This window comes from Falcatimonas sp. MSJ-15, assembly GCF_018918265.1.
GTDB lineage: Bacteria > Bacillota > Clostridia > Lachnospirales > Lachnospiraceae > Falcatimonas.
Genome location: NZ_JAHLQC010000002.1, coordinates 173015 through 286819, shown reverse-complemented (window position 1 = coordinate 286819; position 113805 = coordinate 173015). Strand labels below are relative to the sequence as shown.

Annotated in this window: 113 protein-coding genes and 2 pseudogenes (1 of these 115 running past the window's edge); 95 read left to right on the top strand and 20 right to left on the bottom strand. The window is 33.1% G+C overall.

Translation table 11 applies throughout. The features are described 5' to 3' along the window. The 3 genes from KQI85_RS02320 to KQI85_RS02310 all read right to left on the bottom strand — a co-directional run. Nucleotides 1–2330, bottom strand: a 2330-nt coding sequence (locus tag KQI85_RS02320; RefSeq protein WP_216574491.1) for a hypothetical protein, incomplete at its 3' end; no start/stop codon positions are given. 554 nt (nt 2331–2884) lie between these two features. Continuing rightward, nucleotides 2885–3742, bottom strand: coding sequence for a hypothetical protein (locus KQI85_RS02315; RefSeq protein WP_216574490.1), 858 nt, complete (start codon nt 3740–3742; stop codon nt 2885–2887). A 325-nt stretch (nt 3743–4067) separates the two neighbouring features. Beyond that, nucleotides 4068–4289: a helix-turn-helix domain-containing protein gene (locus KQI85_RS02310; RefSeq protein ID WP_216574489.1), complete on the bottom strand. Its 222-nt coding sequence runs from the start codon at nt 4287–4289 to the stop codon at nt 4068–4070. 434 nt (nt 4290–4723) lie between these two features. On the opposite strand from KQI85_RS02310, the gene KQI85_RS02305 reads away from it, so the two are divergent. Continuing rightward, a complete protein-coding gene (locus KQI85_RS02305) occupies nt 4724–5158 on the top strand; it encodes a hypothetical protein (protein WP_216574488.1) in 435 nt (144 codons plus the stop codon). A gap of 232 nt (nt 5159–5390) precedes the next feature. Here the strand turns inward: KQI85_RS02305 and KQI85_RS02300 are convergent, their stop codons facing one another. Continuing rightward, nucleotides 5391–6464, bottom strand: a complete 1074-nt coding sequence (locus tag KQI85_RS02300; protein ID WP_216574487.1) for a site-specific integrase — start codon at nt 6462–6464, stop codon at nt 5391–5393. Nucleotides 6465–6713: 249 nt separating this feature from the next. On the opposite strand from KQI85_RS02300, the gene KQI85_RS02295 reads away from it, so the two are divergent. The 7 genes from KQI85_RS02295 to KQI85_RS02265 all read left to right on the top strand — a co-directional run bounded on the left by KQI85_RS02295 (nt 6714) and on the right by KQI85_RS02265 (nt 22233). Continuing rightward, on the top strand, nt 6714–9188 hold the full coding sequence (locus KQI85_RS02295) for a hypothetical protein (RefSeq protein ID WP_216574486.1): 2475 nt from the start codon (nt 6714–6716) through the stop codon (nt 9186–9188). A gap of 226 nt (nt 9189–9414) precedes the next feature. Then, complete coding sequence (locus KQI85_RS02290) at nt 9415–11745, top strand: hypothetical protein (protein ID WP_216574485.1); 2331 nt, start codon at nt 9415–9417, stop codon at nt 11743–11745. Between the two features lie 432 nt (nt 11746–12177). Next, complete coding sequence (locus tag KQI85_RS02285) at nt 12178–13245, top strand: acyltransferase family protein (protein WP_216574484.1); 1068 nt, start codon at nt 12178–12180, stop codon at nt 13243–13245. After that, nucleotides 13203–16313, top strand: a complete 3111-nt coding sequence (locus tag KQI85_RS02280) for an LTA synthase family protein (protein ID WP_216574483.1) — start codon at nt 13203–13205, stop codon at nt 16311–16313. Before KQI85_RS02285 ends, KQI85_RS02280 begins: the two co-directional genes overlap by 43 nt. Nucleotides 16314–16635: 322 nt before the next feature. Next, nucleotides 16636–18228 (top strand): glycoside hydrolase family 25 protein, encoded by a 1593-nt coding sequence (locus KQI85_RS02275; protein ID WP_216574482.1) that lies wholly within the window; start codon nt 16636–16638, stop codon nt 18226–18228. Nucleotides 18229–18676: 448 nt separating this feature from the next. After that, nucleotides 18677–20224 (top strand): hypothetical protein, encoded by a 1548-nt coding sequence (locus KQI85_RS02270; protein ID WP_216574481.1) that lies wholly within the window; start codon nt 18677–18679, stop codon nt 20222–20224. 104 nt (nt 20225–20328) lie between these two features. Next, on the top strand, nt 20329–22233 hold the full coding sequence (locus KQI85_RS02265; protein WP_216574480.1) for a transglutaminase domain-containing protein: 1905 nt from the start codon (nt 20329–20331) through the stop codon (nt 22231–22233). A gap of 193 nt (nt 22234–22426) precedes the next feature. Here the strand turns inward: KQI85_RS02265 and KQI85_RS02260 are convergent, their stop codons facing one another. Then, complete coding sequence (locus KQI85_RS02260; protein WP_216574479.1) at nt 22427–23335, bottom strand: diacylglycerol kinase family protein; 909 nt, start codon at nt 23333–23335, stop codon at nt 22427–22429. A gap of 223 nt (nt 23336–23558) precedes the next feature. Here KQI85_RS02260 and KQI85_RS02255 point away from each other — a divergent pair, with 223 nt between their 5' ends. The 19 genes from KQI85_RS02255 to KQI85_RS02165 all read left to right on the top strand — a co-directional run bounded on the left by KQI85_RS02255 (nt 23559) and on the right by KQI85_RS02165 (nt 53142). After that, the gene (locus tag KQI85_RS02255) at nt 23559–26015 is read left to right on the top strand and encodes a glycosyltransferase (RefSeq protein WP_216574478.1); all 2457 of its coding nucleotides are present in this window, start codon (nt 23559–23561) and stop codon (nt 26013–26015) included. 14 nt (nt 26016–26029) lie between these two features. Beyond that, the gene (locus KQI85_RS02250) at nt 26030–27004 is read left to right on the top strand and encodes a glycosyltransferase family 2 protein (RefSeq protein ID WP_216574477.1); all 975 of its coding nucleotides are present in this window, start codon (nt 26030–26032) and stop codon (nt 27002–27004) included. Then, complete coding sequence (gene rfbD, locus KQI85_RS02245) at nt 27004–27846, top strand: dTDP-4-dehydrorhamnose reductase (protein WP_216574476.1); 843 nt, start codon at nt 27004–27006, stop codon at nt 27844–27846. Before KQI85_RS02250 ends, rfbD begins: the two co-directional genes overlap by 1 nt. A 335-nt stretch (nt 27847–28181) precedes the next feature. Beyond that, nucleotides 28182–29573: an undecaprenyl-phosphate glucose phosphotransferase gene (locus KQI85_RS02240; RefSeq protein WP_216574475.1), complete on the top strand. Its 1392-nt coding sequence runs from the start codon at nt 28182–28184 to the stop codon at nt 29571–29573. Between the two features lie 14 nt (nt 29574–29587). Continuing rightward, nucleotides 29588–31135, top strand: a complete 1548-nt coding sequence (locus KQI85_RS02235) for an LCP family protein (RefSeq protein ID WP_216574474.1) — start codon at nt 29588–29590, stop codon at nt 31133–31135. Nucleotides 31136–31985: 850 nt separating this feature from the next. Continuing rightward, on the top strand, nt 31986–34571 hold the full coding sequence (gene clpB / locus KQI85_RS02230; RefSeq protein WP_216574473.1) for an ATP-dependent chaperone ClpB: 2586 nt from the start codon (nt 31986–31988) through the stop codon (nt 34569–34571). Between the two features lie 108 nt (nt 34572–34679). Further along, nucleotides 34680–35399, top strand: a complete 720-nt coding sequence (locus KQI85_RS02225; RefSeq protein WP_216574472.1) for an MBL fold metallo-hydrolase — start codon at nt 34680–34682, stop codon at nt 35397–35399. A 30-nt stretch (nt 35400–35429) separates the two neighbouring features. After that, the gene (locus KQI85_RS02220; RefSeq protein WP_216574471.1) at nt 35430–35615 is read left to right on the top strand and encodes a DUF4250 domain-containing protein; all 186 of its coding nucleotides are present in this window, start codon (nt 35430–35432) and stop codon (nt 35613–35615) included. Nucleotides 35616–35734: 119 nt separating this feature from the next. Beyond that, nucleotides 35735–36223, top strand: coding sequence for a hypothetical protein (locus tag KQI85_RS02215; RefSeq protein ID WP_216574470.1), 489 nt, complete (start codon nt 35735–35737; stop codon nt 36221–36223). 55 nt (nt 36224–36278) lie between these two features. Beyond that, a complete protein-coding gene (locus KQI85_RS02210; protein WP_371820517.1) occupies nt 36279–36950 on the top strand; it encodes a polysaccharide deacetylase family protein in 672 nt (223 codons plus the stop codon). 180 nt (nt 36951–37130) lie between these two features. Continuing rightward, complete coding sequence (locus tag KQI85_RS02205) at nt 37131–38450, top strand: replication-associated recombination protein A (RefSeq protein ID WP_216574468.1); 1320 nt, start codon at nt 37131–37133, stop codon at nt 38448–38450. Between the two features lie 39 nt (nt 38451–38489). After that, nucleotides 38490–42050, top strand: a complete 3561-nt coding sequence (locus KQI85_RS02200; protein WP_216574467.1) for a DUF5717 family protein — start codon at nt 38490–38492, stop codon at nt 42048–42050. Between the two features lie 19 nt (nt 42051–42069). Beyond that, nucleotides 42070–43326 (top strand): DUF5716 family protein, encoded by a 1257-nt coding sequence (locus KQI85_RS02195; protein ID WP_216574466.1) that lies wholly within the window; start codon nt 42070–42072, stop codon nt 43324–43326. Nucleotides 43327–43339: 13 nt separating this feature from the next. Beyond that, nucleotides 43340–44179: a hypothetical protein gene (locus KQI85_RS02190; RefSeq protein ID WP_216574465.1), complete on the top strand. Its 840-nt coding sequence runs from the start codon at nt 43340–43342 to the stop codon at nt 44177–44179. Between the two features lie 94 nt (nt 44180–44273). After that, nucleotides 44274–45473, top strand: a complete 1200-nt coding sequence (locus KQI85_RS02185; protein WP_216574464.1) for a hypothetical protein — start codon at nt 44274–44276, stop codon at nt 45471–45473. A 120-nt stretch (nt 45474–45593) separates the two neighbouring features. Next, nucleotides 45594–47321, top strand: a complete 1728-nt coding sequence (locus KQI85_RS02180) for a phospho-sugar mutase (protein ID WP_216574463.1) — start codon at nt 45594–45596, stop codon at nt 47319–47321. A gap of 391 nt (nt 47322–47712) precedes the next feature. Further along, nucleotides 47713–49497, top strand: a complete 1785-nt coding sequence (locus KQI85_RS02175) for a S1C family serine protease (protein WP_216574462.1) — start codon at nt 47713–47715, stop codon at nt 49495–49497. 306 nt (nt 49498–49803) lie between these two features. Next, nucleotides 49804–51210 carry an ATP-dependent Clp protease ATP-binding subunit ClpX gene (gene clpX, locus KQI85_RS02170; protein ID WP_216574461.1) on the top strand — a complete coding sequence of 469 codons (1407 nt, stop codon included), beginning with the start codon at nt 49804–49806 and terminating at the stop codon, nt 51208–51210. 222 nt (nt 51211–51432) lie between these two features. Further along, nucleotides 51433–53142 carry a S8 family peptidase gene (locus KQI85_RS02165; protein WP_216574460.1) on the top strand — a complete coding sequence of 570 codons (1710 nt, stop codon included), beginning with the start codon at nt 51433–51435 and terminating at the stop codon, nt 53140–53142. A gap of 331 nt (nt 53143–53473) precedes the next feature. On the opposite strand, the gene KQI85_RS02160 is transcribed toward KQI85_RS02165, so the two are convergent. The 3 genes from KQI85_RS02160 to KQI85_RS02150 are packed head-to-tail and all read right to left on the bottom strand — an operon-like array spanning nt 53474 to nt 56407. Then, nucleotides 53474–53950 (bottom strand): signal peptidase II, encoded by a 477-nt coding sequence (locus KQI85_RS02160; RefSeq protein ID WP_216574459.1) that lies wholly within the window; start codon nt 53948–53950, stop codon nt 53474–53476. Between the two features lie 38 nt (nt 53951–53988). Then, on the bottom strand, nt 53989–55281 hold the full coding sequence (locus tag KQI85_RS02155; RefSeq protein ID WP_216574458.1) for a hypothetical protein: 1293 nt from the start codon (nt 55279–55281) through the stop codon (nt 53989–53991). Further along, nucleotides 55271–56407: a DUF58 domain-containing protein gene (locus tag KQI85_RS02150; RefSeq protein WP_216574457.1), complete on the bottom strand. Its 1137-nt coding sequence runs from the start codon at nt 56405–56407 to the stop codon at nt 55271–55273. Before KQI85_RS02150 ends, KQI85_RS02155 begins: the two co-directional genes overlap by 11 nt. 169 nt (nt 56408–56576) lie before the next feature. Between KQI85_RS02150 and KQI85_RS16885 the strand changes: the two genes are divergently transcribed. After that, a complete protein-coding gene (locus tag KQI85_RS16885) occupies nt 56577–57722 on the top strand; it encodes a transglutaminase domain-containing protein (protein WP_216574456.1) in 1146 nt (381 codons plus the stop codon). Nucleotides 57723–57884: 162 nt separating this feature from the next. Here KQI85_RS16885 and rhaD read toward each other — a convergent pair whose 3' ends face one another. From rhaD to KQI85_RS02130, 3 genes and pseudogenes are all read right to left on the bottom strand, one after another. Beyond that, a complete protein-coding gene (gene rhaD / locus KQI85_RS02140; RefSeq protein WP_216574455.1) occupies nt 57885–58712 on the bottom strand; it encodes a rhamnulose-1-phosphate aldolase in 828 nt (275 codons plus the stop codon). Between the two features lie 365 nt (nt 58713–59077). Continuing rightward, nucleotides 59078–59488: pseudogene (locus tag KQI85_RS02135) on the bottom strand (manganese catalase family protein); the annotation flags it as partial. 70 nt (nt 59489–59558) lie between these two features. Beyond that, nucleotides 59559–61133, bottom strand: a complete 1575-nt coding sequence (locus KQI85_RS02130; protein ID WP_216574453.1) for a recombinase family protein — start codon at nt 61131–61133, stop codon at nt 59559–59561. A 191-nt stretch (nt 61134–61324) separates the two neighbouring features. Between KQI85_RS02130 and KQI85_RS02125 the strand changes: the two genes are divergently transcribed. The 4 genes from KQI85_RS02125 to KQI85_RS02110 all read left to right on the top strand — a co-directional run bounded on the left by KQI85_RS02125 (nt 61325) and on the right by KQI85_RS02110 (nt 63417). Continuing rightward, nucleotides 61325–61717, top strand: coding sequence for a type II toxin-antitoxin system HicB family antitoxin (locus KQI85_RS02125; RefSeq protein ID WP_216574452.1), 393 nt, complete (start codon nt 61325–61327; stop codon nt 61715–61717). Between the two features lie 190 nt (nt 61718–61907). Continuing rightward, complete coding sequence (locus KQI85_RS02120) at nt 61908–62627, top strand: Rha family transcriptional regulator (RefSeq protein WP_216574451.1); 720 nt, start codon at nt 61908–61910, stop codon at nt 62625–62627. A gap of 158 nt (nt 62628–62785) precedes the next feature. Then, nucleotides 62786–62968, top strand: a complete 183-nt coding sequence (locus tag KQI85_RS02115; RefSeq protein WP_216574450.1) for a type II toxin-antitoxin system HicA family toxin — start codon at nt 62786–62788, stop codon at nt 62966–62968. A 62-nt stretch (nt 62969–63030) separates the two neighbouring features. Then, nucleotides 63031–63417, top strand: a complete 387-nt coding sequence (locus KQI85_RS02110; RefSeq protein ID WP_216574449.1) for a type II toxin-antitoxin system HicB family antitoxin — start codon at nt 63031–63033, stop codon at nt 63415–63417. A gap of 90 nt (nt 63418–63507) precedes the next feature. Here the strand turns inward: KQI85_RS02110 and KQI85_RS02105 are convergent, their stop codons facing one another. The 5 genes from KQI85_RS02105 to KQI85_RS02085 all read right to left on the bottom strand — a co-directional run bounded on the left by KQI85_RS02105 (nt 63508) and on the right by KQI85_RS02085 (nt 67112). Then, nucleotides 63508–64206 (bottom strand): hypothetical protein, encoded by a 699-nt coding sequence (locus tag KQI85_RS02105; RefSeq protein ID WP_216574448.1) that lies wholly within the window; start codon nt 64204–64206, stop codon nt 63508–63510. Nucleotides 64207–64211: 5 nt separating this feature from the next. Next, nucleotides 64212–64523, bottom strand: coding sequence for a hypothetical protein (locus tag KQI85_RS02100; RefSeq protein ID WP_216574447.1), 312 nt, complete (start codon nt 64521–64523; stop codon nt 64212–64214). A 298-nt stretch (nt 64524–64821) separates the two neighbouring features. Beyond that, on the bottom strand, nt 64822–66186 hold the full coding sequence (locus tag KQI85_RS02095) for a DUF4041 domain-containing protein (protein WP_253293713.1): 1365 nt from the start codon (nt 66184–66186) through the stop codon (nt 64822–64824). Nucleotides 66187–66225: 39 nt separating this feature from the next. After that, nucleotides 66226–66666 (bottom strand): ImmA/IrrE family metallo-endopeptidase, encoded by a 441-nt coding sequence (locus KQI85_RS02090; protein ID WP_216574446.1) that lies wholly within the window; start codon nt 66664–66666, stop codon nt 66226–66228. 8 nt (nt 66667–66674) lie between these two features. Continuing rightward, entirely contained in the window at nt 66675–67112 is a 438-nt protein-coding gene (locus tag KQI85_RS02085; protein WP_216574445.1) for a helix-turn-helix domain-containing protein, read from the bottom strand. Nucleotides 67113–67275: 163 nt separating this feature from the next. On the opposite strand from KQI85_RS02085, the gene KQI85_RS02080 reads away from it, so the two are divergent. Together KQI85_RS02080 and KQI85_RS02075 are read left to right on the top strand one after the other, a co-directional pair. Next, the gene (locus KQI85_RS02080) at nt 67276–67512 is read left to right on the top strand and encodes a hypothetical protein (RefSeq protein ID WP_216574444.1); all 237 of its coding nucleotides are present in this window, start codon (nt 67276–67278) and stop codon (nt 67510–67512) included. A 15-nt stretch (nt 67513–67527) separates the two neighbouring features. Next, nucleotides 67528–68304, top strand: coding sequence for a phage antirepressor KilAC domain-containing protein (locus tag KQI85_RS02075; protein WP_216574443.1), 777 nt, complete (start codon nt 67528–67530; stop codon nt 68302–68304). Between the two features lie 32 nt (nt 68305–68336). Here the strand turns inward: KQI85_RS02075 and KQI85_RS02070 are convergent, their stop codons facing one another. Further along, entirely contained in the window at nt 68337–68567 is a 231-nt protein-coding gene (locus KQI85_RS02070; protein ID WP_216574442.1) for a helix-turn-helix domain-containing protein, read from the bottom strand. Nucleotides 68568–68841: 274 nt separating this feature from the next. On the opposite strand from KQI85_RS02070, the gene KQI85_RS02065 reads away from it, so the two are divergent. The 49 genes from KQI85_RS02065 (at nt 68842) to KQI85_RS01835 (ending at nt 98059) form a co-directional block, all read left to right on the top strand. Continuing rightward, entirely contained in the window at nt 68842–69033 is a 192-nt protein-coding gene (locus KQI85_RS02065) for a helix-turn-helix domain-containing protein (RefSeq protein ID WP_216574441.1), read from the top strand. A gap of 120 nt (nt 69034–69153) precedes the next feature. Then, nucleotides 69154–69762 (top strand): hypothetical protein, encoded by a 609-nt coding sequence (locus tag KQI85_RS02060; protein WP_216574440.1) that lies wholly within the window; start codon nt 69154–69156, stop codon nt 69760–69762. A gap of 82 nt (nt 69763–69844) precedes the next feature. Beyond that, the gene (locus KQI85_RS02055; RefSeq protein ID WP_216574439.1) at nt 69845–70636 is read left to right on the top strand and encodes a phage antirepressor KilAC domain-containing protein; all 792 of its coding nucleotides are present in this window, start codon (nt 69845–69847) and stop codon (nt 70634–70636) included. 21 nt (nt 70637–70657) lie between these two features. Beyond that, on the top strand, nt 70658–70888 hold the full coding sequence (locus KQI85_RS02050) for a hypothetical protein (protein WP_216574438.1): 231 nt from the start codon (nt 70658–70660) through the stop codon (nt 70886–70888). Beyond that, nucleotides 70866–70988, top strand: coding sequence for a hypothetical protein (locus KQI85_RS16795; protein ID WP_256448176.1), 123 nt, complete (start codon nt 70866–70868; stop codon nt 70986–70988). The genes KQI85_RS02050 and KQI85_RS16795 overlap by 23 nt, the downstream gene beginning before the upstream one ends. Before the next feature lie 14 nt (nt 70989–71002). Then, nucleotides 71003–71191 (top strand): hypothetical protein, encoded by a 189-nt coding sequence (locus KQI85_RS02045; RefSeq protein WP_216574437.1) that lies wholly within the window; start codon nt 71003–71005, stop codon nt 71189–71191. Between the two features lie 27 nt (nt 71192–71218). Beyond that, entirely contained in the window at nt 71219–71383 is a 165-nt protein-coding gene (locus KQI85_RS02040) for a hypothetical protein (RefSeq protein ID WP_216574436.1), read from the top strand. Next, the gene (locus tag KQI85_RS02035) at nt 71328–71975 is read left to right on the top strand and encodes a YqaJ viral recombinase family protein (RefSeq protein WP_216574435.1); all 648 of its coding nucleotides are present in this window, start codon (nt 71328–71330) and stop codon (nt 71973–71975) included. Before KQI85_RS02040 ends, KQI85_RS02035 begins: the two co-directional genes overlap by 56 nt. 30 nt (nt 71976–72005) lie before the next feature. Continuing rightward, nucleotides 72006–72893, top strand: coding sequence for a DUF1351 domain-containing protein (locus tag KQI85_RS02030; RefSeq protein WP_216574434.1), 888 nt, complete (start codon nt 72006–72008; stop codon nt 72891–72893). A gap of 21 nt (nt 72894–72914) precedes the next feature. Beyond that, nucleotides 72915–73793 (top strand): recombinase RecT, encoded by an 879-nt coding sequence (locus KQI85_RS02025; protein WP_216574433.1) that lies wholly within the window; start codon nt 72915–72917, stop codon nt 73791–73793. Between the two features lie 62 nt (nt 73794–73855). Beyond that, nucleotides 73856–74041, top strand: a complete 186-nt coding sequence (locus KQI85_RS02020; RefSeq protein WP_216574432.1) for a hypothetical protein — start codon at nt 73856–73858, stop codon at nt 74039–74041. Nucleotides 74042–74135: 94 nt separating this feature from the next. Further along, on the top strand, nt 74136–74564 hold the full coding sequence (locus KQI85_RS02015) for a single-stranded DNA-binding protein (protein WP_216574431.1): 429 nt from the start codon (nt 74136–74138) through the stop codon (nt 74562–74564). A gap of 26 nt (nt 74565–74590) precedes the next feature. Continuing rightward, nucleotides 74591–74965 (top strand): DUF1064 domain-containing protein, encoded by a 375-nt coding sequence (locus KQI85_RS02010; RefSeq protein WP_216574430.1) that lies wholly within the window; start codon nt 74591–74593, stop codon nt 74963–74965. Nucleotides 74966–74977: 12 nt separating this feature from the next. Next, a complete protein-coding gene (locus tag KQI85_RS02005; RefSeq protein WP_216574429.1) occupies nt 74978–75232 on the top strand; it encodes a hypothetical protein in 255 nt (84 codons plus the stop codon). A gap of 36 nt (nt 75233–75268) precedes the next feature. Beyond that, nucleotides 75269–76372, top strand: coding sequence for a phage replisome organizer N-terminal domain-containing protein (locus tag KQI85_RS02000; protein ID WP_216574428.1), 1104 nt, complete (start codon nt 75269–75271; stop codon nt 76370–76372). A gap of 13 nt (nt 76373–76385) precedes the next feature. Beyond that, nucleotides 76386–77093, top strand: coding sequence for an ATP-binding protein (locus KQI85_RS01995; RefSeq protein WP_216574427.1), 708 nt, complete (start codon nt 76386–76388; stop codon nt 77091–77093). Between the two features lie 91 nt (nt 77094–77184). Next, the gene (locus tag KQI85_RS01990) at nt 77185–77598 is read left to right on the top strand and encodes a hypothetical protein (RefSeq protein WP_216574426.1); all 414 of its coding nucleotides are present in this window, start codon (nt 77185–77187) and stop codon (nt 77596–77598) included. A gap of 4 nt (nt 77599–77602) precedes the next feature. Next, a complete protein-coding gene (locus KQI85_RS01985) occupies nt 77603–78046 on the top strand; it encodes a hypothetical protein (protein ID WP_216574425.1) in 444 nt (147 codons plus the stop codon). Next, nucleotides 78021–78206, top strand: coding sequence for a hypothetical protein (locus KQI85_RS01980; protein ID WP_216574424.1), 186 nt, complete (start codon nt 78021–78023; stop codon nt 78204–78206). Before KQI85_RS01985 ends, KQI85_RS01980 begins: the two co-directional genes overlap by 26 nt. A gap of 2 nt (nt 78207–78208) precedes the next feature. Continuing rightward, a complete protein-coding gene (locus KQI85_RS16790; RefSeq protein ID WP_256448175.1) occupies nt 78209–78340 on the top strand; it encodes a hypothetical protein in 132 nt (43 codons plus the stop codon). Then, on the top strand, nt 78306–78704 hold the full coding sequence (locus KQI85_RS01975) for a hypothetical protein (protein WP_216574423.1): 399 nt from the start codon (nt 78306–78308) through the stop codon (nt 78702–78704). Before KQI85_RS16790 ends, KQI85_RS01975 begins: the two co-directional genes overlap by 35 nt. Before the next feature lie 23 nt (nt 78705–78727). Continuing rightward, on the top strand, nt 78728–79198 hold the full coding sequence (locus tag KQI85_RS01970; protein WP_216574422.1) for a hypothetical protein: 471 nt from the start codon (nt 78728–78730) through the stop codon (nt 79196–79198). Nucleotides 79199–79521: 323 nt separating this feature from the next. Next, nucleotides 79522–80316 (top strand): terminase small subunit, encoded by a 795-nt coding sequence (locus KQI85_RS01965; RefSeq protein ID WP_371820519.1) that lies wholly within the window; start codon nt 79522–79524, stop codon nt 80314–80316. Continuing rightward, nucleotides 80300–81592: a PBSX family phage terminase large subunit gene (locus KQI85_RS01960; RefSeq protein WP_216574420.1), complete on the top strand. Its 1293-nt coding sequence runs from the start codon at nt 80300–80302 to the stop codon at nt 81590–81592. The genes KQI85_RS01965 and KQI85_RS01960 overlap by 17 nt, the downstream gene beginning before the upstream one ends. A 15-nt stretch (nt 81593–81607) precedes the next feature. Beyond that, on the top strand, nt 81608–83005 hold the full coding sequence (locus KQI85_RS01955) for a phage portal protein (protein ID WP_216574419.1): 1398 nt from the start codon (nt 81608–81610) through the stop codon (nt 83003–83005). After that, nucleotides 82986–84644, top strand: a complete 1659-nt coding sequence (locus KQI85_RS01950) for a minor capsid protein (RefSeq protein WP_253293711.1) — start codon at nt 82986–82988, stop codon at nt 84642–84644. The genes KQI85_RS01955 and KQI85_RS01950 overlap by 20 nt, the downstream gene beginning before the upstream one ends. Before the next feature lies 1 nt (nt 84645). Then, on the top strand, nt 84646–84813 hold the full coding sequence (locus KQI85_RS01945; RefSeq protein ID WP_216574418.1) for a hypothetical protein: 168 nt from the start codon (nt 84646–84648) through the stop codon (nt 84811–84813). Nucleotides 84814–85255: 442 nt separating this feature from the next. Further along, on the top strand, nt 85256–85990 hold the full coding sequence (locus KQI85_RS01940) for a phage antirepressor KilAC domain-containing protein (protein ID WP_216574417.1): 735 nt from the start codon (nt 85256–85258) through the stop codon (nt 85988–85990). 146 nt (nt 85991–86136) lie between these two features. Further along, nucleotides 86137–86688, top strand: coding sequence for a DUF4355 domain-containing protein (locus KQI85_RS01935; protein ID WP_216574416.1), 552 nt, complete (start codon nt 86137–86139; stop codon nt 86686–86688). Between the two features lie 14 nt (nt 86689–86702). Next, complete coding sequence (locus tag KQI85_RS01930; protein ID WP_216574415.1) at nt 86703–87638, top strand: hypothetical protein; 936 nt, start codon at nt 86703–86705, stop codon at nt 87636–87638. An 18-nt stretch (nt 87639–87656) separates the two neighbouring features. Further along, a complete protein-coding gene (locus tag KQI85_RS01925) occupies nt 87657–87794 on the top strand; it encodes a hypothetical protein (RefSeq protein WP_216574414.1) in 138 nt (45 codons plus the stop codon). After that, entirely contained in the window at nt 87787–88092 is a 306-nt protein-coding gene (locus tag KQI85_RS01920) for a phage head-tail connector protein (RefSeq protein ID WP_216574413.1), read from the top strand. The genes KQI85_RS01925 and KQI85_RS01920 overlap by 8 nt, the downstream gene beginning before the upstream one ends. Continuing rightward, the gene (locus KQI85_RS01915) at nt 88076–88387 is read left to right on the top strand and encodes a hypothetical protein (RefSeq protein ID WP_216574412.1); all 312 of its coding nucleotides are present in this window, start codon (nt 88076–88078) and stop codon (nt 88385–88387) included. Before KQI85_RS01920 ends, KQI85_RS01915 begins: the two co-directional genes overlap by 17 nt. Continuing rightward, complete coding sequence (locus tag KQI85_RS01910) at nt 88384–88908, top strand: HK97-gp10 family putative phage morphogenesis protein (RefSeq protein WP_216574411.1); 525 nt, start codon at nt 88384–88386, stop codon at nt 88906–88908. Before KQI85_RS01915 ends, KQI85_RS01910 begins: the two co-directional genes overlap by 4 nt. After that, nucleotides 88905–89261, top strand: a complete 357-nt coding sequence (locus tag KQI85_RS01905; RefSeq protein WP_216574410.1) for a hypothetical protein — start codon at nt 88905–88907, stop codon at nt 89259–89261. Before KQI85_RS01910 ends, KQI85_RS01905 begins: the two co-directional genes overlap by 4 nt. A 19-nt stretch (nt 89262–89280) precedes the next feature. Next, complete coding sequence (locus KQI85_RS01900; RefSeq protein ID WP_216574409.1) at nt 89281–89688, top strand: phage tail protein; 408 nt, start codon at nt 89281–89283, stop codon at nt 89686–89688. 19 nt (nt 89689–89707) lie between these two features. Then, nucleotides 89708–90097: a DUF6096 family protein gene (locus KQI85_RS01895; protein ID WP_216574408.1), complete on the top strand. Its 390-nt coding sequence runs from the start codon at nt 89708–89710 to the stop codon at nt 90095–90097. An 11-nt stretch (nt 90098–90108) separates the two neighbouring features. Further along, nucleotides 90109–90501 carry a hypothetical protein gene (locus KQI85_RS01890; protein ID WP_216574407.1) on the top strand — a complete coding sequence of 131 codons (393 nt, stop codon included), beginning with the start codon at nt 90109–90111 and terminating at the stop codon, nt 90499–90501. Between the two features lies 1 nt (nt 90502). Next, nucleotides 90503–92851 (top strand): hypothetical protein, encoded by a 2349-nt coding sequence (locus KQI85_RS01885; RefSeq protein WP_216574406.1) that lies wholly within the window; start codon nt 90503–90505, stop codon nt 92849–92851. A 13-nt stretch (nt 92852–92864) separates the two neighbouring features. After that, on the top strand, nt 92865–93221 hold the full coding sequence (locus KQI85_RS01880; protein ID WP_216574405.1) for a DUF6711 family protein: 357 nt from the start codon (nt 92865–92867) through the stop codon (nt 93219–93221). Between the two features lie 13 nt (nt 93222–93234). Next, complete coding sequence (locus KQI85_RS01875) at nt 93235–95019, top strand: hypothetical protein (RefSeq protein WP_216574404.1); 1785 nt, start codon at nt 93235–93237, stop codon at nt 95017–95019. After that, complete coding sequence (locus KQI85_RS01870) at nt 95012–95392, top strand: hypothetical protein (RefSeq protein ID WP_216574403.1); 381 nt, start codon at nt 95012–95014, stop codon at nt 95390–95392. Before KQI85_RS01875 ends, KQI85_RS01870 begins: the two co-directional genes overlap by 8 nt. After that, nucleotides 95379–95837 (top strand): hypothetical protein, encoded by a 459-nt coding sequence (locus KQI85_RS01865; RefSeq protein WP_216574402.1) that lies wholly within the window; start codon nt 95379–95381, stop codon nt 95835–95837. Before KQI85_RS01870 ends, KQI85_RS01865 begins: the two co-directional genes overlap by 14 nt. Before the next feature lie 20 nt (nt 95838–95857). Beyond that, nucleotides 95858–96013 carry a hypothetical protein gene (locus KQI85_RS01860; RefSeq protein ID WP_216574401.1) on the top strand — a complete coding sequence of 52 codons (156 nt, stop codon included), beginning with the start codon at nt 95858–95860 and terminating at the stop codon, nt 96011–96013. A gap of 65 nt (nt 96014–96078) precedes the next feature. Then, nucleotides 96079–96492 carry a hypothetical protein gene (locus KQI85_RS01855; RefSeq protein ID WP_216574400.1) on the top strand — a complete coding sequence of 138 codons (414 nt, stop codon included), beginning with the start codon at nt 96079–96081 and terminating at the stop codon, nt 96490–96492. 17 nt (nt 96493–96509) lie between these two features. Further along, nucleotides 96510–96674 carry a hypothetical protein gene (locus KQI85_RS01850; RefSeq protein ID WP_216574398.1) on the top strand — a complete coding sequence of 55 codons (165 nt, stop codon included), beginning with the start codon at nt 96510–96512 and terminating at the stop codon, nt 96672–96674. An 11-nt stretch (nt 96675–96685) separates the two neighbouring features. Next, nucleotides 96686–96967 (top strand): hypothetical protein, encoded by a 282-nt coding sequence (locus KQI85_RS01845; RefSeq protein ID WP_216574397.1) that lies wholly within the window; start codon nt 96686–96688, stop codon nt 96965–96967. A 29-nt stretch (nt 96968–96996) separates the two neighbouring features. Next, nucleotides 96997–97260: a phage holin family protein gene (locus tag KQI85_RS01840; protein ID WP_216574396.1), complete on the top strand. Its 264-nt coding sequence runs from the start codon at nt 96997–96999 to the stop codon at nt 97258–97260. 13 nt (nt 97261–97273) lie between these two features. Next, nucleotides 97274–98059: an N-acetylmuramoyl-L-alanine amidase gene (locus tag KQI85_RS01835; protein WP_216574394.1), complete on the top strand. Its 786-nt coding sequence runs from the start codon at nt 97274–97276 to the stop codon at nt 98057–98059. A 192-nt stretch (nt 98060–98251) separates the two neighbouring features. On the opposite strand, the pseudogene KQI85_RS01830 reads toward KQI85_RS01835, so the two are convergent. The 3 genes and pseudogenes from KQI85_RS01830 to KQI85_RS16435 form a co-directional block, all read right to left on the bottom strand. Next, nucleotides 98252–98455 (bottom strand): annotated as a pseudogene (locus KQI85_RS01830) (manganese catalase family protein); the annotation flags it as partial. Further along, nucleotides 98455–98715: a spore coat protein CotJB gene (locus KQI85_RS01825; RefSeq protein WP_216574391.1), complete on the bottom strand. Its 261-nt coding sequence runs from the start codon at nt 98713–98715 to the stop codon at nt 98455–98457. The gene KQI85_RS01825 and the pseudogene KQI85_RS01830, both read right to left, overlap by 1 nt. After that, nucleotides 98715–98987 carry a spore coat associated protein CotJA gene (locus KQI85_RS16435; RefSeq protein ID WP_253293710.1) on the bottom strand — a complete coding sequence of 91 codons (273 nt, stop codon included), beginning with the start codon at nt 98985–98987 and terminating at the stop codon, nt 98715–98717. The genes KQI85_RS01825 and KQI85_RS16435 overlap by 1 nt, the downstream gene beginning before the upstream one ends. 273 nt (nt 98988–99260) lie before the next feature. Here KQI85_RS16435 and KQI85_RS01815 point away from each other — a divergent pair, with 273 nt between their 5' ends. The 12 genes from KQI85_RS01815 to KQI85_RS01760 form a co-directional block, all read left to right on the top strand. Continuing rightward, complete coding sequence (locus KQI85_RS01815) at nt 99261–99455, top strand: hypothetical protein (protein WP_216574390.1); 195 nt, start codon at nt 99261–99263, stop codon at nt 99453–99455. Between the two features lie 106 nt (nt 99456–99561). Continuing rightward, the gene (locus tag KQI85_RS01810) at nt 99562–100395 is read left to right on the top strand and encodes a hypothetical protein (protein WP_216574389.1); all 834 of its coding nucleotides are present in this window, start codon (nt 99562–99564) and stop codon (nt 100393–100395) included. Between the two features lie 726 nt (nt 100396–101121). Further along, the gene (locus tag KQI85_RS01805; protein WP_216574388.1) at nt 101122–101826 is read left to right on the top strand and encodes a hypothetical protein; all 705 of its coding nucleotides are present in this window, start codon (nt 101122–101124) and stop codon (nt 101824–101826) included. A gap of 15 nt (nt 101827–101841) precedes the next feature. Then, a complete protein-coding gene (locus KQI85_RS01800) occupies nt 101842–102474 on the top strand; it encodes an ABC transporter ATP-binding protein (RefSeq protein WP_216574387.1) in 633 nt (210 codons plus the stop codon). A gap of 171 nt (nt 102475–102645) precedes the next feature. Then, nucleotides 102646–102978, top strand: a complete 333-nt coding sequence (locus KQI85_RS01795) for a PadR family transcriptional regulator (RefSeq protein ID WP_216574494.1) — start codon at nt 102646–102648, stop codon at nt 102976–102978. A 4-nt stretch (nt 102979–102982) separates the two neighbouring features. Further along, on the top strand, nt 102983–104047 hold the full coding sequence (locus KQI85_RS01790) for a DUF4097 family beta strand repeat-containing protein (RefSeq protein ID WP_216574386.1): 1065 nt from the start codon (nt 102983–102985) through the stop codon (nt 104045–104047). A 337-nt stretch (nt 104048–104384) separates the two neighbouring features. Next, a complete protein-coding gene (locus KQI85_RS01785) occupies nt 104385–105512 on the top strand; it encodes an AAA family ATPase (protein WP_216574384.1) in 1128 nt (375 codons plus the stop codon). Then, nucleotides 105473–107950: a DUF5682 family protein gene (locus KQI85_RS01780; protein WP_216574383.1), complete on the top strand. Its 2478-nt coding sequence runs from the start codon at nt 105473–105475 to the stop codon at nt 107948–107950. Before KQI85_RS01785 ends, KQI85_RS01780 begins: the two co-directional genes overlap by 40 nt. Beyond that, complete coding sequence (locus KQI85_RS01775; protein ID WP_216574382.1) at nt 107940–109067, top strand: VWA domain-containing protein; 1128 nt, start codon at nt 107940–107942, stop codon at nt 109065–109067. Before KQI85_RS01780 ends, KQI85_RS01775 begins: the two co-directional genes overlap by 11 nt. Before the next feature lies 1 nt (nt 109068). Beyond that, complete coding sequence (locus tag KQI85_RS01770) at nt 109069–110799, top strand: SWIM zinc finger family protein (protein WP_216574381.1); 1731 nt, start codon at nt 109069–109071, stop codon at nt 110797–110799. Further along, nucleotides 110796–111110 (top strand): hypothetical protein, encoded by a 315-nt coding sequence (locus KQI85_RS01765; RefSeq protein WP_216574380.1) that lies wholly within the window; start codon nt 110796–110798, stop codon nt 111108–111110. Before KQI85_RS01770 ends, KQI85_RS01765 begins: the two co-directional genes overlap by 4 nt. An 81-nt stretch (nt 111111–111191) precedes the next feature. Then, nucleotides 111192–113805, top strand: partial view of a DUF4132 domain-containing protein gene (locus KQI85_RS01760; RefSeq protein WP_216574379.1) — the 5' portion only. It continues 923 nt past the right edge of the window; only the first 2614 of its 3537 coding nucleotides appear in the window; its start codon is at nt 111192–111194; its stop codon lies off the right edge, out of view.

The following is a 113805-nucleotide window of genomic DNA, read 5'->3' as shown; positions in this document are numbered from 1 at the left end:
CCTGTGAGTGTAATCTTCTCAACTCGTCTGCTCTGTCCATGAGTACCAAGTGAGATGATACCGTCATCTGATACTGTTGCAGCGATATCTGCTTCATCATCTGTTCCGATTCTTCTCTGTACGTGAGCTGAGAAGTTTACTTTGTCGTAGATGTCGTCTGTATCTGGTTTGTCAATATCAGCTTCATTATCTGTAACTTCAGCGTCAGGAGTTGCTACAACTGAGAATACACTGAATGAATCTGTCTGGAAAGATAATTCAACTTTATTAGTCTGAGTATTTTCAGCAGCCTTTGCTGTATAAATAGCTTCACCATTATCGTATACAGTATAAGTTTCACCATCTACAAGTTCATCATTCTGAACAGTTAACCAAACTGGTTTCTGGAGCTCTTTTACTTCATTATCAACTGTCATTTCAGCTACAAAGTTAACTACTGAATCTTTTACTTTGTATACTTCGTCTTCTGCATGTAAATCAGTTACTACTAATTTTACTTTTACACTTTTTTCTGGTGATTCTACAGCAACAACATCTGGGTCATATGCTGCAAAAAGTAATCCGTTAGCAGATACTGTGGATAATGTATTTGAATCAGTATCTGTAATTGTGTAGTAAGCTGATAAATCACTTTCAACTTCTGCACTTGCCTGTTCTACAGCTTCTTTCTTTAATATTTTTGCATCAACTTTATTGTCATTGATTGCATCTGCGAGCTGTAAAGATAATGCACTTGTAAGTTTATTATTTTTAGCTAATCTATTAGCATAAATTTCTGTATTTGGAATCGATGTAATTTCAAAATCATCATCACTTGGATCTGGCTGAACTACAACATATCCTGATGCTTCAAAATCATAACCTACATTAGCGTATACTTTAACTTTGGCATTAATCTTAGTTATACCAGGAGCCACAGGCTTTACATTAAATTCATCAGTACTACCTGAAATAGTTGCAATACTTGTATCTTCAACTGAATAGTCAGCATATACATGTGATAAATTAGTACTGTTTGTAGGATAAGCTGTTATTGTACCACTTGTTGTTGAAGTAGCTCCGGCAGTTGGAAGAACATCATTTATCACAAAAGATGCTGCAGTTACAACTTTTGAAGCTTTAACGCTATCAGTACCATTATCATAGCTACCATTTTTATTTCCATCAACATATGCTGTAACTTCGTAATCACCATAACGTTTTGTTGTTAATTCACCTGTAGATGTGTCAAAAATTGCATATATTAAATCTTTTGAATCTGGATTCGAAGTATCACTACCACCTGTTTTATCAACCAATTTGATAAGATTACCTTCAACAAGCATATCTAAATCAGTGTCAGCAGGTGTTGAGCCATCAGCCTTAACTGTATTTGTACCTTTTATAGCATAAGAAATATTCTGCTGTGAATTTGCAGGTGCAACATTTGTTGTTAATACAGCAGTATCACCAGTAGAAACTACTTCTTTATCAGCTGTCATAAGGATTGTACTTGCAGTTACAAGCCCTTTAACTGCTTTTAACTGAATTTTTTTACTTATCTCATTTTCACGACCAACGATTTTAATCTTAACTTCTATAGTAACTGTTGCACCGTCAACTTCAGCATTAACACTAGAATCATCTAAAGTTACGGGAATAGGTTTTGTAATATCAGAAACTGTAATAGTTGTTGGTGAAGCGACAGCCACACTATCAACGGTTGTACCACCAACTTTGAATTTGTTAGCAGCATCGCTTGATGCATAAGCTGTTACACTAACTGACTCGTATGTTTTGTTATCGCCTCCGAGTAAGTTAACATTTATATACTCTTGATTAGAAACAATATTGCTTGCACTACTAGGTAATGTATTATAAATATTAGTATTTGTAGCACTTAATGTTAAACCTGTTACAGCTGTTGCATCATTTATTTTTACAGTTTCAGTAGGATCTATTGTATAACTTGTTGATGATGCAGCAGCAGCCTTATCAGTTACCGAAGCAGCAGCTGAATACATACCTATATAATAGGTTCCTGTCGGAACATCATAAGGAATAGGCAATGCTGTTGTTCCATCAGCAACTTCTTTGAAAACATATACAGCTTTATCGCCTGTCTGAGAAGCAGTTCCTTTTGCAAAAAGAGCAATTCTTGTTTTATTAGAAGTTGATGCTATCGTAAGGTCTTTACCCTTTTGAATTTCATTTGCACCTGCTGGTGTAATAACAGAAGCTTCAGCAACTAATGGTTTCATCATATATGTTGGCACAACAGTAACTGCCATAGCAGCAGATAAAGCGTATGCCATAATTTTTCCCATCTGGGAACGTGTAAATTTGTTCATATCGTGACCTCCTAAAATTTAAAAATTGTGCCTGTTTTCGGCGAGTTTTTAGATATCTAAGGACCGGCGATTAATTGATTAATTTTAATTCTCCTCCGGTAGATGTGGGTACGAATGTGAATCACTTGAGCCTTTAAATATGATAGATGTGTTTGATGTTATCAACCTCATCATATACCTGCCACGGCATATCATTTATATCTATTGCCAAAAGCTCTATTGATTCAATAATACGACACATACTTACACTATATTATGTATAAAGCATTTTGGATTAAGATAGGCAGGCAGTGGATTTGATAGAATTATAAGAGTAAAAGAGTAGTAGCATATTAGTAGCAGACAATGAAAAAGTAGCTTAATCAAAAACTAATACCAACCTATTGGTTTTGATTAAGCTACAAGTTTAATTCAAATCTTCAATTTACTAAATTCTAAGCCCATTAATAAAACTCATCAATAGACAAGGTCTACCGAGCTTATCAATTTAAGATATCGATGATAAAGCAATCAAATAATTTTAAACTTTAATTCAATCGATAAGACGAATAAGTTTATTTTAAAGAGTTAATATTATCTTCAGTCATCTGCATATAAGGTATAGTAATTTCATCAATATTATCATCAAATAATTCATTATAAAATGTCTGATAGGCACTTTTACTTAGAGTTGTTGAAGTATTATTTTTCTTGTCAACTACGAGGAATACAACACCAGCATTATCTGTATCAGCCAGAGGATCAATTTTATTACCAAGAAAATCAACAGTTTCACCAACTTTGTGAGCTGAGATCTGATATTTTACGTCATAGACATCATTAATACTATTATACTCATATACGGTATATGGCCATAATTCATCACTTGCAGTATCAGCATCATTTTCCCACGTTACATAAGGTTCATTGTTGTTAAAGTATGTTATGCCGACATAATCTTGCAATTCGTTATGTAACTCATTAGTTTTATCATCATATCCGAAGACACTGTGAATTTTAAGCTGATTAGAATCAGAGTAGATAAAGTTAATGATAAGTTCATCAAGACCATCATTATCAATATCATATATTGAAAAATAGTTGTCAGTGATTGGATTTATGCAACCATCGGCATTAAGTTGTGTGCCATTTGGAAGTATATTATTATTAATTACCTGGTTAAGTGCATCCTGATAAGTTTTTATCATTTTATCATGTGTAGAATTATCAAGGTTTGTGTCTGAACTGACAGTAGTATTATTAGTGGAAGTATCACTAACTGTCTGGTCAGCTGATGATACTTCTGTAAATGTAGATTCCAATTCTTTTGTATTGTTGTTTTTGTTATTAGTAGAAGTGGTAGTGTTATTACATGCCATAAGGCACATTGACATGGCTGCAATATTAGCTAGTGTAAAAAATTTCATTTTCATAATCTGGTATCTCCTTTATTTTATATTATTCACGTATCTCCCGTATTGCGTGAACTAACGTAACTTGACGTCTATAATAGGATTATAAAAGAATTTACCAAAAAGAACTTTAATAATTTATAACACTTTTATATTCAAAACTTACGATATACTTAATATTTTGTTGCAAAGTGATTAATTATGTTACACTTAGTTTAAGATTGTTACAAAATATTTAGATATTCAAAATTTTTGAATATACAGATTATTAAAACAAGTTTTAGTATGCCATTTAAAATAAGTTGTTTAGCTTTTTTATGCAAGTATTATATATCATATTGCTTGTTTAACATGCTATTTTTTTAATAATCTGTTCAACTCTTTCTGTGCTTACAGATAGGATATCTGCGATTTCGTATGCAGAGAAACCTTTTCGGTTCATTTTGAGGACTGCCATTTTGATATGGTTCTCAAATCTTTGGTCAAACTGCTGTCTGGCATGTTCTTTGGCAGATGCCACGCCTTCTTCGAAGGCTTTCTTAATTAATTCATCATTAGGATTGCACATAACTTCTTTATCCTTTCAATATTCTGGGTGTTACTGGTATTATGTCAAATGGAGAGTTTCCACATATAATTCATAATCCTGCTTGTACTAAAGCAGTTTCTTTAGTTTTTACACTACTATTATGTTTATATAATGAACATTTGTCAATAGATAAAAAGGACTGTTATAGAAAAATATTATTGTTAAATCCTTGTCATAAAGCGACTTGTAATGATATGTAAAAATAAAAGTTTCCAAATTGATATGTGGAAAAGTAGTGAAAACTTATTTTGAAAATAAGGTTTGATGTATAAAAAAGATAATTGAAGCAATAATAGAATAATAACAGAGAATACTGAATGTAATATAGCGAAGTTGTTATGAATGATGTTTGCTAAACAGTACAAATCTAACAAAAATATTTAATAATATAAACATAGAAAGGATGATTAACATTGATAGAATCAGATACAATCAAACTTTTAAGAGAGTGTGATGCCGGAGTTAAGATGGGGATAACATCTATTGGTGAAGTACTTTCTTATGTAAGTGATGAATCTCTTAAAAAGTCGCTTAACAGATGTATGGATAAGCATATAGAACTTAAGGATGATATGCAATCATTGCTTGCAAGATATCACGATGAAGGTAAGAATCCTAATCCTGTAGCTAAAGGTATGTCATGGATGAAGACGAATGTTAAGCTTGTTATGAATGAATCTGATAAGACTATAGCGGATCTTATGACAGATGGTTGTAATATGGGAGTTAAATCATTAGAAAAATATCTTAATCAGTACAAAGCAGCGGATGATGAGGCAAAGAATATTGCTAAGGAACTTATAGGCTCAGAAGAAAAACTTCTTAGAGAGATTAAAAGCTATCTCTAGATTATAAAAAAGCAAAGAAAGACCTTTAGCTCAACGGCTATATATACCGAAAGAGTCTTTCCAAAAATGATATGCATACTAGTGTAAGAAGTCGGCTAATATTAGTTGATTAGCCGACTTCTCAATTATAGAAAAATAATTGCCCCTTTCAAATATTTTGATAAATATTATTCTAATAAGAATTATATTAACAGTTCCTATCTTATTTATCTAATATATATAATTTTGGTAATTAATTGTCTTCAAATCGTGCATTGTTAAGTTCTTCAAGAGCTCGAATAAGTCCTGCCTGCTGATTAGGAAAGAAATGTGAGTATGTATTAAGAGTAGTTGATATACGTTCATGCCCCAGGCGTTCAGCAATTACAGCAGGAGGAAAACCAAGATTTATAAGCAGTGATGCATGACTGTGACGTAAATCGTGAATACGGATTTTCTTAATACCAGAGATAGAGCATCCACGTTTCATTTCTTCATATAATAGTGTGCGTCGACATTTAAATATTCTGTCATAAGGTTTGGTTATTTTATTTTTAATAATATAGTTGTTAAGTTCATTACATAGAAAAACAGGTATCGGAACAATACGGTTGCTTCCTGGTGTCTTAGGCGGTGTAATAATGCTTTTACCACGAATCTTGTGATAAGTCTTATTAATAGTAATAATATTTTTATCAAAATTAATATCATTAAGTGTGAGAGCAAGAAGTTCGCCTTCACGAATACCGGTCCAGTATAGCGTTTCAAATATAGTATGTCCAAGGCTTCCAAGCTCGAAAGCACAGATAAAGTTATTATATTCTGTTTCAGTCCAGAATTTCATTTCCTTTTTTTCAGGTTTTACAATACATCCTGCCATCTGGCAAGGATTAGTTGCAAGCCCATAAAATCGAACTGCAAAGTTAAATAAAGCAGTTAATTGAACATTGATTCCACGAAGATAAGAATTACTATAATTTTTTGCTAATAGTGAACTTTGCCAGTTTCTGATATCAATAGGACGGATTTTATCTATATACATATTTTCAAAGTAAGGAAGAATGTGTAATTCGAAGATTTTGTCTTTGGTAATTAAAGTTGATAGCTTAATTCTCTTTGAGATGTCATCGTAATACAACTTGTAGAATTCTAAAAACAAAATGTTAAGATTGGCTTCACCATATTCCTTAAACATAACTTCATATTTTTGTGCATCATACTGAGTCTGAAATCCACGCTTCATTTTTTGTCTTAGAACACCGGTCACGTCAGTGTAATAGAATTTAGCATACCAGTAGTTGTATTTCTTATCATAGTAAGCAGGCATATATAAGCCCTCCTTTAAGTGTTATAATATATGTATTTGCGATAATGTGTTTTCGCAAGCGTTTAATATTATAACATCTTATCATAATTATTTAATAAAAAATCAAGAAAAGCATAATATTAGTATATAAAATTTTATCCGATAGATTAAACATAGAATTGTATAGATTGTATTTTAGCTAAACAATTTGAAAGAAGTACCTGGAGGGGGAGAAAATATATCTAAAATAAATATAGTGGAGGATATATTATGAAGTGCTTAGCAAGAGGAAAAAAACTAATATTGGCAGCAGTCCTGTCTTTAGCTATGGTATGTACATCAAATATGTATTATGAAAATGAAAAAATTTTGAATGTATATGCTGCAACTGAAAAAGAAGCAACTGACATAGGGATATCATCAACAGCCGATGTGATACTTTATGCCGAGAATGGAACAGGTGCTACAGCAAAGTTACAGGCAGCTAATACAGAATATCTTGAAACACAACTTACAGGTGGAACGACATTTAAGAAACTTGAATATTATTTTGAAGCTAAAAATATGGATAAGCAGTATGTTAATGATTGTTTTGTTATTAAAAAAGATAACGACACAACAGTATCTTTTACAGGAGGAAAAGCAGTATCGACACTTTCGACAGGCAAAAATGGAGTGCCAAAATTCTATATAACTGCCGGAGAAGGATACAGCGAAGGCGCAACACTTGAAGTTACAGTGACAATGTGGCTTACTAACAGAACAACACCAATGGTAAGACGTGCAGTATTTACACTTGATAATGGACTAACAGTTCCTACAGCTCTTGAGGTAACAGCGACAAGAGATATAATAAGAACAGGAGTTGAGACTGTTATTAAGACTAATATGCAGCCAACAGACAGTAATGCGACTATTTTTTATAAGATAACTAAGGATAAGCAAAGTATTAGTGATGAACTAACAGGTGGAGTACATACACTACAATCTACAGATGGCAAGACAGAATATGCAACTTTTGATGAGAATACAGGTATATTTAAAGCAAGTGTGGCAGGTGTATATGAATTTATACCGATGGCATCTGCATTTAGTGGAAAACCTATAACAAAAATAGTTAATGTTGTTGATTTATCTTTTGAGAATATAAGTGTTGAAGCGGGAAGAAGCGTTACAAAAGGTAATTTTATCTATGCAAAAGGTGATACAGTCGGAGGGCTTAATGCCAATAACTGTAAGGTGACATATGCGGTTGCTAATGAGAATATTGCTACGATAGAGAGTTCTGGCGAGGCGTATGGAGCTAATCTAAAAGTTATAGGTGTAAAACCTGGATTTACAAAGATTACAGCAACAGTAACTTCAATGGATAAAAATGTTAATTATTATATAACAAAAGAAGCATATATAGTTGTTGCACCAAAGTCTTCTGCGAAAGATTTTAGTATTACAGATACTGTTGGTAATAGTTGTAAAGAAGCCTATATTAATGAATTAGTAGCATGTAATAGAGCTAATATAGCAGTTCTTCGCAACGCAACAAAAGAACTTCTTAATGGAACACTTGATTCTGTAAAACTATCAAAAGATGCAATTGAGAGAATGCAAGGAACTTTTGAAGCAGATTATCCATACTATTATTCTGAAAAAATAGATAATAAAGTAAGTACAACTACTATAACAACGACAGGACTTACACTTGCATTTGCAAGTAGTAAAGTTGTTGATTCAAAAGATCCACTTAATACAGTTAAAGTTGTTATGACATGTAATAAAACAGATTCTGATGATGATGGTTATGTAATAAGGAATTCAGTAGTTAATTTCAAACCGTCATTTACAAGATATGGCAAAGATGCACAGCCGGATAGAGCATTATGGTTCACAGTTAAGAATAGTTCATTAAAAAACGGAACACAGTATGCTATATATAATAACAAGCAAAGAGTATGTATTCAGACAGCAGAGAATAACACAGTATCATTTGTAGTTGATAATCCGGGAGTAATATCAATATCAAAATCTCTTGATAATGGAGTAGCAGATACTAAGATGTCAGCATGGCTTATAGGTAAGGAGACTAATAATGGAGAAGTAGTAGACAACGGAAATAGCGGTTCTTCAGATAATGGAGATTCATCTGATGGAAGTTCTTCTGGTAGTGATTCATCAGGTGGAAGCTCATCAGATTCGTCAGAAGATCCAGATGATGAAGTTGTTGCACCTGCACTTGATATGAGATTTATAGGATATGTTCAGGATGAAGGACTTAAGAATGAAGTGGTAGATACTAATACAGGAATAATATCACTTGGAACATATGGCAAGAGCAGAAGATTTGAGAGTCTTATAATATATGGAATTGATAAAGATGATATAAAAGTTACTGCACATATACAAAATAGAGGTGATGTTACACCATACGCCTATGATGAGTCGGGTGGACTTCCACTTGGAGATTCAGGAAGTGGACTTAGAATGGAAGCAATATCAATGCAATTACTTAATAGATATGGTAAATCTTATGATATATATTACAGAGTTCATGTTCAGGATTATGGCTGGCTTGGCTGGGCTAAAAATGGTGAGATGGCAGGAACAAGTGGACACTCATTTAGAATAGAAGGAATAGAGATTGCTATTGTAAAAAAAGGTACAACATTTGACACATCAAAATATGTAAAAACATATGAAGAAGGCAATAGAGGTAAAGACGGACAAGCAGCATATATGGACAGAAAGTAATGGGTGTTGACAGCAATATCTTATTAAGTGCTAATGAGTTTGAAATTGTGACAGGATATGATATTTTTGGCAGGAATAAATATAAAATTACTATAAAGTAAAAATGCATAATCTCTTAATAGAATATAATATGTTTTTATAGGCTAACTATATAACATATCATAACCGACATCATATTAGAGGGAGAAGAAGATATCTAACAATATTTTATGTCTGGGGGATATATATGAATATTTTGTTTAAAACGAAGAAAAGTAAAGTGGTTCTTTCAATTATATTTGCTTTTGTATTTGTAGTAACATCAGCAAATTATGGAAATGGCAAAAAAGTGTATGCAGCATCAGCCAATGTATCTGGAATAGAAATAGATACGACATCAGATATGGTATTATATCTGCCTGATAATGCAACATCAGGTTACTCAGTAACAGATACAGAAGCGATATATACAACACTTTCAGGTGGTACAGAATATGAAAAGCTTGAGTATCAATTTGAAGCATATAATATTGATGGAGTAGCTGGAAGTAATCTTTTCAGTATATCAAAATCTGTTAAAAATTCAGTTTCAGCAGTTGGTTTTTCAGGTGGAAAAGCAACAGTAACACTTAAAAATTCATCAGAAGATATTCCATCATTTGCAATAGCAGCAGGCAGTAGTGTTACAGAAGGTGCAGTTCTTGATGTAACAGTTTCATTATGGGTTAAAAATAGAACTAATCCTTATGTAAGAAGATGTTCAATAGTTGCAGAAACAGGACTTGTTCCTGCGATAGGAGTATCTGTTAATGCATCACAGAGTTTTATAAGTGTTGATGATGAGATTACAATTACTAATAAGGTTGAACCATCTAATTGTAATGCTAATATAAAATATAAAGTAGCTAAAACAGGCACAACGACAAAAGAAATTATATCAGGTAATGTACATAGAGTTAAATCATCTGATGGCAAGACTCTTTATGCGACATATAATGATGAAACAGGCTATTTTAAAGCAGAAGTAAGTGGTAAATATACAATAACACCAACATCAACAGCATGGCTTAATGGAACAGCATATACTTATCCTGCAACAATATATGTTGTTGGAACAGCATTTGATAATATGGCAGTTGAAGAAGGAAGAACAGCAGGTAATATTAATGGACTTAAAGATGTATCAGGAACACTTAACACATCATCAACTTATGTTGTTTATGATGTTGAAGATAGTGATATAGCTTCAGTTTCATACAATTCAAGCAGTTATGGTACAAAGCTTAGCATAACTGGTAAACAGATAGGCTATACTAAGGTAACAGCAACTGTTAAGACATATGATAATGTAAGTTCAGCAGGAACATTTACGCAGTCAGCATATATAGCTGTTGCACCAAAATCATCTGACAAGACATTTGATATTAATAATATTGAACATAAAGAAGCATATATTAATGAACTTGTAAAAGCAAATAAAGCTAATCAGGTAGTATTAAAGAGTGCAGTTAAAGGCATTATTGCAGGAACTATTGATTGTAAAAAATTATCATATGAAGCCTATGAACTTATAGAAGAATGTATGGAAGCAGATTATCCATATCATTATGCAGTAAGTAATTCTGCTAAGACAGATAAGAATAAGACAACAGTTGTCGCTAATGGTCTTACTATAGCTTATGCAGATAATGATATACTTAATGTTAAAGATCCGGTTAATCCTGTAGAACTTAAGTTAGTATGTAGTGATGTATTAAGCCAACAGTCATCTTATAAGATGAAGAATGCTATTACAAGTTTTACAGCATCATTATCAGCTAAGAATCAGCCAGAGCAGAATGAACCATTATGGATAGCAGTTACTAATACAGGATTTAATAATGGTGACAGTTATACAGTATATCTTAATGGAAAAGCTATATATACAACTACAGCAGCAGATAGAAAAGTCAAATTTGTAACAGATGAGCTTGGTGTATTTTCTATAGCAAAAGCACAGAGTACACTTACTACATCATATTCAGAATGGCTTAATGAAGATACACTTGCAAAAGAAGAAGTACCGGCAATTGATATGGCATTTGCAGGATATGTAGAAGGATATGGTGAAATTGAAGAAGATTATGATGAATCAACAGGTATAATCAATGTTGGTACACATGGCGAGAGCAGAAGAATAGAGAGCCTTGAGATTAATGGAATAAGTTCAGATGATATCAAAATGACAGCACATGTTCAAAACAAAGGAGATCTTACACAGACAGTTACAGATGATGGTACAATAGTAGTTGGATGTCCTGGAGAAGGTCTTAGAATGGAAGCATTCTCAATAGAACTGCTTAATGATTATGCTAAATATTATGATATCTATTATAGAGTTCATGTTCAGGAATATGGCTGGCTTGGTTGGGCTAAGAATGGTGAAGTAGCAGGAACAAGTGGACATTCATTCAGAATTGAATCAATCGAGATAAAGGTTGTTAAAAAAGGTGAAGTTCTTAATGAATCATTATATCAAAAGACTCATGAACAAGGTGACAGAGGTAAATCAGGAAGTTCAAGTTATATGGACAGATGATTATAGAAGAATAAAAAAGTTATAAAAGATTTAATAACTTATCTAAAACAGGGATATTGCCTATATATAGGATGATATCCCTGTTTTATGCTTAGGTTGAACCTTATATAACGGCTCTTTGTAAAGCTCTTTGCCAGGAGTGGGGATAAAATTCATTTTTTATAACTTTAGATGAGATAGTATATATATTATTGTAAGCTGTCCAAGGTATTGCAGTTATGTTATAATGTATTGAGAAGTAAATAGAATGTATTTGTTAGAATGTATTGAGATATGTATGGATAGTGAGAATATATAAAAAATGTTAGCAGTTAGAGTATGTAAGCATAGTTAGAATAGAAGAGTAATGTTAAAAACAGTTTAAATAGGATATTGTATAAAATAGGGTTTGATAGTTAAAAAATAAGAAAAATGTAAATATGGGGGAAAAATATGAATAAAAAGAGAGAATTGCATTATATTGATATTGCAAAAGGCATTGCTATATTTCTTGTAGTATTAGGACATGTGTATATGATAGAAGATACATGCAATAGATGGATATATTCATTTCATGTACCTGTGTTTTTTATAATAACAGGGATGCTTATGGAACATAGCAATGGATGGAAAAAGAAAAAATTAACAGAGAATATATTAATAGAAGCAAAGAGGCTTTTGTATCCGTATGTAGTATTTTGCATTCTTGCGTATGCATATATTGTGTATGTATACTTCTTTGAACCGGGAAGAGTTGCATATAAGAGATTGTATACAACTGTATTTGATATACTGATATTAGAAGGAACAAGTGCATTATGGTTTTTGCCGGCGATGTTTTATGCAAAGATTATACATATTATCACATACAGAAGTAGAATATTTAATATTATCATGGCAGTTATGGCAGCAGCAGTTACATATATTATATCTGTGTATATTAAGACTGTAGACACATCACAGATTATATCAGCTTATAAAGTAAAAGCGATTATAGTTGCAGGACATTCACTGTGTGGATTTACATTTCTTGTAATTGGAAGATACCTGTATTATTTTTTTGAAAAAGTATATGCAGAACTTAATTATATTATAAAATTTATGGCTATTATTGTTTTGATATTTGCTAATATGATGATGCAGCAAAAATGTGGAATGGTAGATGTGCATATGTGTGTATTTCCTGATTTTATAAGATTTTATATAGGAGCAGTGACAGGCAGTATGGCACTCTTAAGTGCTTGTAATATGATAGGAAGATTAAGAATTGCAGAGTATTATGGAAGAGATTCACTAATCGTTATGGCAACACACAAACCATTACCTGTGCTATATTATTCGATAAAACTGTTTAATTATACACAAAATCAGTTGAAAGATTATATAATAGGTATTGAATATAGAAGTGTTACAGGAAGAATTATAATCGCTATTATAACGATGCTGTTAGAGATTCTATGTATAGAGATGATTAACAGATGGCTTACTCTGCTTATAAGATATCCAAAGAGGAAAAAGTAAAGATAATAAAAAGTGTTTTACGAAAAGATACAATTATGATACAATATCTCAAAATCAAAAAGATGAATTATATGAAAGAGAGAGAGAAGATGAAACAATTTTTACAAGAGAAGAGAATTGTTGTAGTGAGTGTCATATTTGCAGTTATGTTTTTTGCGTTGCTGCAGATAGTTGGGGTGATAGACACGAACTATAGTATGGTGATTGAGTATGAGGATATTGTGGATGGAAGAGTCGGACAATTGTTTTATGATACAGGTAAGGGATTTAATGTTGATGAATGTATAACGTCATTAGTTGATGATAATCAATGTCAGTTTGTTATGAAGTATAAGTCACGAGATTTAAAAGCATTAAGAATAGATCCGATTAATAGATGTGAAACAATCGTAATTGATAAGGTATATTTTAAATGGTTTGGTCTTGCATTTGATGAGGTAAAGGGAGATGAATTATATACATACATTTCAATTTATGAAAATTGTAATCTTAAAGTGGACGATAGCAGCCTTGTTATAGAATGTGATTCTGATGATCCGTCATTTATTATAGATAATGAATATATTGGGACAATACATAACTTTTTTGTAAAAGTACGAGTAATTATGTGTATTATCAATATTATCATATCATTAATAGCAGCATTGGTTATAGATATACTATATTACTATATGTCAAAAGGACGTACTGTATTTAAGAATCTTAAGGATATAATTTTGTCAGTATTCTTTATATTCTATATTGCAACATGTCTTTTACACAAATATCATAATGTAAAATTTGCAACACTGACAGGAATGTTTCTTGGACCAGTTAGTGCAATTATATGGTTTGCAATTAACAAGCTAAAAAGAGATACAAAAGTAGATAAAGTAATAGATAAACTTAATGAACGAGTAAGATATGGACTTGTTCCGGGAATGTTTGCTATAAGTGTGATACTTATGTGGAAGACGCTTTTTGCTGGTATGAGCTATTTATATCTTTTACTTTATTTCATACCGATTATAATAAGTGCACTTCTTAGCAGAAATGTGGATATATCTGAAAAAAGAGATGTAAAAAAATATACATTTGGATATGTTCTCTTTTGTGCATTTTTTATGTGGGCATCAGGTCAGATGGCTGGTGAGTATGGAAGTACAATTACAATGTTATTTAAGTCATCACACAGTACACAATATCTGTTTAATATTATGATAGCTGTTACATCATGGATGGCAATTCTTGAGATATATGCATGTTTTACAAAAGATAAACAAAGCTATGCACTACCACATATAAATATTGCAAACCGCTCAGTGGTTGTATTTTTGGTATTACTATTAATTTATGAAATGGTTAATTACATACTTGGGTTTAATTATACATGGAGTGTAATTGCATATAATGTAATTAATTACTTTGCACAGCCGGTAAATCTGCTTAATATGTTCCTGTTTATAGTTATGTATCTTTGTGTGGCTTCGCTTATTAACAGAGGTGTAGCTAATATAATATTTGGAGCGGCATATATATTTCTCTTAGTAGGTAATATTGTAAAACTCATATTCCATGATACATATTTTACAATAGCTGATGTATTTCAGATATCAGATTTCTTTAGAATAGCAAAGGGATATGTTACTATTAAGAGAGTTGCACTTGTTCTGCTTCTTGTTGTTGTAATAGCAGTTGTAATATACCTTGAACGAAAGAGAATAAAAGATGCACTTAAAGTCAGAATAAGGCTATTTTCATTTGTACCACTTATAATATTGATGTTTATAAGTTTTGCTGATGTAAAAAATAATGCATTTAGTGATGGACTTAATATTAATATAGGTCTTAACTGGTTAAGTGAGAGAGAAGATGCACAGATAAGAGGGATTGTTGTATATAATTATTTTAATGTGTTAAAATACAAAGAAATATTTCCATCTGCACCGGATGATTATACAGAAGAGATGATAACACAGTATAGTGACTTGTTCGATGATATCGAGATTGAAAAGTACGGTGATAAAAAAGATGATGAAGTAAAGCCTAATATTATAGTAGTTATGATGGAATCACAGTTTGAACTTGATCGTTTTAGTGATGTTGACATAGACATGGTATTAGATCCTGTAACAAAAGAGAATAAAGTAGCAACACTTATATCACCAAGATATGGTGGTGGAACAGCTTCAGTTGAGTTTGAGGCATTAACAGGACTATCGGTTTCATTCTTCCCGGGAGATCTTGTACCATATACAACATTTTTTAACTCTAATAAGCGTTCATTACCATCATTAGCACAGGAATTTGATGATAATGGATATACAACAGTTGCTGTACATCCTAATACAGGTTCATTCTATAATAGAAATACAGTATATGATTGTATGGGATTTGATGAGTTTATATCGGGAGATTCCTTTGATTTTAGCAAAGATAACTGTACAGCAGACGGATTTATGAAGAATAGTGTATTAGCAGATAAGATAATAGAGAAAGCTAAGGAAAGCGAAGATAATGATGAACCATTATTCTTATTTTCTGTATCAATTGAAGGACATAGAGAGTATCTTTCAAAATATACGGATATGGATGTCACTGTTAAAAATGATATGTTAAGTGATTCGGAACTTTCAGAAGTAAATCAGTATGCACAGACTGTTATTGAGGATGATAAATTTATTGAATCTATAATAGACTATGTTGAGAATACGGATACACCTACTATAGCATACTTCTTTGGGGATCATCTGCCTATGCTTGAAGCTTTTTCAACGTATGGATTTACGGATGATCCATATAATCAGTACAGTACGCCTATTGTAGCATATTCTAACTATAAGGATATTGATATAGGATGTGAATATATATCACCGAATCAGTTAGCACCACAGATAATTCTTGATGCAGGTATTGAACACAGTTCATATTATGATTATATATATTCACTTAGAGATGACTATCCGGTGATAACTAAGGCATTTGTTACTGATACAAGCGGGTTAGATATATATGAACTAATCCAATACGATATAATGTATGGCAAAAAATGGTTTTACGAAGAAAAAACAGTGAATACTGCTAAATAGGCAGAATAAGGAATTGACAAAGACTTACAAGGTAGAATATAATCAATACTTGTAAAAAATGAATCTATTGCTGAAAAGTTGTTTTGCTAGTTTATGTAACACATTTATTAAAACAACGCGTACAATATTATGAAAAGAAATAAATTATGTAACCTAAAAGGACGATATATGTCATGTAGTGCTTTGAAGTTTAATAAAAATTTAGCTAATATTTCATCTTTGTTACATAAAGGAAAGACATAAGACTAGGCAGATGGGGATTATAGGGCTTCATTTTTAACATTTCATAGTGTACGTAAATTAAAAAAAGGAGTAGAGACGTATGAAAAAATGTAGGAAACTTGTTGTATTATTGCTTGTTATGTTGGTTGCGTTTACTGCTTATCCTGTGAAGAGTGTATCTGCTGCATCAGGAGATACTATATATGGTGGGATAGATTATTCGGCTGTATATGACAAAGACTATTATATTAGTCATAATCCTGATGTATATGCGGCAATCGGTAATAATGCAAGAGCTTTATTGCAACATTTTGTTTTTAATGGTATGCGTGAAGGACGCCAGGCAAGCGATGCATTCAGATTGTCTTATTATAAAGCTGCTTATTCTGATCTAAGAGCTGCTTTTGGTAATGATAATAAATCATACTATATGCATTATGTTAACAGTGGTAAAGCAGAAGGCAGACTTGGTGAATCTAAGACTGTATATGAAGGAGTAGATTATTCCAGAATATATAATACAGATGCATATTATTCACATAATGCAGATGTAGCTAGTGCATTTGGATATGATCCACGAGCATTAATAAAACATTTTGTAACCTGCGGAATTAATGAGGGAAGAGCTTCAAGTAACGGCTTTGATTACTATTATTATAGAACACGTTATAGTGATTTGAGAGCCGCATTTGGTAATAATGTTGCTTCATATTATATTCATTATATGAATAATGGATATAATGAGGGAAGAAGTGGATATTCAACTTCTTCATACGGTGGAGTAGATTATTCAGCTGTTTATAATTTTGATTACTATTATAATAATTATACTGATTTAAGATATGCTTTTGGTAATGACTGGTACAAATTAATTCAGCATTTTGCAACAAGCGGAATTAATGAAGGACGTCAGGCTAATAGTAGATTTAATTATAATTATTACAGAAATAAGTATGATGATTTAAGAGCTGCATTTGGTAATAATGTAAAAGCCTATTATACACATTATATGTATAATGGTCAGTATGAAGGCAGAAAAGCTGCAGCAGATATGACAGGATGGCAGAATATTAATGGAAGATATTATTATTACAATGATATGGGTGATATTCGTTCATGGACTGGAATTGACGTATCAAGACATCAGGGAACAATCAACTGGGATGCAGTTAAAGGTGATGGAATTGATTTTGCCATAATAAGAGTTGGATATGGCGATAATGATGCAGATCAGGATGATGTAACAGCAGCAAAAAATATTTCAGAATGTGAGAGACTTGGAATTCCTTATGGAGTATATCTCTATTCATACGCAACATCAGATGACCATCTTCAAAGTGAGATAGATCATATGTTGCGACTGGTATCAGGTCATAATCCTACAATGGGTGTATATCTTGATATGGAAGATGACTGTATGCCAAAAGATCCTACGACTCTTAATGGATGGGCATATGCTTATCTTGAACAGATTACAAGAGCAGGATATATAGCGGGTATATATGCTAATAGTTACTGGTTTAACACATACCTTACAGATGGACGTCTTGACAGCTATGATAAGTGGGTAGCTGAATGGAGAATTGATGGATGTTCATATACTAAAAAGTATAAAATGTGGCAGTATACAAGCGATGGAAGTGTCGCAGGTATTAGCGGTAGAGTAGATATGAATGCATATCTTTTGGATTAATTTGAGAATGTAGAATATATTAGATTCCTCAGAAGATGATTGTTGGCATCTTCTGGGGAATTTTTTGCTATTTGTTAATATTAATAGATACAATGAAATAAATAAAGTTATATATATAGATGAATAAAAAGAACAAAATAAAGAATAAAAATAAAAAAACAGGGAAACTAAAATTATGAAAATTACAGCGGTTTTTGAAGAAAAAATAACTAAAAAAATATTCTAAAACAAGCAGAACTGACAGTTTGAAAATACCTTGTATTTACTAAAAATAAGAAACTCAAAAAATGCCCGAAACCCTAGGAACTAAGCGAGTTTAGACGGTTTCCATATAGCACTTAATTCCTATGAAAAAGCACTTGTTAAAGGTGATATTATGATGTTACAATGAATGAGTGATAATATGAGAAAAATATAAGCGACAACAACTATGGAGGGCAGAGGAAAAATGAAAAAGAAACTAATAACGGCAGTTTTATCTGTTATAGCAGCACTTTTCGTATTTATATGTATCACAGATGTAATTAATGAAGATGTATATGCTGATGGCAGCTGGTGGAACAATGGTTCAGAGTGGTGTCTGAACATGATTACACAGCAGATCTATGGCGATTCATCAGATGGTACATATAGCAGAGTCGCAGATGAAGTGTTTAAGATAACTGATAACACCGTACAGGATGAAACATCTACGGATGGTAAGAAAAAAACAGCAGTATTAAGTGAACATATCGAGAAGAAAGAAGATAATAATGTTACGAAGAATGACAGTGACGATGTTTTGAACCTTATAAAAGCACCACTGTCAGAGTTTGATACAACAACACCTTCAATAGGCGATGTAAAGGCGATTGTTGTTGAAGTTGAATTTCCAGACCTTGGATATTCAGATGACTGTCTGCAGGCAGACGAACTTAAAGAAGCGATATTTGGTGAAGAAGACAGAGCTTCAACATTTTATCCATTAGAAAGTGTTAGTGCATATTATAAAAGGGCATCGTATGGTAATATGAGCATTGACGGAGATGTATATACATATACAGCGAAGAATCCTCGTAATTATTATAGTGAAGGTAAAGAATATGAGACACTTGTTATGGAAACATTGCAGGCACTTGATGAACAGATAGATTATTCTGATTATGACAGTAACAAAGATGGATATATTGATTGTATATCTTTTAATGTGCCAGTTAATGGAACTTCAGACGATGATTTTTGGTATGGATGTCAGGCAACATGGTATATCAATCCAGAATTCAGTGTTGATGGAATAAGTCTAAAAGGATATGTAATCAATGATGAGCAGCCTTTAAGAGACGATATGAAGACATATAATGCGACACTTTGTCATGAGATAGGACATCTTATGGGGCTTCCGGATTATTATAAGTATAATACACCAGATGATTGGGAAGGTCTTAATGGAGAAGCAGGATATGAGAGAATGGATGATTCATGGGGCGATTTTGGAGCATTTTCAAAGTTGATGTTAGGATGGTTTAGACAATCTGATGTTAGTATATGTGATTTATCACAGGGATCATCAACATATATTCTTAGGACAACAAGCAGTGAACAGGGCGGCAATATGATTATTGTTCCGGTAGGAGAACTTGATGAAAATTATTTTTCTGAATATTTTGTAATCGAGTATATAACACCAGAGAACAATAATTATGGAATATTTGATGATGGTGGTATAAGAGTTTTCCATGTTGATGCAGAAGCTATTACTGATGAAGATAATGAGAAGAAGTCATTTAAGTATAATAATTTTTCTAAGTATTATGATACAACAGATAAAGGCATAAGAGTAATAAGCCTTGTTAATGACAATAATGGATTCTATACATCAGGTTCAATAGTAGAGTTTGGAACAGATAATTATGGAATGTATGATGAGAATGGATATCCAACAGTTGAACCGGGTTTTAAGATAGATATTGGAGAACTTGTTAATGGGCAGTATACAGTTACAATAACTACTAATTAATAATAAACATTGTGTAAAAATGATAAAGTTTATAGAAAGATAATTTGATTTAGGCGATAAAAGTTCGATACCTTCTGTATAAAATGTACAGGAGGTATTTTTTTATGTGGAAAAATTGGAAAAAGTATATAATTACGACAGCATTAACAGGAGTGTTCATGACAGCATATATGAAATCTGATGTCTATGCAGAAGATATTATTGTTGAAATTCCGGATACAAGCATATCTGAAGATAATCTTATAGAAGTAGGGCAATATTCAGAGAATGGTTTTGTATATAATAATGCGTCATTTAATGCAGTTAATCAGATTAATAATTATAAGAATGATTATGGTTATACAGATCTTTCAAAGAGAAGTAATAGTGCAGCAAGACAGCAGCTTTATATTGCAATTGAATCCGTATGTGATGCCTATGCAGTGAGTAACAGAAGTCTTAGCGATATGACAACCTATGGCGGATATATAATTGGTAAAGTTAATTTTAAAGCACTTGGACTTACAACTGAGGAAGCGATAGAGACTTATGTTGTATATAAGTATGATAATCCGGAATATTTCTGGTTAGATGGATATGTAGCTTATGATTCAGCAGGTAATCTGTACGTAACATCAGATGCAGAATATGCGTCTTATGATGTAAGGAGAGGGTATGAGAATCTTGTTAATAATAAGATTAAGGAATATGTGAATGTAGCTTCTGTTAAGACATCTGATTATGATAAGGTTAAAGCAGTTCATGATTATATAATTAATAAAGTTGATTATGCTTATGATAAAGATGGTAATCCACTCACAACTAATTTTGCACATAATATACTTGGTGTATTTGATGAGAGTAATGCAGGTGCAGTATGTGAAAGTTATGCTAAGGCATTTTCGGTTGTACTTAATGCAATGGATATTGATAATGTATATGTTGTTGGTGTGGCAGCAGGAGGTGGTCATGCATGGAATCTTGCAAAAATGGATGATGGTGCCTACTATAATTTTGATGTTACATGGGATGATGGCAAGACACTTGGACCATTTTATAGTTATTTTGCAAGAGGAGAAGGTTTTTTAGTAAGTCATACACCTAATACTCCTGCTAATACAGGCGTTATGTTTATGTACGATGTTCCATCAGCACCAGCGAATGATTTTGATCCTTCCAGTATAGTAGAACGACCATCAGAAGAAGAAACAACAGATAGTAGTAGTGGTGGTAATAGTGGAATAGGTGACAGCAGTCAGATAAGCAAAGTAGTAAAGACTATTATACCATCTGATGCCAGTTACATAGATCTTGTTACAATCCCTGGAGCTTATGTTCAGGGGCATACAGCGAATGTTGGATGGGGAGATGAGGCAGATATATGCGGAGTATCAGGATATGAACTTCAGGCTATAAGATGTATTCCAAAAGATGCGAATAACAATGTATATTACAGATGTTATGTTGATGGATATGGATGGCTTGCATGGGCTAAGAATGGTGAGATTAGTGGAACAGTAGGGCTTAGCAAAAAAATAGACAAGATTCAGTATATCGTAACAAAGAATGAACAGGCACCTGATATGGCATCTGATGTTATATTTAAGAATGTAACGAGGGCAGCATTATATAAGAGTCATGTTCAGGATCATGGCGATATGGGATATTGTATACCGGGAACATTATCAGGAACAACAGGCGAGTCAAGAAGAATAGAAGGATTTTATATTGAATCAAAAGTAGAAGGACTTGGATTTCACATGAAGGGACATATTCAGATTAATGGAGACGTATCTTCTGATAATGGATATATAGGAACAAAGGGTGAAAGTAAACGTCTTGAAGCACTTACAATTACACTTACCGGCAATAAGGCATCACAATATAATCTTTACTACAAGGGACATGTTCAAAATGATGGATGGAGTGATTATAAAAAAGCCGGAGAAATGATGGGAACCAACCATCAGTCAAAGCGACTTGAAGGAATTATACTTATAATTGAGAATAAATCAACACAGAAACAGTAGAAAAGTGAATTGTAATTGTATATTTAAAATTTTATAAGAAAAGTTTTTTGTAGCGGAATACGTTTTTAGAAATTATTAAATGGATCACAAAAGGTCTGTAAACATAGAGTTTAATCGATAAGAAACTGATGATTAAATTTCAAGTTTACAGACCTTTTGGATTATATATTGTAAAAAATAATGGTATAGGCTGTTACATTATATATTTTGAACCAACGATAATGTTTGCAGCTTCTTTGTTAACTTTCATAGTTATCTCAGTTTGATTGCCTGCAAATTCGCCATCAATAACCCAAGGGATTGCTTCATCAGATGTAATCTTAAGTTCGTTAGTTTTAAAATATAAAAGTTTGTCCATTCTGTCAGGTTTTTGATTGAGTAAAGAAGCAAGAATGGATTGTAATTCAATTGCATTACGGGGAACACGTATGAAAGTTCCTTCAAAAAGTCCATCATTAAGTTTGACACCTTTACCAACAATGCCTTTAAAGCCACCGACAGATTTTGTATTGGTAAACATACCGAATATGAAGTCATCTTCGACAGTTTCGCCATTATATTCAAGCTTAAGATGTTTGGCTTTTATATTGCCAACCTGTTTTACACCTTCAAGAATATAAGCCTGATGACCAAGCATATTCTTAAGAGTCTGTGATGTGGCATAAGACACTTCTGTAAAAGCACCAAAAGCTGCTACATAATTAAAATAACGTTCATTAAAACTTCCTATATCACATAAGAAAGTTTTTCCGGCAATGATAGTTTCGGCTGCGTTTTGCATATCTTTTGGAATACCAAGGCTATGTGCAAAATCATTAGTTGAACCACTTGGTATATAACCTATAAGTGGTCTGTTCTCAGGTTTGTAATTCATAAGTCCGGCAATTGTCTCATTTAATGTACCATCACCACCACTGCAGACGATGATATCGTATAGCCCTTCACTGTTTTTTACAAGTTCATAAGCATCTAGACGAGCCTGCGTTGGATGAACAACCATCTCATAGTCATTAGCCTGAAAGAGGTTAAGAATATCGAGCAGACGGTTTTTGATCTGAGCTTTACCTGAATGTGGATTGAAAACAAATAGAAGTTTTTTCATTTGATTGCTCCCCTTTTCTCTATCTATTTTTAAAATTCTGATAAGATATCATAGCTCAATACTGTTAAATTTGCAACAAATTTTTTAAAATATATTGATTAAAAAACTTGAAAAACTTGTATAAAATCGTAAAATAAGTATTTAATCTTGTCATTTGTAATTCATTCGGCTATAATGTAACGTGGCATTAGATAGAGAAAGGATAAATGTAAGGAGAGAGAAAATGCAGACATTTATAAGTGTGGAAACAGTAAGGTTTCATTTAGAGGATAAGAATAAGCTTATAGTACAGTATGTGTACAGGGGAGACGAACCAGAAGCCAATAAGCTTAGAATATTCTTAGATGATAATGAACTTACTTATGAAGTGCAGGAATATAGCGGAATTGACGTAAGCCAGAGATATGCCAGATATGCAATTGGTATAAGTAAGGAATATTATGCACTTGTTACACTTCCAAAAAATTATACAGATTATAAGAAGTTTACTTTAAAGATTGATAATTCCACTTCAATGATAAAAATAGGCGAGTTAAAAATTAGTGATATTATTAAGAAACAAGATTCGGTTGATTATTGTATTGATAATATTGCAATTAATGATAAAAATGAGATTGATATACGTGGATGGTATATATCAAAGATGCCTGCTGATATACAAATATGTGATGAGAATGGAAATAAAATTGATGTAGGTATAAAATATTCATACAGAAATGATGTTACTCAGGCATATAAAGAGACAAGTCTTGAAGGAAAATATGGATTTGAGATTAAGACAGTACCATTTATTGGCAAAACTCTTATGATAATGATACAGTGTGGAGATGACTGCACAAAGAAAAACTTTACAATTAAAGAGATAAAGAATTTTTCTAATTCAGGAAAAATAAATATTAGGCATAATGCTTCAAAAGCATACAGATATATGAAACACCATGGAATGAAGAGAACTTTGAAAAAAGTATATGCAAAAGTATTTAAAGTAAATTTGAATGATTATACAAAGTTTGTAAAGAAGCATCAGCCATCACAGGCAGAGATAGACAGACAAAGACAGACAAAATTTGAATATGAGCCAGTGTTTAGTATTATAATACCGTTATATAAGACTAATAAGAAGTTTTTAGCAGAATTACTTGAATCGTTAATTTCACAGACATATGGCAGATTTGAAATATGTCTTTCTGATGGAAGTGGTGACAAGACTATTCTAAAAGATATACTTGAACAGTATAAGCAGAAAGATTCAAGAATAAAGTATATTCAGCTTGATAAAACAGCACAGATATCAGAAAATACGAATAATGCATTGAGATTAGCTACAGGCGATTATATTGTATTATGTGATCATGATGATCTTGTTCCGGAATATGCTCTTTATGAATGTGCAAAAGCAATTAATGAGAATAGGAATATTGATATTTTGTATTCAGATGAAGATAAGATAGATATGGAAGGAAAAAAATATTTTGAACCTCATTTTAAACCGGATTTTAATATAGATCTTTTAAGAAGTGTTAATTATATATGTCATCTTTTTGTAGCAAAAAAGACGATTGTTGATAAAATAGGTGGATTTAGAAGTGAATTTGATGGTGCTCAGGATTATGATTTCATATTCAGATGCAGTGAGCAGGCAGAATGTATATATCATATTCCAAAAGTATTATATCATTGGAGAGCTCATATTGATTCAACAGCTGAGAATCCTGAGAGTAAGTTATACGCTTTTGATGCTGGAAGACGTGCAATTGCAGCACATCTTGAGAGAAGAGGTATAAAAGGTCATGTAACAGATGGCGCATTTTATGGTATATATAGAACACATTATGATATTATAGGAGAACCAAAGATATCAATAGTTATTCCTAATAAAGATCATATAGAAGATTTATATAAATGTATGAATTCGATAATAACAAAGTCTTCATATAAGAATTATGAATTTGTTATTGTTGAAAATAATAGTACAGAGAAAGAAACATTTGAATTTTATGAAAAAATTCAAAAAGAGTATGATAATGTAAAGGTTCTATATTGGAAAGATGAATTTAATTATTCTGCAATTAATAATTTTGGTGTGAAGGAAGCAGATGGAGAATATATTCTCTTACTTAATAATGATACAGAGATAATTAATGACGATTGCCTATCTGATATGCTCTCTATATGTCAGAGAGAGGAAGTAGGAATTGTAGGAGCAAGACTTTATTATCCAGATGATACTATTCAGCATGCAGGTGTTGTTATAGGATTTGGCGGAATTGCAGGTCATACATTCATTGGACAGCCAAGATTTGAACCTGGGTATTTTGCAAGAGCCATGTGTACACAGGATTATAGTGCAGTTACAGCAGCATGTATGATGACTAAGAAGAGTGTATTTGAAGAAGTAGGTGGGCTTACTGAAGAATTCAAAGTAGCATTTAATGATATTGATTATTGTATGAAAGTAAGAAAATTAGGTAAGCTTGTAGTATATGATGCATTTGCTGAATTATATCATTATGAATCCAAATCAAGAGGACTTGAAGATACACCGGAGAAAGTAGCACGATTTAATAGCGAGATTGAAAGATTTAGAGACAGATGGGAAGACATACTTGAAAAAGGAGATCCATATTACAATCCTAATCTGACACTTGATAAATCAGATTTTTCACTAAGAGAATATTAAGACGGAGATTGAATATGAAAGTAACAGTAGTAATACCAAATTACAATGGAAAGCATTTTCTAAAAGCATGCCTTGATTCACTTGCAGCACAGAAATATAGGAACTTTGAGACACTTATAGTTGATAACGCATCAAGTGATGGAAGTATTCAATTCATTGAAGAAAACTATAAAAATGTGACACTTATGAAGATGGATAAAAATTATGGATTTTGTGGTGGTGTCAATATAGGGATTAAAGCTGCAAATACAGAATATGTCCTGCTTCTTAATAATGATACAGAAGTAGATGAGAACTTCGTAGAATATATGGTAAAAGCAATTGAGAAGTCAGATAAGATATTCTCTGTAAGCAGCCGTATGGTTAATTTCTATAAAAGGGATATTATGGATGATGCTGGTGATAGTTACAATCTGCTTGGATGGGGAGCACAAAGAGGTGTAGGACAGCCAAACAGACGATATGACAAAGCGTGCAAAGTATTCTCTGCATGCGGTGGAGCAGCCATTTATAGAAAATCAGTATTTGAAGAGATGGGATATTTTGATGAGAATCATTTTGCATATCTTGAAGATATAGATGTTGGATATAGAGCCAAGACGAGAGGATATATTAACACTTATGAACCAAAAGCCATAGTATATCATGTTGGAAGTGGAACAACAGGTTCTAAATATAACAGCTTCAAAGTAAGAATGGCAGCACGTAATAATGTATATGTTATATACAAGAATATGCCTTTATTACAGTTACTTGTTAATCTGCCATTCTTAGTGCTTGGATATATAATAAAGATAGTATTTTTTGCAAGAAAAGGTTTTGCAAAGGAATATTTTTCAGGACTTTTTGAAGGAATAAAGACAGCACATAAGTTGAAAAAGCAAAAATTCAGATGGAAAAATATAGGAAGCTATATTATAATTGAGTTTGAACTTTTAATAAATACAGTGATTTATTTTGTGGATTATGTAAGAAGGAGAATGAAATAATGAAGAAAATATTAGTAACAGGATGTAATGGACAGCTTGGACGTGCAATTAACAGAGAATACGAAGGAAGTACAGAATATGAGATATACAATACAGATGTTGCAGATCTTGATATTACAGATGTAGATAAAGTTATTGCACTTGTAGATGAAGTAAAACCTTATGCAATAGTTAACTGTGCAGCACATACAGCAGTTGATCTTTGTGAAAGCCAGTGGGATGCAGCATATAAGATTAATGCATTAGGACCACGTAATCTTGCAATCGCAGCAAAAAGAGTCGGAGCAAAACTTGTACATGTATCAACTGATTATGTATTTGCAGGAGATGATCCTACACCAAGAACAGAGTTTGATGCACCTAACCCACAGAGTGCATATGGTAAGACTAAGTTAGAGGGTGAGAATTTCGTAAAAGCATTCGCAGACAAATATTTTATCGTAAGAACTGCATGGTTATATGGTGAAGGCAAAAACTTTGTAAAGACTATGTTACGTCTTGCAGAGACTAATGATACAGTAAGAGTAGTAAGTGATCAGATTGGTTCACCTACAAGTGCAAAAGAACTTGCAAAAGCGATAGCTGTTCTTATACCTACAGAGAATTATGGTATATTCCATGGAACATGTGAAGGATTATGCAGTTGGGCAGATTTTGCTAAGAAGATATTCGAGATGAAAGGTCTTACTACTAAAGTTGATTATATTAAGACAGAAGAATATCCAACACCAGCTAAAAGACCAGCATATTCAGTTCTTGATAATTATATGTTCAGACTTACAACTAATCATACATTTGCACAGTGGGAAGATGCACTTGCTGAATATATGAAGACATTATAAGATACAGTAAGTGAGTGCCAAGATTAGCTTATGGAATGTTCTAAGTATTGCATATACTAGTTAAGAGATAATATATAGAATCTAAGTTTATAAACTAAAAAAGAAACTTTAAAAGGAAATCTGGTTTTCGGATTTCCTTTTAATTATAATAAAATTGCGCAAATAGAGCAAATGTTAAGAAAATATTAAGAAAATGTTAGATTTATGATAGTTGATTATATTATCAGTTTAGGGTATTATACTTTTCAGAAGTTAAAAATCGCCATATAAATGGCAATACTATTAATGTTGCAGAAGGGAAGCTGCATCAAATAAAAATGACAGGGTGAGAAAAAGTGATAAAAGATAATCAAAAACATTTTAACAGAGCGCATGTAGTAATAGATGCACTGGTTATTATATTATCATACATTTTAGCGTGGCATCTTAAGTTTAGCTTTGGAAAAGGAACAACGTTCTCATTAGAGATGTATATGAATGTATGCTTTTTAATAATACCATTGTATCTGCTTTTATATTATGTATGTAATCTGTATACATCAAAGAGAATTGGTGGAAGGAAGATAGAAGCATTTAATATAGTTAAAGCTAACGTGATTGGTATATCAATCATACTTGCAGCATTATATATATTCCACCAGCCACATTTTTCACGAGAAATGTTATTTATGTTCTTCGTGATTAATATATGTATAGAAGTTGTTGTAAGAAATCTTATAAGAATAGCTCTTAGAAGTATGAGAAAGAATGGATTCAACCTTAAGCATATAATTTTGGTTGGATATAGCAGAGCAGCAGAACAATATATAGACAGAATAAGAAGTAATCCGCAGTGGGGATATGTAATAAGAGGAATACTAGATGATAATGTAGCACAAGGAACTACTTATAAAGGTGTAAAAGTAATAGGAGATATAGATAATCTTAATATTATTCTTCCTGAGAACAAACTTGATGAGATTGCTATTACACTTGGCCTTAGTGAATATGCAAAACTTGAGAAGATAGTGAACTTATGTGAAAAATCAGGTGTGCATACAAAGTTTATTCCAGATTATAACAAAGTTATTCCGACAATTCCATATATGGAAGATTTACAGGGACTTCCTGTAATTAATATAAGACATGTACCACTTACAGATCCATTAAATAGTATTATAAAGAGAACTTTTGATATAGTGGGTTCGCTGTTATGTATAGTTATATTCTCTCCAATAATGCTTGTTACAGCACTACTTGTAAAATTCACATCAAAAGGACCGATAATATATTGTCAGGAAAGAGTAGGATTGCATAATAGAGAATTTGAGATGTATAAGTTCAGATCAATGGCAGTCCAAAAACCTAGTGAAGAGAAGAAAGCATGGACTGTAAAAGATGATCCTAGAGTAACATGGATTGGTAAGATAATAAGAAGAACAAGTATTGATGAGTTACCACAGCTTTTCAATGTTTTAAAAGGAGATATGTCACTTATAGGTCCAAGACCAGAGAGACCATTCTATGTTGAAAAGTTTAAAGAAGAGATTCCAAGATATATGATTAAGCATCAGGTAAGACCAGGAATGACCGGTTGGGCGCAGGTTAATGGCCTAAGAGGTAATACATCAATTAAAAAACGTATTGAATTTGATTTGTATTATATAGAAAACTGGACCTTCGGATTTGATATAAGAATTTTATTCCTGACAGTATTTAAAGGTTTTGTTAATAAAAATGCATATTAAGGAGAAAAAACATAATGGGAAATGATAGAGATAATACAAGAAGTGGACAGGGAAGAAGTTCAGACAGACAGAGACAGCAAAGACAACAGAGCAGATCATATTCCCAGTCAGGAGAAAGAACATCAAATAACAGAAGAACAAGAAATGAGTATGATGATGATTACAGTTATAGAGAATCAAGTAGAAGAGTAAATAGGGAAGATGAACGTCAAAGTACAGGAAGACGAAGAGTATCAGAAGATGAACGTCAAAGCACAGGAAGACGAAGAGTATCAGAAGACGAGCGCCAAAGCACAGGAAGACGAAGAGTATCAGAAGACGAGCGTCAAAGCACAGGAAGACGAAGAGTATCAGAAGACGAACGTCAAAGTGCAGGAAGACGAAGAGTATCAGAAGATGAACGTCAAAGAACAGGAAGACAAACAGCTACTAGTCAGCGAAATACTAAAAATGGTCAGGCAAGACCAAAGATGACTAAGAAACAGATGCAAAAAAAACGTGCGAAGAAGAGAAAAGGAAAGATTATAGCATTTGTATTTGAACTTCTTTTGCTATGTATAATAGTTGTATTTGGATATAGTGTGTCAAAACTTCAAAAGATTAATTACAATCCAATTGCTAAGGAGAATATTCTTATTAATGATGTAAAGTCTGATGAGATAAAAGGATATACTAATATTGCATTATTTGGAGTAGATGCCAGAGATAAAGAACCTGAGTCACTTATAAAAGATGCACATAGTGATGCGATAATAATTGCAAGCATTAATAATAAGACAAAAGATGTAAAACTTATATCAGTATATCGAGATACATGTCTTTTAAGTACAGTTCCGTCATCATCTGGAAGTGACATATATAGAAAAGCTACAGAGACATATTATTTTGGAGGACCGGAAGCTGCTATAAATATGCTTAATACTAATCTTGATATGGATATAACAGATTATGTTACAGTTAACTTTGAAGCACTTATTGAGACTATTGATCTTCTTGGCGGTATTGATCTTGAGATTGATGAGAATGAACAGTTCTACATTAATGGATATATGACAGAGACATGTGAGATTACAGAACGACCATACGAAGAACTTACAGAAGTAGGTAATGTTCATCTTACAGGACTTCAGGCAACTGCATTTTGTAGAATCAGATATGGTGGCGGTGATGATTACAAGAGAACTGAGAGACAAAGAGAAGTACTAAGCCTTATGTTTGAAAAAGCTAAGAAGATGGATGTTATTAAGCTTAACAAACTCATAGAGACGGTATTCCCTATGATATCAACAAGTCTTTCATCTTCAGAGTTAATATCTATGGCAAGTAGTGTTATGAGTTATAATCTTGTAGATACAACAGGTTTCCCATTTGATAAGAAGACAAAGACAATATCAGAGGGTGACTGTGTATTTGCAGTATCACTTGAATCTAATGTAGAAAAACTACATGAATACATGTTTGGAGATACAGATTATAAAGTGTCCGATACAGTAAATAATATAAGCAATGTTCTTATTAATAAAACGGGGTTTTATCCAGAAGAGACAACAACAGGTCAATAAAATATATTATATACAAAAAACAGGCAGAAATTTTTCTGCCTGTTTTTTGCAAATGTATACTTAAGCGAAACTCATATATTATATAGTTTTTTTGAGATTGCAAGAGCATAAATAGCATCAACGAAAACCCGCTTTCGCTAAGTGTCCATCGTAACGGTACTAAGTTTGTTACACACCTATGGTGTATAACGCACTAAGTGCCGACGATTACCACATTGTTTTCTTTTGATGCTATTTATGCTCTTGCAATCCAATTTACGTTTCGATGAGTTTCGCAGCTATGTTTTCGCATAATATATACATTTGCATATATCTATGTGAAATGCTAAAAATTTATAAAAGCAGACCACTTGAAACATGTAACAATAATATGTTTCATAATTGTATATCATAAGCCAATAATCCATTTGAAAATCTCTGAAAAACGTATATTAGCAACGTCAGGATTAATATGTATCAAAAGAAAACAATGTGGTAATCGTCGGCACTTAGTGAGCTATATATCGTAGATATATGGCAAACTTAGTACCACTACGATGGACACTTAGCGAAAGCGTGTTTTTGTTGACACATATTAATCCGGGCGTTGCTCACAAACTGCCATGTGAGATTTTTAAATGGATACTTTGATGCATTTATAAAACAAACAACATAACAATATAAAATACAAAAACTTACAAAAAATATGTTGACATACAAAAACACATCTGTTATAACAAATATAGAACAGATAAAACAATAAGATGTATCTGTTTGATGCCGACAGGTATGCATGAGGTGATGTAAGATGAACCTTAAGGCATTATATGATGTTATGAAAAAGGAAATTGATTAGTAAGGAGGCTTTTGTATGAATATAAGTAAATTTACACAAAAATCCATAGAAGCAGTTAATGGCTGCGAAAAAGTCGCTTATGATTTTGGTAATCAGGAGATTAGGCAGGAACATCTTTTATATAGTTTACTCAATATGGAAGACAGTCTTATCCTTAAACTTATAGAGAAGATGGAGATTAACTCGCAGTATTTTAGAAACAGAGTAGAAGAGTATCTTGAAAAATGCGTAAAAGTAAGTGGTGGACAAGTATATATAGGTCAGGATCTTAATAAAGTTCTTCTTGGTGCTGAAGATGAAGCAAAAGCAATGGGCGATGAATATATATCAGTAGAGCATCTGTTCCTTAATATGATAAAACAGGCTAATCCTCAGATAAAAGAACTTTTTAGAGAATTTGGAATTACAACAGAGAGATTTTTACAGGCACTTTCAACTGTAAGAGGTAATACAAAAGTTACATCAGATAATCCTGAAGCTACTTATGATACACTTAGTAAGTATGCGTATGATTATGTAGAAAAAGCAAGAGATCAGAAGCTTGATCCTGTAATAGGACGAGATGCTGAGATTAGAAATCTTATCAGAATACTGTCAAGAAAGACTAAGAATAATCCGGTTTTAATAGGTGAACCTGGTGTTGGTAAGACTGCAGTAGTAGAAGGTCTTGCACAGCGAATTGTAAGAGGCGATGTACCGGATGGTCTTAGAGATAAGAAACTATTTGCACTTGATATGGGTGCACTTGTAGCAGGTGCAAAATACAGAGGTGAATTTGAAGAGAGATTAAAAGCTGTTCTTGATGAAGTTAAGAAGAGCGAGGGACAGATTATATTATTCATTGATGAACTTCATACAATAGTAGGTGCAGGTAAGACAGATGGTGCAATGGATGCCGGCAATATGCTAAAGCCAATGCTTGCAAGAGGTGAACTTCATTGTATAGGTGCAACAACACTTGATGAGTATAGACAATATATTGAAAAAGATCCTGCCCTTGAAAGAAGATTTCAGCCGGTACTTGTAGAAGAGCCAACTGTAGAAGATACAATATCAATATTACGAGGATTAAAAGAGAGATATGAAGTATTCCATGGTGTTAAGATAACAGATCAGGCACTTGTATCAGCAGCAACACTTTCAGCAAGATACATTCAGGACAGATTTCTTCCTGATAAAGCAATAGACCTTGTTGATGAAGCATGTGCACTTATAAAGACAGAACTTGACTCTATGCCAACACCGATAGATGAGATAAATAGAAAGATAATGCAGCTTGAGATAGAAGAAAAAGCACTTACAAAAGAAACAGATCATCTAAGTACTGAGAGACTTCTTAGTCTTAGAAAAGAACTTGCTGAATTAAGAGATGAATATAATAATCTAAAAGCACAGTGGGATATTGAAAAAGCATCTGTAGAAAAACTTAGTGAACTTAGAAAACAGATAGAAGATATGAATAACCAGATAGCACTTGCAAAGAGAGAATATGATCTTAATAAGGCAGCGGAACTTCAGTATGGAGAACTTCCAAAATTGCAAAAACAGCTTGAAATAGAAGAAGAAAAAGTAAAAAAGCAGGATATGTCTCTTATACATGAAAGTGTTACCGATGACGAGATTGCAAGTATAGTATCAAGATGGACAGGTATTCCTGTAACTAAACTTACAGAAACAGAGAAGAATAAGATACTTAATCTTGACAAACAGCTTCATAAGAGTGTAATAGGACAGGATGATGGTGTTACAAAAGTATCAGAAGCTATTATAAGATCAAAAGCCGGAATAAAAGATCCATCAAAGCCTATAGGTTCATTTATCTTCCTTGGTCCAACAGGTGTAGGTAAGACAGAACTTGCAAAAGCACTTGCAAAGAGTCTGTTTGATGACGAACAGAGTATAGTAAGATTAGATATGAGTGAATATATGGAGAAATATTCAGTGTCAAGATTAATAGGTGCGCCTCCAGGATATGTAGGCTATGAAGAGGGTGGACAGCTTACAGAAGCAGTAAGAAGAAAACCATATTCAGTAGTATTATTTGATGAGATTGAAAAAGCACATCCAGATGTATTCAATGTATTATTGCAGGTACTTGATGATGGACGAATTACAGACTCAAAAGGTAGAACAGTAGATTTTAAAAATACAATAATAATAATGACATCTAACCTTGGTGCACAATATCTTCTAGATGGTATTAATGATGATGGCACAATCAAAAAAGAAGCCGAAGATGCAGTAATGGAAGCATTAAGAAGCAATTTCAGACCTGAATTTTTAAATCGTCTGGATGAGATAATTATGTTTAAGCCTTTAACAAAAGACAATATAAGTCATATAGTTGATCTCCTTATGGATGATCTTAATGAACGAGTTTCAGATAGAGAGATTCATATAACATTGACAGATGCAGCAAAAAGATATATTGTTGAAGAAGGCTATGATCCGGTATATGGTGCAAGACCACTTAAGAGATTCTTACAAAAGAATGTCGAGACACTTGCTGCCAAACTTATACTTGCAGATGACGTAATGCCTCAAAATACAATTGAGATAGATTATGATGGAAGTAAACTTATCGGAAAATGTATAAAATAATATACAACAGATAGCATTAATAATATAAAATGTTAATGCCATCTGATAAAAAAGTGGCCGTTTGTTAACGGTCACTTTTTCTATATATAAGCAAAAAGGAGTGAATGTATGAATTTTTTAAAATTTCTAGGAACAGGTAGTGCATTCAATGTTAAGAGAGGATGCACAAGTGCATATTTTGAGATGGGAACAGAACTTTTTGTAATTGATGCAGGTGAAGATGTATTTAAGAAACTTGTACTAGAAGATCTTTTTAATAAAAAGACAAGAGTCAATTTCTTTATAACACATATACATGGAGATCATGCAGGAAGTCTTTCTACAGCGATATATTATCTGTATTATAAAGTATTTAATATGGATAAGAGTAAGATTTGTGTATATTTTCCACATGAAGATCTAAGAGAATATCTTAGAATGTCCGGTACGACAGAAGAATTCTATACATATTATATAAATAGATGGGATGAAATTCGTCCGGATGGAACAGACATTAACTTTGAATATAATTTTATTGAGGCAAAACATGTACAAGGAATGAATTCTTATGCAATTACAATAGAGATACCTAAACAGAAGCTTATCTATTATAGTGGTGATAATAGTGAATTTAACTTTACAGTTAAGAATGTAGATATGTATAATGAGATATACAATGAAGTAACATTTATAGAAAAAGCAACTTCACATATGTACTATAAGAAGATGTTAGAACTTACAAAAGATTTTAGCAAAGAACAGAAAAGTAAGATAATACTTATGCATCTTGAAGATGATGAAGAAGCGATAAAAATGATGAAAGAAAATGGCTTTACAATAGCTGAATAATATAATTGATAGGAAGAAAGGAAAAAAGATATGCAATATAATAATATACCAAACGACCCGGCAATGCTTTTAAGCTTTGTTAATCTAAAACTTAGAGATGAATTTAGTTCATTTGATGAGATGTGTAATTCATTAGCTTGCGATAAAGATACAATAATCAAAAAACTAAAGATGATAGATTATGAATACGATAAAAAAACTAATCAATTTATATAAGTTTCTTTAAAATAGTTTAAAAATAGTAATATAGTCCTATGTTAATTGAAATTCCTTGACTAAACGTCAATTCACAATTATAATTGTAGAGAAATATGAGCATTCGGAAAGGGAAGATTATGAAGTTTGACATTCGTGACTATTTAGACTATGAGAGAATTAATCTGATTAAGAACTTTTTCGTTAATATCGGGAAGAGATTTACAGGGTTATTTAAGTCGGAGAATGAGAAGTGTGCATTTGACATTATATCATTTGCAATGGTAGTTCTTGGAATTGTATATGTTGTAATTGCAACATTACATGGACATAATAACCAGCTGTCATTTAAGATTGTTACAGCAGGATTTGTAGTAGCATTTCTGATTATAAACGATGTGGTTGAACCGGCATATAAGGGAGAACTAAAGACGCTTGACAGGGATAAGAAGAACAATTATTTAAAATATGTGATTTTTGATGTTGCAGGTTTTATGGCATTATTATATTTTGCATTGTATGCAGGAGAGATTAGACATGTATTCCATTATCTTGGACTTGCAATATTTGTATTACTTATAAAACCAAAAAAAGAATCATATAATGAATTTACAAAAGAGAATGCATAAATTATTTTAAGAAAGCCGCATATACTTAAATAAAAAGTGTATGCGGAGTTTTTTTGTGAAGTCGATATCCAAAATAAAAAGAATAATATTAATTATTAACATATTATTGACAATTATTGTCGGACTATTGTGGATTGATGATATAAAAAAAGAAACTATTGTGGAAAAATATGAAGAAAAATTTGTTGCAATCACATTTGATGATGGTCCAAACAGAAGTACAACTGAAAAACTTTTAGATGGACTAAAACAAAGAGATGTGAAAGCAACTTTTTTTGTTATAGGTGAAAATATAGAAGGCAATGAAGATATAATAAGAAGAATGAAGGAGGAAGGGCATGAGATAGGCAATCATACATATACACACTGTGATCTTAGTCGTGTTAGTAGAGACTGTGCCTTAAAAGAGATTGATAAGACTAATGAATTGATATATAAGATAACAGGAGAGATGCCACAATACATAAGGCCACCATTTGGTAATACAAGTGACAGAATATTCTATATAGAAGAGATGACAGTAGTTCTATGGCAGGTTGATCCGATGGATTGGAATACGAATAATGCAGATAAAGTCGTTAATCTGGTAGTGAAGAATGTAAAACCGAACGATATAATTCTTCTGCATGATATATATGACAGCTCAGTCTCGGCAGCACTTAGAATAATTGACGAATTACAAGATGAAGGATATGTATTTGTATTGCCGGATGTGATATTTCCATAGAAGTCAGAAGATATAGGAATATGAGGCAGTACAATTATGGATATTGGAGTAAAAATATAAAAAGCATGAATGATATAATATAAAAATACATTATAAAGAAAAATAAAATAAAAAGTTATCAGATCTGTGTTATACTATATAGAATATGAAAATGGATAAATAATTACGTAGGAGGAAAAAATGGATATATTTGATTATATGAGAAATACTACAATGAAATCAGAATCACCACTTGCATCACGAATGAGACCAGAGACGTTAGATGAAGTAGTTGGTCAAAAGCATATTATTGGTAAAGATAAGTTGCTTTATAGAGCGATAAAAGCTGACAAATTAAGTTCTATTATCCTGTATGGACCTCCGGGAACAGGAAAGACAACAATAGCAAAAGTAATAGCTAATACAACAAGTGCAGATTTTACGCAGATTAATGCAACAGTTGCAGGCAAAAAAGATATGGAAGATGTGATAAATAAAGCAAAAGATAATATGGGAATGTATGGCAGAAAGACAATACTTTTTGTAGATGAGATTCATAGATTCAATAAAGGACAACAGGACTATCTTTTGCCATTTGTTGAAGATGGAACAGTTATACTTATAGGTGCTACTACAGAAAATCCATATTTCGAAGTTAATGGTGCGCTTATATCAAGAAGTATCATATTTGAATTAGAACCACTTTCTAAGGATGATATATGTGAACTTATAAGAAGAGCAGTATATACAGAAAAAGGAATGAAAGCATATAATGCTACTATAGAAGATGAGGCAGTAGAATTTCTTGCTGATATGTCAGACGGAGATGCGAGAAGTGCGTTAAATGCAGTAGAACTTGGAATTCTTACGACAGATCCGGATGAAGAAGGGATAATAAGAATAACTATTGATGTTGCACAGGAATGTATACAGAAAAGGGTTATAAAATATGATAAAAATGGCGATAACCATTACGATACGATCTCTGCTTTTATAAAAAGTATGCGAGGTTCAGATCCTGATGCTGCAATATATTATCTTGGACGAATGTTATATGCTGGGGAGAGTCTTACTTTCATTACAAGAAGAATAATGATATGTGCAGCAGAAGATGTCGGACTTGCAGATCCGAATGCGCTTAATGTAGCAGTTTCGTGTTCACTTGCAGTAGAGCGTATAGGAATGCCAGAAGCGCAGATAATACTTGCAGAGGCAGTCAATTATATTGCATCGGCACCAAAAAGCAATGCTTCGTATATGTCAATTGACAATGCAATGAAGGCTGTAAAAGATGTGAAAATATCACATATCCCAATACATCTTAAGGATGCACACTACAAAAGTGCAGGCAGACTTGGACATGGCGAAGGATATAAATATGCACATGATTATGATAATCATTATGTAGAACAACAATACCTTCCGGATGAACTCATAGACAGAATATTCTATGAGCCTTCAGATATAGGATATGAGAATCAGATAAGAGAATATTTTAAAAAAATAGGAAAGCGAAAATAATAACCGCATAAGCGGGAAATATGACTGTGGGTGAGGCATTTGAAAGAACAGATAATAAAATTGTCAAAAGGAATTTTTGAATATGATACACCTGTTATTGAGGTAGTTGAGAATTCAATAGAATTGAATGTTGATAATAATACAATTGTGCAGGGACAGTTTACAGTAAAGAGTAGTAATAAGAATCAGGATATACATGGATATGTATATTCTGACAATCGTAAAGTTACAATAGATACTGAAGAATTTAATGGTACAGATTGTATAATAAAATATGAAGTGAATACAGCTAACAGCGAGGACGGCGATGAGATATCAGGCCGTATGAACATAGTATCTGATGGGGGAGAGATATCTTTGCCCTTTCGTTTTCGTGTAGAGACTAATTTTGCAGATACATCAATGGGTAAAGTGCGTAATATGTTCCATTTTACTAATCTTGCACAGTCAGGAATAGAAGAAGCGATGAAACTTTTTGAACAGAGAGAATTCTCAGAAGTATTCTTTGGAAAAGAACTGAAAAAAATAAGCCTGTATGAAGGACTTATTAACCAGCAGGATAAAAGACATGCACTCGAAGAGTTTCTTATTGCAGTGAGAAAAAAGAATAGAATAAATCTGTATATAAAAGGTAATGAACGAAAATATACAGATGTTACAGAGTCATTTGAAGAGAAGATAACTATTATCAAAGACTCATGGGGCTATATCTTTGGTCAGATAGAATGTGATGAAGGCTTTTTAACTGTGAGAAAGAATTCTTTTTCAACAGAAGATTTTGTCGGAAGCATAATGGAACTTAGTTATCATGTAGAATATGATAAATTAAGAGCAGGCAACAATTTTGCAAGAATTAGAATACATACAGTATTTCAGACAATAGAATATACAGTTATTGTAGTAAAAAAAGAAGAAAAAAAACAAGAACATAGTAAACATCTTGCAAAACAGCAGATAATATTTGAAATGATGAATATGTATTTTGATTATAGAACAGACAAGATTGGGCTTGAAGATTTTACAAGAATAGGAGTTATGAATGCTGAGAAACTTAGAAATATGGATGAAGATAATGCATTCTATAAACTTTTAGAAGCACAACTGTATGCTGGTGAAGGTAAGAATAGTGAGGCTTTATGGCTTCTTGACAGTGTTACACAAAAAGTTAGTGAATCAAAAAACGAAGAACCGGAACTATTTTGCTATTATATGTATATAAGAAGCATCTGTAATAAGGATGTTATGTATACAAGAGAAGCAGTGAGAGTGCTTACAGATACATATAACAGAATAAATGGCTCATATAGAATTATGTGGATGCTTTTTTACCTTGATAATGAATATGATACAAATAAAAGTCTTAGACTTGCACGAGTAAAAGAAATGTATAAAAGTGGATGCAAAAGCCCGCTTATGTACTATGAAGCTGCAAGTGTAATAATGGAACAGCCAGAACTATTAAGAGTATTTAATTCATTTGAAAAACAGGTAATTAATTTTATGCTGAAACATGGAATGATGAATGAAAGACTTCTTATACAGATATTAGATGTAATGAAGCATGAGAAAAAAGCTGACAGACTACTTATAGATACAGCAATGTTCTTATATAATGTATACAGAACGGATGAAGCACTTTTAACACTTTGTACAACCTTAATAAGAAATAATATTTTTGGTAAAAAATATCTAAAAGTGTTTGAAGAAGCAATAAAAAAAGATCTTAAGATAACAAGATTGTATGACTATTATATGATGAGTGTTGATACAAGTGAATATAGACCTATAATACAGCAAGTATTAATGTACTATATATATAATAATAACCTTGATAATAACAAAAAAGCATACCTGTATGCGAATGTTATAGCTAATAGAAATATTAATGAAACAATGTTTAGAACATATATAAAACATATGGAACAGTTTGCTTATGATATGGCAGCACAGGGAAATATAAATCAGGACCTTGCAGTGATATACAATACAATGATTGAAAAACCAATGATAAATAGCGAATTTGCAGCAAGTTTTATAGATATTTTGTTCACATACAGAGTGTCTGTTAATCTTAGATACAGTGCTATAAAAGAAGTTGTTGTAATACACAAAGAGATGAAAGGCGAGAAACATTATCCTGTAATTAACAATATAGCATATATACAGGAATATACAGAAGATGCTACAATATTATTTGTAAGCAGTGATGGAAGAAGATATGTTGACATACCTTATGAGATAAATGCACTTTTTGATGATGAAGAACTTGTAAAATGTTGCAGTGAACATCTAAAAGATGATTATAGAGTTGTGCTTCATGGCTCAGAGCATTTTATAATGTATCATAAGACAACACTAGGTGCAGTAGAGACATATAAAAAAGCAGTAGAGATAGATAATATCCAAAAGCAGTATAAAGCGATGTTACTTGAGACAATAGTCAATTACTACTATGAGAACTTTGATGATGAAGAGATAGAAGACTATGTGTTAAAAATAGATACGACAATACTAAAAAGAGGCGAAAGAATTAAGATTGTCGAGGCAATGATAATACGAGGCTTTTATGAGAATGCTTATGAACTATTAGATACCTGTGATCTTGAAAAAGTAGATGCAAAGAGACTTATGAAGCTTGCAACAAGAATTGTAAGAAAACTTGAATATGATTACAGTAAGAATCTTCTTGCTATATGTTCATATGTATTTTTCAAAGGGAAATATGATGAAGTTATACTTGAATATCTTATAAGATATTATAATGGAACAACAAAAGAATTAATAGAAATATGGCAGGCAGCCAAAGATTTTATAACAGAGACATATACACTAGATGAAAGACTGATAACACAGATGATGTTTGCAAGAACATATTCAGCCAAACTTGCAGATGTGTTTGAAGAATATGAACAAAAAGGTGCATCAACAGTGATAGCAATGGCATATCTGTCATATAATAGCTATCAGGCTTTTGTAAAAGAAAAGATAATATCAGAAAAAGTATTTGTTCATATAGAGAAGATGCTAAAAAATAAAGAAGAAATGACAGATGTATGTAAGCTTGCATATCTTAAAGAGATGTCAAGAAGAGACAGCTTTAGTAATGAACAAAAAGAGATAATAGACAGATTACTTGGTGAGATGTGCAGAAAAAAATACAGATTTGCATTTTTTAAGGAATTCAAAAAATATGTAAATATACCATATATAATGCTTGATAAGACGATTGTAGAATATAGAACTAATCCAAATAATAAAGTAATAATTCACTATCTGTCAGATGTTGATGAAGATGATGAATTTAAGGCTATGGAGATGAATAATACATTTGAAGGCATATTCACTAAGGAATTTACAATCTTTTATGGAGATACAGTACAGTATTATATTACAGAAGAAGAGAATAAAGTGGGAGATATAACTGAGAGCCATACACTTATGAATGATGAGATTGATTCACAGACAGTAGAAGGAAGATTTGAGGCTGTTAATGATATGATTGCAACAAGAGAAATGAATGATGAAAATACACTTGAGAGAATGATGCACAATTATGCAGTGTCAGACTATCTTGTAAAACAGCTGTTTAGACCGCTCTAAGGAAATGGGGTGAAGAAATATGGAAACAGGATTAATTCTCGGAATTGATTTATGTGATGATTATTCACAGATATGTTATTACGATTATAAAGAGAAAGATGTTGAATCTGTGGGATTATCTATAAGAGAGTCAAAATACCAGATTCCAACAGCAGTCTGTAAGCAAAAAGGCGGAGACGAATGGTATGCAGGAGATGATGGCGTAAAATGCAGACTTCTTGAAAAAGGTATATATGTAGACAGACTTTTGTCAAAAGTACGCCAGGGTGCACCTGTTGAAGTTGAAGAACTTACGGTTATGCCATTTGAACTTCTGACAATATTTTTAAAATATCTTGTAAAGGCAGCAGAAGTAAGATGTCAGAAAAAAGATATTCAAAAGATATATGTTACAGTAGAGAATTTTACAAAAGACATAATAGATACGATAAAAAAATCGTTTAAAGAACTTGGAATTGAAGCAGATAAAGTAAAAGTGCTTAATCATCAGGAGAGTTATATATATTATTCAATGAGCCAGCCAAGAGAACTTTGGAATTCAGATGTTGCACTGTTTGATTATACAGAAGACGGTCTTGCATATTATCGTATGTATACCGCTAATATAAAAAAACAGAAAGTTGTAATGGTAGAAAAGAATGATATGCAAGAACAGTTCACCTATGATATGGCAGAAAAAGAAGAAACAGATGAGAGACTTTTAGAAAAAGTAAAACAACTTTTTAATAAAAAAGTTATAAATACAGTATATGTAACAGGTTCCGGATTCAAAAAAGCAGATTGGGCAAAGCAGACACTTAATTATATCTGCAGCAAACGAAGAGTATTTGCCGGTCAGAATCTATTTGCAAAAGGTGCATGTTATGCAGCGGTTGAAGATATAAATGGAAGTTTTGTTAACGAATATATGTTAGCATGCAGAGATCGTATTACAACCAGAGTTGAGATTGATGCATCAGACAATGCAGATGAAGAAGGACGATATATACTTGTAAAAGAGGGATGTAACTGGACAGATGCAGAAGTTAATATGGATTTTATACTTACAGATGAGATGTGCATAAGATTGTATATTACACCTGTAGATACAATGATATCAAGAGAAGAAGTGATAGAACTTGAAGGATTCCCAAAAAGACCGCCAAAGACAACACGAATTAATCTTAGAATACATTTTGATTCAGATAACAAGATGCTGATACAGATAAGAGATAAAGGATTTGGAGAATTCTTCAGAGCAAGTAACAAAATTGTAAGCAGCGAAATAATATTGTAAAGGAAGATAGCTTATGAGTGGACTAATTATTTGTACAAAAAAAGAGGGAACAAAGCCATATTATATTGCTCAGGCAGGTGTGAATATAAGCACGCTTGAAGAATTGTGTTATTTTTTATACAATAATATATATATTGTAAATACAGAGATTATAGATGAAAAACTCATTGAATATATTGCTAATGAGCTTGATGAGAAACCACTTGCAGACAAGCTTACAGAACTTATAACATATAAAGGCGGACTTGGAGAGCTTGTAATGACAATCCTTAAATATACAGGATATTATTCTAAGAGTGAGATAGAAGATATACAAAAGATGATAGATTCACTTAATACACAAAATGTATCAGAGAGACTAAAAGCAAGAGGTGACAGTTATCTGGCGAATCAAAGATATAGTAATGCTTTGGAAAATTATATAATGATTCTGTCACAAAAAAAAGATGCCACATTAAGCGAATCTTTTTATGGAAATGTATGGCATAATGCAGGAGTGGCATTTGCCAAGATGTTTTTGTTTACAAAAGCAAAATCATGCTTTGAAAGAGCATATAAGATAGCAGGTAATCCAGAATCAAGAATACAGTTCGTAAAAGCAGAAGTACTTGCAGATAACAGAAATAAAGAATTTAAACGTGATGATTTTGCAAGTGATGAAGATAGAGAAATGTATTGTGAGATAAAACATGATATAGATAAGATGGCTGATAAAGCACAGCTTCAGGAAGAGTATAGTATGTTAAGACAGGCAGAACTTATGAAAGAAGATGGGCTTATAAGCGAGTATTACAAAAAGATAGAGGATATAATTGAAAATTGGAAACTTGATTACAAGAGACTTACGCAGTGATTAGCTAATTAAAGAGCATATAGGATACAATATAGCTTGAATAGATAGCTATAAAAAACTTATATAGTATTAATGATAAATGGGGGCATGACAGATGGGCTTTTTTGACAGGTTCAGAAAAAAGAAAAAATATGAAGAATATAAAGTAAATGTAGACCTTGATGCTATTCTTGAAAACGAAAGTGAGATAGAAGAAGAGCTTGAAGAAAAAGAAGTATTAAAAACTCCACAGGAAAGACTTGAATTCGTAAAGAGCCAGTGTGAGACAGTTGTAGATTCAGGTAAAAATATTGAGAATTATAAAACAGAATACCAGGTTGTAAAAGCATATCTTGATGATATATACAAACTAGAGAATCTTCCACCTGATCATAAGACAGAAGTTATAGAAACAGCACAGAGAATAGTCGATCTTACAAAGAGCAGGAAAAAGTATCAGGATACTCAAAGTCCCCTTGAAGATGGCAGATATGCATATCTGTCACAATTTGATGATGATATGCCTAAGATATTAAAATCATATCAGAATGATGAAAAATATATGCTTGCACTAAAAAAAGATGTAAGTATGCTTGAAGCAGAGAAGATTAATCTCAAATATGAAAAGAGTGATATGTTAAAACGCCAGATAAGGATAAAAGGCTTCTCAGTAATAGCAATGGTTGGACTTACAGCGATATTTATAGTATTTGTGATTGCTGCAGAAAAATATAATATTAATGTAGAAGGCATATTCATAGTAGTTCTTTTACTTGCAGCTATATATGTTGCAATAGTTGCAATTATGTCAAAAAAGACAATAGAGACTTTAAAACTTAATGAACTTAAGATGGCAAAGGCGACAAGTCTTCAAAATAGAGCAAAGATTAAATACATAAATGCTGTTAATAATGTAGAATATCAGCGTGAAAAATATGGAGTGAAAGATGCAAGACAGATGGGAGAAGTCTTTGAGCAATATATGACAATGAAGCTTGAAAAGCAGCAATATCAGCATACTACAAGTGAACTTGCAAAAACCGGTAATATATTTGCAGCATTATTAAAGACTTATGATCTGTATGATGCCAATATATGGGTAGCACAGGCAAGGGCACTTGTAGAACCGGCTGAGATGAGAAATGTAAAGAATAATCTTATCAGCAGAAGAAAAAAGATAAAAGAACAGATAGACTATAATATAAAACTTACCAAGAAAGCTAAGGAAAAAATATTTGATATGATAAAGACTTATCCTGATGAAAAAGAATCAATTATGAAAGTAATTAATTCTTACGATGATGATAATGCCTGATTTTATGAAAAATATACAAGTTAGTTAAATAAACAGCAATAAAATGTTTGATTTGCTACAATAAACGTGATAGAATGATAAGGAATTTTGAGTATTATTGAGGCAGAAAGGGGCAGTACTATGTCATATATGGATAGTTACAAAGACTGGTGCACAAACCAGTACTTTGATGAGAGCGTAAGAAAAGAGCTTGAATCAATCGCAAGTAATGAAAAAGAAATCGAAGATCGTTTTTACAAAAATCTTGAGTTTGGTACAGGCGGATTAAGAGGTGTTATTGGATACGGTACTAATCGTATGAACATATACACTGTAAGAAAAGCAACACAGGGACTTGCTAACTTTATTATTAAAGAAAATGCAAAAGACAGAGGCGTTGCAATAGCGTATGATTCACGTCATATGTCTCCTGAATTTGCAGATGAAGCGGCATTATGTCTTAATGCGAATGGAATCAAAGCTTATGTTTTCCCATCTTTAAGACCAACACCTATGTTATCATTCACAGTTAGAGAATTAAACTGTATTGCCGGTATCGTAGTAACAGCAAGCCATAATCCACCTGAATATAATGGATATAAAGTATATTGGGAAGATGGCGCACAGATTACAGCACCAAAAGATAAATTAATAATTGACGAAGTTAATAATGTTACAGATTATAATCTTGTAAAGACAATGGACAAAGAAGAAGCTGTTAAAGCAGGATTATATAATGTTATTGGTTCAGATATTGATGATAAATATATAGCACAGCTTAAAAAACAGGTTGTTAATCCTGATATCTGTAAAGAAGTTGGCAAAGAACTTAAGATCGTATATACACCACTTCATGGAACAGGTAATCTTCCAGCAAGAAGAATATTAAAAGAGATTGGATTTGAGAATGTATATGTAGTTCCAGAACAGGAATTACCAAATGGAGATTTCCCAACAGTAAGCTATCCAAATCCAGAAGCAGCAGAAGCATTTGAACTTGCATTAAAACTTGCAAAAGAAAAAGATGCAGACGTTGTTCTTGCAACAGATCCTGATGCAGACAGACTTGGAGTATATGCAAAAGATTCTAAGACAGGTGAATATATGTCATTCACAGGTAATATGTCAGGAATGCTTATCGCAGAGTACCTTCTTTCACAGAAAAAAGAAAAAGGCCTTATTCCAGATAATGGAGCACTTATCAAGACTATTGTATCAACTAATATGGCAGATAAAGTTGCAGCAGAATATAATATCAAGTTAATTGAAGTATTAACAGGATTCAAATTCATCGGAGAACAGATTAAATTATTTGAACAGAATCATACATACGAATATATGTTTGGATTCGAAGAAAGCTATGGCTGTCTTGTAGGAACACATGCAAGAGATAAAGATGCTATTGTAGCAGTTATGTGTCTATGCGAAGCAGCAGCATATTATAAAAAACAGGGACTTACACTTTGGGATCAGATGTTAAATATCTATGAAAAATATGGATATTTCAGAGAAGGACTTGAATCAATCACATTAAAAGGTGTTGAAGGTGTTGCTAAGATTCAGGCTATGCTTGATGAATTAAGACAGAATCCACCTAAGAAGATTGGTAATTATGATGTATTAGCTGTAAGAGATTATCTTAAAGATGAGATCACAGATACTAAGACTGGAACAGTTACAACAACAGGTCTTCCAAAATCAAATGTTTTATACTATGATCTTAATGATGATGCATGGTGCTGTGCAAGACCATCAGGTACAGAACCAAAAGTTAAGTTCTATATTGGTGTAAAAGGAACAAGCTTTGAAGATGCTAATAGTAAGATGGAGAATCTTAAGAAGTCTCTTATGGAGATTGTTAATAAATAGTAATCTGTTAATATAATAGATACTATAAGAAAAAGATCTATATAATTAGATTACATACATTCTTGTAGAATTAGTAAAAAAGCTAATTCTACAAGCTATAATGACGGTATTTGCATAATACATATGATTATATGTAAGATGTGAATACCGTTTTTTGGTAAAAGCCACATTTTCTTCAATTTAAAAACACATTTTGAACACAAATGACTGTTATTATAATATTCGTAAGATAGATAAGGGATATGAAATACATACATTGAGTTGATAATGTATCGGATATCCGGATTAATCTTAGATAGTTTCGCAACTAACAATTTAAGAACTTCTAGTAACACATATATAAGATTATAATTAGTTATCAGAAGGTGTTGATTGAAAGGAGATAATATATATGAACGAAGAATTTGAAAAGAATTTAAATGGTAATACTAATAATAGCACTAATAATACAACAGCTAGTAATGCAAATAGTCAGACAGGATATACAACAAACAGTAATAGCACACAAAGTGATGCGAATACAACAGCCAATGGAGCATATTCATTAAATAAAGATCAGATATATAGTAATACAGAATATGCTAACCATACATCAACAGCTAATAATCAGAATAATGCATACCAGAATAATACAGGAGCATATAATACTTCTTCATACAGCAATACATCATATAATAATGCTTCATCAGAGAATAAAGGATATGATTATACTAACCCGGTATTTGGTCAGTACAATAACAACACAGCTAATAGCAAAGCTGATAAAAAAGAAGCAAAAAGACAGAAAAAACAGGCAAGAAAAGCTGCAAAAGCAGGTAAAAAGAGTAGTGCTTTTGCAAGAGGAACAAAATTCGTTGCAGCGGCAGCCTGTTTTGGACTTATAGCTGGTGGAATTGGATATGGTACTAATTATGGCCTTGTATCATTACTTGATAATAAGAAGACAACAGTTCAGTCAACAGATAATAAGACAACAATGTCAGTTAACAGTGTTAATACTAATTATCAGTCTGTTGGAGTTACAGTAATGGATGTATCAAGTATAGTAGAACAGGCTATGCCATCAATTGTAGCTATTAATGGAACAGTAACTTCATCAGGAAGTTATTATGCAATTCCTGGATTTGGAAGTTTTGGTTCTAATTCATCAACAGAATCACCTGTAAGTGGTTCAGGTATTATAATCGGCCAGAGTGATACAGAACTTCTTATGGTAACTAATGCACATGTTGTATCTGATGTTAACAATCTTTCAGTAACATTTTGTAATGATGAGAAAGTTGATGCGTATGTAAAAGGTGCAAAGACAAGCAAAGATATTGCAGTAGTAGCAGTAAAACTATCTGATATGAGTGAAGATGCATTATCACAGATAAAAGTTGCAACAATTGGTGATTCAGATTCAGTTAAAGTTGGTCAGGCAGCAATTGCAATCGGTAATGCATTAGGTTATGGACAGTCTGTAACATCAGGATGTATAAGTGCTCTTGACCGTTCGATTACAGTAGATTCAACAACTTATGATGGACTTATCCAGACAGATGCAGCTATTAATCCAGGTAACAGTGGTGGTGCTCTTCTTGATGCATCAGGTAATCTTATAGGTATTAATAGTGCAAAAGCATCATCAGATTCAGTAGAAGGTATGGGATATGCAATTCCAATCTCATCAGTAAAAGACTTAATCAACGAGCTGATGAATAAAGAAGCAAGACAGGTTGTAAGTGAAGAAGAAAGAGGATACCTTGGAATATATGGTGTTACAGTAACAGAAGATGTAAGTTCAAGTTATGGTTATCCACAAGGTGTATATGTAAGAGATACTGTAGCTAATTCAGGTGCTGAAGCAGCAGAAATTGTACAGGGAGATATAATCTGTGAAGTTGATGGTAATGATATTACTGATATGACAGACCTTACAGAATTACTTGAATATTACAAATCAGGAGAGACAATCTCAGTAACAGTATACAGACTAAGCGACTCAGGTTATTCAAAGGTATCAGTAGATGTTACACTTACAAGTAAATCAACTGTTAATGCAGATGATAATAATAGTAACAGTAATAAAAACAGTAACAAAAATAATGACAGTAACAGTGATAATAGTAATAACAACAGCGATAGCAGTGACAGAAATAATGATGACAGCCAGGTTGTAAGACCAAACAGATAGAATCCACTTGTTAGAGCGTATATATAGATAAAAGATAAAACTTAAAATTTTTTCATTCCCCTCCCTTAAAAATAGCGCCATCTGAAGACTCACAGATGGCGCATTTTTTAATGAGTAAATGTAAAAAAATGCTGTGGATAGAATATATAAAGTCAAGACAATAATTATAGAACAGTATGATTATTAAGAATGTATCAACTTTACAAATTAGAAAGAATAAGTTAGAATATATGATAATTGCGAAACCTATATGAAAAAGTTGTTTACAATGGTTTATTACAAATATATAGTGAGGAGAATATAGAAATGGAAGATAAAGACGAATTAACAATTAATGAAGATAAAGATATTGATAAAGACATTGATAAAGAGACAGATGATGAAAAAGAGGATTATTCAAAGTTCTGTTATATGTGCAGACGAACAGAAAAACAGGCGGGTAAACTTATATATATGCCACCTAATATCTATATATGTCCTGAATGTATGCAGAAGACATTTGATACAATTAACAAAGATCAGTCTTTTGAAGAGATGTGCAATCAGATGGATCTTATGAGTATGAACAGAGGATTCTTATTTGATATGGGCAATAAGAAAGGGACTGCTAAGAAGGATAAATCTAAGAAAAAGGAAGAAGAACTTCCTCCAATAGATATAAAAAAAGTTCCGGCACCACATATAATTAAAGAAAAACTTGATGAATATATAGTTGGTCAGGAATATGCCAAAAAAGTAATATCTGTTGGGGTATATAATCATTATAAAAGAGTTGCAACAGGAACAATGGATGAGATAGAGATAGAAAAATCTAATATGCTTATGATTGGACCAACAGGAAGTGGTAAGACATATCTTGTAAAGACACTTGCAAAACTCCTTGATGTACCTCTTGCAATTACTGATGCAACATCACTTACAGAAGCAGGATATATTGGTGATGATATAGAGAGTGTTGTATCAAAACTTTTAGCAGCAGCAGATAATGATGTAAAAAAAGCCGAGAGAGGTATTATATTCATTGATGAAATAGATAAAATAGCTAAGAAAAAGAATACAACCAACAGAGATGTAAGTGGTGAATCTGTACAGCAGGGACTTTTAAAACTTCTTGAAGGCAGTGAAGTTGAAGTACCGGTTGGTGCTAATAGCAAGAATGCAATGGTACCATTAACAACAGTTAATACAAGAAATATATTGTTTATCTGTGGAGGTGCATTTCCAGATCTTGAGAATATAATCAAAGAAAGACTTACAAAACAGGCACTTATAGGATTTAATTCAGATCTTAAAGATAAGTATGATAACGATCCGGAGATTTTAAGCAAAGTAACAATGGATGATCTTAAGACATTTGGAATGATTCCTGAATTCCTTGGAAGAATGCCAATAATATTCACATTACAGGGACTTACAAAAGATATGCTTGTAAAAGTATTAAAAGAGCCGAAGAATGCAATTTTAAAACAGTATCAGAAACTTCTTGCATTAGATGAAGTTGAACTTATATTTGATGATGATGCATTAGAAGCAATCGCAGAAAGAGCAATAGAGAAGAAGACAGGTGCAAGAGCACTTAGAGCTATTATTGAAGAATTCATGCTTGATATTATGTATGAGATTCCAAAAGATGATAATATTGGCAGAGTGACAATAACAAGAGATTATATAGAAAAGACAGGTGGACCTGTTATTGAGATGCGAGGAATGTAGAAGATAGATATTACATTAGATGTGAAGTATAATTAAAAATGTATGGTGTGTACATATAAAGCAGACAAGACAACGAAAAATATATATTATTACATATATAAAAGAGAAATGGTATAAGAGTAAACTGCATAAATATTAATAAAGAAAGGTGATTGTATAACTCATTAGATAATTATACAAAAGCAGTTATACAATTATCTGATATTAAAAAGGTAAATATATATGGAAAACTGTGAAAATGCAGTAATATCAGAAGAATATGCAGATCTGATAATAAGATCCGGAAGTAATATTGAGGCAGAAAGATATTGCAGATTAGGGATTATACCAAGATGGGATATATATTATATTCCACTCAGTTATATAGGAGAATTGACTTTTGAGAATATAGGTTATGTTACAATTCCGGATCTGTATGTTCCATCAGATCTTAATGTTGCTAATGAGACTGGAATTAGTTCTACGTTTTTGCAACCGGCATTAAATCTCACAGGAAAAGGTGTAATAATAGGTATTATTGATAGCGGGATTGATTATGGACACCGGGCATTTACAGGCAATAATGATAAGACCAGAATAATATCAATCTGGGACCAGACGGTTGAATCGGATAAAAGACCGTCTGGTTTTTTTTATGGTACAGAATATACAAGAACCGAGATAGATGAAGCAATGTTATCAGAGAATCCACATGATATAGTAAAGACAACTGACGAAAGCGGGCATGGAACATTTCTTACTGGTATAGCAGCAGGAAGATATGATATTAATAATAATTTTACAGGAATGGCACCTGATGCAGAGATTGTGTTTGTAAAACTAAAACCAGCCAAGAATATAATGAAAGAAGTATTTGCTGTGTCGCAAGATAAAGTTGCTTATGAAGAAAGTGATATAATGGCAGGCTTAAGATATATAAATGATGTTGCAGACAGAGAAAAAAAACCGGTTGTGATATTACTTGGAATGGGAACATCGCAAGGCAACCATAGAGGAAGTAGTCCACTTGCAGATTCATTTAACTATTATGCAGGGAGAGTTGGAAGAATTCTTGTCACATCAGCAGGTAATGAATGTAACAGAGGCAGGCATTTCCTTGGAAAAATAGGAGAAGAAGAGTATGAAATAGTTGAACTTAGAGTTGGAAATAATGAAAGTGGATTTACAATGGAATTATGGTCAGGACAGACGGAGTATCTTACAATATCGGTAACGTCACCATCAGGCGAGGAGATCAGTCGCATTCCCATAAGAAGACAATATAGTGAGGTATATACTTTTGTATTTGAGAATACGACAGTATATATATATAATAGCGTAATAGAGAATGCTAGTGGAGCTGAACTTATATTATTAAGATTTACAAGACCAACAGCAGGAATATGGACAATACGAGTATATGGAAGACTCAATGACGAGTATAATATATGGCTTCCGGCGGGAGAACTGATTAGTAATGATACGTATTTTCTTAATTCTAATCCTGATATTACATTAACAGAGGCAGGTAATGCAGCAGAGATTATAACTGTTGGAGCATATGATTACAGAGACGGGGGTGTCTTTGTTAATTCGGGACGGGGATATGCACTTAATGGAACTGTAAAACCAGATATAGTAGCACCGGGAGTTAATGTATTAGGACCAAAGTCAGCAGATACATTATCAGAAGGTGCTAAAGCAGATAATCGTAATCAATATATATATATGACAGGAACAAGTGTGGCAGCAGCAGTAACAGCAGGTGGAGCATCACTTATAACACAATGGGAAGAACGCCAGGCAAATTCATATTTTGTAGATACAAGAGGAATAAAAAGTCTAATTATAAGAGGTGCAAAAAGAGATTCTAATTATGTATATCCTAATCGTATTCAAGGATATGGCAAACTAGACATACTTGGTGTATTTGAATATTTAAAGGGAAAATGAAAAAAATAAGAATTAAAGGAAAAATGACAATAGAAGACTCAAAGGAAAAATAAGAGTCAAAAGAAAAATAGAAAAAGAAGAATCAAAAAAATGATAATAGAAAAAATTATGTGCATAGAAAAACGATCACACAAATCTACATCTGGGTGATCGTTTTTTGGCACTTTGCATTAGATATTTAATCAGTTTATTTGGTATAACATATTATGATACGATATATTATGATATGTCATATTAGAACATAGCTGTTCTGATATAATTATGCGAATGATTAATCACAAAAACAATAGTGTTTGTATTCTGTTTTATTATAATAATCAATCAGTTACGATTAATTAACAAATAATGCAGATATTCCAGCAAGTGTAGTGCCTATGAAGACAAACATATCTGACAGATTGAAGACAATATGTTTTAAAAAAGCGGGACGGCTTACATTAATACTGAAGTAATCAGTCACATGTCCATTCTTGATTCTGTCAATCAGATTGTTAAGTCCACCACCTATTGCAAGTGCTATTCCTAGTTTTACAAGAAATACAGCTACGGAATTACCTTTTGGTCTATGTTTAATAAGATAGCATAGAATATATAGGGCAAATACAAGTGTTCCACATGATGCAGCGTATAATACTGGTGGTTTATCTTTAAATATACTCATCATAGCACCTTTGTTATAGAGTTTGTTAAGTGTTATCTTATTCTTAAGAATTCTGATTCGTGATTTAAAATCAAGTTTCTTATCCATCTGTGCCTTAATAATCCAGTCACCTGCTACAATAGCAATAATAATTAATACATATAACATATAAATCCCTCCTTAGTATACAATCGTGTGTTAATTAGTTATCTTTTGGCAGATACAATTGATTCTGAAAGTTCTTTTGCATATTTAATATCGTCAGAGCTAAGACTGTTGTTACTATATCTTGCTTCTTCATATAGAGAAGTGAGAAAAGCACTTTTTTGAGTAATTGACTGATCTGAGATTATTGAAGTCTTACCAGTCAGCGGACTTGTATAACTGTCAATTACATTATGCTTTAGTTCTTCTGGTGTCTGCGAATAATTAAAAATATATTTTTTACCAGCAGCTTTTTTTAGCGTTTTGCAATATATAGCTCTGATTTTATCATTGTTTTTAAGATGCAAGACGTTAGTTTTTTTGGAGCTTTTTGTAAGTGTTGAGTATCTGACAGGTTGTAAGATGAATTCAGTTTCATCACCATTATTAGATATATGTACACCTGCAAATCTCTTAATCATATAAATAATAGCTTTGTATATAATTATAACACATATAACAACAGTTATGATAAGAAGAATAACACCTATAATATTCCATATAATATTAAGTATATTAGGCGTAATATCTTCATCTATTTTCATATCATTTTTTTTGTTAGAAGTAAAGTCATAATAATCACCACTAGGATTACCATTATCGGGCATAATAGCTCTTAGTATTTTACCAAAACCATATATAAAGAGAGTATTGGTATTATTAATTGTATTAACAAATAGATTGTTGCCAAAAAATATAGCTCCAAGAATTGTAGCTATGCATAGTAACACAACAAGCAATAAGCTGATCCTTTGTATTTTTTTAACAGGTAAAGTCTTTATATGTTGTTTGGAAGATATAAAACCAGATACACCACACAGTGTCATCTGTATATATTCAAGTATAAAAAATACTAAAAGATAGCATGAATAAATAGTCCCATATATCTTAGCACGTAGCATACCAGAGCCTAGAAAAGCAAGAAATACAAATAGAGCAGCATAGACTATTGAAGGAGTCTCGCTTATATTACTTACATCAGAAGTCTTCATCTTATAAGAACTTATAGATAGAACAAGCATAATAAGTACAGCTGCAAATCTAAGGAATGATCCTTTGAATAAAAAAGTGCTAAAGATGATAGTTGCAATATTAAGAAGAATGTATGTTGACATAACATTGCATCTATGCCTGATTATCATAAAAATAGTAATAGGAATTATAATAGGAAGTGTATAGACAATATTTCTATAATCTTTTCCATAAGATTCAAGTGCTATTATGGTAAGCAGACTAGAGTAGATAAGAGTCTGAATGATAACACAATTGACAGGTATTAATTTTTTAATTGGCATAAGGTACCTCCCACTCTAATATATTGTTATAATTGACAGTTACATTTCTATCAGATACTTCTGGATGTAGAGGAATGATGTACAAATAATCGTCATTCTCTATTATTGTAGAAAAAGCATCCTGAAGAGTTTTGTTACGATTCTCTGATATAAGAATATAAAATGGAGCATCATTGTTAGAGGCATCAGCCATTTGTATATCTTTTATAATGTCACAAAAAGAAGTAAGATTACCATTGTAATCGCAAAGTGCAAGTTCAGCAGATATAGTGTCAATATGTGACTGACCACAGCCAAATGGTATTGTAATATTTTGTTCAGCAGCTATATCACGACCATTAGAGGTAAGTGCAGTCTGTATTCCTTCTGATATGAACATAGTACAAAGAGAACATGCAATTCTTATAGATTCCTCTTTAAGTCTTGTATAATCCCAGATAGATTCTGATTCAAGATTAAGAAGAATATGGACTTTTTGGCTGTTAGTATAATCATGAAGATTAACTTTAAGAGAACCGGTTCGTGCTGATTGTTTCCAGTTAATACTTTTCATCGTATCATTAATATCATATTCACGAATTCCTCTGAATTCAAAAGGATCGGTTGTGGAATAACGTTTTGATAGAATATCGCCCATAACCATATTATACGGAATAAGAATCTGATGAACGTCTATTGGTAACGGATAGACGAGAATGGAAGCATCAGATGAGGCCTGAACGGTCTGTGTATGTCCCATCAGAAGATCAGATGAGACAAGATCAACTTTATCTATATGATAAAAACCTCGTTTTGTACATCTCACATTAAGTTTTCGTTTAACTTTTTGGAAGAAAAGAAGTGAGTATACATTGTCAATATATTCAAGATCGCTTTCATTAATATCATCCATCTCATTAAAGTTAAGATATTTGCTGGCATGAAATTTTAATTCAAGTAGTGGAAGTGGTAACAGCTTGTTATTGGTTACTGTCTGTGTAAATGTTACAGTATCACCTTCAACACATGAAGGCATATCAAATGCAAGGCTGGTACTCAATCCGGATTTCCAATGTTTTGAATATAGATGTTTTTGCAAAAAATATATTACAAGAATACCTAAAAGTATTAGTAAAGTTTTGATCATTAATAACCCTCCTATAAGTGTTTGGTAATATAATTTTACTATTTTTAACACGTTAAGTCTATAAAAATGTTAAAAATTAATAAAATTTGCCAGAAGTATTGAAGATTTTTGGTAATTTTGGTAAACTAAAATAATGAACATAGTTTTAGAAGTAAGGAGCAAAAATAGTGTGAAGAAGTTTTTAAAGATATTATCTGTTATGCTGTTTATTACAATTACATCATTATTTATGATAAACATGGCATATCCTGATAATGCTCTTTTTTCAAAATTCATTGGAAAAGGCTCATTTTTGGATTTGAAATTTGCAGGTAATGAAGATGAGACAACAATTGAATATGTATATCCCTTATGTTCAAGTAGGGAAGATATAAGAAATGTTATGATGGAAGAAATATACAATAATAGAAATAGTATAGATATTAGACTCGCTGACAGAGATAATATATTATCAACAGAAGAACTGTTTAATCTCATTGATGGAGTTGATTCAATATCATATACGGTAAGTGAATCAAGACAGGGTGTAATAACAGAGCATATTGAGTTTACATATACAGATTATTATGCTTATGAATATGCTTTTAACAATAATGACCTTAGTAGAATGACAGAGAAGCAGAGTATTACATATGCTAAGATGCTTGAGATAATGGCAGAGTATATTAATGATAGTATGGATGAATATGAGAAGGCACTTGTGTTACATGATTATATTGTAAAAAATTGCAGATATAATATAGAAGATTTGCAAAATAATAATCTTGAAGAAGATGACTATACAGCATATGGAACACTTATAATTGGAGAATCAGTATGCAGTGGTTATGCTGAGACATATAGAACATTACTTATGATGTGTGGAATTGAGAGCAGGACTGTATCAGGTAAGGCTGATGGTGAGGCTCATGCCTGGAATCTTGTTAAGATTAATGAGAACTGGTATCATGTTGACGTGACATGGGATGATCCTGTACCGGATACTGGTGATTATGTATATCATAATTATTTTAATGTGACAGATGAAGTGATAAGTGCAGATCATATATGGAACAGAGGCAGGTATCCACAGGCGATATCTGTCGGTGATAATTATTTTGTTAAAAATGATCTTATAGCATCAACAACGGAGAAGATAGAGGACATTATAGACAGAGCTGTTGCAGAGAATAAGCAGGAAGTGTCAGTCTTATGGAAAGGCGAAGATGAAGCAGATCTTAATAGAGTATTCTATCATTATTATTCATATACATTGTCTGAACACAGTTATGGCGATGAATATAGAGTATATAATATAAGATTTGGCGATGAATAAGATATGCCTATTTTGTTATTCAATCTAAAGAAATCGAATCAGTATCAGAAAAATAACGATATTGATTCGATTTCTTTTTTTAGGTAATATCTTAATTATATTATTTATATTAATATATGAAAAAACAATATAAGAAAAATTAATATTAAGAAAAATCAAAAATTATTTTTCATATAAGAACTGTTCTGGTAATGTAACTTTAAAGTCTTTTGCTAAGTCTCTAAAATTCTGTGGTGTAATTGTCTGAAGCTTGTCTGGTCTTATTGAGAGCATCTTGACAAGAATCTCTGCTGATTTTTCAACAGTATGCATAAGTCCGAATGTCAGATCAAAATCTTCGCCTGAGCAAAACATACCATGATGTGCCCATATAGCAACGTCATATTTCTTCATAAGCTCACTTGTAGCAACAGCTATATCACGTCCACCAGGAACCATCCATCCTACAACACCAATGCCTGATGGGAATACAACAGGACATTCAGTTGCCATCTCCCATAATTCTCTTGTGAAGATTTCATCTTTTAGAGGAAGAACAAAAGTAAGAGCAATTACATTGGTTGTATGTGCGTGATATATAACTCTATGCTTTCCATTAGAAGCTTTTTTCTTAACTTCATGATTCATAAGATGGCTTGGAAGTTCGCTTGTAGGTCTGCCACCATTTACAAGTCCCCAAAGTATTCTATAATTCTCGCCCTTATCATCAAGTTCAATAATACAAGTGCTGTCTTCAGGATCAAGAATCACGTTTCTAAAGTATTTGCCACTACCTGTTACCATGAAGTATTCACCCGAAAGATCAGGAACCTGTGTGCCAATAGGTCTCCATTCGGCATCTTTTTTAAGATATTCTTTTACTTCGTCAAGTTCTTCTGGCTTAATTCTATAAGAAAGATTGCCACCATTTCTTTCATGCCATCCTTGTTCCCAACCATCATTGCACATACGAATGAAACCTTGTACAAATTTTACATCTAAAATACTCATATCTAAACTCTTCCCTTCTCTTTTCGTTTAATAATTAAATATATTATACAGTATTTCAAAGATTATTTCTCTCCAAAAAGGCTTAAAAAGTATGCAAAAAAGAACATCTTTGTAAAAAAAGTCCTTTTTTTAGTGAGATTTTGTTGCTTTGTGTGAGATATCGGCATAAAAATGTAAAAAATATTCATAATACAACAGATATAATTGCGAAAACAAAAGAAAAGAAGAAATGTTATCAATTCATATTATTCGGTACTAAGTTCGCTATACATAAGTGATGTATAGCGAACTTTGTGCCAACCAATATAATTAAAGTATGAAAGGATAGTATTCTGAAGCTATATACTAATCCATAATATAGGATATTATTTATCAAATTCGGGATTAAAAGCATAGAAGTTCTTGGAATTAAGTTTATCAGTAACAATGCCAAGAGCTTCACCGAAACGCTGGAAGTGTACGATTTCTCTTGCTCTTAAGAATTTAATAGGTTCTCGTACGTCGGGATCATCAGTAAGTCTTAAGATATTATCATAAGTTGTTCTTGCTTTTTGCTCTGCTGCCAAATCTTCAGTAAGATCTGTTATTGTATCACCTTTTGATTGAAATACAGTTGCACTAAAAGGCGTTCCACCGGCAGCTTGTGGCCATAATGCTGTTGTATGATCTATATAATATGGTGCAAATGCTGAATTTTTAATCTGTTCAGGAGTAAGATTCCTTGTAAGCTGATATACTATGGCACATATCATCTCAAAGTGTGCAAGTTCATCAGAACATCAATGTTAGAAATGATTATTTTATAAGCTGGAGCGTAAAACTCACTACCTTTAAGTGATGGGTAGTTCACACATTAAGAAAGATATCAAGAGTAAATTCGTTCTTGATATATCTTCCAAGACCTGCTTTAGACTGTTGATTGTTATAATATACAATCTTGCTGATAAGAGGTTTTAATAATTCATTTTTTGTTGCAGCAGTTATATTATTATCGCTGATTATATCAAGGCATCTTGTATATTTGGCTATCTGCTCTTTATAGATGTCAGTATAAGATTTTATCTGTCTTGCTTCTTCAAGTTTTTTTTCTGTAAAAGCTAATTGTTCCTGTAATTTAGCATTTCTCTTGGCATATTCTACTTTAGTATATATGCCATCTTCATAAGCATCTTTTTGCCTGCTGTCTTTCTCCTTGATGCGTTCAAGTTCCAATTCAAGACTTCTTATATACTGTTTGCGTTCAAGTTCTTTATCGTCATTATTGTTATTAAGAAGAACCTCAAAATCATGTATAGAAGTCTTAAGCGAGGCTTTAACATTGTTGATAAAATCAGAATAACTTACAGACTTGGTATGACATATTCGCTGATTATTACATAGCATACTTTCACTTATGTGTCCTGTGCTTGAACGTCTGTCTGTGAATTGCTTAAAAGACATTGCCCTATTGCATGAACCACAGAAGAGAATACCGGCAAAAGGGTTTTGAAGTTCAGTCCCCTTTTTTAGTCTTGGAGAGTTACCACGTCTTATTAATGCCTGATTAAATGTATTTTCGTCAATTATCGCTTCATGTCTGCCATCAACAAGAATAACATCTTCTGTATTCCTGTTAATCGGTCTAGTCTTAACAATCTCACCATTAACAATCTTTTTCTGTGTCTTAAGATAGTTCCAACGTATCTTACCCATATATACAGGATTATCAATCATATCACTTATAGCAGCAGGTGACCAATGTGCCGATTTGCGTGGTATATACCCATGAGCATCTAAATAATTGGCGATATTGGTAAATCCATAATGTTTATTAATGTATAGATGAAACATAATCTTTACGGCTTCGGCTTCATCAGGAACAATCTTAAGAGTATGGTAACTGTTCTTCCCTTCCCCAACTTTAATCTTCTTATATCCATATGGTGGAACTGATGCAATGAAGTTACCCTCTCTTACAGAACGGATACGACCTCTGTTAAGAATCTTTTTATTATATTCAAGATAATCATTACCTCTTGTAAGTTCCATCTCAAAAAACTTCCTATCATATTCATCATTGAGATTGTATGTCTTTGGTGGAGTAATAACAAGTGTATTAGTATACCTAAGTGTATTAATAATTCTTCCACAGTCTTGCATATCACCTCTTGATAATCGCTGTGGCTCTACAACCAGTACAGCATCAATAATACCTGTTTCAAGCAATCGCATTATCTGAATCATAACAGGACGGTCATTAATAGTCTCACCACTAACTACTTCTCTGTATATTCGGTCTTCTGGCATAGTCTTGCCGAATTCACGCATACAATATTCCTGTAAATCAGCTTCATGCCTTAACAAAACTTCATTCACAGATAGATTAGGGTCATCAGAACGAGATTTTCTTAAATATATAATTATGTTGTCAAAAGTAATCATAGAAAAGCACTCCTTTTGAATTTGATAAGTCTATTATATAACGAAAATTTGTTCGATACAAGAAAAATAATTGGGATAATTGAAAATATATACTTGACATACGTATTAATACGTATTGTAATATAAACATAGAAAGGCTAAACCCCACTTGACTTGCTTTTACAATATATAACAATTAGGAGGTAGATATTATGAAATTATATCATTTTCCAGCATTTTTCCATAATGCCGAAGAAGGAGGATACTATGTTACATTTCCTGATAGACCAGAGTGTATTACAGAGGGCGATACATTTGAAGAGGCTTATACTTATGCACAGGAAGCATTAGGGTTAGCATTGGAAGAAGAATATTTGAGTAGGCAACCAATTGTAGAACCGGTAATTACAACTGATTTAATATGTCCAGACGGAATTATTGCAGTTGTTACTGTAGACATGGATGCATATGTACGCAAACACAATTCTAAGGCAGTAAAGAAAACCTTAACAATACCGGAATGGCTTAATGAAGCCAGTGTAAAAGCTGGTATTAACTTCTCACAAGTATTGCAAGAAGCATTAATTGATAAATTAGGGGTATAGTTACAAACTTTATTTACAAAACAGCAATAAAAGGTGGTAGTTGTTCTACTGACTTTTTGTTTTATTCTTAAGAATAATGTCACTAACTCTAAAATGTACGTTTTGATGCAAGTTGGCAGTACAAACATACTTCAATAGATTATTATAAAGGTATGGGAATTACTTAAAAAATACATTGGAGGACAAAAATATGAGAGAAATTACATTAAGAAACGAGAATGGACAAGTAGCAACAATTACAAGTTTAGAAGTAGCGGAGATGGTTGGAAAAGAGCATAATAAGTTGTTGAGAGATATTAGAGAATATTGCAACCAACTTTCACTGTCCAAAATTGGACAGTCAGATTTCTTTGAAGAATCTACTTATAAGACTGAAAGAGGAAAAGAATATCCATGTTATCGAGTAACTAAGAAAGGCTGTGAATTTATAGCACACAAACTTACAGGTGTTAAGGGAACGGAGTTTACAGCACTATATATAAATAAGTTCCATACTATGGAAGAACAACTAAACGAGTATAGATTACCAACCACATACAAAGAAGCATTATTACAGTTGGTTGAACAGGTAGAAGAAAATGAACGATTATTAGCAGATAATGAGCAGATGAAACCTAAGGCAGATTATCACGATGCAGTGCTTAATAAAGAGGGGCTTATTACAACAACAGTAATAGCAAAAGATTTAGGTCTGACAAGTGCTGTAAAGTTGAACAATATATTGCATAGAAACAGAATTATATTCAAGGATAAATCAGGAACTTGGTATCCTTATGCAGAATATGAGTGGCTAATAGAATGTGGGTATGCAGACTACCAGAGCTATGACAGTGAATATGCTACTCCGTCATTAAAATGGACAGAAAAGGGTAGAAAGTGGATAATTGAAAATCTTTGTAAATGGAGTTAGGAAGATATAGGAATGTAGATTCATTGTTATAAAGAGAGATGGCAGAAAATAGACTGCTACTTCTCTTTTTTTGTTAGTAGTTAGTTTGGAAATAATTTGATTTTGATGTTGACATACGTATAAAAAAGGCGTATAATATAATTGTAAGGAGGAATTACATGAAAAGCAGAGAACTTTTAAAAATGCTAAAAGACGATGGCTGGTATGTAAAAAATGTAGAGGGTTCACATTATCAACTAGTGCATTCTACTAAAAAAGGTAAAGTTACAGTACCAGTACATCAAGGAGATATTCCAATAGGAACTCTAAAAAGTATTTTAAAGCAAGCAGGGCTCAATTAAGAGCCTCTTGCACAAAAAAAGTTCTTAACATAGATTATTATATATTAAAAGGAGCAGATTTTATGAGAAAACTAACTTATTTAGCAATATTAGAACCAAGTAAAGATGGTTATGGAATATATTTTCCGGATGTGCCAGGTTGCATTAGTTGCTGTTCTAATATAAGCGAGGCACAAAAATATGCACAAGAAGCTTTGGGCTTACACATATACGGAATGGAAAAGGATAATGAAGATATTCCGTATGCATCAGATAAGATAGATATACCTGATAATTGTCTTGTGATGCCAATAACCATATATCCTGATGTTGTTAAAAACAAACTTGACAATCAAAGGGTAAAGACTAATTGTACAATTCCTTATTGGCTAAAAGTATTAGGAGAAAATAATAATGTTAATTTTTCCCAATTATTAGAAACAGCATTGAGAGATTACTTGCAAGTATAAAAGCCCGTATTAACTTCTCACAGGTATTGCAAGAAGCTCTTATTAAAAAATTGGATATGAAAAAAGAACCGATAGCAGTTTAGTGCACTGCTACCGGTTCTTTTTGTCCATAGAATTAAACAATAAGTCAACACTTGGTTTTCCAAGTAAATAGGATAGTAAAGCTTTTTGTCTGTGAAAACATCCATTTATAAATTCTGGATGAGAACAAATTAATAATGAATCTAGATATTTGATAACTCGAATCATGCGTTGATAATAATTTGCTCTTTTTGTCAACCTAGTAGTGGAATTTATGCAATCATCAAATACATAGGATAATGCATGGGTAAGTTCTTTTCCACCATGAACATATCCACAAGATGTGGCATATTCAGATTTGAGAAGCGAATAATTGGAAATATCAAATCCGAACTTATCAGAAGATAATTTTAAATTATTAAAAGAGCGTTCAGTAACATGATCATCATCTATGGATATTCTAGTAATCATACGAGTATAATTTTCTAATATAGAACGTTCATTTAGATACATGTATCGTAATTCTGATTTTAAGATGGATATTATGTAATAATAAAAATCAGATATGAGGATTTTAAAGTATTTATCATCTTGGTGGTATAGACCAAGATATTTGAAAAATAAAATGTGCTTAGATACAAAAGCAAAAAAATCCTTATCATAATCTTGCAATTCTATTTTTGAAAAATCAACATTCGAAATATGATTGAGAAATAATTTAATTTCATTCTTACAATTGTTGATATCATCAGAAAAATCATTATTCATAATAACTATCTTACCTTACCTTTGGCTTGAAATTCATCTATTTTTAAATTAATGAATTTCAAAAGTTTATCTTTATTTTCAAAATCCTCATGAGATAAAATTATTCTATATGTATATGCCATAATTTGGCTACGTGATTTTAAAATGCAATCTTTAATAGTTACACCAAAAATGTCCTGCATAAAAGCAGAAACATCCTTATTCTTTTCAAAAATCTCTTTAGACATAATTAGCTCTGTTATTATGCCAATAAGTTTATATCTAGAGACATTTCTGTTTTTTAGTTCGTTTCTAAAAATTACAAGATTAGTATACATTATTTTTCTCTCCTCTTTGATTTGAAATTTGTTCTAACAATTCAAGACTAATAACTTCAATAGCCTCTCTTTTTTATATTTGGTAGGTAAAGAACTTGGTATCCCAAGTAAGAACAAAAGTAAATAGAAATAGCTGGATAGTGGTAAAAGCACTTATCCAGCTCACCCTAGAAATAGGTACTCTCGTGTCACTGATTAAGATGATAATCGAGAGCCTGTAGAAAGGGCAAAGGGGAGTAGAAACTCCCTCCTACTTCGGTAGGTAGTATATCATAGTTTCATTAATAATACAAGAAAATTAAGCACTCATAGATTCAGATTGTAAAATATTAAGTGTTTGACGATATTCTTCTGCTTTAGCAATTCTAGTAAATACGACAGTATTGTTAAAGTTCTCTTTTACAACTTTTTCTATCTCATCAAGTGTTACATGGAAGAATTCCTTTTTGAGATTAACACGATTAACACTCTGTTTTTCGAAATAATGATGTAGCATTGTTTCAAGTTCAGGAGCATTGTCGGAGAATATCATTGCATGAACATCAAATTCAAAAGGAACAGATGCACTGCTAAGTTCTTTAATTCGGTCCATTGGTTCTAAACGTCTAGTCATACCAATTTTATAAATATCTTCACCAAATGAACCAATATTAGATATTACATATACATATCCAGCACGAGCATTAGCTTCACGTTCTAGTACAGTCTCTTTATCTTTTTCTAATTCTTTAATTCTAGATTCAAGTTCTTTAATTTTATCAACATATAGTTGCTTTTCAACTTCACTTGAAGTTTTTTGCATATATCCCATAAGTTTCTTGATTTCATTACTTGTTTGCGTTTGGTCTTTCTCGAGTTTTGCCTTTTGACGTTCAATTTCCCTACGTACTTTTTCTTCTTCAAGCATCTGTTCTTTGATGGCATTTTGCTGTTGACGTTCCTGCTCCTTTTTTAATTCGTATGTATATACAAGATTAAGTTCCTCTAACTTAATTTCAAGCATTTCAGGACTTAATGAAATTCCATCAACAGCGAATATCTTATTAAGTGAGTCAAAAGATTTTGAGATTTTATTTCTAGTAGTATCAATATTTTTGCATCCAAGACCAAGAAGAAGATTGTCACATTCGGCATTGAAACAACGTAAAATTTGTTTCTTATTATCGGCAATTTCTTTCTTTGAGCCATCTGATGTTACTATAAAAGCTTTTTCAGCTTTGATAATCTCTTTCTCTTTGTTTTTTAACATTGTTAATTTGTTCTTACAATCTTCAGATGCTAGACCATCATAGCTAGAATAATTGTAATGGTCTGTGTAAGTTTCAGCATTAAGCGTAGAAATCTCTTTTTTTAAATTCTGAATTTCAGAATTATACTCTCCGGACTTCTCAATATAACGAGAGTTTAATATATTGAATTTAGTATCAAAGTCCTTTTCTAGTTCTAGCTTTTTAAGTTCATAATCATTATGCATTCTGCTTAATGCAAGTTTTGAATCATCCATTTCTCCGTAGATATTGAATAATTTTTTTTCATACATATTTTTTCTTACAGTTAGTAAGACTGCGATAGCTAATGGAATACCATATAAGAACCAAAAAGCATATAGCATACCAATTAGCCAAGTGTTGAAGTACCATTTTTGTTTTTTGTTAGAATTCATAAGTTCCTCCCACATATTAAGTAAAATTGATTAGTTAATCTAATGTATAGATTGCTTTAGCATTAACAATTCTTTTGAATATCCTGTAACAGATGAAATAATATCAAGATTATTATGTTCATGTATGAGTGCTACTAAATCTTCATCAGATAAAAGCATTTCAATAGCGAAACTGTTAGCTTCGATTTCTAATTTATTCACAGACAGATATGTGCTGCTTATTAAAAAAGGGGTATTAGCTTTAGGATGAAGCAGAGCATGACCAAGTTCATGTGCACAGGTAAAACGCATTTCAAATTCATTAAGATTTTCATTAAGATGAATTTGTTTTTGGCGTAAAGGCATATTGTAATATCCGTTGATTGTTCCAAGATTTTCTTTGAGAATTAAAATATTCTTTTGCTTGGCTATTTCAAAAGGATTGGTTGTGCCATATAATTTGCATAACTTTACAACATAATTATGTATTCTGTTATTCAAACTATCACCTACTTATCATTTTTATATTTCTTTGGTGTATATTTTTCTTTGGCATTTACTTTTGCAATACGTAAACTGTTTTCGAGTGACAGTCGTAATAATTCTTTTGTAGCATCATCAAGTGGTTGTCCTGAAAACATTAAAGCCTCATTAGATTCCAAGTCGTTTAATGTTGCTTCAAGACGTTTTGCAATATCTTGTTTATCCCTGCTGCTGAATGTTACTTCTTGCATGTTAGGTTCTTCAGTCCATCCCATAAGATATGCTGGAGTTGTATTAAGAACATCTGCAAAGGCAGCAACTTTACTTTGAACAATATCATTCGTTCCGTTTTCAATTTTGGCAATTGTAGTTTTACTTTTATATCCGAGACGTGAAGCAAGTTCTTCTTGGGTCATGTTTAACTCTTCACGTTTTAAACGTATACGTTTTCCTATGTCTGGCATAAACAACAGCCTCCTTTCTACTATGATAAATATATCATCAAATAGATTGTAAATCAATATTTTTTGAAAAAAATAAAAAAAATAGTTGACTTTTAATCAACCAACTGTTATTATACTGACAGATGATTTAAAATCTACTAAACAAAATAGAGAGGTGATAAAATTGACAGATTCAGAAGCACTAAAAAAGCTTATCAATTCAAAAGGATTAAAGCTTAAGTATGTAGCAGAATATTTAGGACTTTCTAGCTATGGCTTTGCGTTAAAATTGGATAATAAGCGAGAATTTAAAACAAGTGAAGTGGCGGCTTTATGCAGGCTACTTAACATTAAAGATTTGAGAATAAAAGAAGCTCTTTTTTTTAAACAAAGAGATGATTTAAAATCTACAGCAAATTAAGCAGGAGGGCAAAACATGAATAACAATTTACAGATTTTTAACAGTGAAGAATTTGGAACAATAAGAACAGTAATGGCAAATAACGAGCCTTGGTTCGTTGGAAAAGATGTGGCAACAGTATTGGGTTATAGCAATCCAAGAGATGCTATTAACAAGCATGTTGATGATGAAGATAAGGGAGTAGCAAAATGCGACACCCTTGGCGGTATTCAAGATTTAACAATCATTAATGAATCTGGACTTTACAGTCTTATACTTTCTAGCAAAATGCCTAATGCGAAGAAGTTCAAACATTGGGTAACAAGCGAAGTTCTTCCAAGCATCAGAAAAAATGGTGCATATATGACAGAACAGACCATTGAGAAAGCATTAACATCACCTGATTTCTTAATACAATTAGCAACACAGCTAAAAGAAGAACAAGAAGCAAGAAAGCAGGCAGAACAGATTATTGAACAGCAAAAGTCAAAAGTAGTATTTGCAGATGCAGTATCAGCAAGTAGCAGTTCTATATTAATTGGAGATTTAGCTAAGTTGATATGCCAAAATGGTGTAGATATCGGGCAAAAAAGGCTTTTCCAATGGTTAAGAGAGAATGGATATCTTATTAAAAGAAAAGGCTCTGATTGGAATATGCCAACGCAGAGAGCTGTTAAGATGGGCTTATTTGAGATAAAGGAAAGTTCAAGACTGGATGCTAATGGTTGCAATGTGACAACCAAGACAACAAAAGCGACAGGAAAAGGACAAGTATACTTCATTAATAAATTCTTAACAGTAGCTCCAAATTAAAAAAGAGGGGCTAACGTCCCTCTTAAAAATAACTATCGGTTGACTTTAGGATTGTTGGTTCTGCCAACAAGATAGTCAATAGAACAGTCTAAGTAATCAGCTAACTTAGCAATACTTTCAAGTCTTGGAAGATAACCGCCTGATTGCATGGAGGATAAAGTATTTTTACTTATATCGCAATCTGAAAGCATTTTACCAATGGCGATACCTTTTGATTTAGCAAGTGTCTTAATAGTAATCGCAACTTCTTGGGAATTATGCATAAAAAATAACCTCCTTTTTTGTTCAAAACGTAAAAATCCTAAAAACTTGGGAAAAAGTATTGTAATTCCTAAGTACTTGGGATATTATATAACTACGGTAATCAAATACCACTTCCCATATTAACAATCGGTGCACAGGTTGTCAATTAAAAGGGATATAGAAAGGATGAAACAACATGAATTTAAGCATTTTAAAAGCAGGTATTGAACTTGCAATAGTAATAGTTGACATAGCAATTTTGATAGCACTTAAGAAGAAAGGGGATAACGAATAATGGCAATTGGAGAAAACATTAAAGAAATCAGAATATCACAGGGAATGACACAAAACGAATTAGCAGCAGCATTAAATATCACCCAGTCAATGGTAGCACAGCTTGAACGAGGAACAAAGACATTAACACTTCCTCTTGGTGTTCAATTGGCACAGGTACTTCATACAACTTTAGATGAATTGATTAAATAGGAGAATTTAATTAAGAATTTTAACCGCTATACGGAGACAAGTTTTTAAAATTTTTTCTCCCATAATATATGTGAAACAAGAAAATTGAAAAAAGTACAGGAACAATAGGAGGATAAGAAGATGAATACAAATAGTGGAGATTGTAATACTGGAGATTATAACGTTGGAAATTACAACAGCGGACATTACAACGTTGGAAATTACAACAGTGGACATTGGAACAGTGGAAATTGGAACAGCGGTAATCGCAACAGTGGCGATTGGAACAGCGGTAATCGCAACAGTGGACATTGGAACAGTGGTGATTACAACAATGGTGATTGCAACAGTGGCGATTGGAACAGCGGTGATTACAACAGTGGCGATTGGAACAGCGGTGATTACAACAATGGTTGTTTCAATACAGAATCACCAAAGATTTTTCTGTTCAACAAACTTTCTGATTGGACATATCAGGATTGGTTGAAGTCGGACGCAAGAGATATTCTAACAAAATGTCCTTTAAATGTGTTTACTTGGATAAATAAAGAGGTTATGACAGATGAAGAGAAGAGACTTCATCCAGAATATTCAACAACAGGTGGATTCTTGAAGTACATTAAAAAAGAATCAAAAAGACAAGAGTGGTGGAATAATTTATCCTCATCTGATAAAGATGCTGTAATGAGTCTTCCAAACTTTGATAAAGAGATTTTTAGAGAAATTACAGGAATTGATGTTGAGATATAAAAACAACCAAAACTTTTAAAATTTTCTCCCATAATATATGTGAGACAAGAAAAAAGTACAGGAACAATAGGAGGATAAAAATATGAACAATTTAATAGCAGTTGATTTTGATACACAGATGGTATCAGCAAGAGAATTACATGAAAGTTTAAAAATAAAGAGTAATTTTACAACTTGGTTTAAAAGAATGTGTGAATATGGCTTTACAGAGGGAATAGATTTCAACCCGCTCACAAATGAGCAAGTTCAAAAAGAGGGAATAGACTTTTTTCCAAAAATGGAAAAAACCTCTGAAACAGGTGGCAGACCTCAAACTGATTATAACATATCAGTTGATATGGCGAAGCAGATTTGCATGATACAGAGAACACCAGAAGGTAAAGCAGTCAGACAGTACTTAATTGACTTAGAAAAGACATGGAACACACCAGAGCAAGTAATGGCAAGAGCATTAAGAATGGCAGACATGACAATTAATAAACTTAAGGAACACAATACACAGTTGCTTGAAGATAATCAGATGATGAAGCCAAAAGCAGTATTCGCAGATGCAGTAAGTACATCAGACACCTGTATTCTAATTGGTGAACTTGCAAAGATTATCAAACAGAACGGAATAGACATAGGACAGAACAGATTGTTCACATGGATGAGAAATAAGGGCTATTTAATCAGCAGAAAAGGAACAGATTACAATATGCCAACGCAGAGAGCTATTGAGATGAAATTATTCAAGATAAAAGAAACAGTTATAGCACATTCAGATGGAAGTACAAGAATTTCAAAGACTGTAAAAGTTACTGGTAAAGGGCAGCAGTATTTCATTAATAAATTCTTATGTACACAAGAATGTAGACAATCAGCAGAAGCATAGATTTAACAGGAGGTGTTAACTATGAGCAAAGCCACCAAATTACAACCAAAACAGGATGAGATGAAATTAACGCATACATTCATAAACGAGAATGAACACAGTATATGCAAAGTAAGAGTATTTCAGCCGGTACTTACTCCGGAAGAATACGAGAGAAGACACAAGATAATAGAAGATGCAGTTGCGAGATTTGCAAGACGTGTAATCGAAGAGAAAGGAAGTCTTTACTATGACAAAACTACTGATAAGTAAAAATGCAACACTTGAAAACATAATGGTGCTTTATGAAAGAGGATTTGAATTCATCATTGAGAACGGAATAATTACATACGCATTCAGAGAGGAATATTAGGAGGAACTGACACAATGAACAGAACACAGAAATTACAGCTTGTTTACTTACTGAACAGTTACAAGGTTGAGAACCTTAACACACTTGAATTAGCAATGAAGATGAAAGCAGAGGAATCATTCCAGGTACTTATAGAGAACCACTTAAGAACAATAGAGAGTTTAATAAGTATGCTTAACTGTGAGATACACGAAGAATTATAGCATGAAGATTACAGGGGGAAAAAGAGGATGAAAGAGCAGACACAGAGAAAGACAGTTGAAGAACTTAAGACAATCTACAATGACACTGACAAGTGGGAAGAGATATGGAATGACTTTAAAGAAGAGGTGATTGAACGTGCTACAGAAGATTATACTCCCGAGCAGAGAATCATGGTTAGAGCACAGAGATAGAATTGGTGGAAGTGATGCTGCATCAATAGTCGGTCTTAATCCATACAGAAGTAATATAGACCTGTATCGAATTAAGACCGGACAGATACAACCAGAAGACATATCAGACAAGCCTTATGTTAAGTATGGAACAGAAGCGGAGCAGTATCTTAGAGAACTTTTCAAGTTAGATTATCCGGAATATGAAGTTTTCTATGAAGAGAATAATATGTTCCTGAATGACAGATATCCTTGGGCACATGCATCACTTGACGGTTGGTTAAGAGATAAGCAGGGCAGAATGGGGATATGGGAATGTAAGACTACTAACATATCAAGTTCAACGCAAACACTGAAATGGAAGAACCGCATACCTGACAATTATTATATACAGGTGTTGCATTATCTAATGGTTACGGAGTTTGATTTTGTAATATTAAAAGCACAGCTTAAGTTTGATTATGGTGAAGATGTCTATTTACAGACTAAGCATTATAAGATTGAGCGAGCAGATGTTGAAGAAGATATTAAATATCTTGAACATGAAGAAAAGAAGTTCTGGAAGAATGTGACAGAGCATACACAACCGGCTCTACTACTTCCGGCAATATAGAAAAAATACATAGAAAAAGGAGATTATCACATGGAATTATTAGTAAGAGAGTATCAGAGACCAGAAAGCATTTTATTTAACTATGAGGAATTAAAGGCAGAGATTACAGAGAAGACAAAGATGTATGAAACACTGGTATATACAGATGACCAGATTAAAGATGCAAAAGCCGACAAAGCAAAACTTAACAAGTTAAAAAAGACTCTTAATGACGAGAGAATAAGACTTGAAAAGGAATATTTAGAACCATTCAACGATTTTAAGAGCAAGATTAATGAGATTATTCGCATCATTGATAAACCTGTGGCAGTTATTGATAAGCAGGTAAAAGAGTTTGAAGACAAGAAGAAACAAGATAAATATGATGCAATAAAAGCAATGTGGGAAGAATTGGAACATCCAAGTGAACTTACTCTTGAAAAAATATACGATTCAAAGTGGCTTAATGCATCAACATCAATGAAGAACATAAAAGATACTATGGTAGCAGCAGTTGAGAAGTTTAATCAGGATATGGCTACACTGTCTAATCTGCCTGAATTTGGCTTTGAAGCAACAGAAGTATATAAATCTACCCTTGATGTTAATAAGGCTATCTATGAAGCACAGAGAATGTCACAGATAGCCAAGGCAAAAGCAGAGCGAGAAGCAGAACTTGAAAGACAGAGAATAGAAAGAGAAGAGAGAGCAAGAAGAGCAGAGGAAGAAGCAAGAAAAATAGCTGAACAGGAAGTTAAGCAGGAATATCAGACACCAGATATTGTTGAGGTTGAAGAACCAGAACAAGTTATTGAAAGTACTGATAATAGCGTTAATGAAAAGACATGGGTATCATTCAGCGCACTGTTAACAACAGAAGATGCATACGCATTAAAAGACTTCTTTAACAGCAGAAATATAGAATTTAAGGCAATATAAGAAAGGTACAGGTGAAGGAATATGGTAAAGAACAGTTTAACCAATCAGAAAGCAAATCAGAAATTAGGAATTACAACATATCTATCTAATGATGCGGTAAAGAATCAGATTAATAGTATCGTTGGTGGCAAGAATGGACCAAGATTTATATCATCCATTGTATCAGCTGTTAATGCAAATAGTCAGTTACAGCAGTGCACTAATCAGTCAATATTATCAGGAGCATTACTTGGTGAATCACTTAACTTATCACCATCTCCACAGCTAGGACAGTATTACTTAGTTCCTTTTAATGACAGAGAAAAAGGAAAAGTTGCACAGTTCCAGCTTGGGTATAAAGGGTACATACAACTTGCTATTCGTTCAGGACAGTACAAGAAACTTAATGTACTTGCAATTAAAGAGGGAGAGCTTATCAGATTTGACCCACTGAATGAAGAGATTGAAGTAAAACTTATTGAAGATGAAGAGGAAAGGGAACAGGCTGAAACAGTTGGATATTATGCTATGTTTGAGTATACAAACGGATTCAAAAAGGCAATCTATTGGAGCAAGAAGAAGATGGAAGCCCACGCAATGAAGTATTCAATGGGATACAGAGCGAAGAAAGGATATACATTCTGGGAGAAAGATTTTGATGGAATGGCATATAAGACAATGTTAAGACAGTTAATAAGCAAGTGGGGAATAATGAGCATAGATATGCAGACAGCTATAGACGCAGATATGGCAGTAATCAACGCAGATGGAACTAAGAACTATGTTGACAATGAAGATGAGAATATAATTGAACAGCCTGCACAGACACAGCCCACAGATGATATTCCAGGACAGATGAATGTAACAGATTATCCGGAGATGGCACCAACACAGGATGCAAAAGCAGCATTATTTAGTTAATTAACAATAAAGTCCTGTACAGAGATGATTCTGTACAGGCAGTAATTTGGAGGATAGATAAGATGGAAAACATAATAGCAGAAACAGAGATAGAACAGCCAAAGAGAACAATAATACAGCAGTTGGAAGATTTTTGTACAGAATTCTGTATTAATTATTGCAAATATTCAAAAGAAGCAGCTAAGGCAATGGAAAAAGACAAAGTGTGTATACGCTGTCAGAATTGCCCTGTAAGCAGATTTTTCTAATTAGATGATAATTTAACCACACAACATATAAAAAGGTCTGTACGAGGACTACACAAAACGACAGACCTATGTAGAAAAGAAAGGAAGACATAGAATGAACAAAGTAATTTTAATGGGAAGATTAACAAGAGAACCGGAGATTCGCTATTCACAGGGAGACAATGCAATGGCGATTGCAAGATATACATTAGCAGTAAACAGAAGATTTAAGAGAGATGGAGAGCAGGCAGCAGACTTTATAAATTGTGTATCATTTGGCAAGATAGCAGAGTTTGCAGAAAAATATCTGCATCAGGGAACTAAGATTGTAGTCGCTGGAAGAATTCAGACAGGCAGTTATACCAATAAGGACAATCAGAAAGTCTATACAACAGATGTTGTTATTGAAGAATGTGAATTTGCAGAGAGCAAATCATCAAGTATAGGAGAAACACAAGGAAGACCAACACCAGAACAGACAAATGCAGACGGTTTTATTAATATACCTGATGGTGTGGAAGATGAAGGACTTCCATTCAACTAGAATTAATAACAGCGGGGTGACACAGAATGTACAAGAAGAGTAAATACAACAATAAAAAAGTTGAGATTGATGGAATTACATTTGACAGCAAGAAAGAAGCAAAGAGATACAGCGAGCTTGTAATAATGCAAAAAGCTGGAGAGATAAGCGAACTTAGAAGACAAGTCAAATATGTGCTTATCCCACAACAGAGAATGCCAGACATAACAGGACCACGAGGTGGAATAAAAAGAGGAGTGGTACTTGAAAAAGAATGTGCCTATATAGCTGATTTTGTCTATTTTGACAATCAGCTAGGCAAATATGTTGTTGAAGATACAAAAGGCTTCAGAACAGATGCATATATAATCAAGCGCAAACTTATGTTGAAGATTCATAATATCAGAATTCGCGAGATTTAGGAGAGTTAAAAGATGGCAGGTAAGAAGAAAGCAGAACAAGGATATATGAAAGTGTTAATTAATAAAGACACATATCTACTCCCAAGAAAATGCAGGACTTGTAAATATGCATATTTTGAAGCAGGCAGCAAGAATCAGACAATGTGCAATTACATGGCACTCACAGGCAAAGCGAGAGGATGCGACTACAACAACTGTACCAAGTATGAAAGTTCAAAAAGAAGAAAGATGGCAGTACAAAACGGGGGTGAGTGTACTAAACTGTAATTATAAAACACATGAAAAGAAAAGGGGACAGAGTATATGTCAGAGAATAAAAGATACTACTGGTTAAAACTTAATGAGGACTTTTTTGATGATGATACAATACAGTTCATTGAAGAGCAGGAAAATGGAATACTTTACAGCAACTTTTATTTAAAATTGTGCCTTAAATCGCTTAAGAATGAAGGGAAATTAATAAGATTAGTGGGAAATACGTTAATTCCTTATGATGTTAAAAGCTTATCAAAACTAACTAATGTTGATATTGATACAGTAAGAGTCGCAATGGAGCTGTTTAAACGCATTGGGCTTATAGAAGTTCTTGATACAGGTGAAATATATATGTCTCAAATTAACGAGATGATAGGAAGCGAGACAAATAGAGCAAAAGGTATGAGAGCACTAAGAGCCAGACAGAAAAGTGAACAGTTAGAAGTGTCACAATGTGACGCAAGTGTTACAACATGTGACGAAGAGATAGAGAAAAATAATATGCAAGGGGTAACAATGTTACCCAACTATGGTAACGATGTGTCAAAAATGTTACCAAGAGATAAGAGTATAGAGAATAGAGATAGAGATAAAGAGAAAGAGATAGATAAAGAGATAGAGAATAGAGATAGAGTATCAAGTAACGGTAAAACCGTTACTCCCTATGCCAACATCGTAAATCTTTATAATTCAATCTGTTTATCTTATCCAAAAGTAACAACAATATCAGACAGACGTAAGCAGGCATTAAAAGCAAGGCTTAATAAGTATACACTTGATGATTTTAAAAAAATGTTTGAGTTGGCTGAAGCATCTGACTTTTTAAAAGGCAGTAATAACAGAGATTGGAGTGCCAATTTCGATTGGCTGATTAAAGACAGTAATATGGCTAAGGTGCTTGACGGTAATTACAACAATTACACAAGAAAGAACGGAAACAGAAAAGAGGAGGTACAGGAACATGAACAACAGCAATGTGATGGAATTGAGTTTGAAAAACTCGATAGACTCATTGACAAAGGAGAAACACTCGACTCACTTAGAGAAACATCAATCGAAGCATATAACGGATTACCTGATTGGTTTGAAGCGTATGCACAGCACTACAACACGAAATACAACCCAGACGGAAGTGAAAAAGTACAAATGTGAGTTGTGTAAGGATATGGAGTTTATATATAACCCTGTAACCGATTCGGCAAAAGAGTGTAGTTGCAGACAGTTAAGGATACAAGAGCGCAGACAAGCTTTTGCAGATATTCCAGTACATTTTAGTAATATTACACTTGATACATTCAGAACAGATGTATATGAACAGTACAATAGATTACAGATAGCTAATATATTAAAAACTGTAAGATGCTACATAGATGAGTTTGAAGAACTTAAAGCAGACGGATTAGGGTTATATATCTATTCACATACAAAAGGCTCTGGTAAGACAAGATTAGCAGTTTCGATAGCAAGTGAACTGTTGAAGCAAGGACACAGAGTTAAATTTGCAACAGCAATATCAATTCTTAATGAGATAAAGGCATCATGGCAGAGAAACGACAGCAATATCAACGAAAGTACACTTTTAAATGACTTAACACAGACAGACATACTTGTAATTGATGATTTTGGACAGGAAAAAATATCAGAGTGGGTAAACAATGAATTTTATCACATAATCAATGAGCGTTACGCTCTAAGCAAAGTTACAATCTATACATCCAACTGCACACTTGATGAACTTATGTATGATGAGCGAATTACAAGCAGAATAAAAGAGAAAAGCATTATGTTAGAATTTCCAGAAGAAAGCGTAAGAGACTTAATCGCAAAGAATAACAATGACATGATGAAAAATAGAATACAGGAGATAAGGTAGTTAATGACTAAAACAATAGTAACAGCCATTTTAATAATAATAGCAGCAGTGTTAATAATATTTGATGATAAGGACAGGAGATATTAAAAGAATGACATTAAGAGAACTGTTAGAAACAGGGTATGCAGTTAGAAGTATAACTGCTGATATTAGAGACTACAGGGGAAACAAAGGTGGTTATCTGATTGATTGTTATCACATTGGACCTGATGAATGCGAGGATATGTTTGCAGATGATACTACAGAACCAAGATGGAAGACAATATGTAGACCAATCAATACATTAGACACCGGGAAAGATATTTATGGAGTGATTATTAAAGCAATTCCTAAACAACTGTTAGAAATGGAAGTCAAAGGTTGGGAATTATGGAGTAATAATAAACTTATGGTTAACCTTGCGGGTAATGATGAAGCAGTAGCAGTAATAGAGCAGAACAAAGAAAGTCTACCACTAAACGAGATTGATGGACAGATGAATATAGCAGATTACATAGGAGTGTGAGAATATGAGCGAAAAAATATACTGCTGGACAGATAAATTTGAAAAAGTATCACTTAGCGAGTGGGAGAATGGACCATTTGCGACAATTGAAGAATGTGTCAAAGACGCAGAAAGCGAATGTATCAATGGTGAAATTTACATCGGCGAGTTTTCAAAAGCTACAGTTGATGTCAACGAGCTGGAAGAAATACTCTACGATGCGGAAGTACACATGTGTGAGCAGGTCGGAGAAGTTGCAGAAAGTTGGAACATCTCAAGCATAAGGGGCGAATACGCAAACAGAGAGCCGATTTATGACAAATACAACAGAGAATTCAAACAACTTGTCATGGACTATATCGCAGAGATAGGCGAGGAACCAGAGTTTTTTGAACAGGTAGATATACACGAACGATGGGTAGGAAAGAAGGAGGAACAATGGCATGAAGTACAGGAAGAAGATAGATAAGTATGGAGAAGATAATATAATACGACACCTTAAAGATAAGATTGAGGACCTTGAATATGTAATCGAAGCTAAAGATTACGAGATTGAACGATTGGAGAATGAATTGAACGACATGAAAGAGCAGATATGTGACCTCATGGAAGAATTGGAGGGAGATTGATAATGAGCAAAAGAGCATCTAAGCAACACAACAGTTACAAGAATCTAAAAAAATCAGCATGGAAGACAATAACAAAGTCAATGAGAGAGGGAAAGCAGAATGATATATTACACAGTGTACCTGAACAAAAATGATGAAATAGTCGCTTTTGAAGATGCGTCACAATGTGCAGAACAGTTAAAGATAAGTCAAGGGGTAGCAGGATTCAGAACAATACTTTGTAGAACGAAAAAAGGACAACTTACAAAGTATACAATAGTGTGTGAAGATGTTAATGACTGTGATACAAGTAAAGCGCAACTTAGAAATTGGGAGATGAGTATGGACTACATAAGAGGGATGTCAACAAAGCAGATAGCAGATAAATACAATATCAGCCTGACACCTGTGCAAAATGTAGTTAAAGAAACCAAAACAGTGATAATTCCATTACTTAATGAGTGGGATAATGTATGCACATCATACAGACAGAGAACTAACACAAGTAACGGACAATAAAACATATATAGGGAGAGAAGATAATGAATTTTGTAAGAAATTATGCTATTGAGGCATTTAGATATTATGCAATAATAGGAGAACCAACTGAAGAAGAATACATAAAAACAATAAGAGACAGAGCGAAAAGACAGGTTGTATCGGTTAAAAACGCACTATCGGATGCAACACTGGAGAGAATGGAACAGATTGAAAGAGACCATGAAGCAGAGATGAGAGATGTGATTGCAGTAATTAATACATTTAAGCGATTAAGTGTGTTAAGACAGGGAAGAAATATTAAACGTGCAGTAAAAGAAGTGTATATGCATCCTGATTTCATCATGTGCAACAAGAAAGGAATAATCAGTAGGAATGTGTCAAGATTAAGCATTGCTTATCCATGTGGAGAGAGAAGCATCTACAGATGGCTTGATATGGCAGTTGAAATATTCGCAGAGGAGCGAGGACTTAGAGTATACAGGAAAGTGGCAAGAAAACAGTGTATTTATTAATGTTATAGAAAACTATGTATACTTTATAGCAATAACAAGCAAGAAAGCACGATTAATAATTAACAAGTTAGCTCAAAAAAGATATAAAAAAGTGTGTTTTTGATAAAAGTTGGCAGTACAAACACATTTCGGTATATTATAATTAACTTGTGAACAAGATACTGTTACTTGTTTTTGTTATTTTTTTAATACCCTCCTTTTAAGTATAAATATTAGCGGCAATACCCTCAACAATGTTGGAATGTTGGGGGTATTGTTGTAAGTGGCAAAGAAATGGCAGCATAGCAGAGAGGCGGTGATAGTATATGCAAAGAACAGAGAAGATGCAGGAGGCAAAGAGACTGTACCAGAAAGGTGAGAGGCTTATAGACATAGCAAAAAAATTAAATGTTCCGGATGGAACAGTAAGAAGATGGAAACATGTTCAGAATTGGGACGAACGTTCGGACAATCCCTACAAAGAATGGCAGAAAAAGAAAGAAGAAGAGAAGATAGTAAAAGAAGTAAGGACCATATCAGAGAACAGCAATTTGACGGATAAACAGAAACTTTTTTGCGTTTACTATGTGAAGTCTTTCAATGCAACAAAATCATATCAGAAAGCGTATGGATGCAGTTATGAAAGTGCGTGCGGTAACTCTGGTAAGCTGATTAAGAATCCTAACATAAAAGCAGAGATAGAGAGATTAAAACAGAACAGGCTTAATAGGGAATGGCTTACAGAAGATGATATCTTCCAGAAGTATATGGATATAGCATTTGCAGATGTGACCGAATATATGACATTTGGAAGTGAAAAAGGAAGAGATGAAGAGACAGGAGAAGAGATTACACGCAATTATCTTACATTCAATGACAGCACCAAGATTGACGGAACGTTAATAACAGAGATATCAAATGTAAAAGGTGAAGCTAGAATCAAACTTGCTGACAGAATGAAAGCATTGCAATGGTTATCTGACCATCTGAACATAGCAACAGAAGAACAGAAAGCAAGATTAGCAGTGATGAGAGCCAAACTTGATACAGAAGATGATGAAGAGACAGCGGATGACGGATTTATTGATGCATTAAACGCATCAGCAGGCGAGGATTGGGAAGATGAAAAAGAAGATTAATCAGGTATTTCAGTTCAGACCATTTTCGAGAAAACAGCGCAAAGTATTGAATTGGTGGTGTGATAGTTCACCAGTAAGCAAAAAAGATGGAATAATAGCAGATGGAGCAATCAGAAGCGGTAAGACTGTATCAATGTCATTATCCTACGTTATATGGACAATGACTAAATACAATGGACAGAACTTCGGTATGGCAGGAAAGACAATAGGGTCATTTAGAAGAAATGTATTGTTCTGGTTAAAGCTCATGTTAAAGTCACGAGGATACAAGATAACAGATAACAGGGTAGATAACCTTGTTATAGTGGCAAGAGGCAATACAATCAATTATTTTTATATATTTGGTGGCAAAGATGAGAGGTCACAGGACTTAATACAGGGTATAACACTTGCCGGAATGTTCTTTGATGAAGTTGCACTTATGCCACAGTCATTTGTTAATCAGGCAACAGGACGTTGTTCTGTTGAAGGTAGTAAGTTTTGGTTCAACTGTAATCCGGATGGACCTGAACATTGGTTTAAGAAAGAGTGGATAGATAAGACAGATGATAAGAATCTTATATATCTGCATTTTACAATGGATGATAATCTAAGCCTTGCAGAAGACATTAAAGCGAGATATAGAGCAATGTATACAGGAGTGTTCTATAAACGTTATATATTGGGTCTGTGGGCAATGGCAGAGGGTGTCATATATGATATGTTTGACAAAGCAAAGCATACGTTTGAGACAATGCCAGAGATTACACCATTTAACAAATATGTGTCATGCGACTATGGTACGCAAAATGCAACAGTGTTTTTACTGTGGGAAAAGGGCATAGACGGAGTTTATTATTGTACAAGGGAATATTATTACTCTGGACGTGAAAACAAGATACAGAAGACAGATAACGAGTATATTGAGGACCTTAAGAATTTTCTTGGGGGAATATCAATTAAAGCAATGATAGTTGACCCATCAGCAGCATCTTTTATAGCAGCATTAAGGCAGAACGGAATTAATGTTATTAAAGCCAAGAATGACGTACTGAATGGAATAAGATATACAGGAAATGCGCTTAATGAGAACAAAATAAAGATAAATATTAAATGTGAGAATACAATTAAAGAATTTGCATCGTATGTGTGGGATGAAAAGGCATCATTACAGGGAGAAGATAAGCCAGTTAAAGATTTTGACCATGCGATGGATGCAATGAGGTATTTTGTGACAACAATACTTGCAACAAGGACAGTTAAGATAGGCAATAAGGCAAACTTCCCAGGATTATAGCAGAAAGGAGTATACATGTACAAATTAACATATCCAAAAGAGAACTTTGATGAACTTATGATAGACAAGAATATAATATTAAGGCTTATAGGCAAGCATGAAGCAATGTCAGAGAAACTTAATACCAATATGCGATACTATCTTGGAGAACACAGCATAAAAGAGAGAACAATGACAGCTGGAGTACCAAACAATAAAGTAGTATGCAATCATGCAAAAGAGATTACAGACACAGCTACAGGTTATTTCATGGGTAATGCAATCAGTTATAAGAATACCGCTGACGCAGACTTAGAGCCTCTTTTAGTAGCTTTTGATGATGCACAGGTAGATGATACCGATTCAGATAATGCGCTTAATATGAGTGTGTATGGCGTGGCTTATGAGTATGTTTATGTAGAGGACGGAACAACAACACTTAGAACTAAATCACTTGAACCGGAGCATACTTTCATGGTGGTTGACAGTTCGATTGAAGAAAAAGAACTGTTTGCCTGCTACTACTACCTGATTAAAGATGATATATATGACAAATATTGTTATGTGGCTTATATTATGACAGAACATTATCTGTACAGACTTGTAATAGAGAACAGCACAACACTTGTACAGGCAACGATAGAACAGCCGATAGTACATAATTTTGGCGAGATACCACTTATCGAATATGATAATAATAAATATCAGATAGGAGATTTTGAACAGCAGATACCACTTATTGACGCATATAATAAGCTCACAAGTGACAGAGTGAACGACAAGGAACAGTTTATCGATGCGATACTTGCACTGTATGGGGTAAGCCTTGGAGATGGAGACGAGGGAACACAGGCGGCTAAGAGATTAAGACAGATGAAGCTGTTGGAACTTCCGGAAGATGCCAAAGCAGAATATCTTACAAGACAGATGGATGAGAATGGAGCAGAGATATTAAGAAAAGCACTTAAGGAAGATATATATACATTCTCACATGTACCAAACTTGACAGACGAGAACTTCGCAGGCAACAGTTCCGGTGTTGCAATGGAATATAAATTATTAGGTCTTGAGATGATAACCAAGACAAAAGAGAGATATTACAGAAAAGGATTAAGAAAGAGAATAAGACTGTTTAGTAATTTCCTTGGACTTATGAATATAAGAGTTGAAGCAATGAGTATAGTTCCTGTATTTTCAAGGTCACTTCCTAAGAATCTGTTAGAACTTGCACAGGTAGTTGGCAATCTTAAGGGAACAGTAAGCCAGAAGACATTGCTTACACTGCTGCCATTTGTAGAAGATGTTGACAGCGAGATTGAAGAACTTGAAGAAGAAAAGCAGGCAGGAATGGAAGAACAGCAGAATATATTCGGGCAGACAGCCAATGATAAGCCAACAGAGGGAGATGTAGCAGTTGGAGAAGACAAAGAGTAGTAAATATTGGGAGAACAGAAAAGAATGGCTTATATATCATCAGATGGAAAGCGCAGACAAGACAGCAGACAGGATAGGAAAGTTATACTACAGGGCATATCTTGAAATAGAGAAGAAGATGAATAATGTGCTTGACAGGTTCGCATTTAAGTATAGAATGAGTAGAGAGCAGGCACTTGACATATTAGAAAGGCTCAACAACAAGAATGATGTTGACGAGCTGATAAAAGAATTACGTCTACATGGCGATAACATAGATATAAAAGAACTAAGTATGATGATGGATTCACCGTCATACTGGTATCGTATTAATGCACTTAAAGACACAATGGCAGAAGTCGACACTGTCATGAAGCTTGTATATAATAACGAGCTTGCAGTGTCTACAGAGCATTATAAAAAAGCAGCTAACGACAGCTTTCTTAAGAACACATATACTTTACAGCAACAGACAGGATACGGTTATAGAGTATCAACATTGCCACCAGAGACAGTAAGCAAACTGTTAAAGAGTAAATGGAGTGGGGCTAATTATTCTAAGCGAATATGGAATAATACAACAACACTAGCCGGGGACTTAAAGACAGAACTGCTTACAAGTGTTCTTATGGGAAGAACCGAGAGCGAGACAATGAAGATATTTCTTAATAAGTTTGCTGTTGGAGCAAATAACGCTAGAAGACTTATAAGGACTGAATCAGCCTACATATACAATCAGATGGACACAGAAGCCTATAAGGAAAGTGGAATAGAATATTACAGATTTGTGGCAACATTGGACTTAAAGACATCGAAAGTGTGCCAGGAGCTTGATGGAAAAGTATTTAAAACAACCGATGCGCAGGTTGGGGTAAACTTCCCACCAATGCATCCTTGGTGTAGGTCTGTGACGATTGCAAACATTGATGATAATACTTTGAAGACACTTGACAGGCGAGCAGGGAAAGAGAAAGTTCCTGCTGATATGACGTATAAAGAGTGGGAAGATAAGTTTGTTGTATCATTGAAAGATATGAATGATGTGCAAGAGTATAGACCGATACAAAGAAGTGAGAATACCACCGACATTATACGAGGTAAGAAAAGAATAGTAGTAAGAAATATAGAAAACTCAACCTATAAGGGCGAAATAGTAATATCAGATAGTGTAAAAGTTAAACCTAGACAAATGCATGATACAGAAATGTTATTAAACAAAGCATTAAAACTTGTAGGTGAAGATGATAACTTACCTAAATGCGTAATTATATCTTCGGAAGAAATGCAAAATAATGCGGTCTGTACATATAAAGCAATAAATAATACATTGTATATTAATTCAGGCACATTAGATGTCGATAAATTGGTAGAGTTACAAGAATCAATGGCTTGCCCTAATAATCCAATGAGTACATATGTGCATGAACTTATTCATTGGAAAGATGCACAGGAATATAAAAAATACAACACATTGGATAATCAAGGAGAATACTTGAAAAGTTTGAGAAAAAAGAGTAAAAAAAGGCTTGATAAATTAGAAAAGCAAGGGTATGATATATTAAATATAAGCAGGTATGCTTCAAAAGCATACAATATAGGCAAATATGATGAAACTTGGACGGAATATCGTGTATTAAAGCTATTAAAGGAGAGTGAGTAGAATGAGTTTACCAATTTTACCAGAAGTAAGTGAGTTATTAGACAAAGTTGAACCATATTTAAATGAAAAACATGAATTGCCAGAAGATGCACCAGAAGAGATAAAGGCTGCATTGGAAGAAGCAAGAAGATTATCTAGGGAACAGGAAGAATTTGAACTAAGCTTATAAAATTTAAAGAATAGTATAAATACAGAAATACCACCAGTCAGAAAGGGCTTGGTGGTATTGTTTTTATCATCTTATAGAGAAGTTCGAAAAATAAAAAACCATTAGAAGTGGAAAATGTAGAAATTGCGATATTCATGTCATATTGTGAGAGTATGATGAAAATAATCGTGTTGATTAGTGTAAAAATTTAAGAAAAATTCCTTGATTTTTACATGAAAAACAATTAGTATTTGCACAAAAAAGGCTGTGAATTTATCGCTCACAAACTTACTGGAACAAAAGGAACAGAATTTGTTGTAGTTCCCAGTTGTTGTTTGATATAGTACCAAAGAATAGCAGGTCAATAGACCTGTTATTTTTTTATCAAAAAGCACAAAGTTGGCAGTACAAACACTTTTGACTAGATTATAATATACTCATAACACGAAGGGAGAGAGCAAAGATGAACGAAGTAACTATTTTTAACAATGAGGAATTTGGAACAATCAGAACAGTAACTATTGATGCGAAAACTTATTTTTGTGCAAGTGATATAGCTAAAGCATTAGGATATAAACGTCCAAATGATGCAATATCAGCACATTGTAGGGCTACGGTGAAATACAGTACCCCTATTAGTGGGAAAATACAAGAAGTGAATTTCATTCCAGAAGGTGATGTTTATCGCCTTATTGTAAGGTCACAACTTCCGAATGCAGAAAAATTTGAGTCATGGGTTATGGATGAAGTGCTTCCGTCAATTCGCAAAACAGGAACATATTCAATTCAGAAAAAAGAAACACCACAGGGAAGAGAACTGCTTGCACTTGCAGTCCTTGAAGCACAAAAAGTTATCGAAGAACAGACTTTACAGATTGAAGAAATGAGACCGAAAGCAGATTACCATGATGAAGTACTTAACAAGAAGAATCTGATAGCAACAACAATAATAGCCAAGGATTTAGGGTTTACAAGTGCAATTAAGTTAAACAGATATCTGCATGATAGAGGAATTATCTATAAGAATCAGTCTGGTGTATGGTGTCCTTATGCAAAGTATGAATGGCTTATAGAGGAAGGATATGCAGATTATCAGAGTTGTAGTGTAGAGGGAAGCCTACCAACTCTTAAATGGACTGAAAAAGGCAGAAAATGGATAGTTAATCTATGCCAGAATGGAATTGCATTATATAACTAGCTCTCTCTTCAAATTAATATAGATATAGCAATAGCAGACCATAACAAAAAACTTCGGTCTGCTATTGTTTTTGGTGAAAGTTGGCAGTACAAACACTTTTCAATAGATTATGATATTAGTATAAACACGAAAGGAGTAGCAGATACATGAATGATGAGACAGATGTAACACAGACAGATGTTAATGAACAGAATGAGCAGAACACAGCTGATGATAAGCATTTAACATTTGATGATATGCTTGCAGGTAATAAAGATTATCAAGCAGAGTTTGACAGAAAAGTTGCAAAAGCATTAAGCACAGCAAAAGCAAAATGGGAAAGCATGACAGATGAGAAACTTAGTGAAGCTGAAAAACTTAGCAAGATGACCAAAGACGAGAAAGCGCAGTACCAACTTAGCAAAAAAGAAAAAGAGCTGCAAGCAAAAGAACAGGAACTTAACAGAAAAGAGCTGATGTCAACAGCAAAGGCACAGCTTAGTGAAGCAGGTGTATCAACAGAACTTGCAGAACTACTTAATTATACAGATGCAGAAGCATGTAAGAAATCAATAGAGACACTTACGCAGGCATTCAACAAAGCAGTTGAAAAAGCAGTAGAAAGCAAATTAAAAGGCGGTTCTACAATGCGAAAAGCAGAAGATAATGATACGTTAAGTGAAGCAGAGAAAATATTGAACATTATGCGTAACGCATAGGAAAGGAGTAATTAATGGCAATTAATACATTAGCAACAGCAACACTTTTTCAGAAGACACTTGATGAAGTTGCTGTACAGGAAATGACAACAGGCTGGATGGATGCAAATGCAGGACAGGTAATCTATACAGGTGGTGCAGAAGTTAAGATTCCTAAGATGTCTTTACAGGGACTTGGCAACTATGACAGAGATAGTGGATATCTACAGGGTGGAGTAACATTAGAATACGAGACAAGAAGAATGACACAGGATAGAGGTCGTAAGTTCCAGCTTGATTCAATGGATGTTGATGAGACTAACTTTATTGCAACAAGTGCATCCGTAATGTCACAGTTTCAGAAAGAATATGTTATTCCTGAAATTGATGCATATCGTATCTCAAAACTTGCAACAGAAGTAATTACAGCGAATAAAGCAGGTATGATTGAATATGGTTATACACCTGGAGTAACAGGAACATCAGCACTTAGAAAATTCAAAGAAGGTGTAGCGGCAATCAGAGGCATGGGCTTTAATACAGAACTTGTAGCACATGTAAGACCATCTTTCTTACTTGAACTTGAATTAGAGTTAGCAGGTAAGATTCAGAGTGTGACATTCTCAAAAGGTGGTATTGATACAACTGTACCAGCTATTGATGGAATACCACTTATCGCAACACCTGATAACAGAATGTATACAGCAATTACATTATATGATGGTAAATCATCATCACAGACAGCTGGCGGTTATGTAAAAGGTACAACAGGTAAAGATATTAACTTTATCATTGCTGCAAGAAGAAGTCCTATTGCACTTACAAAACAGGACAAGTTAAAAATCTTCTCACCAGACCAGAACCAGGATGCTGATGCATGGAAGATGAATTACAGAAGATATCACGATATGTGGATACTTGATAATAAGATTGGTTCTGTATTCGTTAATATCAAGGATGCAAAAGGTTGATTGGAGGTATAGAAGAATATGCCTTATTTACTTAAAAAGGACAATGTAGAGCGAATTGTTGACAGTGAGGACGATAAAGCGACATTGGAACAGGAAGGATATGTTGAAGTGGTTGTAAAGACTACTTCAACAACCAAGAAGTCTAAGAATGACTGATATAGAGAAGTTACAGAGACTTACGGGCGAGGATGATACTGACGTCCTTGCCCTTTTACTTGAACAGGCAGAGAACAGAATACTTGCATATACTAACAGAAGTTATCTCACTGCTATGCTTGAACAAGTTAAGATTGATTGGGCGGTTATTGCTTATAACAGGCTTGGAACAGAGGGAGAGACATCAAGAAGTGAGGGAGGAATATCTTCTTCATTTGATGAGATACCAGACAGCATAAGAAAAGCAATGAATAATAACCGACTTGCAAAGGTGGCTGGATATGCGTTTGAGAAATAATCAGTTAAAAAGTTATGGTTTTTATAAGAGAACAGTAACCAAAGACAACGAAGGTAACAGAGTTGTAGATTATGAATATCATTCAGACATTAGAGCAGATATACATCCTGTAAGTGGACAGATTGAAGCCACAATGTATGGTGAGAAACTTAAATATATGCTTGAGATGATATATTCGGGCAGTGTGGATATATCAGAAGGTGATGCAGTAGCGATATCTGATGTGGCAGATTATAAGGTAGTTTCTATTAAGGAATATCGTAATTTTAGAATAATGGAGCTTGAGAGACTATGAGTGAAGAGATACAGAACATGGATAGGCTTATGGCAAAACTTAATAATCTTGAAAAACAGTCAAATGTGGCACTTAAACAAGGTGTGTGGAAAGCAGCAGAGCGAGTAAGAGCCGAAGCAGTTCTTCTATGTCCTGTTAATCATGGTGAATTAAGACAGTCCATCAAATCAAGTGTAAGAACACTTGACGGACGAATAATAGGAACAATATACACCAATAAGGAATATGCCAAATATGTTGAATTTGGTACAGGTCCTGTAGGACTTGCTAACCATGACGGAATATCACCGGAAGTTAATCCGTCTTATGTGACATCAGGGTGGTACATTCCGGCATCAGAATTTACGCAGGCAGACATTGAAAAGTATCATTTCAAAGTTATACAGATAGGCGAAAAGGAATTTGTATATACGGAAGGTCAACCTGCACAGCCTTTTATGTATCCGGCACTTAAAAACAATGAAAAATTGGCAGAAAATATAATTATTAACAATATTAGAAAGGGGATTGAAAGGCTATGATAAATGTAAAAGACCAGGTATATGCAGTAATAAAAGATTTAACTGAAAATGTAGGCGATTCTTATCCGAGAGATTGGGGAACACTTCCGGCAATACAATATTGTGAGGAAGAAAACAAAGTCTATGAATATACAGACAATAAAGAACAGAGCGCATATGTAAGATTCAGATTTGATATATGGAACAATACAACAACAAGTGATATGGCAGTACAGCTTGATAACTGCGTGTCACAGTTAGGACTTAAGAGAACACAGTGTACAGACGTTGAAGACCCAAGCGGACTAAAGCATAAACAGATGAGATACGAGGGGATAATAGATGTTAGCACGTTCTTTGTAAATCACGCATAGAGAAAGGAGTAATAGATATATGTTAGCAAACGGAATTACATTAGGTTATAAGACAACAGAAACTTCATATACCATTGCAACAGGTCTAAAAGAAGTACCGGAGATGGGTAATGAACCTGAAAAAGTGGAGAATACAACACTTGCAGACTCTGTAAAACATTATGAATTCGGTATTGGTGACCCGGGCGATATGGAATATAAGTTCAAATATGAGAATTCATCAGCCACATCACCATATAGAGTATTTAGAGAGTTTGAGAAAGATAAAACAGTAGTATCATTCGAGGAAACTTATCCGGATGGTACAAAATTTCACTTTGATGCAATGGTATCAGTAAAATTATCATCTGGTGCTGTTAATGGTGCTGTTGAATTTACACTTAAGACGGCTTTACAGAGTGATATTGAAGTAGTAGATCCATCATAGAATACGGAGGAAGTAGAACATGGGAGAAGTGACACAGAAGAAAGCTTTCTGTGAGTGGACTGTAGACGGTCAGACTTACAGATTAAAATTAAAGACCAGTGATGTAGTAGCACTTGAACAGAGACTTAAAAAGAGTTGTCTTGATTTATTAGATGTACAGTCAGGTATGGGTGTACCATCACTTACAACAATGCTTACGATTGTATATTATGCTATGAAGAGTTGGCAGCATGGTATTAAAGAGACTGATGTAATGACTCTCTTTGATAAATACATAGAAGATGGCGGAAGTCAGATTGATTTTTATGTCAACATTGTGCTTGAAATCTATGTGGTAAGTGGTTTTTTATCAGCAAAGATGGCACAGACTATGTCGGAAGCCTTACAGAAAATGAGAGCACAGATTTAGGTTATACGAATGTGACATCTTATATAAGCGATTTATATGTGAACTTCCTTGATGCAGGATATACTCCCAACTTGTTTTGGGAGTTATCCATTGGTGAAGTCACAGATATGATAGATAGTTATCTGAAAAGGCAGCAGTTAGAAGAGGAGCGGACGAAAGCGCAACTTAAGCAGACCGCTGTCTTTAATCATATACAGGCACAGCAGATATATAACTATCTGTCAACATTGTTCTCAAATGACGTGGAGATAAGACCTGTTGAAGCATATTTCCCAGAACTTTTTAAAGAAGAAGCAGAGAAAAAGAGCGAAGAAGAAAAGCAGTTACAGGTAGAACTGCACAAAGCACAGTTTGAAGAATTTGCTTACTGGCATAATCAGAGAAGAAAGGAGTTGAACAAGTAGAATGGAAGATTTGGAGACACTTAGAGTAGTAATAGATGCGACAACACAGCCACTTAGGCAGGCTCTTTCACAAGTGAGAAGTGAACTTAATAACATGAGTGGTTCAGTAAGGCAGACAACAAGAAGAATGAGCGATTCATTCAGACAGTTAGCATCAAGCATTAATCTGATAAAACTTACTGTAATAGGTTTTATAACAGGTGCGATAACTAAATTCGCAAGTAGCTGTATTGAACTTGGTTCGGATTTATCAGAAGTGCAGAATGTTGTTGATGTAACATTCGCAAATATGTCAGGACGTATTAACAGTTTTGCTGAAAATGCAATAACGCAGTTTGGTTTGTCTGAAACAGTTGCTAAAAAGTATGCTGGTACTCTTGGAGCAATGGCGAAATCATTCGGTTTTACAGGAGATGCACTGTATGAGATGAGTACAACGCTTACAGGTCTTACAGGCGATGTTGCTTCATTCTATAATATCTCAACAGATGAAGCATTTACAAAACTTAAATCAGTCTTCACAGGCGAGACAGAGAGCTTAAAAGAATTGGGTGTCGTAATGACGCAGACAGCTCTTGATAATTACGCTCTTGCTAATGGATACAATAAGACAACATCAGAGATGACAGAACAGGAGAAAGTAGCATTACGTTATAAATTTGTACTTGGACAATTATCTGATGCATCAGGAGACTTCTCACATACAGCAGATTCATGGGCGAACCAGACAAGAGTACTTGCGTTACAGTTTGACCAGTTCAAGGCAAATATAGGACAGGGATTAATTAATATTTTTGCACCTGTTTTAAAAGTAATCAACATAGTAATGTCAAAGTTAAGAACACTTGCAAGTTATTTTAAAATATTCACTGAAGTATTTTTTGGTAATAATGCTGGTGGTGGAGACAGTAATACAATAAGTTCAGAGACAGCAAAAGCAGCACAGTCAAGCGGAACGCTTGCACAGAATATGTCAGATGCTAATAAGAGCGCAAAAGAGACACAGAAATCATTACAGGGATTTGATGAAGTTCACACTCTTGACAATGACAGTGGTTCATCATCGGGCGCAGGAGCGAATACATCCGGTATCGGAGATATTGGAAGTGATTTAAGTTTTGGAGAACCAGACACAAGTGGAATAGAAACTGCTACTAATAAGGTGAGGGCTAAACTTGAAGCATTGAAGAAGTTTTGGACTGACAAAATGAAAGCGTTATGGAATTCAACCAAAGGACTTAGGGATAAAATTAAAGTATGTGCAGAAGTTGTAAAAAAAGTGTTTATTACGACTTGTAATACTATTAAAAATAGTGGTCTTAAAAATCTAAAAAATGCATTTAAAGACTTAGGGGCATCACTTAAGAGGCTTTATAATAGATTAAAACCAGCGCTTGATGTAATAGCAACCGTACTACTTTATATAGCAACTTCAATAATAAATTTTCTTATTACAGAAGTAGGAACGCTTGTTGATATAGTAATTAATATTGTAGCACAAGTGATTGAATTAATAGCTAAAGTAGTTGATGCAATTGTATGGCTTATAGACCAAGTAGTATGGCTGTTTAATAATTGGCAGACTGTATGGAACGGAATAAAAAACCTTGTAGCAACTGTATGCATTGCAATAGCAGCTTATTATATAACATTATGGAATGCAATAGTAAACACATTTAAGAATATCGGAACATGGTTCAGCGGTAAGTTTACTTCTGCATGGAACGCAGTACAGAAAGCATGGAACGGAGCAGGACAGTTTTTTACAGGAGTATGGAATAACATAAAAGGTGCATTTTCTAATGTAGTGAATTGGTTCGAAAGTGTTTTCTCGAAAGCATGGCAGGCAGTACTTAATGTATTTAATGCAGGCGGCCAGATATTTGTTGGAATAAAAAATGGTATTGTTGGAGTGTTTCAAACTGTTGTCAATGGTCTTATAGATGGTATCAATAAGGTGATAAAGATACCTTTTGAGAAGATTAATGATGCTTTAAATGACATAAGAGACATATCAATACTTGGAGCGAAACCATTTAATGGATTGTGGGGCAAAAATCCTATATCAATACCACAGATACCGAAGCTTGCACAGGGTGGTATCGTAAGCAAAGCGACTCTCGCAATGGTAGGTGAAGCCGGAACAGAGGCAGTAATGCCACTTAAGAATAATACACAGTGGATAGGCAACCTTGCAGGACAGATAAGCGAGAAGATGAACATCAACAGCCAAGGTGGAGCAATGAATGTACAGTTTATGCTTAACAGTAAGAAGTTTGCACAGGCAACGATTAAGGATTTTGAAGCAGAAGCCAATAGAAAAGGTGGCTTAAAAGTAAAATTAGTATAGGGAGTGGGGATATATGTATTTAAGAATAAACGGAGTGGAATTGCCCACTCCGTCAGAGATGACAATAAGCGACTATGATATATCATCAGAGGCGAAACGTAATGCAAGAGGTTATTTTGTAATGGATATAATTCGGCATAACGTGCATAAAATTGAAGCAACATGGAAGAAATTGACATTCGAACAATATAAGGCAATAAGAGATGCAGTAGCACAGAAAGTATATCTACAAGTGACATTCATTGTACCGGATAGCAATTCGGAACAGACACTTACAATGTATCTGGGAGACAGAGAAGTAAAACCTTATTCTTATGTACCAAGTATGAGATATTACACAGATGTACCATTGCACCTGATAGAGCATTAGGAGGCATACACAGATGAAAGAGACAACACAGAGTTATAAGAATGCTGCAAGGTCAGTGATATCACCAAGAGACATAAGAGGAAAGATAGAGATACATATAACAGAAGATGCAGGAGAATATACATATACTTCTGATAGTTTTATTGATGGTTCAAAGAATAGTTATTTTAAGCAGCTATTTGATGGAATAACAGAAGTTCCTATGTGGTTAAGTCCTGAAAAGGGAAGATTAAAACTTGATGGAAGTATGGCAGTACCGGCTTATTATGGTGACAATTATAAATATGGTGTTATAAGTAAGAGCCTGTCAGATTCTGATGGAAGTATTAACTTCAATATAGTTGTCAAATTTACATCAGAGCATACAAGTAATGGAATTACTCTTATTTTTGCAGAACCTGTACAGGAAGTAACAGTTATGCTTGATAATAGAATACATACAATGTCTGATATCAATTCGACAGAATGTTATGTTGAAGATGAAGATGCATTTTCAACACTTACAATTAAGATTACGAAGATTGAACAATATAGAAGAGTAAGGCTTAATAATATTTTTATTGGTCAGATATTGCAATATGATGATGATAAGATATATTCAATGAATTTTATTGATGAAATAGACCTTAAGAATGAATCACTTCCATCATGTGAACTTGATATTGAGATTTCAGACAGTGATAAAGAGTTCAATCTTCTTAATCCAACAGGAAAATATAAATATCTTAAACAGAAACAGCTTGTAATACCTTATATAGGCATTAAGACAGGTGAAGAAGTGGAATATGTACAGATGGGTAAATATTACTTAAAAGAGTCTACAAGTGGCAATAAGATAGCAACATTCACAGCATATAACATTATTGAATGGTGGGATAGTGAACCATACAGGGAAAGTGTAATAGGCACATCAACACTTTATGATATGCTTGATAATTTTTTAAGTGGATATGAGCATGAGATTGATTCAGAATTATCTAAGATAACAGTTAATAGTTATATTCCTGTATGCACGAGAAGAGAAGCTTTTAGACTTATGTTACAGGCTGGTAACTGCATATATCGCATAGAACCATCAGGAAAGATAATTGTTAATAAACACAAAGAGCTTGTAAACAGACACAGATATATTAATTATGCTGGCGAGAGTGTAGCAGGTACTTTTTATACAGAGATAGAGAGTAAGACACTTAACGGTTCTATAACAGCAGATAATATTCTTGAAGAGTATCCAACAATAACACAGACAACACCTTATGCATCATGTGTAGTTAATATATACAGTTATACAGTAAGTTCCAAGAGTGAAACATTGTATTCCGGTAAAGCTAGAATTGAGAATGCAACATATGAGAATGGCAAGTATAAAGTATGGATTCCATATGACAGCGCACCAGCGACACAGATAAGTATTAATGTATCTGAATATAAGGCTTATGCAGATGGATGTTATGTGTATATAACTGCTGATACAGATGTTGTAATTACAGGTAAAAAGGTTGAAGTTGGCAGCACAGAATACCTTGTAAGAAAGTATAATTATGATAATGAATGTAGTGTTGATAATGTACTTGTACGAAGTGAAACTGTTGCTAATGATGTTGCTGCATATATGCTTAATGATTATGGTATAACAGCAGAACTTGATTACAGAGGTTTTCCATATCTTGATACAGGAGATGAGATACTTGTAGAGACAGATTTTTGTGAACAGAACTTCTATCTTACAAAGCATACACTTAACTATGATGGAACATTAAGCGGAAGTATGGAAGGAGTTGGAAAAGCTAATGAATAAGGTGTTTACCAAGAATGATATATATGAAGCAGATGACTTTAACCGTATAAATGATGTTGCATATAGGGCATATATACAGTTTAAGGAATCAGGAATATATACAGCACTTGATTATGTAGATAAGACTACAATAGAAGAGACTACACTTGTTAGTACAAGTACTTTTAATATTATAGAAATAGATTTAAAACATACAGACATAACAGGAAACTTTAGTAAGAAGTATTGGAATGAAAGAATGATATTTGATTACACTGACGCTAACAGATGGGAACGTCAGGCAGATATACTAGAGACACTTATTAACAATATCAAAACAACAATGCCACTTTGTGGATGTGGCGGATGCGGAGGAACAGATGAGTTATACTAAGACAGAATGGAAAGACAGAGTAGTAGAAAATGCACGTACATATACAGTACAGAATAATACAGGTGGAACAATTACACTAATACCAGCTCCTGGTACTGTGACAGAAGAAGGAACACCTGTTAATGCAGCCAATATGAATAAGATAGAGTCGGAATTAGCATCACTTGATAGCGGACAGATAAAGATATATGCAACTACAACAGAGCTTGCAATTACAAATGATGCGTGTCTTGCATATGAAGATGTTACAGCTCCAGTATATGGAACTATTCTAGCGGCAATACCAGTAATTATAAACAGGGATTGGACATCCGTTGCTAAGAGTCCTATTTCAGTAGGCTTACAGGATAAAGAAACGCAGTATAAAAAGAGAATTATTCTAAATTCAACAGCAAAATTTACAGATATCACAGTAAAAGTCAAAGTGTATTGGTTCTACATCTAGCAGTTATGTAGGTGATTGGAATGTTAAAGCTATATTCGCATCAGATAAAAGCATTAGACAAGACTGCAGGTTTAAAAGATAATGAATACTGGGATATAGAATGTGAATATATTAATGCTGATGATGAGCAGACAAAATATATTAAAGTAACTTATGTAATAAAGACATTTGAATAAAAGCAAAAGAGGACCATTTTATCAAAGTCGGTAAAATGGTCCTTAATGAACAGGAGATGAGACTTATGAAGTATATAAAAGCAGGAGATTCAACACTTGAAATAGATAATATTCTTTATACTGTTTCAGGAATAAAGATTATTATTAGCAGCAGTGATATTACAAAGGTACAGGACTTTTTTAAGAATAATAATTTATCAGTGATAGAAGTATATGAAAACCAGATATTAAGTACTACATATAATGATTATAGTGAGTTTGAAAGCCTTGCTTATGAACAGACAACATCACGCAATATTATTACTGTTTTTTTACAAAAAATAGATAAGTTGGCAGTACAAATAGGTATTGCATCTGATAATATAAAAGTGTTGAGTGAGCAAGTTAAGGATACAGAAACGGATGTGTCTGAAATTGAAAGCACTCTGGAAGAATTGTTACTGTTAATAGCTGGAGATAAATCGACAGAAAGTGAGTGATTATAATGAGTTTATTTATGGCAAAGAGAATAATGAAAGCCTGTGATGAAAAAGGTGTTGAAGCAGGACAGGAGAAGTATAAGGCTTTTTTCATAAAGACTAAGTTTTATGCTGATTATCGTCAGGATTGTGATGCAATTCTATATGCAGATGGTTATAGCGACTGCATAGTAATAGAATAGGAGGTTGCACAATGAATGAGGATGAATACTTAAAGACAATACTTGAAAATCAGAAAGACCATGATGAGCGTATTCGTTCCCTTGAAAAAAATGAAGCTGTTATGTATAAAACTGTAAAAGATTTATGCACAGATATGCACGAACTTGTAAGGAAAGTTGATAAGCTCATTGAGAAGATTGGTGTTAATGAAAATGAAGATGCTGACAAGTGGAAAAAATTCACATGGAAAGTATTTGAATTAATTTTAGCAGTGATAATAAGTTATTTAGCATTGACAGTAGGACTTAAATAGTCCTGCTGCCAATGGGAAAAGAGGTAAATATGGATATAACATTTTTAACAGATTACATGAGTCCAATAATTGTAGGTATATGCTTATGTGTAGGTTACATACTTAAGAACTTTGTACCAGATGATAAAGTTAATAAGTTTATTCCACTTATCATGGGAGTACTTGGTGTAGTTCTTAATGTATGGGCACAAAGAGGAATATCACCGGAGATAATTCTAATGGGTATGTTCTCTGGTCTTGCAAGTACAGGTCTACATCAGACATTAAAGAATCTGATTGCAAAAGAAGAGTAGTGAGGTGGTTTACATGGTAATTAATGTACACGCAGGTCATAATGTTAATGGTGGAGCAGTAGGATATGTGAGTGAGTCAGTAGAAGACAGACACATTAAAGATGCTGTAATTAAATATTTAAGAGAAGATGGTCATACAGTTTATGATTGCACTGTTGATAATGCAGGCAGTCAGAACGCAAATCTAAATCAGATTGTTGCTAAGTGTAACAGTCATACAGCAGATTTGGATATATCAATACATCTTAACGCTGGTGCAGCAGATAGAGATGAACATACAACAGGTACAGAAGTATATATCTACAATCCATTTGATGTAACTAATGCGATTGCTAACAGAATATGCAAGAAAATCGAAGCACTTGGATATTGTAACAGAGGTGTTAAAGTCAATAGGTCGCTGTATGTTTTAAGAAAAACAAAAGCACCAGCTTTATTGATTGAATGTTTTTTCGTAGATGATAAGAATGATGTTGATGTATATAAAAGAACAGGTGCTGACACATTCGGCAAGACGATTGCAGAGGCTATTGTTAATAAGACGATAACTTCACAGACTACAAATAAAAAACCGTTAGAAGTGGCAAATACAAAGTCAAATTGTGATAATACATTTATGGTAAAAGTAATTGTTGATGCACTTAACATCAGACGAGGTCCTGGCATTAATAATAGTATTACAGGATGCATTACCGATAAGGGGGCATACACTATTGTAGATGTCAATGGCTCATGGGGAAGACTTAAATCAGGCGCAGGATGGATTAATGTATCATCAGCATATTGTAAGAGAATATAAGTAATAAAAAAGAGAGTCGGTGAAATTATTCCGACTCTTTTTTATTTGACATATAACGCACAAGGATTATACTGTCGTTATAATTATTAAGGAATGGGGGGCATGAAGTAGTAGATGGCGAAGATATCAATTGGGATTAAAAAAATAGCATCAGATTAAGTTCTGATGCTATTATTATCATTTCCAACATCAATGTGCAAGTTCTTCTGTACCAATATCTGTAAGTAACCCTTTAACTTCTCCATATGGCATAGTATAGCGTTGTGCAAGATATCTCATAGAAGCAGCAAGTTCGCCATCAGGACCACCATACTGACTTATTATAAGTCCCGCAAGATCAGGGTTAGGATTTTTGATCTTAACTGGAAATTCCAGTATTTTTTCATATTCCCACATTAGAAATTAACCTCCCATGGCCATGGATTATTAACCCAGCAAAAATGATTATCATTATTAACATCTCTTGAAGTTATAGGTCCATACATAGATGTATATTTTTTAGTGAGTTGGTTATACAGTTCACATTTCTCATGATAACAAGCAAGGCATTTGCTATCATCTGGATGAGTGTCTAAGAATAATACAAGTTCTTTTATACAAAAAGAAGTTAGAAGAATATCATTAAGCAACATATTCTGTTCGCAACATGTAGCCATTATCTACACCCGCCTTTCCCAGTAAAAGGCTTGATAAGTTCAGGAAATATAGAACCATTTTTAAAACTGTCAAAACTATCATTGATTCCTTTGAAGCATTGAGGAAGAACATAAGCCATGGCAAGAACCATATGCAAGTCAGTGTCATAGCGTTTATCAACACATTCGCAATTATTGGCAGGTGTGGAAGGTCCTACCGTACATGAAAGATTACTGTTACTAGCATTTCTATTGTATCCACCAGATGATCTGGCATTATAAGGGAAAGCCATAATAACACCTTCTTATTATTGTTTATATAAAATATGCGTAGAAATTAAAATATGTGATAAAATAATACATCTTTCAATTTTGTATGCACAGAGAATGTTAAAGCATCAGAGACGGTTACAACAGATAACGATAGTGGTTTTTTACGATTTTATCTGTAAAGAACAGGAGCAGCTGCAGAACAGTTTGAACTTACAGGAGAATCTGATAGTGCACAGCAGGAACAACCGGATGAGCCATCTCAGTGGTGGTGGATTATAGGGATACTTGCATTGGTGATTATATTGATTGGAAGTGCTATATTAATGCAATATATGAATAAAAAAAGAAAAATAAAAAATCTAAAAGAAGAATGTAATAATGTTATAGAGAATGAAAAGTATATTTATAACAGAATTGTAATTGGATATGTCAGATTTGATTTTGATGAACTTAACAGACTTATCTATGACGAAAATTGTGTTAATTGAACGAAAATTGAATGATTTTTCCGATAACTCGATTGTTGAAAATAATGGAAAAGTAAGATAATATGTATGTATCACGTTAAAACATTACAAAGGAGAGGTGATATGTATGATAAGAAGTGATTGGGCTCGCTTTACAAATAGAAAAAATTTGTTGGTAAGTATGGTAGTGGCTATGATTTTGGCACTAGTTTATACAATAGCAGCAGGATATGGATTTTTAAAATTGCAAGCGATGTCTGCAAGAGTAGATGGATTAATTACTGGTACTATTTCTTCACTGTATTTTTGGATGGGATATCACAGTGTAATTCCAGTTTCACCAGATGTTTCGGTGGTTATTAATAGCTTTGGGCAGCTTTTTGGTGATATGTTATTGCCTATATCTTTAGCTTTTATCACAGCTGTAGATTATTATACATCTGATGAAACAAAGGGTATGAAGTGGATGCTCATATCGAGAGACAGTATGACGAAGTATTATTTTTCAAAAGTATTAATAACCTTTGTATCAGGTGTGATCTTTATCATGATTATGTTGGGAAGTCAGTATATATTTTCACAATTTACTAATTGGTATTTAGTAAAAAATTATAAAATAGCAATAGATAAAGTGACTTTTGATGATTTAAGGATTTTGATAAAATATAGTTTTAGAATAATATGTTATTATTCTTTAACTGTGACTCAAGCATCAGCACTGTCATTCTTTTTTCGAAAGATAAAAATAATACCATATGTGTTGACATTTGTAGTATCAATGATTACATCATTGTTAATATTTGGAGTTATATTATCGACAATAGTACGAAATATGGCATTTTATATTAATGGATTAGTTAATCCGGATGATAAGGCATTTTGGATAGATATTTTGTTGAAAATAGTATCTATAATTGTATTATTGGTTGTTAAAAATAATATGGAGAAGGATTTGGTTTGATTTATGGAGTGTATGCAAATATATATTGCCAATATAAATAAAAAACGATTGACAGTCTGTCTGGTATTGGTTGCTATATTGATAGTTATACAAAAAATAGACTCATCTACAATAAGAGACGATATTATTTTTAGCTATGTATGGATACCAATATATGCTGTTTTAGAATATGATAAATATCACATATCTGACTATATGATATTGAGAATGAAAAAGATAAAAAAAATAAAGTATTTTTGCGAAACGAACGTAATTTCAGCTTTCTTTTTTTCACTAATAGTTACCAGTTATTCTTTTATAACACAAAGTGAAAGACCTTGTAAAGAAATTTTTTTGCTTTCATGGTTACTATATGTGTATGATTCTTTTTTATTGGAATGCGTATATGAATGTACTGACAAGTATATGTTGACATTGATAATAGATGTATTTTATTTTGCAGTATTGAAAAATATTGGTACTACATTGGAAATACAAACGAGTATTTATAGACTGCACTTGGGAAGTGATTTTGCTAAAGATACGATGTATCTACTGATAGTTACACTTATAAGTGCCTTGATATTTGTAATGGTTCAACTTAACATAAAAAAAGATGCGTTGAAGAAGTTTGTATAATAGAGGTGATGGAGACTGCGTGTATACGGTACTGCTAATGATGATAGTATTATATATGTTTTTTTCAGCAGAAAGCAGAGTTGATTATGTTTGATGAAAGGCGAAAAAATGTTTGAAAAGAAAATAAAGTTAATGTCAGTAATAACATTTTTACTGACTGTTTTTGGAAATGTTATGGTAGGCAGAATTATGAATATAGAAAAGTGTTCGTTTGCGAGAGCTGTTGCAGAGCGTTTTTTTTCATATACAAGTGATGCTGGAGAATCTTTGGTGATTATTGATTTGATATATGTGACTATGATGGTAGTGTTGTTGATAAATTTGAGTGACATATTCGAATATATATATTCAACCAAAAATACTATTATGCTGATGAAAAAAGGTATATTAAGAAGTTTTATTGAAAGTAATATTAGAGTGATTGGTGCATTATTCTTAAATATAGTTATATGTGGTGTCGTTACTGGAATATGCATGCTTATAAAAACTCAAATGAAGATGCTTAACATAGAAGATATGAAAATATTGGTTAGAGTTTTACTAATGTATATACCGTTTGCAATGAGTCTGGTAATCCTGGATAATATAGCGGTGCTATTTGTTGGAGTAAAAAAAGGTAATATAATATGTGCAATTATATTAATGCTGTTACTAATTATGAATAGAGTAAGTAGAGGAGAGATACCTTTTATTGCGGGAATGGATATTGCAGGAACTGAATTATCATATGTAAATGTTGTTTCGGAGTGCGTGGTATTAGTACTTGTTGAATGTATTGCATATAAAAAAGTTAAAAAAATGGATTATATTTAATAGGAGTGATGAATAATGAAAGTTGTAGAAATGACAAATTATCAGAAGATAATCAAAGGAAATGTGGTTCTTGATGATATAAATATGGAAATTCAAAAAAACCAGGTTGTTGGTCTTGTAGGAAGGAATGCATCTGGAAAGACAATGCTTCTAAGAGCAATATGTGGTTTGATAAAACCAACACAGGGACAGATATTGGTGTATGGAAAAGAATTAACTAATAAGAATCCATTCCCTGATAATATTGGAGTTGTAATTGAAAATACAGATTTTTGGCCTAATTACAATGCATTTGATACATTGAAGATTATAGCAAAGATTAATAATAAAATTGGGGATGAAGAGATAAAGGAAACACTTTCAAGAGTTGGACTCGATTGGAAAAATAAAATGGATGTCAAAAAATTTTCTCTCGGAATGAGAAAAAAATTGTCAATAGCACAGGCAATAATGGAAAAACCAGATTTGTTGTTGTTAGATGAACCAACTAATGCACTTGATAAGGAGTCGGTTGAAAAATTTTATAAGATCATTGATGATGAAAAAAAGCGTGGTGCGACTATTATTATAGCAAGTCATATACCAGAAGACTTAGAGAGATGTTGCGATGAGATGAAGACGATTGATAATGGAAGAATTTTAGATTAATTTTTACATAAGTTTAATATAAGATATAAAGCAGCAGGAATAATTCTGCTGCTTTTTTTGCAAATATACTTGACGTAATAGAAAATAAGTGTTACGATTACTACGACAGACATAGTATGACGGACGTAGTAAAAACTGTGTAATTATAATATTTTAGAATTGGCGGTGAGAATATTGAATATAAGCAGTGATGTAATAAGAGGTTATAATGATACAATCATTTTGTATCTGCTTCTTGATAATCCATCGTATGGATATGAGATATCAAAGAAGATAAAAGAATTGTCAGATGACAAATATATAATTAAGGAGACTACATTATATTCTGCATTTACAAGATTAGAGAAGAATGGATATGTAACATCTTTTTCAAGTAGTGATAATAGTACAGGCAAGAGACGTACTTATTATCAGATAACAGATATGGGACGTCAATATTATGATTATAAATGTGAGGAATGGAATCTTACACGTGAAGTTGTAAGCAGATTTATAAGGGGGTAATGGTATGAATGTGATTAATGAGTATCTTGATAATATGTTTAAGACATTTCCGGATACACCTGAAGTAAGAAGAGCAAGAATAGAACTTGCACAGATGATGGAAGACAAATATACTGAACTGATTGACGAAGGTAAGACAGAGAACGAGGCTGTAGGAATTGTTATATCAGAATTTGGTAATCTGTCAGAATTATCAGATATACTTGGACTTGATGGAATAATAGATGAAGATAAGAATTATAATTCTAACAATGCTAAGAGTGGAAGCAGGAATCATAATAATATACTACTTAGAACGATAAGCATAGTTGCAGCAACATTGGTTATAATAATAGCTGCCCTGGTAGTAGTAAATACGCTAACAAGTTCAAAAAGCGGCGAAGCTGTAGAGAATAAGAGCAATATAGCAGCAGACGAGAATAAGAAGAATTCAGACACAAGTAGTAATATATATACAGATAATGAAGAAGTTGAGAGATTTACTAATATTGAAGTTAAGGTAAATGTGATTGATGTATATATACAGTCTGGTGATAAGTATGAGGTTAAGATAGAGTGTGATGAGAGAGTAAAGCCTGAACTTGAGATTAAGGATAATATACTTATATTAAAATCATTACAAGATGTTAATAATATTCCTTATAATACGAAAAATGTATGCTATATAACAGTACCGGCTGATACAGAACTTGGTAGTATTAATATCAATTCAGATGTTGGTGATGTACAGATTGATAATACACTTGCACAGAATATTATACTTACTGTTTCGGTAGGTGATGTAATAGTTAATGGTTCAGATATTAAGACATGTGATATAGAAGCTTCAGTAGGTGATGTTACATTAACAGATACGAAGTTTGACAACATACAGGCACAGGTTGATACAGGTGATACGCAGATAACAACAACAGAGAATCTTAGTGATTATAGCTTTGACATAACAACAGATGTTGGAGATATTAGTATTAATAATGATGAATATGAAGAAAAATATACTAAGACAGGTTCAGCTGATAAGCAGATTAAAGTTATAAGTTCTGTTGGTTGTGTAAAAGTGAATTATTAATAATGTAACTAAAGTTAGAGTAGGATAATAATACAATATATAAACCAAGTTGGATTATAGTCTGATAAAATGATGTTGGCATAATTATAAAATAAATATATGAATAGAAAAATGCGAAAACTGTAATTAGAATAGTTTTCGCATTTTTTCTTGTTCAGTCATAAAATATCACTCCTTAATGTGTTTGAATGTATAATACAAGATTATACATCATAGAATTCATAGAATACAATATTAAAAATATAATATATGAAAAAAGTCTAGTATAAATTTTTATATATGTTATAATCGTAGTCAGGAATTAATAGAAAAATAAATATCTAATAAGGGAGTACAAATGAATAAGAAAAAAGAAATAAAACAGTTAAAACCACCGGTTGAAGTGCGTTATAAGGAGGAACTTGACATTCTAAAAGCGACAGATACCGGTAAAAAACCAGAGAATTGGGTGTTATCACCAAAAGCAGTAAGAACATTCATACTTGGCAGTGAAAAACCAATTGAATATGAGGGTAATAAGTATAGCATATCTAAGAAATATTATGGCAATGACCAGCTTGTAGAGAGATGTATAATAACATTAGCAGGCAACAGAGGATTAATGCTTGTTGGTGAACCGGGAACAGCAAAGACTATGCTTTCGGAACTTTTATCAGCAGCAATAAGTGGCGTGAGTACTAATACTATACAGGGAACAGCAGGTACAACAGAAGACATGATTAAATATTCATGGAATTATGCACTTTTATTGGCTGAAGGACCATCAAAGAAAGCACTTGTACCATCACCGCTCTATACAGGAATGGAGAAAGGAATAATAACAAGATTTGAGGAGATAACACGAACTCCGGCAGAGATACAAGACAGTCTTATAAGTATTCTAAGTGATAAGATTCTTAATATTCCGGAATTATTAGATGATGGAGTAATCTTTGCAAAACCAGGATTTAATATAATAGGAACAGCTAATACCAGAGATAAAGGCGTTAATGAGATGAGTAGTGCGCTAAAGAGACGTTTTAATTTTGAGACAGTAATGCCTGTTAATAGAGTATCGCTTGAGAAGAGTATCATAATTAATGAAGTAAAACAGCTTGCATTAGAGAGTGGAATGGATATGGAAGTAGATGAGAATGTAGCAGAGATATTAGCATCTACATACCATGAGTTAAGAGAAGGTATATCATCAATGGGACACAGAATAGACAGATTGGAAAATGTTGTTATGAGTACTGCGGAAGCAGTTTCGGTATACTATCAGTCAATGATATCAGGATACTATTATGGTGATGGAGTTATTACAATGGATAGTCTAGTTCAGAATCTTGTAGGTGCAGTAACTAAAGACAGTAAGGATGAACTTGGCAAGATAAGAGATTATTTTAATACAGTAATAAGAGATAAGAGCGAAAAAGAAGGTGGATTATGGAGCGAATATTACAAAGCAGCGAAATGGCTGAGATAGTACTTATTCCGGTAAGACATCATTCACCGGCATGTTCATTGCATCTTAGGAATATGATTAGGAGAGAAAAGCCGGATATTATACTGATAGAAGGACCAGAGAATGCTAATGAGCTTATAGATATAATCGCAGATGAGACAACCAAACCACCATTTGCAATATATTATTCTTATAATGATAAAAAAGGAATAATATCAGATAAGAAGAATCAATATAAGTGTTATTATCCTTTTACAGACTATTCACCGGAATATGTCGCAATCACAGAAGCATACAGACTTTGTGCAAAAGTGAATTTTATAGATCTGACATATGCAGATATTATTAATAATCAACATGATGGAATGGGGCTTCTTAAGGACGATGACAAGAATAATTATAATGATGATTATCTGCTTAGTAATAATGAATATATAGTAAGACTTTGTGAGAAAGCAGGAACTCGTAATTTTGATGAATTCTGGGAAAAATATTATGAGATTAATGGACTTATTAGGAGCGATGAGGAATGGTTTGAAAAGTTATATGAGTATTGTAAGATAGCAAGAGAGCATACTTTATATGAGACGCTTATTAAAGATGGTGATATAGCAAGAGAGATATGTATGGCATATAACATACTTAATGAAGCTGTTAATAACCCTTCATCAAAGATTATGGTAGTAACAGGTGGAATGCATACAGTAGCATTATATGACAGAATTACAAGAGGATATACAGCTGCCAAAAAAGAATATGATGATATTATGAGACATAGAATAAGCAATGATAATCAGGCAGTATATATTATAGCATATACAGAAGAAGCATTAGCATCGCTTAATGGTTATGCAAGTGGAATGCCATATCCGGGATATTACGAAGATATATGGAGACAGATTAGTCTTAATGAGAATGACACAGATACTGAAAATGCAGATAAGACAGAAGAATTGCAGCTGATAGACGAAGGTGATAATGCTGAATGTAGCAGTTATTATAACAGTGCTCTTTCATATATAGTGAATATAGCAAGAAAAATAAGAAAAGAAGATGGTGGATTATCAACAAGTGATGAGATATCAGCTTATACAATGGCAACAGGTCTTGCAAGATTAAGAGGTAAGGCAGCACCAGGTTCGTATGAGATATATGATGCTATTTTGTCGTGCTATGTAAAAGGTGAAGTTACAACATGGGGAATGAAGCCGCTTGAGATACTTAAGAGTGAACTTACAGGAAAGAGAATAGGAAAGCTTGGTGATAGAGCCGGAATTGCACCAATTGTAGAGAATTTCAATGAATTATGCAAAAAATATAAAATAGATATAACATCTACAATAGAAAAAGAAAAAGTACTTTCATTCTATGCAAAAGATAGTCATAGAGAGATAAGCAGGTTCTTTCATAGACTAAGTTATCTGAAAGTGCCATTTGCAGTTATGACAAAAGGACCAAATCTTCAAAAAAGAACAGATAAGAATCTTGTAAGAGAGACATGGAGATATAAATGGAGTGGAAGTGTTCATGCAGCACTTACAGATGTATCAGTATATGGACAGACTATTGAAGAGGCAGCCGGTCTTATGGCAGAGAATGAACTTAAGAAGAATCTTAATGCAAAAGAGACTGCTATTTTATATACACATGTATTTGAGATGGGGCTTATGAGATATGCAGGGCTTATGTCAGACAGACTTAAAGAGTCTGTTATAAAAGATAATGATTTTTATTCTTTATCAGAAGCACTTTCATATTTTGAAGTCTTAATTCAGATGTCATCATTATATTCTTTTGTCGGCGATATAGATGAAGTTACACGAGTAACAGTAAGAAAGATACTTATGGTTCTTAAAGATTATACAAGAATAAAAGATGAAGAACTTGAACTTTTGATGAATACAGTAAAACTTATATATCATCTTACAAGAGAATATGATTCCGACAATATACCGATTGCAGATATAGGAACATTCATTGATGTTCTTAAAGAGATGATAAAAGATACAGATATTAATCCGGGACTTAACGGATGCATATATGGAGTATTATATGCAACAGGAAGTGTGGATACTGATGTGGTTAAAAATGCAGCATTTGGATATCTTAGTGGAACCAGGGAACAGAATAAGAAAGTTGCGGCATTTTTCAGAGGACTTTTTTTCTCAGCAAGAGATATTGTATTTGCAGACAGAGAATTCATAGATATTATAGATAGTTTTTTTGAAAAAACACAGGCAGAAGACTTTATGCAGTTGCTCCCTGAGATAAGAATGGCATTTGCATTTTTTACACCATTAGAGATTGAGCGAATTGCAAAAACAGCTGCTATGATGCATGGAAAAGGCAAAGAAGAGATATTATATGAAGATGCAGTAGATACACAAGTATATGAGTATGGAAAAATGATAGATGAATATGTAATGTCAGAAAGTAAGGTGATAGACAGTGACAGATGATGAGATGGTGCTTAATAGATGGCGACTTGTACTTGGCAAGTTTGCAAAGACACAGATCGATTATACGCAGGATTCTAATGAGATACATTATATGGATATGGAAGAAGCTCTTGAATATATATATGGGAGAGAATATGGTGATATGGAAGAGAGTGGTGGAGGAAGTGGAAGATCTAGTCTTACAGTGCCGGAGTGGATATCTAAGATAAAGAAGCTGTTTCCTAAAGAAACTGTTGAGATAATGGAGCATCATGCACTTGATAGATATGGCATGAATGAACTTATAACAGATCCTGAAGTACTTGGTGAACTTGAACCAGACAGAGAACTTCTAAAGACTATATTATCTTTTAAGAATCTTATGAGTGGTGAAGTACTTGATATGGCTAAGAAGATAGTTGCCAAAGTAGCAGCGCAGATAAGTGAAGAACTTGAAACGGAAGTTAAAAAAAGCTGTATAGGTAAGATTGACAGGACAAGGCGCAGCAATGTCAAGAGTATGCGTAACTTTGATATAAAACGAACTGTAAAAGCGAATCTTAAGAATTATGATATGGCGAATAAGAGGCTTGTAATAAAAGATCTGTATTTTAATTCTAATACAGTCAAATATAATGATTGGAATATAATAATATGTGTTGATGAGAGTGGCTCAATGTTAGATTCGGTAATACACAGTGCGATTATGGCAGGAATATTTGCTAAGATGCCAATGCTTAGAACAAGACTTGTAATATTTGACACAGAGATAGTGGATCTTAGTGATTATGTAGAAGATGCAGTTACAACACTTATGAGTATTCAGCTTGGCGGAGGAACATACATATATAAAGCATTAAAGTATGCACAGACACTTATTAATGATCCTCATAAGACAATGGTTGTACTTATTACTGACTTGTATGAAGGCGGTGGATATAGTAATATGTATGCCACAGCAAGAGATATTGTTGAGAGTGGTGCAAAACTTATAACACTTACAGCACTTGACCACGAAGCGACACCGGTATATGACAAAAAAGCAGCAGCAGTTATGGCAGATATAGGAGCTAATGTAGGTGCAATGACACCACTTCAGCTTGCAGATTATGTAGGAAGAATAATACAGGGAGCATAAGATGACACAGATAGAACAGATAATTAATGAGATAGATGATGATTATCTTATTGGAATGAGTAATAAAGGAACTGTAAAAAGAGCATATAAAGATCTTGAAAGTTGTGAAGTGAAAGTTACATGTAAAAGTGAAGATGATATATCAGCTGATGTAAGTGGAGAAAAGGTTGTGATTAAGAATCCACTTTTAGATAGTATATGTTCATGCCCTTCAAGAAGTATATGTAAGCATAGAATTATGGCAATTATCAGCATAAAAAAAGTATTGTCAGATGACAGTTCAAATAAGAAGGATGAAGTTAGTGATTGTATAGAAGAATGTAATAAAGATGCTGCTGATTCGATGGAAAATCGCTTAATTAATGACATTGCAAAAATTGATATTGCAAAGATTAAGAAAGTATTTACACCAAAGCAGTTGAAAGATTTTGTAGCAACAATAGACAGAACTGATATATATGATATTAACTATGCTTCAGCAATTACATTTAAGATTAGAAAGACAGGAGAGCTTGTAAAACTTCTATTACCACTTGAACATTCAACATGTACATGCAGTAAGACTGGATTGTGCGTACATAAAGCACAGGCAATGTTAAAATGTATGTATGATAAAAATATCATAACTATAGATAGTCTTAATCACAGTGAAGAAATGTATGCACAGTTTGACAGTAAAGATATAAAACAAAATGCACAAATAATCATAGATATAATTGACAGGCTTATGAGAACAGGACTTACAAGAGTACCTGAAGATATAACAGATACATTTGAGAGAATTGCACTAATATGTCATAATGCGAGACTTGCAAGGCAGGAGAATAATGCAAGAACAATATCGCAGATGTATAAGCAGTATTTTAAGAAAGATCTTTCTTTTAATATGGAGAGACTTCTTATGAGAATAATGACAATGTATAGAGATATGCAATTTTTCTTAGAGAGTAATGATATTAAGAAGATAGCAGACAGAGCAGGTGAATTAAGAAATGAATATAATTATAAGGGTGAACTTCATCTTATAGGAGTCAGTTATGAACATTTCTTAAGTAAAGCCGGATATGTAGGCGACAGAGTGTATTTTCTTGATATTCTTAATCGAAGATGGTATACATATACTTCTATGATGCCTATTTTTTATAACGATAAAGATAAAAATATACAATCAAGTACCGTTTATGGGACATATAACAGTGTAAACTCTAATACATGGGGACGGACATACAGTAGTATACAGTCACCATGGGGGATTGGCTGTTCGCTAAATGAACTTGCAGGTTATGAGATAGTGCTTGAGAATTCAAGATGCGACAGTGATAATAATCTGTCACAGACTAAGGAGTGTAGTGGCAGATTAGAGGGAGTAAGAAGACTTGATAAGGAACTTTTGAAGGGAATCTATTATGAGAGTTTTGACAAACTGTTTAAAGAACATGTTGTATATGGGAGTACGAAGATAAGAGATGCATTGGTATTTGTTAAAGCACATTCATTCAAGAAGCAGGATCTTAATCATAAGAATCAGGAATATAGCATTAAGCTGTATGATGAGAACGGAAAGAGAGTAACTGTTATGATAGTACAGGATGCTGTTACAGTAGATACAGTAAGAGAACTTAAGTTCTTGAAAGAGAATATAAGTTATGTATTCTTTGGAAGAATATATATACAGGATGGAGAGATATATATGTATCCAATAGATGTTATGAAAGAGAGTGAGTTTGAATGATTGAGAGAGAAGATTTGTTCTTAAGATATTTTAATGATGTAAAAAGCCTGCTTATGGACATCTTTCAGAGTGGATTTGATACTATAGGAGAAGGGACAGTAAAAGAGATTGAGCATTTAAGAGATGTGGCAATAAGATGTGGAATGAGTAGTTTGTCAAAACTTTTTGATAGATTAATTAAGACAGTAAGAGAAGATATGCATAGTATAGACAGTGGAGAGAGTATTACAATGGTATACTTTCAGATATTGCAATATATAGACTATGCACAAAACAAGGTTATGTATGATAAAGCTGAAAAGATATATTAGATAATTGCAAAGTTTCACAAATTGAGTGTAGAAACTAATTATGAATAATATATGAGAGGAATAATAAGGAGGAATAGATGTATGAGAGATATTTATACACAATTAAGAAAAGCAGGAGTAAGTGAACATGATATTGAGATAGGAAGAGAATATATTGAAGGAGAGGCAGATGCGTCTGTTCTTGATAGCCTTTCTCAGTATGATTTTGCTAATGTTAATTGTGAGATAACGACTGTAATTTATAATAGTCTATATAACATAAAACGTAAAGAAGAGTACAATATAGCAGAGAGATATCTAAGATATGCTTATGCACTTGGACATTGTACAGCATATAAGATAGTATCATATTATGTATATGCAGCTCTTGGTGAAGAAAAGAAGATATCATGTGGAGAGATAGCTCTTGTTCTTGTAATAGCTAATATTCAAAAAGAAGGTCATATGACTAACTATACGATTAGCAGAGAAGTACCAAGATTAATAGGTAAAGATAATGAACTTATTAAAAAAGCAATTGCACTTTTTGAAAAGGATAAAGAATATATTAAAAACACATCAGTTGACTATAGTTTTGTTAAGATGCAGCTGTATACGATTTATTTTGTACTAGAATATAATAGAGTAGCAAAAGAAAGTATGGAAGTACCATATTATGCAAGAAAAGTAATATTAGAAGATATTAAGAGTAATGAAGATGCAGCTATGCTAAAAGAATATGAGAACACTTTTATAGAAAATGTAGGAAGATTATTTGCCGGTACTCTTAATAAAACAGAAGAGAAGATGATAATAGATATATTAAGAGGTACAGTAAAAATATCTGATATGGATGATAGTATCAGAAGGCTAAAGTGGACTGATAATACAGCAGGACGTGCATATATTGGTTCAGCTCTTGCTAATTTTACTCTATCACCAATATTTAAGAATATAATAACATTCTGTGTTGCATTAGATGAAAGTAAAGCATTAAGTTGTATTGCAGAAAATGATTATAGAGAAGATTTTGCAATTCGTGGTGGTAACTTTGATGATGAATTTGGAATTAATCCTATGACACTCATCAGATATGCAGCTGATAATTCAAAAGTTAATATTATAAGAAGACAGTATGAAAAACATAAAGATATGGTTATAGATGTATATAATCATCTTGATTATAAAAAAGGTGAAGAAGTACTAAAGATTATAAAGGAACTTGATGAAAAAGAGGCAGATAAGCTTGTTAAGAATGGTGAAGCGTTATTAAAGAGAAGAATAGCAAAGATTGCAATTGAACTTATAGGATGTGAAAGTGAAGTAAATGAATATCTATTTGGCAATGCAGATATATCAACACTCTATGAAGCTGAAGGCAGGATGAAGATGGGATATGCAGGGTATGGAAGTGCAGCTACATCATTGTGGGATTATATTGATAGATATGGTTATACTGATTTTGTAACAAGATGTCTTGTACTTGCAACATATACTAAAGATACATCCTGGTTTGCCGGAATGCTTACAAGAACAGCGAAAGATGAGAAGCAGCTAGACAGAATATATAGACAACTTGTAAGTTCAGGAATAGATGCAATACATCTTGTAAAAGTAATATCAGGAATAGAGTCATACTATACATATAATAAAATTTATATAGAAATATATAAAGAATATGAGATAGAATTATTCGCAGAACTGATGAAAAACAACAAAGAAGAATATGTTAATGCTTTTGCTAAAGCAGCTGTACCGGCAAGACTTATTGCATTTGAGATATACAAGAAGAATTCCGAAGAATATCATAATGAGATTCTTACATACTTTAAGGAGACAGCAGCTACAGTAAAAGAAGTATTTATAGAATATATGTCATCTAATATAGAATATAGAGATGAAGTAGCAAAGAGACTTGAATCTAAAAAAAGTGCAGAGAGAGAAACAGCAGCAAGAATACTAGGTGCGTATGGTGAAGATAAAGATATGGAGCTTATAAAAGCAGCATATGAAAAAGAAAAGAGCGAAAAGTTAAGATTAGTATTAGAAAAAATACTTGGTGAAGAGATTAATAGTAGCAAAGAAGAAGGTTCAGAGGAAGATATAATTAAGAAACTTTTAAAAGGTAATAAAAAGAGTATCTTTGAATGGGCTTATTCTACACCATTTTCAAAAGTGCATTATAAGAGCAGTTATAAGAATGGAGAAGTATGTGAAGATGAATACATTCAGGCGATTCTTGTAGCTTATGCATCAGTTACACCGGCAGGGATAAGCAAGACAGGTGCAAGACTTGCAGATAATCTTGATGAGAAGGAACTTGCAGTCTTTATGAATGAATTATTTGATAAATGGGTTGAACTTGGTGCACAATCTAAGAAGAGATGGGTATTATATGCCACATCAGTTCATGGTGGTAATGATATGGTTAAGAAACTTAATATGCATATTAAGGAATGGCCGGCAGCATCAAGAGGAGCGATAGCAGCAGAAGCAGTATATGCACTTGCTCTTAATCCATCTCCACAGGCACTTCTTATAGTAGATTCACTTGCAAGAAAGTTCAAGTTCAAGCAGGTTAAGAATGCAGCAGGCAACGCACTTACTTATGCAGCAAAACAGCTTGGAATAACAAGAGCTGAGTTAGAAGACAAGATAGTACCAACACTTTCTTTTAACAGCAATATGGAGAGAGAGTTTGACTATGGAATTAGAA

Excerpts from the sequence above, each read along its gene's own strand:
- KQI85_RS01765 (WP_216574380.1), top strand. The coding sequence starts at position 110,796 with ATGATTGAGAGAGAAGATTTGTTCTTAAGATATTTTAATGATGTAAAA.
- KQI85_RS02130 (WP_216574453.1), bottom strand. The coding sequence starts at position 61,133 with ATGATTACTTTTGACAACATAATTATATATTTAAGAAAATCTCGTTCT.
- KQI85_RS01920 (WP_216574413.1), top strand. The coding sequence starts at position 87,787 with ATGACTGATATAGAGAAGTTACAGAGACTTACGGGCGAGGATGATACT.
- KQI85_RS02315 (WP_216574490.1), bottom strand. The coding sequence starts at position 3,742 with ATGAAAATGAAATTTTTTACACTAGCTAATATTGCAGCCATGTCAATG.
- KQI85_RS02225 (WP_216574472.1), top strand. The coding sequence starts at position 34,680 with ATGAATTTTTTAAAATTTCTAGGAACAGGTAGTGCATTCAATGTTAAG.
- KQI85_RS02265 (WP_216574480.1), top strand. The coding sequence starts at position 20,329 with ATGTGGAAAAATTGGAAAAAGTATATAATTACGACAGCATTAACAGGA.
- KQI85_RS01970 (WP_216574422.1), top strand. The coding sequence starts at position 78,728 with ATGAATTTTGTAAGAAATTATGCTATTGAGGCATTTAGATATTATGCA.
- KQI85_RS01885 (WP_216574406.1), top strand. The coding sequence starts at position 90,503 with ATGGAAGATTTGGAGACACTTAGAGTAGTAATAGATGCGACAACACAG.
- KQI85_RS01985 (WP_216574425.1), top strand. The coding sequence starts at position 77,603 with ATGAGCGAAAAAATATACTGCTGGACAGATAAATTTGAAAAAGTATCA.
- clpX (WP_216574461.1), top strand. The coding sequence starts at position 49,804 with ATGGAAGATAAAGACGAATTAACAATTAATGAAGATAAAGATATTGAT.
- KQI85_RS01785 (WP_216574384.1), top strand. The coding sequence starts at position 104,385 with ATGAATAAGAAAAAAGAAATAAAACAGTTAAAACCACCGGTTGAAGTG.
- KQI85_RS02040 (WP_216574436.1), top strand. The coding sequence starts at position 71,219 with ATGAAAGAGCAGACACAGAGAAAGACAGTTGAAGAACTTAAGACAATC.
- KQI85_RS02165 (WP_216574460.1), top strand. The coding sequence starts at position 51,433 with ATGGAAAACTGTGAAAATGCAGTAATATCAGAAGAATATGCAGATCTG.
- KQI85_RS02000 (WP_216574428.1), top strand. The coding sequence starts at position 75,269 with ATGTCAGAGAATAAAAGATACTACTGGTTAAAACTTAATGAGGACTTT.
- KQI85_RS16790 (WP_256448175.1), top strand. The coding sequence starts at position 78,209 with ATGAGCAAAAGAGCATCTAAGCAACACAACAGTTACAAGAATCTAAAA.
- KQI85_RS02275 (WP_216574482.1), top strand. The coding sequence starts at position 16,636 with ATGAAAAAATGTAGGAAACTTGTTGTATTATTGCTTGTTATGTTGGTT.
- KQI85_RS02235 (WP_216574474.1), top strand. The coding sequence starts at position 29,588 with ATGGGAAATGATAGAGATAATACAAGAAGTGGACAGGGAAGAAGTTCA.
- KQI85_RS01940 (WP_216574417.1), top strand. The coding sequence starts at position 85,256 with ATGAACGAAGTAACTATTTTTAACAATGAGGAATTTGGAACAATCAGA.
- KQI85_RS02015 (WP_216574431.1), top strand. The coding sequence starts at position 74,136 with ATGAACAAAGTAATTTTAATGGGAAGATTAACAAGAGAACCGGAGATT.
- KQI85_RS02105 (WP_216574448.1), bottom strand. The coding sequence starts at position 64,206 with ATGAATAATGATTTTTCTGATGATATCAACAATTGTAAGAATGAAATT.
- KQI85_RS16795 (WP_256448176.1), top strand. The coding sequence starts at position 70,866 with ATGACAAAACTACTGATAAGTAAAAATGCAACACTTGAAAACATAATG.
- KQI85_RS02065 (WP_216574441.1), top strand. The coding sequence starts at position 68,842 with ATGGCAATTGGAGAAAACATTAAAGAAATCAGAATATCACAGGGAATG.
- KQI85_RS02300 (WP_216574487.1), bottom strand. The coding sequence starts at position 6,464 with ATGCCTGCTTACTATGATAAGAAATACAACTACTGGTATGCTAAATTC.
- KQI85_RS02050 (WP_216574438.1), top strand. The coding sequence starts at position 70,658 with ATGAGCAAAGCCACCAAATTACAACCAAAACAGGATGAGATGAAATTA.
- KQI85_RS02010 (WP_216574430.1), top strand. The coding sequence starts at position 74,591 with ATGTACAAGAAGAGTAAATACAACAATAAAAAAGTTGAGATTGATGGA.
- KQI85_RS01810 (WP_216574389.1), top strand. The coding sequence starts at position 99,562 with ATGATAAGAAGTGATTGGGCTCGCTTTACAAATAGAAAAAATTTGTTG.
- KQI85_RS02255 (WP_216574478.1), top strand. The coding sequence starts at position 23,559 with ATGCAGACATTTATAAGTGTGGAAACAGTAAGGTTTCATTTAGAGGAT.
- KQI85_RS02185 (WP_216574464.1), top strand. The coding sequence starts at position 44,274 with ATGGGCTTTTTTGACAGGTTCAGAAAAAAGAAAAAATATGAAGAATAT.
- clpB (WP_216574473.1), top strand. The coding sequence starts at position 31,986 with ATGAATATAAGTAAATTTACACAAAAATCCATAGAAGCAGTTAATGGC.
- KQI85_RS02280 (WP_216574483.1), top strand. The coding sequence starts at position 13,203 with ATGGCTTACTCTGCTTATAAGATATCCAAAGAGGAAAAAGTAAAGATA.
- KQI85_RS01895 (WP_216574408.1), top strand. The coding sequence starts at position 89,708 with ATGGGAGAAGTGACACAGAAGAAAGCTTTCTGTGAGTGGACTGTAGAC.
- KQI85_RS02220 (WP_216574471.1), top strand. The coding sequence starts at position 35,430 with ATGCAATATAATAATATACCAAACGACCCGGCAATGCTTTTAAGCTTT.
- KQI85_RS01900 (WP_216574409.1), top strand. The coding sequence starts at position 89,281 with ATGTTAGCAAACGGAATTACATTAGGTTATAAGACAACAGAAACTTCA.
- KQI85_RS02075 (WP_216574443.1), top strand. The coding sequence starts at position 67,528 with ATGAATAACAATTTACAGATTTTTAACAGTGAAGAATTTGGAACAATA.
- KQI85_RS01915 (WP_216574412.1), top strand. The coding sequence starts at position 88,076 with ATGCGTTTGAGAAATAATCAGTTAAAAAGTTATGGTTTTTATAAGAGA.
- KQI85_RS02005 (WP_216574429.1), top strand. The coding sequence starts at position 74,978 with ATGGCAGGTAAGAAGAAAGCAGAACAAGGATATATGAAAGTGTTAATT.
- KQI85_RS02290 (WP_216574485.1), top strand. The coding sequence starts at position 9,415 with ATGAATATTTTGTTTAAAACGAAGAAAAGTAAAGTGGTTCTTTCAATT.
- KQI85_RS02250 (WP_216574477.1), top strand. The coding sequence starts at position 26,030 with ATGAAAGTAACAGTAGTAATACCAAATTACAATGGAAAGCATTTTCTA.
- KQI85_RS01855 (WP_216574400.1), top strand. The coding sequence starts at position 96,079 with ATGAAGTATATAAAAGCAGGAGATTCAACACTTGAAATAGATAATATT.
- KQI85_RS02020 (WP_216574432.1), top strand. The coding sequence starts at position 73,856 with ATGGAAAACATAATAGCAGAAACAGAGATAGAACAGCCAAAGAGAACA.
- KQI85_RS02055 (WP_216574439.1), top strand. The coding sequence starts at position 69,845 with ATGAACAATTTAATAGCAGTTGATTTTGATACACAGATGGTATCAGCA.
- KQI85_RS01835 (WP_216574394.1), top strand. The coding sequence starts at position 97,274 with ATGGTAATTAATGTACACGCAGGTCATAATGTTAATGGTGGAGCAGTA.
- KQI85_RS01805 (WP_216574388.1), top strand. The coding sequence starts at position 101,122 with ATGTTTGAAAAGAAAATAAAGTTAATGTCAGTAATAACATTTTTACTG.
- KQI85_RS02160 (WP_216574459.1), bottom strand. The coding sequence starts at position 53,950 with ATGTTATATGTATTAATTATTATTGCTATTGTAGCAGGTGACTGGATT.
- KQI85_RS01840 (WP_216574396.1), top strand. The coding sequence starts at position 96,997 with ATGGATATAACATTTTTAACAGATTACATGAGTCCAATAATTGTAGGT.
- KQI85_RS02120 (WP_216574451.1), top strand. The coding sequence starts at position 61,908 with ATGAGAGAAATTACATTAAGAAACGAGAATGGACAAGTAGCAACAATT.
- KQI85_RS02205 (WP_216574468.1), top strand. The coding sequence starts at position 37,131 with ATGGATATATTTGATTATATGAGAAATACTACAATGAAATCAGAATCA.
- KQI85_RS01990 (WP_216574426.1), top strand. The coding sequence starts at position 77,185 with ATGACATTAAGAGAACTGTTAGAAACAGGGTATGCAGTTAGAAGTATA.
- KQI85_RS02045 (WP_216574437.1), top strand. The coding sequence starts at position 71,003 with ATGAACAGAACACAGAAATTACAGCTTGTTTACTTACTGAACAGTTAC.
- KQI85_RS01770 (WP_216574381.1), top strand. The coding sequence starts at position 109,069 with ATGACACAGATAGAACAGATAATTAATGAGATAGATGATGATTATCTT.
- KQI85_RS16435 (WP_253293710.1), bottom strand. The coding sequence starts at position 98,987 with ATGGCTTTCCCTTATAATGCCAGATCATCTGGTGGATACAATAGAAAT.
- KQI85_RS01965 (WP_371820519.1), top strand. The coding sequence starts at position 79,522 with ATGCAGGAGGCAAAGAGACTGTACCAGAAAGGTGAGAGGCTTATAGAC.
- rfbD (WP_216574476.1), top strand. The coding sequence starts at position 27,004 with ATGAAGAAAATATTAGTAACAGGATGTAATGGACAGCTTGGACGTGCA.
- KQI85_RS02190 (WP_216574465.1), top strand. The coding sequence starts at position 43,340 with ATGAGTGGACTAATTATTTGTACAAAAAAAGAGGGAACAAAGCCATAT.
- KQI85_RS01935 (WP_216574416.1), top strand. The coding sequence starts at position 86,137 with ATGAATGATGAGACAGATGTAACACAGACAGATGTTAATGAACAGAAT.
- KQI85_RS02030 (WP_216574434.1), top strand. The coding sequence starts at position 72,006 with ATGGAATTATTAGTAAGAGAGTATCAGAGACCAGAAAGCATTTTATTT.
- KQI85_RS01910 (WP_216574411.1), top strand. The coding sequence starts at position 88,384 with ATGAGTGAAGAGATACAGAACATGGATAGGCTTATGGCAAAACTTAAT.
- KQI85_RS02175 (WP_216574462.1), top strand. The coding sequence starts at position 47,713 with ATGAACGAAGAATTTGAAAAGAATTTAAATGGTAATACTAATAATAGC.
- KQI85_RS01875 (WP_216574404.1), top strand. The coding sequence starts at position 93,235 with ATGAAAGAGACAACACAGAGTTATAAGAATGCTGCAAGGTCAGTGATA.
- KQI85_RS01930 (WP_216574415.1), top strand. The coding sequence starts at position 86,703 with ATGGCAATTAATACATTAGCAACAGCAACACTTTTTCAGAAGACACTT.
- KQI85_RS02125 (WP_216574452.1), top strand. The coding sequence starts at position 61,325 with ATGAAATTATATCATTTTCCAGCATTTTTCCATAATGCCGAAGAAGGA.
- KQI85_RS02070 (WP_216574442.1), bottom strand. The coding sequence starts at position 68,567 with ATGCATAATTCCCAAGAAGTTGCGATTACTATTAAGACACTTGCTAAA.
- KQI85_RS01825 (WP_216574391.1), bottom strand. The coding sequence starts at position 98,715 with ATGGCTACATGTTGCGAACAGAATATGTTGCTTAATGATATTCTTCTA.
- KQI85_RS01865 (WP_216574402.1), top strand. The coding sequence starts at position 95,379 with ATGAGTTATACTAAGACAGAATGGAAAGACAGAGTAGTAGAAAATGCA.
- KQI85_RS02110 (WP_216574449.1), top strand. The coding sequence starts at position 63,031 with ATGAGAAAACTAACTTATTTAGCAATATTAGAACCAAGTAAAGATGGT.
- KQI85_RS01790 (WP_216574386.1), top strand. The coding sequence starts at position 102,983 with ATGAATGTGATTAATGAGTATCTTGATAATATGTTTAAGACATTTCCG.
- KQI85_RS02295 (WP_216574486.1), top strand. The coding sequence starts at position 6,714 with ATGAAGTGCTTAGCAAGAGGAAAAAAACTAATATTGGCAGCAGTCCTG.
- KQI85_RS02025 (WP_216574433.1), top strand. The coding sequence starts at position 72,915 with ATGGTAAAGAACAGTTTAACCAATCAGAAAGCAAATCAGAAATTAGGA.
- KQI85_RS02150 (WP_216574457.1), bottom strand. The coding sequence starts at position 56,407 with ATGATCAAAACTTTACTAATACTTTTAGGTATTCTTGTAATATATTTT.
- KQI85_RS02115 (WP_216574450.1), top strand. The coding sequence starts at position 62,786 with ATGAAAAGCAGAGAACTTTTAAAAATGCTAAAAGACGATGGCTGGTAT.
- KQI85_RS02215 (WP_216574470.1), top strand. The coding sequence starts at position 35,735 with ATGAAGTTTGACATTCGTGACTATTTAGACTATGAGAGAATTAATCTG.
- KQI85_RS01845 (WP_216574397.1), top strand. The coding sequence starts at position 96,686 with ATGAATGAGGATGAATACTTAAAGACAATACTTGAAAATCAGAAAGAC.
- KQI85_RS01960 (WP_216574420.1), top strand. The coding sequence starts at position 80,300 with ATGAAAAAGAAGATTAATCAGGTATTTCAGTTCAGACCATTTTCGAGA.
- KQI85_RS01925 (WP_216574414.1), top strand. The coding sequence starts at position 87,657 with ATGCCTTATTTACTTAAAAAGGACAATGTAGAGCGAATTGTTGACAGT.
- KQI85_RS01955 (WP_216574419.1), top strand. The coding sequence starts at position 81,608 with ATGTACAAATTAACATATCCAAAAGAGAACTTTGATGAACTTATGATA.
- KQI85_RS02285 (WP_216574484.1), top strand. The coding sequence starts at position 12,178 with ATGAATAAAAAGAGAGAATTGCATTATATTGATATTGCAAAAGGCATT.
- KQI85_RS02095 (WP_253293713.1), bottom strand. The coding sequence starts at position 66,186 with ATGAATTCTAACAAAAAACAAAAATGGTACTTCAACACTTGGCTAATT.
- KQI85_RS01980 (WP_216574424.1), top strand. The coding sequence starts at position 78,021 with ATGAAGTACAGGAAGAAGATAGATAAGTATGGAGAAGATAATATAATA.
- KQI85_RS02270 (WP_216574481.1), top strand. The coding sequence starts at position 18,677 with ATGAAAAAGAAACTAATAACGGCAGTTTTATCTGTTATAGCAGCACTT.
- KQI85_RS01800 (WP_216574387.1), top strand. The coding sequence starts at position 101,842 with ATGAAAGTTGTAGAAATGACAAATTATCAGAAGATAATCAAAGGAAAT.
- KQI85_RS01850 (WP_216574398.1), top strand. The coding sequence starts at position 96,510 with ATGGCAAAGAGAATAATGAAAGCCTGTGATGAAAAAGGTGTTGAAGCA.
- KQI85_RS02310 (WP_216574489.1), bottom strand. The coding sequence starts at position 4,289 with ATGTGCAATCCTAATGATGAATTAATTAAGAAAGCCTTCGAAGAAGGC.
- KQI85_RS01945 (WP_216574418.1), top strand. The coding sequence starts at position 84,646 with ATGAGTTTACCAATTTTACCAGAAGTAAGTGAGTTATTAGACAAAGTT.
- KQI85_RS02060 (WP_216574440.1), top strand. The coding sequence starts at position 69,154 with ATGAATACAAATAGTGGAGATTGTAATACTGGAGATTATAACGTTGGA.
- KQI85_RS02100 (WP_216574447.1), bottom strand. The coding sequence starts at position 64,523 with ATGTATACTAATCTTGTAATTTTTAGAAACGAACTAAAAAACAGAAAT.
- KQI85_RS02195 (WP_216574466.1), top strand. The coding sequence starts at position 42,070 with ATGGAAACAGGATTAATTCTCGGAATTGATTTATGTGATGATTATTCA.
- KQI85_RS01995 (WP_216574427.1), top strand. The coding sequence starts at position 76,386 with ATGGAGTTTATATATAACCCTGTAACCGATTCGGCAAAAGAGTGTAGT.
- KQI85_RS02155 (WP_216574458.1), bottom strand. The coding sequence starts at position 55,281 with ATGCCAATTAAAAAATTAATACCTGTCAATTGTGTTATCATTCAGACT.
- KQI85_RS02085 (WP_216574445.1), bottom strand. The coding sequence starts at position 67,112 with ATGCCAGACATAGGAAAACGTATACGTTTAAAACGTGAAGAGTTAAAC.
- KQI85_RS01870 (WP_216574403.1), top strand. The coding sequence starts at position 95,012 with ATGAATAAGGTGTTTACCAAGAATGATATATATGAAGCAGATGACTTT.
- KQI85_RS01905 (WP_216574410.1), top strand. The coding sequence starts at position 88,905 with ATGATAAATGTAAAAGACCAGGTATATGCAGTAATAAAAGATTTAACT.
- KQI85_RS02180 (WP_216574463.1), top strand. The coding sequence starts at position 45,594 with ATGTCATATATGGATAGTTACAAAGACTGGTGCACAAACCAGTACTTT.
- KQI85_RS01975 (WP_216574423.1), top strand. The coding sequence starts at position 78,306 with ATGATATATTACACAGTGTACCTGAACAAAAATGATGAAATAGTCGCT.
- KQI85_RS01860 (WP_216574401.1), top strand. The coding sequence starts at position 95,858 with ATGTTAAAGCTATATTCGCATCAGATAAAAGCATTAGACAAGACTGCA.
- KQI85_RS02260 (WP_216574479.1), bottom strand. The coding sequence starts at position 23,335 with ATGAAAAAACTTCTATTTGTTTTCAATCCACATTCAGGTAAAGCTCAG.
- rhaD (WP_216574455.1), bottom strand. The coding sequence starts at position 58,712 with ATGAGTATTTTAGATGTAAAATTTGTACAAGGTTTCATTCGTATGTGC.
- KQI85_RS01880 (WP_216574405.1), top strand. The coding sequence starts at position 92,865 with ATGTATTTAAGAATAAACGGAGTGGAATTGCCCACTCCGTCAGAGATG.
- KQI85_RS01780 (WP_216574383.1), top strand. The coding sequence starts at position 105,473 with ATGGAGCGAATATTACAAAGCAGCGAAATGGCTGAGATAGTACTTATT.